Raw genomic sequence first — 115,343 nt, 5'->3', positions numbered from 1 at the left:
CGCGACGTTTTCGCCAAAGAACACCACATCCGGTTTCAGCCGTTCGCCATTGCAGTGCGGGCAGCGGGGTACCTGGAAGTGCTGTTCAAACGCCGGATCAAGCAAGGTGTCGCCATCCGGCGCTTGCACCGCATGAACCTGTGCCATGTGCGGGTTATCGACCTCCATCTGCCGCTGGATCACGTCGCGCTCGCTGCGCAGTTGGCAATCCAGGCACAGCACCCGATGCAAGCTGCCATGCAGCTCGATCACATCCTGGCTGCCGGCCTGGTCATGCAGGGTGTCGACGTTCTGCGTGATCAGCCCGCTGATATGGCCACGGTGCTGCAGCGTCGCGAGCGCCAGGTGGGCCTTGTTCGGCTGGGCAATGCGCACCCGTGGCCACCCCAGCATCGCCCGCGCCCAGTAGCGGCGCCGCGCCTCGGGAGTGGCGAGGAACTCCTGGTACATCATCGGTGGCTTGCCCCGGCGTACACCTTCCCCGTCCCGGTAATCCGGGATACCCGAAGATGTACTTATCCCTGCGCCGGTCAGCACCAGGAAACGCCGGCCGGACATGGCCCGGTGCAGAGTATCGAGGTGGTCTTCCTGATGGTCCAGCGTGTCGAGCATGGGTTCCCCCTATTCGCCGCGGATGTACTGTTCCAGTTGCTGGATCAAGGCCGCTTGTTCGGCAATTGCTTCCTTGACCAGGTCACCGATAGACAGCAGGCCCAGCAGTTTGCCGTCTTCGACCACCGGCAGGTGGCGCAGATGACTGTCGGTCATGATGTTCATGCATTCCTCGACACTCTTGTGAGTATCCACAGTGATCACCGGCGAGCTCATCACCTCATGGACCTTGGTGGTAACTGACGAGAGGCCCTTGAGCATGATTTTACGTGCGTAATCCCGTTCACTGATGATGCCGACCACCACGTCATCCCTGACCACTGGCAAGGCACCGACGTTTTTCTCCGACATCCGCACCAGCGCTTCAAATACGGTGTGGTCCCATTTGATCGTGTGGACATCCTGGTTTTTCTGGTCCTTGGCTTTCAGCAGTTGTGCGACGGTCTTCATGGCGGCCACTCCGGTGTTGTTGTTGGTAGTCCAGATCCCCTACAGAATCCTAGACCGAACCCGCCGGAGCAAGGGCCAATGCGGCGTTAAACCTGTCGAAAAACGTCATGTGCCAGTCTTTTTTGGTATTTATCCCGCATTTGCCGGCTTTTTTCCGTGCTTGGGGTTGGTGCCAGCTTTACGTGGGGCGGCCTTGCGCTTCTTTTTCCACGGCGTCGCACCTCGGCCAGCCGGGCTGGCGGGGCCAGTGATAGTCATGCGCATGCCGTTACAGCGTGCCACCTGCTTGCTCATCCAAGCCGCTTGCTTGGCGACGAATTCCTCCAGGCTCATTTCGCCGCTTTGCACCATGTCCAGTGCCTGTTCCCAGATGGCGGTGGTGCCGGGGTCGGCGATGGCGCGGGGCACCGCGTCGATCAGGCTGAACGCGGCCGGGGTTGCCGACAGGGCCTTGCCGTTTTTCACCAGATAACCGCGATCCAGCAAGCCCTGGATGATCCCGGCGCGGGTGGCCTCGGTGCCGATGCCAGTGGTGTCCTTGAGTTTTTGCTTGAGCAACGGGTCCTCCACCAACTTGGCGACGTTTTTCATGGCCTTGATCAGGTCGCCTTCGGTAAAGGGCTTGGGCGGCTGGGTCCACAGGTCTTTGAGGTTGACCTTGGCCACGGCGTAGTCGTGGCCCTGCACCAGCGTCGGCAAAGCTTGGGGCGCAGGCGCTTCGCGACCTTTGGCGGGTGCCAGCGCTTCGGGCAAGGCGCGTTTCCAGCCCGGTTCAATAATGACTTTGCCCACCGCGCGCAACGCCTGGCCGGCACAGTCGAAATCGGCCTGGGTGCGGTCGTATTCATGGTTGGGCAGGAACTGCGCCAGGTAGCGCGCACGAATCAGCGTATAGACCGCACGGTGCTTGCCGGTCAGTTGGCTGACCTCCTTGCCGGCTCCGGTGGGGATGATGCCGTGGTGGGCGCTGACTTTCGCGTCGTTCCAGGCCCGCGAACGGCGCCGAGGGTCGATGTGCGACATCAGCTCGTTGACCGCCGTGTCCGCACGGCCCAGCGCCGCAAGGATCTTCGGCGCTTCACTGTGCTGGCTCAATGGCAGGTAGCCGCAATCGCTGCGCGGGTAGGTGATGGCCTTGTGGGTTTCGTACAGGGATTGGGCGATATCCAGGGTTTCCTGGGCACCCAGGCCGAGCTTCTTCGAACAGATCTCCTGCAAGGTGCCGAGGTCGAAGGGCAGGGGCGCCACTTCGCGCATGCGCTCGGTACGCAGCTTCACCAGCCGCGCCGTGGCGGCGTTGAGCATGGCGTCGGCGGTGTCCCGCGCCAGTTGCGGGTTGAGGCAACGGCCCTGGTCGTCACAGGCATCTTCAGGGGCGCGCCATTGGGCGGTGAAGGTGATGTGATCGTGGCGCAGGTCGACATCGATGGCCCAATAGGCCACCGGCACGAAATCGGCGATGCTGCGATCACGGTCCACCACCAGGCGCAGGGTCGGGGTTTGCACCCGGCCTACCGGGAGTACGCCCTGGTAACCGGATTGGCGCCCCAGCAGGGTAAACAGGCGGCTCATGTTCATACCTATCAGCCAGTCGGCGCGCGAGCGCCCCAGGGCCGAGTGATACAGGCTGAAGGTTTCTGCACCGGGTTTGAGCGCCGCCAGGGCCTTGCGAATGGAGGCGTCGTCGAGTGCCGACAGCCACAGCCGCTGGATCGGCCCGCGGTAGCGGCAGTGTTCCACCAGTTCACGGGCGATCATCTCGCCTTCACGGTCGGCGTCGGTGGCGATCACCAGTTCCTGGGCTTCCCCCAGCAAGCGCTTGACGGCCTTGTATTGGCTGGCGGTCTTGGGCTTGACCAGCATTTTCCATTTATCCGGGACGATCGGCAGGTCAGCCAGCACCCAGCGTTTGTATTTGGCGTCGTAGGCGTCGGGCGGGGCGGTTTCCAGCAGGTGGCCGATACACCAGGTGACCGTGACTCCATTACCCAGCCAGCACCCATCGCCGCGGCGGCTGGCGCCGAGCACGGCCGCGATATCCTTGGCCTGGGAGGGTTTTTCACAGAGGTACAGCCGCATGGTCATCACATCAGATCGGGTTGATGCCTTGCAGGATGCTTATTTGAAGGGGTTTGAGCAACCATTATCTGTATGGATGTACAGCAATTTGTGTGGGTGCCATACGCCGCTGTAGGAGCGAGCTTGCTCGCGAAGGTCGTTAACGATGACGCGGGGCGCCTGGTGCCCCGCGTTGCTCTCAGGTTCTTCGCGAGCAAGCTCGCTCCTACAGGGCAGAGGTATCAGTTGTTTTCGATATCCACATGCCGGGTTTCCTTGAGGCAGAACAACCCGACGATCAGGCTCACGCCCGTCACCACCACCGGGTACCACAACCCATAGAAGATATCGCCGGTGTACACCACCAAGGCAAACGACACCGTCGGCAGGAACCCGCCAAACCAGCCGTTACCGATGTGGTAGGGCAGGGACATCGAGGTGTAGCGGATGCGCGTCGGAAACAGCTCAACCATCAGCGCTGCCAACGGCCCGTAGCACATAGCAGCGATGAAGATCAGCACCACGATCAGCACCACCACCATCAGCTTGTTGACCTGGGCCACATCCGCCGATGACGGGTAACCGGCCAGGGCCACGGCGCCACGCAGGGCCGCTTCATCAAAGCCGTCGATACGCACATCGCCGACGCTCACTTGCACCGGGCTGCTCGCAGGGGCGGCGGCGCTGCTGTAGGGCAGACCCTGTTTGACCAAGAAGGTCTTGACCTTGTCGCAGGGGCTGTCAAAACGAGCTTTGCCCACCGGGTCGAACTGGAAGGTGCAGGTGGCCGGGTCGGCCAGTACGGTGATCGGCGCCTGTCGGCTGGCCTGGTCCATTGCCGGGTTGGTGTAGTGCGCCAGGCCCTTGAAGATCGGGAAGTACAGGGCGGTCGCCAGCAGCAGGCCGAGCATCAGCACTGGCTTGCGCCCGACCTTGTCCGACAGCCAACCAAACAGGATAAAGAACGGCGCGCCAATTACCACGCTGATGATCAACAGCATATTGGCCAGGGCCGGGTCCATGCGCAGGAATTGGGTGAGGAAGAACAGCACATAAAACTGCGCCGCGTAGAAGGTCACCGCCTGCCCGCCGTTGATACTGAACAGCGCGATCAGCACCACCTTGAGGTTTTCCCATTTGCCGAAGGACTCGCGAATCGGCGCCTTGCAGGCCTTGCCTTCCTCTTTCATCTTCAAGAAGGCGGGCGACTCGTGCAGGCTCATGCGGATCCAGGTCGAGATGCCCAGCAGCACGATGGAAAACAGGAACGGAATGCGCCAGCCCCACACTTCGAACTGATCGCCGGTGAAGTAACGGCAGGCCAGCACCACCAGCAGCGACAGCAGCAGGCCGAGGGTGGCGGTGGATTGAATCCAGCTGGTGTGCAGGCCGCGCTTGCCCGGTGGCGCATGCTCGGCCACGTAGGTAGCAGCGCCACCGTACTCACCGCCCAGCGCCAGGCCCTGCAGCATGCGCAGCACAATGAGGATGATCGGCGCAGCAATGCCGATGCTGGCGTAGGTCGGCAGCAACCCGACGCAGAAGGTTGCCACGCCCATCAGGATGATGGTCACGAGGAAGGTGTACTTGCGCCCGATCATATCGCCCAGCCGGCCGAACACCAGCGCACCGAATGGCCGCACTACAAAGCCTGCGGCAAAGGCCATCAAGGCAAAGATAAACGCCGTGGTGTCGTTGACCCCGGCAAAGAACTGCTTGCTGATCACCGCCGCCAGGGCGCCGTAGAGGAAAAAGTCATACCACTCGAACACCGTCCCCAAGGAGGAGGCGAAGATGACCTTTCTTGATTCGTTGGCGGTACTTGCACTGGCCGCCGAGCCCAGGGGTTGAGCATGTTCTGACATCGGGTGTCCCTCACAGTGATTATTTATTGTTGTTCCACTGTCGGCGCTGACCTCGGCGCCGGTGTTTTTCAACTTCATATAGCGTTAATGGTTACGCGGGGTGCCCTGTGGTGCGCGGGGCTGGTGGGTTTTTCGCGAGCAAGCTCGCTCCTGCAGTGTTGGGTGACAGGATCAGCTGCGCGGCCTTCTCCGCGATCATCAGCGTGGGTGAGCAGGTATTGCCGGAGGTGATGCGCGGCATGATCGACGCATCGGCAATGCGCAGGCCGGGAATGCCGTGTACGCGCAGCTGGCTGTCGACCACGGCGTCTTTGTCATCGCCCATGCGGCAGGTGCCCACCGGATGGAAAATCGTGGTACCGATCCGTGCAGCGGCCTCGTGCAGTTGTTCTTCAGTTTGCAGGGCTTCGCCGGGCAGGTATTCCACCGGTTTGAACTGGCTCAGGGCCGGAGCGGCGACGATGCGCCGGGTCAGGCGAATAGCGTCGGCGGCCACGCGCAAGTCTTCGGGGTGGCTGAGGTAATTAGGCTGTATCAGCGGCGCATCCGCCGGGTTGGTCGAACGGATATCCACCCGGCCGCGACTTTGCGGGCGCAGGTCGCAGACCGATGCGGTAAACGCCGGGAAGCCGTGCAACGGTTCGCCAAAGCGTTCCAGGGACAGTGGCTGCACATGGTATTGCAGGTTGGCCGAGGTCTGCTCCGGGCCGGAGCGGGCAAACGCGCCAAGCTGGCTGGGCGCCATCGACAGCGGGCCGCTGCGGTCGTACAGGTAGCGCAGGCCCATGCCCATCTTGCCCCACAATGTGCCGGCGATCTGGTTCAGGGTGCGGGCATTTTCCAGCTTGTAGATCAGGCGCAGTTGCAGGTGATCTTGCAGGTTGCCGCCAACGCCTGGCAGCTCGTGCACCACGTTGATACCCAGCGGCTTGAGCACATGGGAAGGGCCGATCCCTGAGCGTTGCAGAATGCCCGGCGAACCCACCGAGCCGGCGCACAGTACGATCTCTTTGCGCGCCTTCCAGCTCAGTGCCTGGCCGTGTTGGCGTCCCAGTACCTGCGAGGCACGACCGTTTTCCAGTAGCACACGCTCAACCTCTACCTCAGTCAGCACGGTGAGGTTGGGGCGCTGGCGGATCGGCTTGAGGAACGCCTTGGCCGCATTCCAGCGCACACCGGCTTTCTGGTTGACCTGGAAGTAACCGCAGCCCTCGTTGTCGCCCTGGTTGAAGTCATTGATATTGGCGATGCCGCTTTGGGCAGCCGCCTCACGAAACGCATCGAGGATCGGCCACGACAGGCGCTGTTGCTCTACGCGCCACTCACCGCCCTCGTTGTGGAATTCAGAGCCGCCGGCAAAATGGTTTTCGCTCTGTTTGAACAGCGGCAGTACGTCTTTCCAAGCCCAGCCCGCGTTGCCCGCCGCCGCCCAGCCATCGTAGTCCTGGGCCTGGCCGCGCATGTAGATCATGCCGTTGATGGACGAGCAGCCGCCCAGCACTTTGCCCCGTGGGTAACTCAAGGCGCGCCCCTGCAGGCCGGCTTGAGGTTGGGTCTTGAAGCACCAGTCGGTGCGTGGGTTGCCGATGCAGAACAGATAGCCGACGGGGATATGGATCCAGGGGTAGTTGTCGCGGCCACCGGCTTCCAGCAGCAGGACACGGTGAGCCGGGTTGACGGACAGACGATTGGCCAGCAGGCATCCGGCAGGGCCGGCGCCGACGACGATGTAATCGTATTCAGCAGTTGCATTGGGCATCTGGGGTCTCGCTTGTTTTTCTTATTGGGCCCATCCTAGTTGTTAGTTTTCGTCTTAAAAATGTTAGTTTTTACCCACCCGCTGTGCGTTTTTAAACAACGCCGGCGGGCCCAGGCTCTGGAGGCGATATGTTCGACTGGAATGACCTGCGGTTTTTTCTCGAGTTGCAGCGCAGTGGCCGCCTGCTCACCGCCGCCCAACGCCTGAAAACCACGCATGCCACCGTGGCGCGGCACATCGACGCCATCGAGAAAAGCCTCGGCACGGCGCTGTTCGTGCAGCACGCCCAGGGCTATGAACTGACGCCTGCCGGCGAAGCATTGCTCAAACATGCCGAAGCTATGGAAAACGTGGCACTGCTGGCCGAAGACGAGCTCACCCACTCTGCGGCGCCCCTGGGCAAGATTCGCCTTGGTGTAGCCGAAGGGCTGGGCGTGATGTTTCTGGCCGCACGCATGGGCGGGTTGTTTGAACGCTATCCAGGTTTGGAGGTGGAGCTGGTCGCGGTGCCGCGTTTCGTCAGCATCCTCAATCGCGAAGCGGAGATCAGCATTCACTTGGAACGCCCCAGCGCCGATCAACTGGTGACGCGCAAACTCACCGATTATCGTCTGGCGCTGTACGCCAGCCGTGCCTACCTGGCGCGTAACCCGCCCATCGAAAAACGTGAAGACCTCTCTGCCCATGCCTGGATCGATTATGTCGATGACCTGCTGTTCAGCCAGGAATTGAAGTTCCTCAACAGCTTCTGCCGTAGCCCCCGGGTGGTGTTCCACAGCACCAGCGTGATCGCCCAGCACCAGGCGGCGCGTTCGGGGTTGGGCATTGCGGTGTTGCCATGTTTCATGGCGGCTGGGGATGGAGAGTTGGTGCCGTTGCTACCGGCGGAGGGTATCCAGCGCAGCTATTGGATCAGTTCGCGCCGGGAGCTGCACAAGTCGGTGCGGTTGCGGGTGTTGTGGGATTATGTGGTGGAGCTGTGCGCAAGGGAGCAGGGCTTGTTGCTCGGCGAATCCCGCTGACACACACGGATTAAAATGTGGGAGCTGGCTTGCCTGCGATGGCGGTGTGTCAGTCACCGATGGGCAAGCTGACTGGCCGTCATCGCAGGCAAGCCAGCTCCCACATTTGGATCGTGGTGTGTCAGGGACAGTCTAGAGCTTTACTACCTGATGCACCTGCTCGGCACAGGCCCGGGCCTCTTCAATCATCTTTCCGAACGCATCGCTGGTGACTTCGGCATGGGTCAGCCAGCGCTTTTTCTGGCTCAGGCGATAGTGATAGCGCAGCGAGCCGTCCTCCAGTTTTCCGTCCAGGTAGAGGTCGTACCAGGGCGAGCGTACCTTGCAGCCGGGGATGGCTTTTTCCATCTTCCCGCCTGCCAGGGTGTAGGTGTAGTCATAGGTTTCAGGATTGCCCAGGTAAAGGTCGGCCTGTTGCCCCTGGCGGCGATAGTTGATGTAGCCCTCCCAGCGGTCTTTCAAGGACGGGTCGGTGTAGACATAGTCATTGGCCAGTTTTTCCACGGCGCGCTGATCGTTCATGCGGGCGGTGACGCTGTAGCCGTCATGTACCACAAAGCGGGTGGGTTCGCGGGTGATCTGGCAGTCGCTGATATCGTTGCCGAAGTTGGCGCAGATGTTCTGGTCGGTGGCGGTGGTGCCTTGCTGGCGGTCTGCGACGCTCAGTTGCATCAGCGGCAGGCGGCTGAAGGTAATAGTCGCCTTGACCGCGCCATCTCCCTCTTTGCCGTACTGCACCTGTTTGTCCAGGCGTATCGAGACTTCGGGGCGCTCCAGTGGGATGTGTTCTTCACGCACCTGGCCCTGGGCATCGTTGACCAATACCCAGCGGTCCTGAATATCGGGCATGGTCTGGCCTGGGGCAAAGACCGGGTTGGTCGGGTCAAGCCACCACACCTGGCCATTCACTTCGGCACGCACGATGGCGTGGTTCGGCGCCTGGGTGCCAGGAATCAGCAGGGCATCGACCACGTCGCCACGGCTGACCCACGCGGTCTCAGCCTTGATGCCACTGGCCTTGAGCATGGCCGTCAGCAGCGTCGCCAGGTCCTTGCAGTCGCCATAGCCGTGCTGCTCGATTTCCGCCAGGCTGAACGGCACATAGCCGCGCTCGGTCGCCCGCCAGTCACCCAGGTAGCGGTAATGATCATTGATGTGCTGCATCATTGCCGCGACTTGCTCAGCTGGCGCCAGGCTGCGTGCGGCGGCCACGGCGGCGGCGGCTTGCGCCGGCAGGGTGGCGCCAAGGATCTGGTTGTAACGCTGGGCGAAATCACCGAAGTACGCCTGGCGGTCCACGGCGCTGCCCACTTCCAGGCGTGGGACGCGCAGCAGTGCGGCGGCGGAGGATTCATTGATGTAGTTGAGGTAGGTCGGGGCTTTTTGCACCACATCCAAGGTCTTGCCGTTGCTCGAAGGCGTTACCTTGAAACCGTCGAACAATTCGCTGCGCCACTGCATCGGTCGTTCGGCGGTAAAGCGCGCCTTGAAGCGATCGCGACGGGCTGAGCTGGGCCCGAACTTGAGCACATAGTGGAACTGAGTCATCAGCGGTTTGGCCGGGTAATGCTGGCGTACCGTGTAGCGGATCTGCGTGCCCACGCGCATGTTGGGGAAGGCCAGGGAGGTTTGCTTGTCGCGGCTGAAGCCTTGGTCCGGGTTGGGTGCGCTGCGGGTATCGATTTGCGTGGCGGCCAGGGCGACCGGCTTGGCGCCAGGCTGGGTGGATTGAGCGCTGACCACTTCAAAGGTGTCGGCTTCGGAGTAGTCGAAGTCGATGCGCGAGAGCATTTCGCGGCCGTTGGCCTTGAGGATCGTGTAGCGGTAAGTGGTGGTGCAGTCGGTGCTGGCGTCGCGGTTGAAGTGGCAGTGCAGCTCGGTGTCACTGGCCAGCGGGGCTTCGGCTATGGGTTGCAGGGCTGCGCTGACGGAATGGGAAACCAGCCCCAGGCTGATGGCAATCAAAGGGCGGTGAAACGAAAAACGGTACATGGGCGCCTCGGGTGACACATTGAAACAGCTACCCGGCGGGTAGCGAGAAGGCGCCGGATGATAATAGATCTCAACGGCAAAGGCCAGGATTGTTCGACAATTTATCGGGCTGAAAAGCCCGTGCTAGAGCCTTTTGTTTGATTTGTGTCAAGGTTTCAGCAGTTCGAACTCTGCACTGGCCAGGCGTTCACCGTTGATCAAAACATGTATCCGATGCGTGCCGGGGTAGTGCTTGCGCGTGGTCAATTCGCGGATGTGCTGCTCGCGGTTGATGGTCTGCCGTTCGCCGGCGCCCAAGGTAAAAGCCTTGAGCTTGAACACTTTGGATGCGCTGTGGCCAGCGCTTTTTACGTAGTCGATGGCGTAGTCCACCACCAGTTTTTGCGCGTGGTTGGCGGTGGATTCCAGCTGGAATGACAGATTGATCCGCTCGCCCAATCGGATCACGGCGGGGGTGACGCTCAGTCCACGGATCGTCACCTCAGCCTTGGCTCCGGCCCCCATGATCGTCAGCGCGCGGGTGTCGCCTTGCTTGATCAAGCTGCGCAACGCATGGCGAGCGATCCAGGCGGTGTGGGCGTTGGCCAGGTTCCAGCCTTCGATCACATTGAGCACCCAGTCGGGGTGGTCCTTGGTGATGTCATTGAGGTGGTTGGCCACCGACTTGCGCACATAGAGGCTGCTGTCGGCCCTGAGGTTATCCAGGATCGACGCACATAACTTGGGGTTGGCCTGCACGTTGGCGAGGCGAAACGACCAAGGCAGGCGAGGGCGTGAGCCTTCACTGGCCAGGCGGCGTACGTGTTCGTTGCCATCCAGCGACCATTGCTGCATCACTGCCAAGGTGCGCTCGAAGTCGTGCAGTAAGAAGTGGCGAATGGCGAACTCGGCCGAACCAAAGGTGGTGAAAAACTTCAGCGCGGCCATTGAACGTTTGAAATCACCCAGGCCATAACTCGCCACGTAATGCGCCAGGAACAGGCTGACAAAGCCGCTGTTGATGCGCGGTGCCAGAGCGTAAAGCAGCTTGAGGGTTTGCGCATAATCCAGCGGGATCACCGCGTGCAGGCTCTCGCTGACCCGGGCCATGCGTTGCATCACCGATAACTCGGCCAGCCCGACGCAAGCGTGCTGGAGAAAACCCTTGGCGTCGAACGCCGGGTACACCACAGTCATTTCGGTGGCGATGTGTTGCAGGCGTTCGATGTTGAAGATTTCCTTGAGGGCCGGGGCGGCTTGGTCGCTCATCTGCATTTCCATGGTGGGGTCAGAGAAACCAGCGATATTCTCGCGCATGGATCTCTTGTTGAAAGGCCAGGTGATCCTGGCGTTTGTTCTCGCAATACACGTCGACAAATTCCGCGCCCAGCTTGTCGCGCAGTATTGGTTGCTGCTGCATGGCACGCACGGCGTCGAGCATTTCCACCGGGAAATCGGTGCCGCTGTTGCGGTCTTCGTTCAATGGCGCGATGGGTTCGCGCTTGGCCTCAAGCCCGTGCTCCAGGCCCACCAGGATTGCCGCCAGCACCAGGTAAGGGTTGGCATCGGCGCTGGCCAGGCGGTGCTCGATCCGCAGGTTGCGCGGGTCGGACTCGGGGATGCGCACACAGGCATCGCGGTCTTCAAAGCCCCAGCTCGCCCGCGTCGCAGCGTTGACCGTGCCGCCCAGGCGACGGAAGGCGTTGTGGTTGGGCGAGAAGATCGGCATGCAGTGGGGCAGCAATTCCAGGCAACCGGCTACGGCGTGGCGCAATGGCTGCTGCTGATGGGCCGCTAGCAAGTTATTGCCCGCTGCGTCGTAAAGGCTGACATGCACGTGCATGCCGCTGCCGGGAAATTGCAGATAGGGTTTGGCCATGAAGCTGGCGCGGTAACCATGCTTGAGCGCAACGCCACGGGTGCTGCGGCAGAACAGGGCGGCCCAGTCGGCGGCGCGCAGGCCGTCATCGCAGTGGCCGAAGTTGATCTCGAACTGGCCGGGGCCGATCTCGGCGGTGATCACCGTGATGTCGATGCCTTGGTCCTTGGCGGTTTGCGCCATGTCGTCGAGCACGTCGCTGAAACGCGACAGCCGTTCGATATGCAGGTTGGGCTGGTCGTCGGCATCCCCACTGAGCGGGTCGCGGGCGAATTGCGGCAGGCCGTTTTCCAGCTGTTTATCGAACAGGTAGAACTCCAGCTCAAACGCCACCACGGGATGAATGCCCTGATGCTGCAAGCGTTCCAGGACCTTGCCCAGGACTTCGCGGGGTTCGAACTCGATGGGCGCTTCGGTGCCGTCCGAGGTGATGAGCATTTGCCCCAATGGCTGCGACTCCCAGTTCACCGGTTTGAGCGTGCCGGGCACCAATCGGCGATTGGCATCCGGGTCGCCATCGTTGAAGCAGTAGTCGCCAATCTTGAACAACCCCCCCTGGACCCCCAGCAATACCGCATTCTGCGGCAGCTTCAGCGGGCTGCCGGCGGCGACTTTTTCAAGCATCTCCACGGGGTAGCGCTTGCCGTAGAAATGCCCGGGAATGTCCAGGGCGATCAGGTCGACATAGCGCACGTCGGGGTGGTTCTGGCGAAAGCTGCGTACTTCGGCCAGCAACTTGGAGGAATGGCTTTTCACGGGTGCAGCTCCTAGTTGTAAACCCACAAGACGCGGGCGGGCAGGTCGGTCAGGTTGGCGTAGCGGCAGTGGGCGAAACTGGCGAGGTGGAAACTGTCGCCGGGGCTGAGGGTGACTGGCGCGGCTTCGTCATCCACCCACAGGGTCAACTCGCCTTCGAGCACAAATCCGGCCTGTTCGGCACGGTCGCTCATGCTCTGTTCGCCGCTGTTGGCACCGGGGGCCAACAGGCTGTCAAGCATCGAGAACGCACCGTTCATGCTCGGCGACACCAGGATGTCGGTGATGCCATTGGCGTAATACACCGTGCGCCGCTCGTTGGGGCGTGTGACCCAATCCACCGCCTTGGGTTTGGGCAGGCTGTAGAAATAGGTGGTGGGCACATCGAGGGCGTGACTGATGGCGGTTAAATCGGCCACGGTCGGGCGCGACAGGCCACGTTCGACCTGGGACAGAAACCCCACCGACCGTTCGATTTTTTGCGCAAGTTGGGCCAGGGTGAGCTTCTTGTGCTTGCGCAGGTCGTGGATCAGCGCCGCGAGGGTGGCGAGTTCTTCTTGAGGGGTCATGAAATTTAATTCGAATAATTTCATGAAAAATTACACGATTATTTTCACGCTCGCAAACCCTATGCACAAACCCTTGTGGCGAGGGAGCTTGCTCCCGCTGGGCAGCGAAGCGGCCCCAACCCATTCACCGCATGCGTTCAGTGGATGCGCGGTGTGGCTTTTTGGGGCTGCTGCGCAGCCCAGCGGGAGCAAGCTCCCTCGCCACAAAGGATTGGGAAATATGGGGAAACTGTATTGGGCAGGGACATCTCAGGTGCCTGCTAGGTTGAATGGACCATTCAACCATTCAGGGGAGCAAAGGATTGCTTCACAAGCCCAACTCTCATTTGTTGCGACGTGGCCGTTATTCAGAACCTGGTCGAGCTTATTTGGTGACTGCCGTGGTTTATCAACGTCGCCCGGTATTTGCCGATCTTTACCTGGGGCGGCTATTGGTTGCCGAGCTCAAACGAGCCCATGACCTTGGACTGGTCAACTCGCTGGCTTGGGGCATTATGCCGGACCACCTTCACTGGTTATTTGAATTGCGAGGCGCGACGCTGCCTGAAGTGATGAAACGGGTGAAGTCGCGCAGCACACTGACCATCAACCGAGCCCGTCGCACGCACGGTGCTTTTTGGCAGTACGGCTATCATGATCGTGCGGTGCGGGCCGATGAAGACCTTATCAAGGCTGCTCGCTACATCATCGCCAACCCACTGCGAGCCGGACTGGTCGAGCATGTTGGCGACTACTCGCTCTGGGACGCCGCCTGGCTATAACGGTGTACCCCCCTGTGGCGAGGGAGCTTGCTCCCGCTGGGCCGCGAAGCTGCCCCAAAAAGCCCGACCGCGTACCCACTGAAAACATGCGGTGAATGGATTGGGGCCGCTGCGCATCCCGGCGGGAGCAATCTCTGGCCACAGGGAAATACGGCTGAATGATTACGCGCCGCCGCGGTCGGAATCTGGGTACGCACCATTAATTGAAGGAGCACCCATGAAGTCGAAAACCTTAGCCGCTTGCCTGCTGGTCGCTGCCAGCTTTTCCTCCGCCAGCGCTGTAGTGCAGGCCGGCGATACCCCTCAGGAAACCGTGCAACCTTCAAACATCAACGCTCGTGATTTGAAAGAAGGCGACCGCGCTCCGGATATCCTGATGCGCAAGGAGTCGGCCATCAGCGATTGGAAAAAGCGCGGCCTGAAGCAGCCCGAAGAAGAAAGCCAGTGGGCGCGCGTAGGCGACAAGTACGTCCTGCTCAAGACCACCAACGGCACCATCCTCGAGATTACGCCAGTCAAGAAATAATCCCGCCGGGGCATCTGCTCGTTTCATGTTTCTTGCGTTAAGGTAACCGACCGCAATGGTCGCGTTACCTTTGAAGAACGAGAGCAGGATGCTTGCCACCATCAGAAACTACCCCCGCACCGTGAACCTGTTGCTGTGCGCCACGTTGCTGCTTACGCTGGCCAAGGCCATCACTTTTCCTTATCTCGTGATCTACCTCACCAGCCATTTCGCCTTGGACATTACCCAGGTCGGCCTGGTAATCGGCAGTTCGCTGATCGTCGGTTCGCTACTCAGTGTCTACGGTGGTTTCCTGGTCGACCGCATCAATAGCTATCGCCTGTTGCTCGGCTTGAGCCTGGTGTTTGTGCTGGGGTTTATCGGCACGGTGCTGGCGCAAAATATCTGGTCGTTCTATGGCTGCCTGATCCTGATCAACCTGGCCTACGCCGTCATCGATATTGCGGTGAAAGCCGGCTTCGCCAGCCTGCTGCCCGAAGACGCGCGCAGCGAAGTGTTTTCCATCAAGTACACGCTTACCAATATCGGCTATGCCGTAGGGCCGTTCTTTGGCGCGATGGTGGCCAAGCTGGATATCAGCCTGCCGTTTATTCTGTCGGCGCTGTTAGGGCTGAGTTTTTTTCTGCTGTATGGGCGCTGGGGTGACCGTAACTTGGCCACGGTGGATGCCACGCAAAAGCCGCTGCCGTTCCTTGCCGTCGCCCGCGTTTTGCTGCAGGACCGTCGCCTAGTGTGCTTCACCCTCGGCGGTTTACTCAGCGCGGTGGTGTTCGGCCAGTTCACGGCCTATCTGTCGCAATACCTGGTGACCACCACGACCGCCGAATACACCTACACGGTGATCAGCGCGGTGCTGACCACCAACGCCGTGCTAGTGATTGCCTTGCAGTACTTGATTGGCCGGCGCATCTCGCACCGTTACCTGAGCCAGTGGCTGATCGCTGGCTTGAGCATGTTCATGCTGGGGTTGATTGGCTTCGGGCTGTCCACCAGCGTGGTGGGCTGGGTGCTGGCGATGGCGGTGTTCACCGTCGGGGAGATCATCGTGTTTCCGGCCGAATACATGTTTATCGACCGAATTGCCCCGGACCACCTGCGGGGCATGTATTACGGGGCGCAAAACCTGTCCAACCTCGGTGCGGCGCTGGGGCCGGTGCTGTGTGGGCTGGTGTTGGCCAGCCTGCCGGCCCATTACATGTTCTACATGCTGGGGGCGTTTATCGTTGCCGGCGGGGTGTTTTATTTCATGGGAGCGGCGATAAAGGCAAATCATCCAGCGTGAGCTTGCCGACGTTGTTGCTTTGCAGCTCGTAGCGCAATTCATCCACCATTTTCGCTACTTCCTGCGGGGTCTGCAGGCGGTTGGTGCTGATGCCAGTAACCACTAGGTCGACGCGGCCGGTCTCGGCATCGTAGACCTTGAGGGTCAAGGACGCGTCCCGGCACAGGGTGAATTCGCACGTCAGCGGTGACAGGCCTTCTTCGATGCAGTTGCGCAGCTGAGAGAGGGTAAACATGCGGGTTCCTTCTAGGCATAAATACGATCCCTTGAAGGTTATTGCTTGCACCGCCGCTCAATAAGGCGAATTCGCACTAGACGCACTAGTGCATTTGCAGGGTCAGGGCTTGTTTTTCAGGCGCAAATCACCGGCAAACAGCCCGCGTTCACGAGCCCAGACGATCGCAGCACTACGGCTGTGCACCCCCAGCTTGGAATACACCGTGGCCACATGGTTACGCACGGTGTTGGGCGCCAGTTTCAGGCGCGAGGCGATTTCTTTGTCCGCCAGGCCCTCGCAGATCAGGCCCAATACATCGCGCTCGCGGGCGGTGAGGTCGGTGAAGGAAACATTCGGCAGGTTGGGGCTGTTGACGCTCTTGGCGTTGGCCAGCTTCTCGATCAGGGTCTGGCTGAACCAGGACGCGTCCTGCATGACTTCCTCGATGGCCGCCACCAGTTCCAGCTCCGAGCGTTTGCGCTCGGTGATGTTCATCAGCACCATCAGGTAGCAGGGGACGTCCTGGATAATCACGGTGTCGGCGGATACCACGCAGTCGATCACCTCGTTGCCTTTCTTGCGCACCTTGAGGTCCTGGCCTTCAAGGTTGCCGGCTTTTTCCAGGGTGGCGAACAACTGCGCGCCGGCCTGGGGGCTGTCGATGAAGTTGATGTCTTCGATGGATTTGCCGATCAATTCCTCGCTGATGTAGCCGGTGATGCTCATGAAGGCTTCGTTGATGTCTACTACCTGGCGGTTGTCGGCACTGCATACCAGGGTCGGCACGGGCGTCAGGCGGAAGGATTTGGCGAAGCGTTCTTCGCTCTGGCGCAGGGCGATCTCGGCTTTGCGCCGAGGCTCCAGGTCGGTGAAGGAAAACAGCATGCAGTCTTCCTCGTTCATGTCCAACGGTTGGCCGGCGACGATCACCAGTTTGCTGCCACCTTCGGGCAGTCTCAGTTCGGCCTGCATCTGCGGGATGGTCGCGCCTTCGCCCAGGCGCTGGATCGCCAGGTCCTTGCGCTCGGCCTGTTCCAGCACATCCAGTTCATACACAGATTTGCCGATGACCTGGTCGCGGTTGTAGCCGGTCATCTCCAGAAAACCCTGGTTGACCTTGATGTAGCGCAGGTCGCTGAGGCGACAGATCACCGCGGGCGCCGGGTTGGCGTTGAAGGTTTTCTCAAAGCGTTGTTCGGCGCTGGCCCATTCGGTGGCGTCGCTGAGGATCAGTACCAGCAACTCAGGTTCACCCTGGGCATCGGTCAGCACCAGGCTGCGCAGGCGATGTACCCAACTGCGGTGTTCGTCGTCGGCGGGTGTGACTTCCACCACCACATCGCTGAACTCTTCGCCGGCAGCCACGCGGCTGAGGGGGTAGCTGTCCAGTGGCAAGGGATGGTTGTTGCGATAGCGCAGGGCAAAGCGTTTGGCGTACGCCTCGGTATTGGCGCCCAGTTCCTTGACCTCGCTGACCCCATGCATGGTCAACGCCGCTTCATTGGCCCAGAGAATGGTCTGGTCGACCTCGGCCAGAATCACACCGTCGGACAGTCCCGAGATGATGGTCTGCAGTTGGCGGCGGTTGGTTTCTTTGGCGAGAACATCCTGGGTCATAACGTCTCCGATTAGGGCAGGGCAAGGCACATTGGGTTACGACATCCTGGCTTCAGGATAGTGCAGAGTAATTGCCCATGGGGCAGTGCGAATGCACCAGATCACCTGGTGCATATGGGCCAGGACTGAACGTATGTCGTTTCGCCACACTCACACCCATCAAGGCGCATTGCCTTGCTCCTCAATTTGAAAAGGACCTTTGTATGACCACTGTCTATGAAACCAATCGATCGCTGTTTCGAGTGTCGTGGAGCTCGGTACTGGCCGGTAGTGCAATCGCACTGGTCACCTACCTGGTCTTGAGTGTGTTGGGCACCGCCATTGGCGCCAGTGCCGTTGACCCGATGGAAGCGGGCAACCCGTTGAGCGGTTTTGGCACGGGTGCGGGTATCTGGCTGTTTGTATCGACACTGGTCGCCATCGCGTTGGGCGCGTTCGTGGCCGGCCGCACCGCGCCGGATCGTGGCGGCCTGCATGGGGTGCTGACCTGGACCTTGACCACCTTGCTCACCACTTGGCTGTTGGCGGGCCTGGCTTCCAGCGTGGTCGGTACGGCCGGCAACGTGGTGGGTAAAGGTCTGTCTGCTGCGGGCAGTGGCATTGCTGCCGCCGCGCCAGGGATTGGCAATAGCATCAAGCAACAGTTGAACGAGCAGGGCATCGAGCTGGACTGGAACAGCCTGCAAGGCCAACTGGATACCTTGCTCAAGCAGAGCGGCAAGGCTGAACTGGACCCTGCCAATGTCGAGCAGAAAGCCGATCAGGCAGCTGCCGATGGCAAGCAGTCGGCTACCGATGCAGCGACCAATCCTGCGCAGGCCGGTGATGAGCTCAAGCAATGGTTCGAACGTGTGAAAGCGTCCGGCGAGCCAGCATTGAATGCAGCGGATAAAGAGGCGCTGGTCAACATCGTCGCGGCCCGCACTGGCAAGAGCAAAGAAGAAGCCACGCAGATCGTCGACAACTATGCCCAGGCTTATCAGCAAGCCATGCAAAAGGTCGATGAGCTGAAAAAGCAGGCTGAACAGAAAGCCCGTGAAGCCGGTGAAGTCGCTGCCAAGCAACTGTCCCGCGCGGCCTGGAGCACCTTGGCCATGCTGCTGTTGGGTGCGGCGTTGAGCTTCTTTATTGGTCGTATCGCGCTGACTACCCGTCGCGTGCCTTTGGCTTAAAGATGTCTGCGGCAAGGACGCCGCCTGTGTGAAGGGGTAAAATGCTGGCATTTTACCCTTATCCCACAAAGGTGACCCTTGAGCGCAGGCAAAGCCGTCGGACTGTTATTACTCACTTCCCTGTTGGCGGCGTGCGGCACCTCGCCGCCACGCACGCCCAACGACCTCTGCGGTATCTTCCGCGAAAAAGACGACTGGTACGACGCCGCCAAGGTCACGCAAAAGCGCTGGGGCGTACCGATCCAGGTGCCGTTTGCCATCATGTATCAGGAGTCGGGCTTTCGTCACGACGCCAAGACCCCGCGTAAATACCTGCTGTGGATCATCCCATGGGGCCGCGTCTCCACCGCTTCCGGCTATGCCCAGGCCAAGGATGAAGTATGGAACGACTACCGCAAAGCCACCGGCCGCAGCGGCGCTGATCGCGAAGACTTCGACGACGCGATTGACTTTATCGGCTGGTACATGGACAAGACCTACACCATCAACGGCGTCTACAAATACGATGCCTACGGCCAGTACCTGAACTACCACGAAGGCTGGGGCGGCTACCGCCAGCGCACCTATGCCAGCAAAGCCTGGCTGCCGCCGGTAGCGAGCAAGGTACAGGCGCGTTCGCAGATGTATGCGCGCCAATATGCCGGGTGCAAGGATGAGTTGGGGCGCGGGTTCTGGAGCCGGTTCTGGCATTGGTTGTAAAGGGTCGACACGGCGACCTCTGAATGCATGCAGATTCAATGTGGGAGCTGACGCGGCTGTATGCATTCCAGCGAACGGTCCACCATCACGTTGGCCATTTCCCTGCACTTGCCAAACCCCTCCGATTCTGGGAAAACCCCAGCCTTTGGCCCCTTCAATGAGAACCCCATGAGCAACGACGAACTACAGGTCACCGACATCCGCCTGGGCGACGGCAAAGCCGTGGTCAAGGGCGCGCTGATCACCACCCAATACACCGGCACCCTGGAAGATGGCACGGTGTTCGATTCCTCCTGGGAGCGGGGCAAACCGTTCCAGTGCGTGATCGGCACTGGCCGCGTGATCAAGGGGTGGGACCAGGGCTTGATGGGCATGCAGGTTGGCGGTGTACGCTCGTTGTATGTACCGGCGCACCTGGCCTATGGCGAGCGCTCGATGGGGGCGCATATCAAACCCAACAGTAATCTGCGCTTCGAAATTGAATTGCTGGAAGTGCTGACGCGGGATGATTGAGATGGCTGAACATCAATTGTGCTTGGCCTCATGCGCAGGCGCTGCCTAAGCGCTTCAGTTCTGGGGCATCCATCCTGATCCCAAACCTGCCCGACAGCTCCTTTCGCCCCTTGGGCGTCACTGTCAGCGCCCGACTATCAAGGTCCTGGCTAACCCATTTACGGCTTATGACGGCCTGTAGAACAGCGGCCCCCAGTGCGCCGGCGAGGTGAGGGCGACGCATGCTCCAGTCCAGGCATGAGCAAGCGAACCGACGCCGCTGTGCCCTTACGGTTGCTACGTCGACACCGAGCCCTGTCATCGCTTTTTCGCCCTCCACGCTGAGCTGATACGTACCGTCACTTGCGTCTGGTAGGGTCAACCAGCCAGAGTCGAAAAAATAGTCGTGCAGTTGTACCGCCAAGGACCCCGCCATGTGGTCATAGCAGGTTCGCGCTAGCTGCAACCGACTGGGGGTCGTTGAAACAAACCCCGCTTGGGCATTTCGGCTGATCACCATGAGGGCTTCGATGGCTTCGGCCACGTGAGCGTCTGCCAGGCTGAAGTAGCGGTGCCTACCCTGGGTGTGCAGTTTTACCAAGCCGTCCTCTTTAAGCCTTGCCAAGTGTGCGCTCGCCGTAGAAGCACTGACGTCGGCGATGACGGCCAGTTCCGTACTGGTGCGGGCGTGGCCGTCCATCAGCGAACATAGCATTTTCGTCCTTGCGGGCTCGGCAATGGCGCCGGCGACACGCGAAATGGCAGTGTCATTGCTTTGGGAATCCATATTTCGTTCCTGAACGAATTGTCGGGGTGACGATTGTTCGATAGTAGCTGTTCTTAGCGAAAAGGACTGCCACCATGACGCCGTTTGAAGCCGCCACCCATGCCGACCCCTACGATTATTACGCACGCCTCAGGCGACAAAGTGAACTGGTCTTCGATGCAGATCTTGGTTTATGGATTGCAAGTGGCGCCAGTGTTGTCGAGGCCATTCTGGAGCATCCCGACTGCCTTGTACGTCCACCGCACGAGCCGATTCCAGCGGCCATTGCACAAGGCGCGGCAGGCGATATCTTTGGTCGTTTGATGCGTATGAACGAGGGCGTGCAACACCGGTGTCCCCGGAGGGTTATCGAACCCGCCTTGGGCTCGTTGGGAACCGAAAATATCGCAGGCATTGTGGCGCGGGTTGTCGAGACACTGGATGACCCGATCGGTAACCCGAACGAGTGGATGTTCAGGTTACCGGTTTCGGTCATTGCAACTTTGATAGGTTTCGCACCCAGCCAGTGGCAGGAAGTCGCGCAACTGACACGAGATTTTGTCGCCTGTCTATCGCCACTGAGCGACGAAGCTCAACTCAGTGAAGCCCATTGCGGGGCGGCTCGGTTGAAGCAGATGTTCCAAGCGCTGCTGAATAACGGCGATAAGCGTAGCGGCTTGTTGGACCGTCTTTATGGCGAATACCAAGCCTCAGCCTGGAAAGACGATGATGCGTTGATAGCGAATCTGATTGGCCTGTTGTCACAGACCTGCGAAGCCACTGCAGGCCTGATCGGCAACGCCCTCATAGCGCTCCAACGAAACCCCGGCCTGTTTGAAGGCATGCCCGCCACACCCATGCGCGTCGCTGAGTGGGTGGCAGAGGTGGCGCGCCACGACTCACCGGTACAAAACACGCGGCGCTTCGTTGCACGGCGCTGCACGATTGGCGGCAGCGTTCTAGAGGCGGGCGATACCGTTTTACTCTTGCTTGCTGCTGCCAACCGAGATCCCGGCGCCAACCCAGACCCCGACAGTTTCCTGCCCAAACGAACTCAACGACGAACCTTCAGCTTCGGCGCAGGCAGGCATCAATGCCCAGGCCAGCCCTTGGCATTGGCTATTGCTTCAGAGGTGATTTCGGCATTCTTGCAGCGACGGCCAGGCTTATCCGCCCGTGCTTATCGCTGGGATTATTTGCCTTCCCTTAATGGCCGCATCCCGCGGTTCTACCGTGATGAGGAGACTCAACAATGATCGCTGTTATTTTTGAAGCCTGGCCACATGAGGAGCACTACCAGCGTTATCTCGACCTCGCTGCCGAACTCAAGCCCTTGCTCGCCCAAATCGATGGCTTCATTTCAGTTGAGCGTTTCCAGAGCCTGAGTGAACCTGGAAAGTTGCTCTCCTTATCATTCTGGCGTGACGAGGAAGCCATCCAGCAGTGGCGCAGCCTTGAGCTACATCGAGCCGCTCAATCAACAGGCCGTCGGCAGGTTTTTGCTGACTACCACCTGCGCATTGTCCAGGTAGTGCGCGATTACAGTCTCGAGGATCGTGTTCAAGCGCCGACCGATAGCAGGCAGGCTCATGAGTGAAAGCAGCACTCCGCCTCTGTAGGAGCGAGCTTGCTCGCGAAAAACTCGCAGGCGCCGCGTTCACACAGCAAGCACGCGTTATCGTTGGCGTTTTTCGCGAGCAAGCTCGCTCCTACGGTTGTTACCTGAACCCATCCTGAAGAATCTTCTTATTCACCAGGCTGGCACTTTCCTACGGTTTACTCCGCCAACATCGGGGCGTAAGCTTCGCGCGTTTTCATCAATAGCGGAGACCCTCAGTGGGTACTTGTTCGAGTGACAGTCGTCGGCCGGTTTCGGTAACCGGCCTCTACTTGGCAAGGTAACGCGCATTTTCCAGATGCCGTTGTCTCGCCTCATAAAGCGAGAAGCGGCATCCCGGCGGTGGCCAGTCCTGGCACCTGCCTGATTCCCTCTCATCGACGCTGACCAGCACCTGGGTAACGCCTGGATGCTACGGACGCGCCTGCCTGTTACGGCGGGCGGGCCAGGTTCGGCTGTGCCTGTGTGACGGGCGCGGTGTGGACGGGCAGTACCTGCACGACGGTTTTTCCTCGCGCAGGAGTTACACCATGAACCTCACTTTGCTCAAAGAGTTCTTCGCCGGTTTCCTGCGGACCCGGCATATCGCGCGGCATTTTCGCCGCCTGGCGATGCTGGAGACCGTGACCGATGCCAGCGTCAGCCGCGAAGTACCGCCCAGCCTGGCGCAGACACTGGTGGCCTCTGCCAACCGCAGCACTGTGCAATTGCTGGGCGTGCTGGGCAGCCACGCCGAGGGCTTGAGCACTCAGGAAGCCGACGCCTTGCGCGTGCAATACGGCCTTAACGAAGTCGAGCACGAACAGCCGCTGCCGTGGTGGGTGCACCTGTGGCATTGCTACAAGAATCCGTTCAACCTGCTGCTGACCCTGTTGGCGGTGATCTCTTGGCTGACCGAAGACATGAAGGCCGCCACGGTGATTTTCTCCATGGTGGTGCTCTCGACCCTGTTGCGCTTCTGGCAGGAGGCCAAGTCGAACAAGGCCGCCGACGCCTTGAAGGCCATGGTGAGCAATACCGCGACGGTGCTGCGCCGCGATGCTGCCAAGCGCATTGAACTGCCGATCAAACAACTAGTGCCAGGCGATCTGATTGTGTTGTCGGCCGGCGACATGATCCCCGCGGACTGCCGCGTGCTCAGCGCCAAGGACTTGTTCGTCAGCCAGGCGGCTATGACCGGTGAATCCATGCCGGTGGAAAAGTTCGCCCACCAGCAGGACGCCCACACGCGCAACCCGCTGGAGCTGGAGAACATTCTGTTCATGGGCACCAACGTGGTGTCCGGCGCCGCCACGGCGGTAATCCTCGCCACCGGCAACAGCACGTATTTTGGTGCCTTGGCGCAACGCGTCACGGCGACGGACCGTGCGACCACCTCGTTCCAGCAGGGGGTCAACAAGGTCAGTTGGTTGCTGATTCGCTTTATGTTCGTGATGGCGCCGCTGGTGCTGTTCATCAACGGCTTCACCAAGGGCGACTGGACCGAGGCGTTGCTGTTCGCGCTGTCGATTGCGGTAGGCTTGACCCCGGAAATGCTGCCCATGATCGTCACCTCGACCTTGGCCAAGGGCGCGGTGTTTCTGTCGCGCAAGAAGGTCATCGTCAAGCGCCTGGACGCGATCCAGAACTTCGGCGCCATGGACGTGCTGTGCACCGACAAGACCGGCACGCTCACCCAGGACAAGATTTTCCTGGCGCGCCATGTGGACGTGTGGGGCCAGGAGTCGGACGACGTGCTGGAAATGGCCTACCTCAACAGCTACTACCAGACCGGCCTGAAAAACCTGTTGGATGTGGCCGTGCTCGAGCATGTGGACATCCATCGTGAGCTGAAAGTCGGTACCGCGTTCCACAAGGTCGACGAGATCCCATTCGATTTCAACCGCCGCCGCATGTCGGTGGTGGTGGCCGAGGAGCACCAACCGCACCTGTTGATCTGCAAAGGGGCGGTGGAGGAAATTTTGTCGGTGTGCAATCGCGTGCGTCATGGTGACGTCGATGAGGCACTGACCGACGAACTGCTGGCGCGCATTCGCCAGGTGACCGCGGCCTTTAACGAAGAAGGGCTGCGGGTGGTGGCGGTAGCGGCGCAGCCGATGCCGGCAGGACGTGAAACCTACACCCTGGCCGATGAAAACAACCTGACGCTGATCGGCTACGTGGCGTTTCTCGACCCGCCCAAGGAAAGCACCGCGCCCGCCCTCAAGGCCCTGAAGGCCCACGGCGTGGCGGTGAAAGTGTTGACCGGCGACAACGAACTGGTCACGGCGAAGATCTGCCGCGAAGTGGGCCTGGAGCAACAAGGCTTGCTGATGGGCAACGACATCGAGGCGATGAGCGACGCCGAACTGGCCCTGGCCGTGGAAACCACCAATGTGTTTGCCAAGCTCACGCCCAGCCACAAGGAACGCATCGTGCGGCTGCTCAAGGCCAACGGACATGTGGTCGGCTTTATGGGCGATGGCATCAATGACGCTCCGGCGTTGCGCACGGCGGATATCGGGATTTCGGTGGACAGTGCGGTGGACATCGCCAAGGAAGCGGCTGACATCATCCTGCTGGAGAAGAGCCTGATGATCCTGGAGGAGGGCGTGCTGGAAGGCCGGCGCACCTTCGCCAACATGCTCAAATACATCAAGATGACCGCCAGTTCGAACTTCGGCAACGTGTTCTCGGTGTTGGTGGCCAGTGCCTTTATCCCGTTTTTGCCGATGCTGCCGATGCACCTGCTGGTGCAAAACCTGCTGTATGACATCTCGCAGATTGCGATTCCGTTCGACAACGTCGATGACGAGATGCTTGCCACGCCGCAACGCTGGCAGCCGGGGGAAGTGGGGCGCTTCATGTTGTTTTTCGGGCCGATCAGTTCGATCTTCGACATCACCACGTTCGCACTCATGTGGTATGTGTTTGATGCCAACACTCCAGACCACCAAACGCTATTTCAATCCGGCTGGTTTGTGGTGGGGCTGCTGACCCAGACCCTGATCGTGCACATGATCCGCACGCCAAAAATCCCATTCCTGCAAAGCCGCGCAGCGCTGCCGTTGATGTTGATGACCGGCGTGATCATGGCCGTGGGGATATTCCTGCCGATGGGGCCTTTGGCGCACTACTTCAAATTGCAGGCGCTGCCGTCGCTGTACTTCGTGTTCCTGCCGGTGATTTTGCTGGCTTACATGGCGCTGACTCAGGCAGTGAAGGGCTACTACATTCGCAGGTTTGGCTGGCAGTAACAGGTTCCATGCAACATCGCAAATCCTGTGGGAGCCGGGCTTGCCCGCGATGACGGTGTATCAGTCGCCAGATTCATTGGTGGTGTACCGCTATCGCAGGCAAGCCAGCTCCTAAAGGGACCTGCGAGTTACCAATGTGCCGCTGCATTCATGGAGATTTCTTATGCAGGCAATCAACAACATCAACCTCAACTCCCTGGTCGACACCGTGGTCAGCCTCAGCGCTGCGTTTATTCTCGGTGGCCTCATCGGGTTCGAGCGCCAGTACCGCCAGCGCACCGCCGGCTTACGTACCAATGTGCTGGTGGCGGTGGGCGCGGCGATCTTTGTGGACATGGCCAACCGACTGGGCGGTGCGGAAGGCGCGGTGCGCGTGGTCGCTTACGTGGTGTCGGGCATAGGCTTCCTGGGGGCGGGTGTGATCATGCGGGAGGAGGGCAATGTGCGCGGGCTCAATACGGCCGCCACCCTCTGGGCTTCGGCCGCGGTGGGTGCCTGCGCCGGCGCCGACCTGATCCTCGAGGCGTTGCTGGGCACGCTGTTTGTGCTGGCGGCCAACACCTTGCTGCGGCCGATCGTCAACAACATCAATCGTCAGCCCTTGGACGTGGTGTCGGCAGAGGTCACCAATATCCTCTATGTCATTGCGCGCCGCAGTCAGCAACAGGCCGTGATGGTGTTACTGGAAGCCGAGCTGGCACGCTGCAACTACCCTGCCAGCGACGTCGACGTGCGACCGTTCGGCAGTGACGAAGTGGAAATCGAGGCCATCCTGGCCGCCACGTCGGTGGATGGCGACGAACTGGACGCGCTGGTGGCGCGCCTCTCAACGTCAACCCTGGTGGTGCAGGCCTTCTGGAGTCCGAGCACCACCGACTGATCCTTATGGGCTGGCCAGGATTGGCTAAGCTTGCATGTGGAAAAATCCTACATGTTGTCCGGATTATCCCTTCGGTTGAAACATCATTGCATTGCTAAAGTTGGGTACTTGCGGCTGTTGCGCCGTTGAGGCCCGGCGTCCGTCGCTCTGTTGAGTTAATTGAAAGGGCCAGACACTGCTTGGTTACCGCTCCAAGGAAGCAGTGCCGCTTGTCGGAACTGTCATTTCTCACAGGTACCCAGGTCCGGCGTGATGTGTAAGGGTATTTTGTCCACATAAGGAAGTTTTATGAGCAAAGCATTAATTGTGGATGACCATCCGTTTATCCGGGCAACGGTCAAACACCTCCTGCAATTGGAGGGGTTTGATGAGATTTTTCAGGCGGGGGATGGCGCTGACGCCATGCAGTTGGCGAGGGAGCAACGTCCCGAGCTGATTATCCTCGACCTGGCGATGCCTAAATTAGGCGGGTTGGAGGTTATCAGCCGCATCAAGGCGTTGGGCTTGCCGTGCAAGATTCTGGTACTGACCTCCTACCTGGCGGTATTTTTTTCTACCCGTTGCATGCGTTCCGGCGCGATGGGGTTCGTCGCCAAGACCGGTGAGCTGGATGAGCTGCAAAAGGCTATCAAAGCGATCATGTCGGGCTACAGCTGCTTCCCCAGTTTGCCGACCAGTTCGGTGCGCCGCGATGATCTGCAAGAAACGGAACGGCAGATGATCGAGTGCTTATCGGACCGTGAGTTAACCGTATTGCAAATGTTGGCCCTGGGGCTGGGCAACAAGGAAATTGCCGAACAGATGCTGCTGAGCCACAAGACCATCAGCACTTACAAGACTCGACTCAAGGAGAAGTTACGCATGTCTTCGGTAGTGCACTTATCCAAGTTTGCCCAGCGCAACCATCTGATCTGAATTGAGATGATCACCACCGCGTTTATAAGGTTCGCCATGATCTTCTGGATGAGCCTGTTACCTCAGATCGCGGTGGCCCTGGATGAGCCCCATGCTTTGCGGCTGTTGGGGCACTCACGTATTGACACCCCGCAAGTAGCACTGGACGAGTCTGATTGGCGCTGGCTGCGCGAGCGGCGCACATTGTTGATGGGAGTTTCTGCTCCCGATTACGCGCCTTTTGACTTGACCAATAACAACGACGAGCTCGAAGGTATCACCGCCGATTTTGCCGCACTGGTGGGTCAGGCCCTGCATATCTCCATAGAGGTACGGCGTTACGATACCCGCGATGAAGTGATCGAAGCCTTGAAGAAGGGGGGCGTGGATTTTCTCGGTTCCGCCAATGGCTACGAAGCGGCCGACCCGCAACTGCTTTTGTCTCGCTCCTACGCCAACGATCAACCGACCCTGGTGACTCGCAGCGGCGATAGCCAGGTGTTGAACGACGACCTGGCGGGCAAGCGTGTAGCGATGCTGTATCACTATATGCAGCCCGACGCCGTTCGGGCGTTTTACCCCCAGGCCCAATTGGCGTTGTTTGCCTCGACTTTCGAAGCCATTGGTGCCGTAGCGTTTGGTCGCGCCGACGTCTATTTGGGGGATGCTATCAGCAGCAACTATCTGATCAATCGCAATCACCTCAACAATGTACGTATGGCGGATTTTTCCGGCTTGGAAGTCAACCCGTTTGCGTTTGCCGTCGCCCGCGAAAATACACGTTTACTGCCCATTCTCAATGCCGCGCTGGAGGCGATTCCCGCCAGCGAGCAGATGGAAATCCTGCGCCGCTGGAGCGGAGGTAACCTGGGGATAATCGGCGTTGACCGGTTGCATTTGAGTGCCAGCGAACAACGCTGGGTGCAAAAGAATCCAAGGGTCAGAGTCGCGGTACTCAATGACTTTCTACCGTTATCTTTTATTGGTGATCAAGGCCAGTTCGAAGGGTTGAGTGCCGAGGTACTATCGCGTATCAGCTTGCGTACCGGCTTGAAGTTCGATGTGGTCCCGGGCGGCTCATTGCCGCGCCAGATCAATATCGTCAGTGCGGGTACGGCGGACATGCTGGCGGTCGTCACGCCTAGTGCGGAGCGTGCTGAAAAAGTTCGTTTTACCCGGCCCTACCTGACCAATCCCTTTGTGCTGGTAACCCGTAACGGTCCCCACAGCCCGCTCACGCTGGAGGACATGGTCGGCAAACGCCTGGCCATGGTGGTCGGCAATGGCCTGCATGAGGACATAGCGAAAAATTTTCCAGGTGTGATGTTTGTCGACGTGGAGAACCCCCAGCAAGCCATGGCGCTGGTGGCCAATGGTGACGCCGACGGCGCGGTCAACTCGTTGATCAGCGCACGCTATCTGATCAGCCGTTATTACCGCGACCGCCTGCGTGTCAGCAGTACGGTTGGCATTGAGCCTGCACGCGTGACCTTTGGGGTAAATCGCAGTCAGTTGGAGCTGTATTCGATCCTGGACAAGGCGCTGCTGAGCATCACCCCTCAGGAAATGGACGAACTGATTGGCCAGTGGCGTAGTGAGGTCATCATCGAGGACAGCTATTGGTTGCGTTATCGGAATGTGATTCTTCAGGGCTTTGGGTTGGCGGCGCTGTTGTTGGCAATCACGCTGGGCTGGGCCATTTACCTGCGCAGCCTGATTCGCAAGCGCCTGCAGGCCGAGCGAGCGCTGAGCGATCAGATGCGGTTCATGAGCGTATTGATCGACGGCACGCCGCACCCGATTTACGTGCGTGATCGCCAAGGGCGGCTGATGGCCTGCAATAACGCCTACCTCGACGTGTTTGGCTACAAACTTGAAGATGTGATCGGCAGGACCGTGGTGGAAACCGACATCGAAAACCCGCCACAGGCCCGGTCGTTTCATGAGGATTACCTGCGCTTGATGGCCGGCGGCGAGCCGCAGATTCATGATCGAATCCTCAAGGTGCCCAATGGCGATGTGCTGACCATTTACCAGTGGATGCTGCCGTACCGCGACGGCGACGAGAAGGTGGTGGGCATGATTGCCGGTTGGGTAGACGTAAGTGAACGGCACCGGCTGCTCGGCCAGCTACAGGAAGCCAAGGACGATGCCGACGCCGCCAATCGCGCCAAGACGACCTTCCTGGCGACCATGAGCCACGAGATCCGCACGCCGATGAACGCCGTGATCGGCATGATCGAACTGGCCTTGAAAAATGCCGAGCAGGGACGGGTCGACCGCGATGCTCTGGAGGTGGCCTCGGTGGCTTCGCGGGGTATGTTGGAGCTGATCGGCGATATTCTCGATATAGCGCGGATCGAGTCCGGGCATTTGTCACTGACCCTGGAGCCCGCCAACCTGCATGAGTTGTTGGCGTCGGTCGCACGCGTATTCGAGGGGCTGGCCCGAGCCAAGGGGTTGGCACTGCAGGTTGAGCTGGACCCGTTGATTGACCAGGCGGTGCTGGTCGACCCGCTGCGATTCAAGCAGGTGGTCTCGAATCTGCTGAGCAATGCCATCAAGTTCACTCCCCATGGGCAGGTCAGTTTGGTCGCGCAGGCGGTGGTCGAGGGCGATCGCTTGGCCGTGCAGTTATGGGTGCAAGATACCGGCATCGGAATCAGCGTCACCGACCAGCAGCGGTTGTTCAGTGTGTTCATCCAGGGCAGCAATAACCAGCAATCGGCACGCAGCGGGTCTGGGCTGGGGTTGGTGATCAGCCGCAGCCTGTGCGAAATGATGGGCGGCCAATTGCACTTGAGTAGTGTGTTGGGGCACGGTACTCGGGTGGACGTGACGTTGACCCTGGTCATGACCGCCACGCTGCCAGCCCCGGTTGAGCCTGTGCAAAAGGCGGCGCCTGAGGGGCGCGCGCTGAGCATTCTGGTGGTGGACGACTACCCGGCCAACCGCTTGCTGCTGGCCCGACAGTTGAGCTTTCTGGGCCACCGTATCATCACGGCCGAAGACGGTGTCCAAGGGCTTGAACAGTGGCGAACGGGGCAGTTCGACGGCGTCATTACCGATTGCAATATGCCGTTCAAGAACGGCTATCAGTTGGCCCAGGAGATTCGCGTACAGGAGCGTGAGCGGGGTCTGGAGCCCTGCCTGTTACTTGGGTTCACCGCCAACGCCCAGCCGGAGGAGGCCGAGCGCTGTCGGCAGGCTGGCATGGATGGCTGCCTGTTCAAGCCAACCGGGCTTGACGACTTGCGGGCGGCATTGGCGTCGCGTTCAGTTGGCACGAGCCCGCGACCCTTGGTTGCCTTCAACTTGAGCACCCTGGTTGCGCTGACCGGGGATGATCATGCCGCGCTGGTCGAATTGCTGGCGCCGTTACTCGAAAGCCTGGAGGCGGATCGTGCCTTGCTGCCACGGCTGGCAAGCCAGGCAGACTTTGCCAGGTTGCACGACCTGGCTCATCGTGCCAAGGGAGGAGCGCGGATGGTCAAGGCCAACCCATTGATCAGTGTATGTGAGGCATTGGAGGCGGCGTGTGAACAGCGGGACCGTCAGGCATTGGGACCAGCGGTTGAAAGCGTGGGTGAGGCGATCGATGTTTTGCATCATGGCTTAAGCGCTTATTGCAATCAGCTCTGACTGTGGTTGATCGCCTTTTGGAGGATTTGGGAAAGTTCTTACATGAAGGGGGAATATGCCTGATTTTTTCGTCGGCATATGTCTGGAAAATGGGCGACGCTCACTGTCGAGCACTGCCTGCCCAGGGGTTTGCCATGCCGAACAAAGCATTGACCATCCTGATCGCCGATGAACAGCATTTGCAACGCCTGTACATCGAGAAAATGCTCAACCAGTTGGGCTATTACCGGATCGTGCCGGTGCAAACGTTCGAGGAGTTACGGATTCTCACCGCTATTCCTGCCGACCCATTCGATGTGCTGATTATCAATGCGGCGCTGATGGCCCAGGCTTACGAAGCTCAGCCTCAGGTGCGTCATGTTCTGGTCTACGATCACCTGGATCTGGGTGCGCCTTGCGGTGTAACGCCGGTAATACGGGTGCGCCTGCCGGGCATGCCGGACAACGTCAATCTTGAACATTTCATGGGCATCGTCGACCCCTCGGAGGTCTTCCACGGCCTGCGAGTGTTGCCGTGGCTGCGGGAGTTATCCCGCATGCCGGTGGCCAGGGCCTAGCCGCGTGCCTTAGGGAGCTTGCCCCCGCTGGGGCGCGAAGCGGACCCGCTTTTTGTCTAAAATGACGGGGCCTGCACCCCGTCCAGCGAGAGCAAGCTCCCTCCCGGATTTTGATTTTCACCGATCAGTCGGCTTTGCGGTGTTCCCGCAATTGCTCAGCGGCACTGCGTAACAACTGCTCGGTCCCGTCCCAACCCAGGCAACCATCGGTCACCGAAACGCCGTATTTCATCGACGCGCTCAGCGGCTGGCAGCCTTCGAACAGGTGACTCTCAAGCATCATGCCGACCAGCGAGGTATCACCTTGCAGGCGCTGCTCCAGCACGTCATTGAATACCGCCGGTTGGCGCAGCGGGTTCTTGCCGCTGTTGGCATGGCTGCAATCGACCATGATCCGTGCCGCCACCTTGGACTTGGCCAGGTCATGCTTTACGTCGGCCACGCTTTGCGCATCGTAGTTGGGCCCACGGTGGCCGCCGCGCAGCACCAAGTGGGTGTCGGGGTTGCCGGGAGTCTGGATGATCGCCGGGTGGCCCTGGCTGTCGACGCCGAAGTGGCGATGCGGGTGAGACGCTGAACGTATCGCATCGCAGGCAATGGCGACGCCACCGTCGGTGCCGTTCTTGAAGCCCACGGGCATGCCCAGGCCGCTGGCCATTTCGCGGTGAATCTGCGATTCGGTAGTGCGTGCACCAATGGCGACCCACGTGAGCAGGTCATCGAAGTAGCCGGCGGCCATGGGTTGCAGCAACTCGGTGGCCACCGGCAGGCCCAGGCGCAGCATTTCACGCATCAGTTCGCGGGACAGGGCCAGGCCGGCGGCCATGTCATCGCTGCCGTCCAGGTGCGGATCGTAGGCCAAGCCTTTCCAACCCACAGTGGTGCGCGGTTTCTCGACGTAGGCACGGATCACCAGCAGCATCTGGTCGCTGACTTCAACCGCGAGCTTCTTCAGGTTGCGCGCGTATTCCATGGCCGATTCCGGGTCGTGGATCGAGCACGGGCCGGCAATCACCAGCAAGCGTGAATCTTCGCCATTGAGGATGGCGCGCACGGCTTGGCGATGGGCGTGGACTTGTTCGTTGAGGAACGGGCTGAGCGGGAGTTGGTGCTTGAGTTCAAGAGCGCTGGGCAAACGCTGGGTCAGGGCTTCATTGGCGCTGTTGAGGGCAGAGACGGGCAAAGCGGCGACGGAGGAGTTCATATTCAAGGCTTCCTGGGCAAGCGGCGGGCGATTCCCGCATGCTTGGCCTACTGGGGTGTTCGACAATTGGCCGTATCGGCTACGTGTGTTGGCTTGCCACCACGGGGTGACCGGTCGGAGGCGGCAGGCTGTCCCGAACGGAGCTGGCTAAATCGCCATGCAGTGCAAGTGTCGTAGCGGTAATAGGTGGCGTAGTTCATGGTGTGATTCCTTTAAGTGAGCGTGATAAACAAATTGTCAGGCGCTGAAAAAACAAAACCCCCGGTCGGGGAGCCGACCGGGGGTTTAGATTTCTCTGGTAGGCGACCCCTTGAGTAGTGGGCGCCGATTTCAGGTATCAGGCGCGCCAGTGGCTAAACCAATACCCAAAATAAAAGCCGGCCAGTGCGCTCGAACCATTCACACGGGTAGCCGACACCGAGCGCAAGGCGCTGGCAGCAGGGCAAACCTGAGTGTGGGTGAGTGGCAACATGGGGCTCTCCAAATGATGGGGGGAGCTTACTAGAGGCGTGCGGGTGGATTCAATCAGTAATTTCTATTGCGTGGTAGTACTTACTGCTATGGGGTAAGTGTGGATATGCTGATAACTCTCAACCAGTGATTGCCAGGACGCGACCATGACTGCCTTGACCCTTGCTGCGGCGCAAACCGTTTCCATCCCGGGCGATGTCGCTGCCAATATCCAGCGGCACCTGGCGTTGATGCGGGCCGCGGCTGAACAGGGCGTGCAATGCCTGGTGTTTCCAGAACTGTCACTGACGGGCTACGAGCCGTTCCTGGCGGCCGACTTGGCCATCGACCCGCAAGACGCCGTGTTGACGCCTTTGCGTGAGTTGGCGCGGGAGCTGCGGTTGACGGCTGTGGTGGGCATGCCGGTGCGTCTGGCGCCACAAACAGGTGTGCTGATCGGCGCGCTGGTGCTTGGGGCGGACGGTTCAGTAGGCGTCTACACCAAGCAGCATCTGCACCCCGGCGAAGAGCTGGCATTTGCCGCGGGGCAGGGCGGTGAAGCCCTGGAATTGGCCGAGGAGCGTATCGCATTGGCGGTGTGTGCGGACTTTTCCCAGGCCAGCCATCCACGTCAAGCGGCGGCAGCGAGCGCCACGGTGTATGCCGCCGGCGTACTGATCAGCGAGGGAGGCTACGCGGCGGACAGTGCTTTGCTTGAAGGCTATGCGGCGGAGCATGGCCTGTTGGTACTGATGGCTAACCACGGTGGCCCATCTGGAGGCTGGGCTTGTGCCGGTCGCAGTGCGATCTGGACCGCCGATGGCAACTTGCTTGTTGCCGCCCCCGGTGTCGGCGACGCGTTGGTGATCGCCCGTCGCGATGGCGGGCAGTGGACCGGCCAAGTGGTTGCCCTCTGAATGAAGTTTCATTTGCGCCGGGCCACCGAGCAGGACCTGCCGTTTGCCCGCACCCTGACCCAGCAGGCCATGAGCTATTACTACCGTCAGAACGGCTTGTTGTGGTCCAACGACGGCTTCGACGTGGCCTGGGCGGGCCGCGAGAACTGGCTGATCTGCAACGATGATGGCGTCATGGGCTTTATCAGCCTGAGCCGCGACGGCAAGGCCCTGTATATCCGCGAGCTGCACCTGCTGGAATGCTGCCGCAAGCAGGGCGCGGGCACATGGGTGCTGGAGCAAATGGCGCTCAAGGCACGCGTCGAGGGCCTGGGCTTTCTACGTTTGACGGTGTTCAAGACCAACCCGGCAAGAAGGCTGTATCAGCGCCTGGGGTTGAGCATTGTCGGTGAAGAGGATGGCTTCTGGCGGATGGAGCGTGAGTGTCGCGCACTCACATCGGACTAAAACAGGCACGTCCTACAAATAAGCGCATACTGCTGTCAGCTAGTGCTTTGTTCATCGTGGGGTTGAGCTCTTGGCTCATCCACGATAACGCCCTCTTTCATGCCCAGAAGTACCGCCACTTTATGGGCTTCTCCACGCCTTCCCTTTTTTCGCCCGGCGAGCACTTGATAGGTGGTTGCCGGGTCTACGCCATGCTCCCGGGCGAATGCTTGAACTGACTTTCCTTGATGTTCCAGCCAGGCCTTGGCTTGTGCAGCAGTACGGATTCCGGGCATAGTTCAAAACCGTTCAAATTTGTTTAACGAAGTGATGGTGTGACACCTCTTGGGGTGTGCCAATTTAGGATCATACATCCAAATGAGTGGAATCGGTTCGCGCTTAAGGCAAGAAAGAGAGCGACTTGGCCTGTCGCAGAAAGTTTTTGGAGAGATTGGAGGCGTTGAAGCGAACGCCCAAGGCAAATATGAAAGCGGTGGTCGTGCACCCAAGGCCGACTATTTGTCTCGCGTCGCCGAAAAAGGAGTGGATATCCTGTACGTATTGACCGGCAGCCCAACGCCGATCCAGCTGGATAACCTGAGCAAGATCGAAGAAAAAGTGCTGGGCAATTACCGAGCGATGTTCAAGGAAGACCAGGACGCAATCCGTCGCTTGACCAGTACCTTGGCTGAGCATTCATCCGTGGTGAACGGAAAAGCCAAGTCGCCCCCCCAGGAATCCTGACCTTTAGCCCAGGAAACAGGGCTGTTCGCCAGCCGGCGAACAGCCGCAGCACGTTTAATCTCTATATATATGACACTTGCAACTAGGTCTGCGCCTTGGTTTTTTGCTAAGGTGTTCAGCAACCTATAAGACCATATCGCGAGGTGTCTGCTTGATTAGGGTGCTAGTAGTCGATGACCATGATCTCGTTCGTACAGGCATTACACGAATGCTGGCTGACATCGACGGCCTGCAAGTAGTCGGCCAGGCGGAGTCGGGGGAGGAATCCCTGATCAAGGCCCGGGAGTTGAAGCCCGATGTGGTACTGATGGACGTCAAGATGCCTGGGATTGGCGGTCTTGGTGCCACGACCAAGTTATTGCGCAGCCATCCGGACATCAAGGTCGTGGTGGTCACGGTGTGCGAGGAAGACCCGTTTCCCACCCGTTTGCTGCAAGCCGGTGCCGCCGGCTACCTCACCAAGGGCGCAGGCCTGGCCGAGATGGTGCAAGCCATTCGCCTGGTATTTGCCGGCCAGCGTTACATCAGCCCGCAGATTGCCCAGCAATTGGCGATCAAGTCGTTCCAGCCCACCAGCGATTCGCCATTTGATGCGCTGTCGGAGCGGGAAATCCAGATCGCCCTGATGATCGTCGGTTGCCAGAAGGTGCAGACCATCTCTGACAAGCTGTGCCTGTCGCCCAAGACCGTCAATACCTACCGTTATCGTATCTTCGAGAAGCTTGCCATCAGCAGTGATGTTGAATTGACCCTGCTCGCAGTGCGCCACGGCATGGTGGACGCCAGCGCCTGACATGACCACACCGTTTGATCCGAGTGCCTTTCTCTCCACCTGCAGTGGCCGCCCCGGCGTGTACCGCATGTTCGACAGCGAGGCGCGCCTGCTTTACGTGGGCAAAGCCAAGAACCTGAAGAACCGTCTGGCGAGCTACTTTCGCAAGACCGGCCTTGCGCCGAAAACCGCCGCCCTGGTGGCGCGTATCGCCCAGGTCGAAACCACCATCACCGCCAATGAAACCGAGGCGCTGCTGCTTGAGCAGACGCTGATCAAGGAATGGCGGCCGCCTTACAACATCCTGCTGCGTGATGATAAATCCTACCCTTACGTGTTTTTATCGGATGGCAACTTTCCGCGCCTGAGCATTCACCGCGGGGCAAAAAAGCAGAAGGGCAAGTACTTCGGGCCTTACCCCAGCGCCGGGGCGATTCGTGAAAGCCTGAGCCTGCTGCAAAAAACCTTTTTTGTGCGACAGTGCGAAGACAGCTTCTACAAGAACCGCACCCGGCCGTGCCTGCAATACCAGATCAAGCGCTGCAAGGCGCCCTGCGTGGGCCTGGTGGAACCTTCGGAGTACGCCGAGGATGTGCGCCATTCGGTGATGTTCCTCGAAGGGCGCAGCAACGCCCTCACCGACGAGCTGTCCGGGGCCATGGAGCAGGCCGCCAGCACCCTCGATTTCGAAAAGGCTGCCGAACTGCGCGACCAGATCTCCCTGCTGCGCCGTGTCCAGGACCAGCAAAGCATGGAAGGCGGCACCGGTGACGTCGACGTGATCGCCGCGTTCGTCAACCCGGGCGGCGCCTGTGTGCACCTGATCAGCGTGCGTGGCGGGCGGGTGCTGGGCAGCAAGAACTTTTTCCCGCAGACCGGTATCGACGAAGACGTGGCAGAGGTCATGGCCGCGTTCCTTGGCCAGTACTACGTCAGCAGCCCTGAGCGCGACCTGCCGTCTGAACTGATCGTCAACGTGGTGCACGAAGACTTCCCCACCTTGATCGAGGCCATCCACGAGCTGCGCGGCCGCGAGCTGGCCATCAGCCACCGCGTACGCGGCACCCGTGCCCGCTGGCAGCAACTGGCCGTCACCAACGCCGAACAGGCCCTGGGTGCACGCCTGGCCAATCGACAGCACGTCGCTGCACGCTTCGACGCCCTGGCCGAGGTCCTAAACCTGGACGAGCCGCCCCAGCGCCTGGAGTGCTACGACATCAGCCACTCCAGCGGTGAGGCCACGGTGGCCTCTTGCGTGGTATTCGGGCCGGAAGGGCCGATCAAGGCCGACTATCGGCGCTACAACATCGAAGGCGTTACCGCAGGCGATGACTACGCCGCCATGCACCAGGCGCTCACGCGGCGATTCAGCAAGTTGAAGGACGGGGAGGGCAAGTTGCCCGATATCCTGCTGGTAGACGGGGGCAAGGGCCAGTTATCCATGGCCCGTGACGTGCTCAACGAACTGGCGGTGCCCGACCTGATCCTGCTCGGTGTGGCCAAGGGCACCACGCGCAAGGCCGGTTTCGAGACGTTGTACTTGAATGATGCCGCCCATGAGTTCACGTTGAAGGGCGACTCACCCGCACTGCACCTGATTCAACAAATCCGCGACGAAGCGCACCGTTTCGCCATTACCGGCCACCGCGCCCGCCGTGGCAAAACCCGGCGAACCTCAACCCTGGAAGGGGTTGCGGGGGTTGGCCCGACGCGGCGTCGCGACTTGCTTAAACATTTTGGTGGCTTGCAGGAGCTGTCCCGTGCCAGCATTGACGAGATAGCCAAAGCACCCGGTATCAGTAAAAAGCTCGCTGAATTGATTTATGCAAACCTGCACAGCGAATAGAATGCCTTCTCACCTCGTAGCCAGTTGTGCCGATGAATATCCCTAATCTGATCACCGTATTACGCGTCCTGCTTATCCCGATTTTCATATTGTTGTTCTATTTGCCGTATGAATGGAGCTACGTCGCCTCCAGTTCGGTATTCGCCTTCGCAGCCGCCACCGACTGGCTCGACGGCTACTTGGCGCGTCGCCTGGAACAGAGCACGCCCTTCGGCGCGTTCCTCGACCCCGTGGCCGACAAACTCATGGTCGCCGTCGCCCTGGTCCTGCTGGTGCAGGAACACGGCAACCTGTGGCTGACCCTGCCGGCCGCCGTCATCATCGGCCGCGAGATCGTCGTCTCGGCCCTGCGCGAATGGATGGCCGAAATCGGCGCCCGCGCCCACGTCGCCGTCTCCAACATGGGCAAATGGAAAACCGCTGCGCAGATGCTCGCGCTGGTCATCCTGCTGGCCAACCCGTCGGACTTCTCGTTCTGGGTCCTCACGGGCTACGCCTTGCTGCTGGTCGCCGCAGGCCTGACCCTGTGGTCCATGCTGCAATACCTGCGCGCCGCCTGGCCTCATCTGCGAACCACCGTTGAAAAGAAATAAAACTTTTTTGAATCAAGGGGTTGACGGGGGCTGAGGATTCTATAGAATGCGCATCACCAAGCGGGAATAGCTCAGTTGGTAGAGCACGACCTTGCCAAGGTCGGGGTCGCGAGTTCGAGTCTCGTTTCCCGCTCCAAGCATTAATGAAAAAGCCACTCTAACGAGTGGCTTTTTTTTGCCTGTGATTTACGGAATAGACGCTTCGGCGTCTTTTTTTGTGTGCAAAACCGTGGGTGCTCAGGGTGATCCGGTAAGACTCAAATTCGTATTGCTACTGGATTCGCTCAGTTCACCTGTCACCAAGCCTGCTACTGTTTATTCATCTTCCCGGCGCGCATCGACCTTTGGTCACGCGTTACTTCTGGTACCGATAATCCTGAGTCACGGTGGTTTCCAGGCGGTGGACTTGCCCCATCATGCGACAGCAGCAGCTCGCCTTCATCAGCTCAACCCCGACAACCTTCCTATCCTGGCAACTGCTTGAAAAGGCCTCGCTGCGTGATGCGCTTCCCAATGCTCACCCGAAGAAGCTATGAGACATGAGAATTGGACCCCATGAACGCGGTGTTTATACTCAGTGAACCCCCAGTGTGAAAGGGGCAAAAAACACATGGAGCTACACAAGGAGCAAGGAATGGTCTACGGCCAACGGAAAGAAACGCACACGGGGCGACGATCAACGACTCTTCGCGCTGCCAGCGCGGAATGGTCCGGCGTGCGTCTGCGGGTAGTGCTGACGGAGTGCAAGATCGCGCCAATGGATTTCGCGCTATTTCTGAAGATCAGCCCCCAGCGGCTGACCAATTGGTTTTCTCGTGGTATCCCACACTCGCAGCTCGATAAGGTAGCCAGGCTGCTGAGCGTTAATGCACAGTGGCTGGAAACAGGGGATGGCGAGAAATTCCCGGCGAAAAGCGAGTAGCGAAGCCCTGCGCGAGCACATAGCAGAGAGCCCCCGGCAGGCGGGGGCTCAAGGTCTGATGGTTGATTGGGTTACGGCGTGACGGTCCGCAACATCAGATAGGTCGCCGTGGCGGCCAGTTCCAGATCCTCCTCACCGTTGAGGATGGGCGTGAACGCCTCCGAATGCGGGTCGAAATGTTCCGCGAAATCATCGCCGCCCAGCTCCTTGCGGGCCAACGCCCACCAGTCGTCGAATACGTCGACATCGGGGTTACAGCCCACCGCATAGGCAAGCAACCTCTGGCGGCCATTGGCTTGGCGTTCACCGCGCTCGGCGAGCCAGTAGACGCCCTGGTCCTTGACCAGAATGATGGAACATTGATTGGCGATAGCCTCTGCCAGCACCGGCTTCAGATCGCTGCCTTTGAAGAGCAATGACATGGTGGCCTCCTTGCTACCGCGGGACTCCCCAACCGCAAGCGTGGGCGTCCCTTGGGATGACGGAAGTGATGAAGGGATAACGCGGCCAATGTGCCATTGACGCACCGCGGTCTTGAAGGCGTTGACCGCCTGGGACGTTGCCGGCGACGCCAGCGAACATGGGGGCAGTGTGATCGAATGCTTGGCGGCGGGTGTCTGTCAAACCGAATCAGGCACATGCCGGTTTATGGCCGGTGGTCAGTACTCATCCAGCAGGAACACTACCGTAAGGTTCCGGTCAGCTTCGGTGAAGATACACAGGTCCAACCCGTCACTGATGGCGTAGGACGACAGTAGGTAACCGCCGAGTTCCAGAGTCGCGTTGTTGAAGCGCCGATGCTCTGCGCGCACATCGCCCCAATCGCCGCAGATGTGCCGGCGCACATAGGGCAGCGGGTCGAGTAGATCCTGTCGGATCAGGGCGTCCACACAGCGGGAGATGGTCAGGCCACCGAAGGGGAATTGAGGCTGGAGGGTGACGAGGGCGGGCATGGGGAGATGCAGATCCTCCACGGCGATGGGGCTTCGTACTCTAGCAAGGTAGAACGTTTCGGCGGCGAGGTCGCGGTCACAAACACGTGCGTAATGGCATGGCTTGTGGGGTCGGCAGGTATGCTTCGGCTGGGTAGGAAAATTCCATGAGGCAGGCTCTTGGCAACGTGTCCAACCCCGCAGGTACTTCATCGTTCGCTGACCCATGACGGTGTCACTTTTTATGGGTGAAGGTGTTCGCCTCGCTGGTTTCCTTGACCGCAAACATCAGGCAGCGCACCGCTTCACGATCCTGTTCCGACAAGCAACGGTAGTAGTGGACCAGGCGCTCTTCTTCTCGATTGAGCTGTCGGGGCCGCAGGGCTGTACCGATGGCGGTACGTAATGAGGGAAAAAATGAGGTATTTAGCATGATACTATTTCTTTATGAGATGAACGGGCGCGTGGGCTTCTTGCCCTAAACAACTGAATAAATAACGTTTATTTTAGAAAATGGCTCGTCATTTTTCGTGACTGTTGGGTATTTCAGATGGGGCCGTCGGAAGTGTTTGGCGAAGGTGTAGGAGCGATCTTTCGAGGCTGACTGGATTGAGGTGCGATTGAGCGGTGAGAAGGTGCAGGATGTCAAAAATGTGACCTCTTTGAAGGCACTGGTCAAATAGCGCATGGCTACGCGGTCGGCTTCTGTCTGGCGTGCGGAAGTGTTCAATCAAACGTGCTTCTCCAGCCGTGAGGGCGCGCAGTCGGCGCTTTGGTCAGAGCCCAGCATCAGCGGCACCCTCCGCAGTACGATTTGGCTCATCTCATCAATGAAGACCCCGCGACATGTACGCTGTCAGGATGGTCATGTTGTTCAGGCCAACCCGAGAAGAAGTGTCAGCCGGCCGCTCAGGTCCAATCTGCCCGCATCAACCAGCGATGTTCCCTCAAAGACGCGGGGATGACATTTTCAGCAGTGATTGAGCATGATGCTGGTGCAGGTCGATGATGAATGCCGCCTGCCAGCGTTGTGGCTGCCAACCAGTTTGCAGTACGGTCTTCGCATTCTCCAGAGTCATTGCTTTACCTGCTAACCAACAAGTGCTTTTGGGGATGGTCGTCTGTATGCGTTTGACCCATGCTGCCAATAGTTTTGGGTCTGGAATCAGCAAGCCGTCGTCTTCGCTGAAGTATGACGCTTCAGGATCGTTCTGCGCGTCAGGGTGCCAAAGCCCTTGTTCGTCGAGATCCAGTCCGGTGATATGGCAGATCGCATAGGCCGCCAGTCGCGAATAGGCCGGAATTTGAATGAGCTTGAGCAATCTATCCAATGCATAGTTGTCGCCTCGAAATGCCAAGGCCCAGATCATGTCTCGCTGCGAGTCTGGCTGGTTTTCTATGCTATGGAGCCATTGATTAAAATCATTCGTTGTAGCTGTAAGTGCGAGCACTAGCAGGCCTCGCCGTTTTTTGGTTCCTGTCATCAGGGGCAAGGTTTCAAGCAGAGTCGAGCCGCCTTGTTCCATTCGTAGCCAAGTCATGGCGTACGCGGACTCAAAACGGCATAGCGGATCGTTGTCAGTGGCTGCTGTATGCAGATATCTGGCTAGGCTGGATAAGTTCCATTCACCAATGCAGCGCAGTGCTCGGGCACGTGCGGCGTTGGAAGGATCTTCAAGCCGCTCAAGTACCCAGGCGGTACGCGATTCCAAGCTGCCGTTTGCATGGCGTATGGCAATTGCGGATGTTGCAGCCGCACGCAAAGAAGGTTCCGTGGAGTTGGTCCAACGTTTTAAGCAAGCATATGTTGATTCTGTCGTGTTCCATAGCAATGCAGCAGTAGCTCCATTGCTTGAGGATGGGCATTCCTTCAGGATGGTTTCCAAGGGCTCCCAGTCCACCTCTCCGTCTTGCTGCAGCATGATATAAGTGCTAGTGAACATCTCATCGGCCGTTTCCCATCGTTTTAAGTTGTTCAGAGCAATAGGGAGTGATGCTGAACTAGCAATACGTAGCCCTTCCAAGTGTGCGTCAAGCAATTGATCCAGGCGTTGTTGGTGGGGGCTACGGTAGCTGGGACGCCACAGGGCCTCTTGGCGACGAAGCCAGCAGAAGGAGGTATCTTCTACGTGTTGGTTCAAGATACTGCGATTGACTGGGCGCTTTAAGGGCGCAGAGGCTAGCGTAGGCATGATTCAATGCACCGGAAAGAGTTGCAGGCAAGTTGTGAGACCATTGTTTTCCTGGCATTCATGGTCAATGGAGTCTGAGTTCGACTTACTCATTTTCATCCTCATCTTCAGGTAGAGGATAAGGGGTCGAAAATGCCTTGGTGTGCACCAACTGCAACTCTTCCAGTTCTTTATCGCGCTCTTGGCGATAGGCCATGGTGATACCTGTAGCCAGGACGCGCCGCAACTCGCTTTCTACCTGCTCGGTTCTTTGCTGTAGCAGCAGGTATTTACCCAGCACAATGGTGGCAGATATGAGGCTGTCTTGAATGATACGGTGGTGGGCTTCGCTGAAGTCCTGTGGTTCTGGGTTGATCTGCTCCAGCATTTGTCGGGCAGTTTTTGCAGTACCAATGTTGTCGCCCTGTGATGCCATGACCTCCATCTTGAGGTCGTACCAGCCCGACCAGTCATAGTCGTCCTGGATGTCCAGTGATATGAGCTGGGTGCGTGCCGTTTCGAGGTGCTCCAGCGCACGCGCATGTTGACTGCCTTGCCAGGCTTCGGCAGCCTGGCCGATGAGGATGTCGAACTCGTGTTGCTGTGATGCATTAAACTTCATGATCGCTCGCTATTTAAAAGGCGCTTGTGTGTGAGTGTCGAAGGTCCTGGTGTTAGTCCTTGAACTCGTGCCAGCGGGCTTGCAGCACTCCGTCGTACAAGCCTTCTGCCTTGCAGCGGTCGACCATCTCGTTGTAACTGAAAATCTGGTGCCATTGGCCTTTTTCAAGGAAAGCTGAGCCATAGAAGCCAGCTAGCAACAGTACGCCATCACGGGCGGAGAGATGGCCTGCGCTGATCTGAGCAAAGGCAGGGATGGTGGCTTTCACCAATTGGTCGTCGACAATCCACCAAACGCCGTAGTCGTTAGAGCACCAGACACGGTCCTCGTACCAAGCCATGTCCTTAAACGAGAGACTGATAGGATCCTCAGTCTTGACCTTTTTCCATGTATCACCTCGACCCACAAAGGTATGCCCTTCGCAGCCGCTGATATAGACGCGACCGTCGCCGCCACAGCAGATGGTCTCAATCCGAAGATTGCTCGGAAAGTCAATGTGACGCCACTGCTTTCCATTGAAATGCCAAACATCACCCTTGCCGCCAGCTGCATAGATATCAGACTGTGAGAAGCCATCCAGTGACGCGAAACCCGCTGTGAACACGTCCTCCTTTTCATCATATGGCAGATCCTGGCTGATCCATTGCCATAGATTTTTACCCTTTCGTATGCCAACAGTACGCCCGCTTCCAGCAATGTAAAGTTTACCCTCAATTGTCGAGAAGCTATCCAATGTACCTCTGAGATAAGATTCAATTTCATCTTCCGCACCTATGTCTCCACTGCCTGCGACATAGATCTGACCGGTTAGTGATCCGACTATGAGTTGCTCTTTTGGAACCTGCGATATGCCTGCTGTAAGCCTAGAATATCCATGCAGCGTTGCATTCCCCCATTTTTGGGGTTGTCCGCGAGACATCTGTAATGAGATAACTCTCTTATAGAGAGCGCTTTCTTCAGGGTAACCGCCATCCTCTTCCCAGTCCGTCCATTGCGTACAGTCTTCACTTGCAATAAAGAAAATGGTTTCCTTGTTTCGTACAATGCAGTCCGTGAGTCTGTAGCCTACAATTCTCTTCGAGAAGTCAGTAGTTGAAATCATAATAAATTCCCTATATTCCGCCAAAATCACCATTGTCACTGCTGCTGCCGTTAGGTGATTTGCTTGGCAATCCAGAGTGTGCTTTTAGATTTTTTTCTTGGCCTTGGTTGCACTTTTTGTAGTAGTCGTCCAGTTGGGCTTGTAGGCATTTTTTATCGCAACTGTTTGCGCCTGCTCCTTGAATGGCTTCAATTGCGGAGTCTCGGAGGTCGGGGTATGAGACGGGAACTCCATTGCGAAATTTTCTTCTGGTTAATAGCATTTCAAGATTGGCGTGCGCTTTCCCGTGACTGCCATGGTGTTGATTGGTCCCCTCCAAGCATATAGTTGGTGCTTTGCCCTCTCCTGAGTAGCAAGAGTTCCCCTTCATTGCCGCGTGAGGTATCACGTGATGTCCTGTTTGTCCGGGGCAACATCCCTCGCCCTTAATTACCTGGGGTTTCTTGGAGTTGTTATACGGAACCAACATGCACTTACGTGCGTGGATGCAGGGGCTACGCCTAGCCTGGAGTTCCATGAGTTCTGCAAGAAACTTGTCCGGCTCCTTCTTGTAAGCTGCCACCTTGGCTTCGATATTTTTCTTAAATTTGTCCAGATCCATCAGGTCAGCCAGGAGCTCCTGGCCTTCCGGTCCGACCATTTCGGCGATTTCTGTAGCTGTGCTGATAGCATCGGTCACGCTCCAGGCGCCCATTCCGGCAGTGACTACCACTCCGACGCCGGTTGTTCCGGCAGCACCACCTATAATGTTCTTGATCGTGGAGCGGATGCCTAGACCGCCAAGCTTCTTGACGAGATACCAGGCTCCCATTTTTTCGTAGGCTAGATCGATCAATTCGCCGAATACCATCTTCCCCAGAGACGTTGTGTCAGTCGGCAGGTTGTCTAGAAAATCGTTGAATTGCTTCTCTGCTTCTTTGAAGTCGTCGAGTCCCTTCATAGGTTTTACCCAAAGACCATCGCAGTGTTCGTCTATCCAGGCGTTGTCCTTGGTGCGCCGATATCCAGATACTTTTCTGCCTACTTCATCTGGCAGTGATACTAGGTTATCCAGGCGTTGTTTCAGGCTGCGTTTTTTGCTTGTGGTCTGGTGTGCGCTTCTTTGCTTCTTCCTCGGTTGCTGTTTTGCAGCTTTTTTGGATACGCTCAATGTCCTTCTTGCAGTCATTACTTTTCATTCCTGCACTTATGTACTGCTGCTGGAGCGCGTTGGGTGGATTGCTGTGATTGTGTGTAACCCAGTCTAGGTGACGGGTCACGCACAGCCCTTCGACCTTGACATTGGGTGACCAACTGACGAAGTAACACTTGCCTTTGATCTTTCCCGAATTGATGCCTTTCTTGAGCCCAGGCGTGGCCGGTTCGTTACCGGTGCTGGTGCGGAAGTAGGATTTGTGCTGTAGGGCGATTTCCATACCGGCAATGAACACGGTGCGGCTGCCGTTGCTGATGTCCTGGGCAAAGCAGGTGTTCGGGTACGGAATGGGTAAACCGGTCGCCGGCGGCGTGGGGGGGGGAGAAGCAGGTGTCGGGGAAGGCCGCGCTGGATTGGCCGCGCGCAGATTTCGAGGCTATCTCGTTGTCGTTGGCATAAACGTGGTGGGCCATTGGACGCTCCGTGCTGTCGGCTCAGACCACACGCACAACTAGCGCGGCGCGCGCTTGCTGTGGGGTGGACAGTTGGATGAGGGTGTTGGCACCGGGAGCGCGGCCGATGCGCGACAGGTGCCAGGCATAGGCGAGCATAAGGGGGCCGAAGGCGGCACCGATGTTACCCAGGGAGTTGGCCGGCTGTATGAATTGATGGTTCGCCGGTAGGTCGGCGCGCAGCAACCTGCTCCATGCGTAGGATGACTCTTCGAAAAAGAACTCCTCTCCAGCCAGGTCGGCCAAGCGCAGGTCCACCTCGTGCGCCTGGATACCGGCCTGTGCCAAGGCAGCCTTGATGGCAGTGGCCAGACCTTTGCCATAGCAGGGCGCTTGCGATAGCAAGGTTGCGGGCTCCTGGGCTTGAGCACTGCCTACGATCTGTAGTCCGGAAGGTTGGTTATCGGGCGTCGCTGTGGATGGCCCCAGTAGTAGTGCCACGGCGGCTTCACCGGGTATGAAGCCGGAGGGCTGGTCTTCGGTGAGGAGCCGGTCTTCACGCAATGCTTGGGCGATGTCGGGCGTGTTCAGCCAGGAATCCACGCTGAGCAGCAGAACGTGGCTGGAGTGCTGCGTGTGGATGACTTGGGCGGCCAGCGACAAGGCGGTAGCACAGTCGGTGGCCTCCCCACCAATGTGGCCGTAGTAGGGTTTTGCGCTCGGGTGGTAATGGGCAAGGCTGCGCTGCAAGCAGGTGGCAGCCAGCCCACTGTAGTAGCTGCTGCGCTGTTCAGGACACAGGAGGATGCAGGTGGCGCGATCTGGCAGTTGGTTGTGTAAGCCAGCCACGTGCAGGCATTCTTCGATGGCCATATCTAACAAGCCTGCCAGGCGTTCATGGCCACCAGCCAGGGTATCGTCATCCTGGGCCGGATGTGGGATACGGGCGCCTCGCAAGCTATTGCCCTGGGCATCGAAGAAGTGGGTGTCCTGGAAGTTGTCCAACGACGCGCGGATAGCGGCGGCGGACGTCGACAGGCTCATGCCTACGCTGGTGACTGCTCCGGCTGCCAGCAACTGAAGCGGGATGGGCAGGTCTTTGCATTCGGCAGTCACAGGTCCAGGTCCTCAAGAATGGGTTTGCGGCTGGCCTCGTCTGTAGCGAAACCCGAGCAGGTGAAGCAGCCACCCTGGCCCATGATGTGGGCTTGCGCGCGCTGCTGACTGGCGTGGCCGATGCTGAGCAATTCTATTTCGCTGAGGCTGCGCTTGATGGAGTGGCGTGCACGCCAGACCACACTGAAGACGCCGGCATCGGCGTCTATCGCCACGCAGTCCACGACCGGCTGCAGCACGTGAACCTGACCGTTGCGCATGGCCAGGCTCATGCCCAGCGCCAGGCGAGGTATTTTGAAGCGGATGTCGGGGTGCTCGGGGTGCAGGTTGATGAGGCGCACTGGCTCACCGCCTTGGGGATAGGGCACTTGCTGGTCTTCGGGCGCGCACTGGCAAAAGCGCGGGTCGAAGTCGGCGGGCGGCAAGGGGAAAGTAGTGGCGTGCCAGTTATCATCGTAGGTACCCGCGTAGCCCTGTCGGGGTGTCCAACTGCGTCCCACCGGTCCGAAGGACCATGGACGATGTTGCTTGAAGTGATGCAGGACCGGATGGCCCGGCTGCTCCAGATTAGGAACGGGTATGTGATGGTCAATCAAGGCGTGTACGCCAGTGGCGGTGTGCTGCTGGTTGTAGCGCGGGTGGGTGAAGGTGTAGTCGCGCTGCACCTGGCGCGCAGTGCGCACTTGTTCGGTGTAGTGGAAGCGGGTCAGTGCCGGTTCCGTGGCGTCGCCGCCGCCCATGGCCTGGTAGATCACCGGGCAGTCGGTATGGGTGCCGATGGTGCCCAGGCCGCCGACGCGGTCGGTGAGGACGAGGGTATGGCCGTCGGCGCGGTGTTCGAAGGTGTAGAGCAGGCCTTCTTCGGCGGCGAGGCGGGCGATGAAGTCGAGGTCAGTTTCGCCCGCCTGTACGCAGTATTCGCGGGGTTGGTGTTCGAAGCAGATTTCGCTGCGGATGTCGGTCAGTTTCTGCTCGGTCAGCAGGCTGGTGATGATGTCGGGCACGGTCTGGGCCTGGAAGATGCGCCAGTTGGAGCGCAGATCGAAACGCTTCAGGGTCGGTTCGACCACGGCGGTGTAGCGGGTACGGCGAAAGCCGGTGTCGCCCTGTTGGAACAGGCTGACCAGACCGTGGACATAGAGCGCCGGGGTGCCCACTTCAAAGGGACGCCCCGCAATGCGACGCCGTCAGTTTGAAATTGGGTCGCGTCGCGAATTAGTCGTCAATCAAGTGTTGGGCCTTCAACTTTTGGAGGTAAACTTCACCACCCGGATCGGTTTTGAAAACAGCATCCCCATCTAACATGTAAGCTTTTAGCAGCGAAGTAATTGCCTCATCATCGAAGCCTAATAGCGTTTGACATTGTCCAATTCTGTAGTGAATGAATGAGTTGTCTAGCCCATCAGGGCCATTGAGTGCATCCTTCAGGTTTTCAAGGCTTTTAGGGTACTGTGCAAGCTGAAAAAAAGCGTCACCTATTGAGGCAGAAAGCCATGTGAAGGCTTCCCAGGATGCTTGCGGTGTGGGTAGTAAATTTAGTGCTTGTGACCACTTTGAAATAGCCCCTTCAAATGCCGAATCGTCATAAAGGGCATTTCCTTCCTCAGATAAGAGGGTGATGCTTTCGTAAATTCTGTCAGGTAGATTCATTTCATTTTTTTACATTTTTTTGTGTGAGGTAGAAGTTTAGATATTTTTTATCTTCGTCTGTAAAAGGTCTTTTTCCATATTTTTTATATTGCTTGTCAAAAATTTCGTATGCGGCAGAGGTTTTTCCTGCATCAAAATAGACCGTGGCCGCAATAAATTCAACGTAGTCGCTAGGCTTTGGAGTATATAAATCGTGCATCACGGCTAGCCAGCTTATAGCTTTTTCGTATTGTTTAGTTTCTTTAAAAAAAGCAACGAGACCTCTGGCGATACTTTGAGAATAGTCAAGTGTCAATGTTGGGGATTGCATAATCCCCCAAGCTCTTAAAAAACAAGATTCGGCTTCACTTAGCTGATTTTTTTTCCAGTATTCACGTCCTTCTTTTGAAAGGTTGCTAATTTTTTCAATCTGCTCTGGCGTCAGTGTGGGTTCCATCATGTACCTACTTTGTTGGAGGTTTGTAAGTTTGTCCAAGCTTTGCACCTGTCGACCTATTGATGCTGTAATGGTCTAGTTCATAATTTTTGCTATCTAGCATCCATTCTCTGACTTCTTTACTCTTCGCTCCTAGATGTCTGCCACTAGTGTTCCACCATGTGACAGCATCTGTTTTGTGGGCCATGTCGGCCTTGCTAAGATCATACCAATTTTTGTCGGAGGCCTGGAACTCTGTTTTACCTGTAATTGGGTTCTCCCGTAGTTTTCCTTCGGCCCGCATTCGGTCTTGGACCTCGCGCCCTGTTTTTGAACTCTTGCCTGGAGTTCGGCCTAAAAACATTTCCCTTGCAGACTTCTCTCTTGGGGTGGCTTTAAAACCATCATTAGAATTAGATGGAGTATCTAATTCGGGATTGGTCTTCTTAGGTAATAGTTCGGTAGCTTCTTCGGTTCTTTTCGCCGTTTTGTCAACAACCTCCTTACCCGCTTTGCCCGACGCCTCAGCCATCTTCGAACCGTATCGTGCGGCTTTACCAGCGGTGCCCAGGTAGCCAACAAACGGAATCGCCGAGAGCAGAGAGAGACCTGCGCCCACGTAGTCCCCGCGAAAAAGGCTAATGATACCGCTGGCAATATCGGCCACTTCCCCGACCACGGGGATCAGGCCAAACACATCCAAGCCCAGCTGGATGCCATCCAGGATCTGTTCGCCAGTGATGCCTTCTTCTTCCGTTTCAGCCTCAATCGGTGGATTGGCTTCGCTGGCCGACACCTGAGCCGGCACCGTCTCACCCACCACCCGCCCAATGGTATTACCACTCTTGAACGAACTGAACGGCGGCAGAGTCGCCAATTCACGGGTCATGAAATGCTTGCGCAGTTGCTCGTATTCCTGCTCGTTGAAGGTGCGAGATTCATGGTAGGGCTTGCCCTGAGGATCCGTTCCGAAGAGGTCCGCCTGTACGGTACCGTCGCTGTTGGCCTGCAACATCATTTCGTCGAGCTTGTGTAGCTGCTTCGGATCAGGGCGCATTGGTACGCTGATCGCGTGTACCCGTACCGGGGCTAGATTGATCGGTTCGGCCATGCGCTAAGCCCCATTCATCCAGAACTTGTCGTCATGGCGCACTACCAACTTGCCTTCGGCGCGTACGGTGCTGCTCTTCTCCAACGGGTAGCACTTGCCGTCCACGGTGTTGCTCTTGATGCCTTTCGCGGCGCCAGCCCCATCACCCTTGGTGGTCGGCACCAGGCTCTTGTCGAACACCACCACCGGTTTACCGTTGGCACGTACCGATTTGGCTACCCCAGTGGCGGTTTTAAGTTCGGCCGTGACGGGGTAGGGCACTGGTGGGATGGCGCTGCCCATCGGCGTCTTGCACACATCGGGGACGATGCTGACCACTTTCCATTTGCCCTGCTTACGGGCGATGACGTTATCGGCCATGTCAGAGCACCTCCTTGGCTGCGCGCTTTATCAGCGGGGCATTTGGATCCGTCTCGAAGCGCGCTTCCAGTACGCGAATGCCCAGATGATTGGGCAGGCTGATGCGATGGGTCAGCGCTAATGTCATGGCCTCGGTGTCGATACGCAGGGTGTCGGTGAGCATGGGCAGTGGCAGCATGGCGCCGCTGTGCAGGCGCATCAGCACAAAGGGGCGATGGCCGGGCAGTTCCACGCATAACGTGCCTTCGGGGGTGAGGTCGGGATTGGTCAGGTTGAACAGCTCAAGACGAAACGCAGGCGGCGGAAAATCGATCTGCTGATCCACGGGCGCGCCGTTCCAGTAGGCAAAATCGAAATCCCGTGGCAAGCTCGGCCAGCGTTCGCGCTGCCAGGTTTCGTCATAGCTCCCGGCCAATGGCAGGCGCGGTGCCCAGGCACGGCCCACCACGCCAAATCCGGCCGGTTGGTTTTTGTAGCTGGCCGCGACCTGCGCCATGCCGTTGGCGTCGAGTTCACCCTCGGGATGTTTGACCCGATCCAGGCGCCACACGGGTTTGTCGATGGGCTCGATCTGCGGTGCAGTGAGTTCGCGCAGAGGCTTGTCCAGTTGAAAACCGAGGTCTTCCTGGCGCCTTTCGATCCAGCCCCGGCCCAGCGGGTTGCTGTAACAGACTTCGTTGAGCAGATAGGGCGGAGTATTTGTATCAACCGCGTGTTCAGGATTGGGCACCACGCTGCTGCCCCCGAAGGCATATTCCCAGCGCAAAGGCACCGAGGTGGCCGGTTGCGGTTCGGTCAATTGCCAGCCACCGAACAAGCTGTGGCGGAACTGGCGAGGGCCAGTGAATTTCAGATGCTTGTCCAACAAGTAATGGCGCGTCGGCGTTTCGGCCCGACGCTTAAAAGCTTCTTGCCGGGCGGCTTGCCATGCCATTAGCTGATATTCGGTCAGCCGTTCGCCGGGACTCAACGGCGTCGGCAGCGGCACGTCGATTCTGGGCGGTGGGGCCACCGGCGCACTGATGCGCAGTCCGGCCGTCCACTGCATTGCAGGTTGACCTTGTGGCGCATAAGCATTGCCTACCACGACCACATCACAGCGCGGTTTGAACGGCGCCAGGTCGCTTTCCTCGCAGACGCTGCTGGCCCCTTCCTCGCCGTAGTAGCGATCAGCGGTGCAAAGCGCCAACGGTTCGTCGTCCAGCACTTCAGCGCGAAACTGACCCGGCTGCCCGTCAATGGGCAGCAGCCGATAGCCTACTTTCATTACCAGCACCGGGTACTCTTGATCGTCCATGCCCAGCGCGCTGAAACACAACGCATCGAAGGGCGTCAGATTGCGAAATTCCATGTCCGCCCCTCAGTTGATATCGACGTCTTTACCGTTGATCTGCACTGCGCCGCTAGCGCTGAAATCGAAGGTGCGGCCATTGATCAGGACGGTGCCGTCGGACTTCATCACCAAGGTGGATTTACCCACCGTGACCTTGAATTCGTCCCCGGCGTCGATGGTGAATTTCTTGCCCACCGCAACCGATTTGTGGACACCGACCTGCTCGCTCTGGCTCAGCCCCACGGTGGTGTTCATGGCCGCGCCAACACTGGTCTGGTACGCCGCGCCAATGGTCAGCGCCTTGGCCAAACCAATGGTTTCGGCTTTGGCCAATTTGATGGTCTCGGCCTTGTTACCACCGATGGTCACGCTGCGGTTAGCACCGATGCTGATGGTTTCGTTCTGGCCGACGTCTTCGGTGCGATGGTCGCCGATGGACACGGTTTCGTTGTGTTCGACTCGCTCCTTACGGTCGTTGCCGACGAAGATGCCGTTGTTGTTTTTGATATGAACGTTCTTGTCTTTTTCGGCATGAATGAACACTTCCTGGTGGCCCAACTCATCTTCAAAACGCAGCTCATTGAAACCAGAGCCCTTGTGGGTGCGGCTCTTGATGGTCATTCGTGTTTTGTGTTTGGGCAGCTCATACGGCGGCAGATTGGTTTGGCGGTAGGTCCGCCCCGTGGCGATCGGCTGGTCAGGATCGCCGTCCAAAAAGCTGATGATCAGCTCCTGATTTATCCGAGGCACGGCCATGGCGCCCCAGGTCGCCCCGGCCCAGCCTTGAGCCACGCGAATCCAGCACGAACTCTGATCATTGTTTTTGTCCGAGCGGTCCCACGGGAATTGCACTTTCACCCGGCCCCATTCATCGCAATAAATCTCTTCTCCTGGCGGGCCGACGACGGTGGCTATCTGCGGGCCATCAATGCAGGGTTTGGCGCGTAGCGGCGCCTTCCAATCCGAGGTCCAGCGGATGGCGCTAGCCTTCAACGTGTAGGAGGTGCCGAGGCCGCTACCAAACGATTCTTCCTGCAAGCTGGTGTGCTGCTTGCCTTCGTGCTTGATGGCGATGGTGCGCCAGCGATCATTGAAGTCTTCGCGCGGGTGGTCGTTGAGGTCGAAGGCCAATCCCGGTTGCAGGCGTTCGTCGTCGCCTTCCACATGGGCCAGCTTGGCGTCGTTGCGCAGCGCCGCCAGCCGTGTCTTGGTAAAGGGCTTACCGGCGATGTCGCGCTTGTAGCGGCCAGGGTAGTCGTAGCGTTCGTAGTCCTTGTGCTGGTTGTTCAGGTCCTGGTCGCCGGTGGCGGTGTGCTGCTGGTTGTAGCGCGGGTGGGTGAAGGTGTAGTCGCGCTGTACCTGGCGGGCGGTGCGCACCTGTTCGGTGTAGTGGAAGCGGGTCAGTGCCGGTTCCGTGGCGTCGCCGCCGCCCATGGCCTGGTAGATCACCGGGCAGTCGGTATGGGTGCCGATGGTGCCCAGGCCGCCGACGCGGTCGGTGAGGACGAGGGTATGGCCGTCGGCGCGGTGTTCGAAGGTGTAGAGCAGGCCTTCTTCGGCGGCGAGGCGGGCGATGAAGTCGAGGTCAGTTTCGCCCGCCTGTACGCAGTATTCGCGGGGTTGGTGTTCGAAGCAGATTTCGCTGCGGATGTCGGTCAGTTTCTGCTCGGTCAGCAGGCTGGTGATGATGTCGGGCACGGTCTGGGCCTGGAAGATGCGCCAGTTGGAGCGCAGATCGAAACGCTTCAGGGTCGGTTCGACCACGGCGGTGTAGCGGGTACGGCGAAAGCCGGTGTCGCCCTGTTGGAACAGGCTGACCAGACCGTGCACATAGCGCACCGGAGTGTCGTCGCGCCAGATGGTGAAGACGGCGGCCAGGTCGAGCATGCGGTAGAAGTCGATGGCCGGGTGGTGACTGACCAGTTCCAGTTCCAGTTTGAACGGCTGGGACAGGCCTTCTTCGAGGGTGAACGAGACCACTTCGAAGGGATCGCCCCGCAGCGGTTGAAAGGTATAACGCAGGTCGCTTTGACGGGGCATGAAACCTCCTTGTTGCGAATTCGAATTAGTTGATCAACCAACTGGCGTCACCGTTTTCCAGCACGCCTTCGTGGTCGGTGGTATCACCGACGCGGGCCACGGCTTTTTCGTTGACGGTCATCGAGGGCGAGCCGCTGGTGATCACGGCACCGCAACCCAGGGTGTCGCCGACAAGGGCGACGGCGCGTCCGTTGACGATGACGTTGCGCGTACCGCTGTTGATGGTGGTGGGGCCACACATCGGGCAATCATGGTCGTGACCGACCAGAACGACGGCAGGCATAGAGCCTCCTTAAATAGGTTGAGTCGGTGAAGGTTCTGCCGCTGCGTGAACCGCAGCGGCGGAATGGGCGCGCTTAACCCGCTGCAGCCGGTTTGCGCCAGTCGTCCGAAGCTTCAGTACCGGCTACCACATGACTCCAACTGACCTTGCGGTAAGACAGGCTGGTCTTGATCAGTTGGGTGTAGTTGGAGTTGTCGCTGTCCTGGGCGTGAGGCAACACGGTGTGGATGTCGACGACAGTGGCCTCTTCCAGTTTGGTGGTGAAGAAGTGTTCCTGTTTGCCATCGGTGGAGGTGCGGAACCACTTGACCTCAACGGTCGGCAGCATTTCGCCGGTGGCCAGGGCCTGGTAAAGCAGGGGCGAGGCTTTGTTCAGCGCACTGGTGAAGGTCAGCGGTTTATGCACGCGCTGTCCGGTGGGTTGACCGCTTTGCGGGTCGGTTGGGGCACCAATCTGATGGTCGATTTCCTGGGCGAGGATTTCATCCTCGTGGCCTTCCACAAAGACGTTGCCCACCGAGTCAGCGGTGAAGGCGCCCTTGGTGATATGGCCCTGGTTTTTGCCGTGGATGCTGATGTACGCGGGTGTTGGCATGACAAGCTCCTTGTCGCGATCAAGTGAACGACCCGGGGGGTCGCGGGTTATGGCCGATACGGCCATGGCTTTGCAGGCGCTCGGGGTGAGCGCGCTGAAAATCGGTTACAGGTGCAGCACCCGCTCCAGCGACACCAGCACCTGTTGGGTGATGGCGTTCAGGCGGATGGAGTAGATCGTGTAGGCGACCGTCAGCACGACGGCGGCCATGGCCCAGGGCGTCCATAACGGCCAGGCGCGTTTGATCCGGTAGTTGCGCGGCGCGACGTTTTTCAGTGGGTCGGTCAGGCGCTTGGGCGTCTCGCCGCGCAGGGGGCGCAACAGGCCGTGCAGTTGGTCGATGATCTTCTGTATTTCGTCGTCGCCCTTGATATGGGTGCCGTATTTGCCCTTGAGGCCGGAGATCAAGCACTGGTACATGAACTCCAGCACGTGCTGATACCGGGCGGCTTCGGGGATCATGTTGTTCATCACGGTGAAGAATTTTTCGCCGCCTTGGGTTTCTCCGTGGAATTGACTGAGCAGCGAGCGTGCGCTCCAGATGGAGAGCCTGCCCCAAGTGGTGCGCATGACTACCTCGTCAATCAACAGGCACAGGCTGTAGGAGTAGGCCTTGAGCATGCCGGCGTCGTAGTCGAGCTGGCTGACTTCTTCCATGATCGTGGTGATCTGGTTGCTGACGCTCAGGTACAGCGCAGGTACGTCATCGTGGTGGTCTAGACGGCGCAGACGGATCACCAAGCCGATCAGTGGCGTGGCGGCATCGCACAGCGGGTTCCAGGCCACGCCGCGCAAGTCGTATTCAGGGTCGGCGAGCAGCGGTTTAAGTTTTGGTTTGGGCGGTACTGTTTCGACAGATTCCGGCTTGCTTCTGGAGTGCTGCACCAGTTCATCAAACACTGGAGTATCGGTGTCCGACTCAGGGTTGGCGCTGTTTTTCACGTCACTCATCTCTCTCACTCCTGATCGCCCAGAACTGCAACTCCAGCTCCGGGAATTCACCGGCAATATGGAAGCCGAACCCGCTGCCGCTGCTCAGGCCTTGCCACGCAGGGTGATGGCGGTCGAGTTCGAAGTAGCTGAAGCCGGCATGGAACGGCAGGTGCCGTGGTGCCACCGGCAGCGGCAGCAGCGGGATACCTGGAAGCTGCAGGCTGACCAGTTGTTCCAGGCCTTCGGTGGAGCTGATCTTGATCTGCTTGGGCAGTTGCTGGCGCAGGGTCTCTGCTGGCAGTCCGGCGCGCACGGCGAGGATAAATTCGGCGTTGTCCAGCAGGCGCTTGTCGTTCATCTCGGCAGTACGCACGCCGTATTGCTGAACGACGATCGGCAGCGACACGGCGCGCGGTTGCAGTACCGTGCCCAGGGCGCGGCGCAGGGTGTGCTCCAGGATCTGGAAGGATTCGCGCAGGTTGTCGTGCTGATAGGCGGGGTATTCCTGGGGCAAGTGACCTTCATCGGTAAAAGTCACTAGCTCGCCGCAGGCTTGGGCCAGTGCGATGTATAGCCGCTCCGGGTGAACCTGGCGTTGCCGGGCCAGGTGCTGGAACAACGGAAACAAGCGGTTGAGGGTTTGCAGCAGGTTGAAGTCGGTGACGTCAGCCACCCCCGACTGCCCCGGTGAGCCGATACGCTGGGCCAGGTTCTTGGCGCGCTCGCGCATCAACCCGGCCACTTCACCCAGGTAGCGATGCAATGCCGGCACCGCTTGCAGGGACAGGCTGGTGGGGTAGAAATGCTCGTCCATCACCAGGCTGCCGTCCGGGCGTTTGTCTTTGATCTTGCCCAGGGCGATGCCGGTAAAGGCGCTGCGGTCGCTGCGTTCGAGCATCAGTTGCAGGTTGGGCACGGCCAGGTCCATGCCGACCTGATCGCCGTCATCGCTGTGGGTGTCACGGATTTCCTCGCGGCGGGCGATGTAGCGGCTGTTGCCGTACTGGTCGGGCCAGCGCACTTCGAGGGCTCCGTTGGAGCGCAGCGGCAGGGCCAGATAGACGATCTGGCCGACCACGCTGCTGTCAGCGATCTCCAGCGGGGAGGGCGGTGCCAGGTCGTGGGGAATGTCGAAGACGCTACCGTCGGGCATGATCCCGCGTGCCCGGGTAATGGCGATTTTGCCGAAGCTCAGGTATTCGTCGTTCAACGCCAGCTCGCTGAAGCCATAGAGTGCGTCGTTGAGGCTGTGCAGGCGCTGGTGCACGGCGGCTTCGGCGGCGCGGGCCTGTTGCTGGAAGTGCTGAGGTTTGACGAACAAACCTTCATGCCAGATGACGGGGTTGCGTGAACTCATCGGTGATTACTCGGGGCAAAAGCGGCTGAAAAAGGCGTCATCGGGTTTCTCCCTTGAGGCTGACCTGGGTGGCATCCAACTGCACCAGTACGGCGTATTGGCGGCCCTTGGGCTCGACGCGCAGGCGCTGTTTCCACTGGCCGACATCAGTGCTGTGGTAGTTGGCGATCACTGCGATAAAGCGGGTGTCTTCATCCAGGGCGCGCAGGTCGATGAACTTGAATTGGCCGGGGTTGAGCAGGTAGTCGTCGGCTCGGATATAGGTGCTGCCCAGGGTCTTTTTCAGGTCGTCGGCCATGGCTTGTGGGCTGGCGTTGACCAGCAGCGAGTCGTCGGTCAACTGCAAGACCTTGAAGGCGATGGGCGTGGCGACATGCGCCAGCGCCGGGTTGCCCCAGGGCGTGGTCAGGCGCACGCCTTGGGCGTCGTAGTCACCCAATAACGCGTCTTCGACAGGCGACATGGGCACCACGAGTTCTGGCTCCAGGCTCAGTGGCGACTGGGCTGGCACGCTTTCGTAAAGGTGACTGAGCAGGGTTTGCACTTTGTCCGTCAGGGCTTGCGGGCTGGTTGCCTGCACGTTGAGGGTGTAGGGCGAACGGCTCGCGTCTTCATCCAGTGCCGTGCCGGTGCTGATCAGACGTGGGTTGACGTCGTCGCTGGCGTACAGGCTCAGGGAGTAGCGGCTGGGCTGATCGTCGGGGCCGCCGACCGGGATGGAGGGCGTCCAGATCACCTGGCCGATCTTGCCGAGCATGGTGCAGCCGCCGAGGGTCAGGCAGGCCAGCAACAGGGTGCCCAGGCGCAGTTTGCTGAACAGGCTGATGCCGCGCTTGTGTGCAGGCGCGCCAATAACCGCGAGCGGCTCGGGCGACGGCGCTGTATGCATCGCTCGGAGAGGGTCGCCTTGCTCCGTCAAATCCACGGGTTGGCAAAGACGCTCGAATTCCGGGCAAGTGGCAGGTCGCTTATCCACCTTTGGCCGACTCGGCAGATCTTCCTGGTGCCACACGTGCATGCCTTCAGGGTGGTCGCCGAGAAGCTCATCGAGCGAATGCTGTCCTGGGGCGTGCTCGCCCAACTGCACCGCAACCTGATACGCACCAATCTGCAACTGATCACCGTCGTTGAGGCTTATCGCAACATGGCGCTCAAGCGGCAGGTCGTGACCGTTGATATAGGTTCTACCGCTGCGGTCGATCACGCAGAAGCGCCCTTCGATGACGCGGATATCGCAGTGGTTGGGGCGTACGCTGTTGAGGCGATCTTCCAGGCGCCAGTCCTCTGCGGCACTGCCGATGCTGCCGCCCTGTGGACCAAACCGGTGAAGGGGTAAATACCCGTGCAGCAACTGCGCAGGATTGTTGATAACCAGCGTCAGCGTCATGCGCGCCCCCGGATCCGCACCACGGCGGGATGACGTTGTTCCTGATGTTCGATAAAGCTGGTCCAACCCAGGTGAGTGCCGCTGGCGCGTTGCAGGTTGAACGGCGGTACATCTTCTTCGCGCAGCCCCAGTTCCAGGTCGTAAGCGGTGGCATCGCGCAGCAGAAAATCCATCAACTGGCGCAGCCGTCCGAACTGATCGCCGCTGGGCAAAAACTGCCGAAAGCGCGCCTGGGTCAGGTTGGGAATCACCAGGGTGAACTTGCTGGCGCGGGTCTTGCTGCGGTCGCCCACCACGAAATCGCTTCCGAGAACACCGTTGGCTTTGCCAAGTGACAGGCGCTGGCGTTGGTTCAAGCTCACCGAGCGCGCCTCGAATTCACGGATATGCACGCCGTGCAGGTCGAAACAATGTTCGACGATGCCGGACACCACCGACGGCGAGCGGCTGCGGTTGGCAATCAACCCGGCAAAGCTCAGCAGGCGGCCCCAGGGCAGCGGCGTCGCACCGCGCAGGTCGTTGTCGTTCAGCCCGACCATGGAGAATACGTAGCGCGAAAAGCGGTCGCTGGCCTCGGCCTGAAAGCGAATGTAGTAGCGGTACTTGCGCCAGCTGGTGTGCAGCAGGGTCAGCAAGCGATGGTTGAAAAAATCCATGAACGCCGGGCGAATCCCGCGCTCCTGGGCCTGCTCGTAGGCCAGGCGATCCAGGTAGTAACCGGGCAGTGGCGAGTCGGTACCGTGCAGGCCAAAGAAGCTGATCTGCATGCGATAGCGCACCTCTTCACGGTCCTCCTCAATACGTGCCGCCTCGACTACGTCGGAGGCCGGAAAGCCCAACCCTGCATGGCTTTGCAGGCGCACACGGCGTCTCGCCGCCGCACTCAAGGGCTGCGCCTCCAGGTCATCGCCATGCAAGGCGTGCAGATGCTCCAGCAGACGGTGAAACGAATAGTTCCGCGCGTCGGCCAGCAGCACATCGGCTAGATCACGGGTTGTCTGCCGGTCAACAGTGGCCATTCATAGCGCTCGTTGTTAGTGGTATTGATCACTTCCAGGCGATGGAAGGAATTGATGCTCGCGTACAGCGCGAAGAAGTGTGAAAGCACGCTGGCGAACAGGTACAACTCGCCTTCGCAGAGAAAGGCGGTCTGGTCCAGTTGCAAACGGGTCTGCACGCCACGTACCGGTTGGCCCTTCATCAGCCAGTCGATGGGGGTGGTCACGGCATCCTGGATACCGTTGAGACGCTTGCGCGTGGCGCGGGCCTGCTGCAGGTCGTGCAGGGCGGCGAAGTCATAGGCGCGGATGACCGCCTTGAGCGGCTCGGCCGACAGCAACGACAGGTAGTTCAGCGACAGGTTGGAAATCAGCGTCCAGTGCAGGCTGGCATCCAGCACCGGCCGGTAGCTGCGGGTCGGTGCGATCAGGTTGGTGTAGGTGGCGAACGACGGCGTGACTTCGGTGGACAGCGATATATCCCCGACGCCCAGCAACTGCGGCAAATCGCGGTTGCTGCAGGTCAACTCGATGGACGCTGCTTCATGCTCACCGATGTACAGGCTTTCGTCGCCGCGCACGAAAGCGATGCGATGACGCAAGCCCTCGCGCCCATGGGACTCTTCGATATGCGTGCGGAAGTACAGCGCGGTGCGGCCCCGCGCGTGTTCGATCTCATGCTGAAACGACTCGAACGGGGTAAAGCGCCGCAACGGATCGCCCTTGCGCTCCTTGTCGGCGGCATCCCAACCAGCCACCTTGTCGACGCTGAAAATCTCGTAGGCTTCGGGACGGTTGCCGCTGGGGCTGATACGCCGTTCCAGGCTGCGCCCGTCCAGCGCAATCGGATTGGCGTCGTGACGAAACAGGTTGACCGCCGGCGCGCAGTACAGGTGCAGATCACTGGTACGCAGGCGGATATCAGGTGGCATGGGCCGGCTGAACTGAAATTCAAAGCGCAGGCCGGTGGCGCTGATCTCCGGCCAGACGCGCGCCAGCTGGGTCAGGCTGAAAAAGTGAAAACGCTGCGGGAACACAAAATACTCCTGCAGGATCCGGTAGCCATCGAACACATTGCGCGGGTAGGGCAGCAGCGCTTCGTCGGGTGTGAAACCGGGAAAGCCGATAGCGTTGGCCGACAGGCGATAGCTTTGCTTGTCAATATGCAACGTGACGCTGTCCAAGTAGTGGGCGAGCCACAGGTACAACGTCATGGCGATGGCGTTGTCCCCACCCAAATGAAAATCCAGCTGGTCGCAGGCCATGCTGGTCAGCGGTTGCTCGGTCAACACCTTGAGGTCGATGCGCATCACCGAGGCCTCGCGACTGTGGGCATCGCTGACTTCCTGCAACGCCAATGGGTACAGGTTGACGTCAGTGCAGGTACGAAACTGGCAGGAGACACCATCCACCGGTTTGGCAAACAGCGGCGTGCCTTTGGGGATCACCTGGCGCTGGCTGATCGCATCCGGCAACGGTGTAAAACGGATGATGGTCGCGCTGGGCAACGGCCGCAGGTAATTGGGCCAGAGCATCTGCAGCAGCGGATGAGTCAGCTCCGGCAAATCGTCGTCGATCTTCATGCCCAGCTTGGCGGTGAGAAAGGCAAAGCCCTCCAGCAGCCGCTCCACGTCCGGGTCGCCGGCCTGATCACCGAGAAACTGCGCCAACTGCGGGTTGTCCTCGGCAAACTCGCGGCCGAGTTCGCGCAGGTAGCGCAACTCTTCGGCAAAGCGTTGTTTCAAGTCCATTGCATCCTCATCTCACGCGGGTGTAACCGTCGCGGCCGTGCATGGCCACCTCGATCTGCACCTGTTCTTCCTTGTGGTTGACCTGCACCTGGCAATCCAGACGAAAGTTCAGCTCCAGCGGTAGGTCCGGGTCGGGCTGAAAGCGCACGCCCGTGACCTTGATGCGCGGTTCAAAGGCTTCCACCGAACGCCGGATATCGGTGCTGATGGCCACCACCAGGTCACTGCTGGCCTGGGTGACGCCATTGAAGTCACGCAGGCCCAGCTCAGGGCTGCTTTGCGAGCAGCCCTGGCGTGAATTGAGCACCTGTTCCAAGTGGCGTTTGATCGCCTCGACACGCTGGCGCGCCTGTTCATCCGCGCTGCCGGGGCGGTAGCGCGGTGCGTCGGGTTCCAGGCGTTCGAACAGGCTGGCGCCCATTTACTGGGTGTCCAGCCGACCAACGAGTGAGATCTCGAAGTTGGCGCCCATGTACTTGAAGTGCGGGCGCACGGCCAACGACACCTGGTACCAGCCTGGATTGCCTTCCACGTCCTGCACCACGACTTTTGCGGCGCGCAAGGGGCGACGGCTGCGCACATCGGACGAAGGGTTTTCCTGGTCGGCGATGTACTGCTTGAGCCAGTCGTTCAGCTCGCGCTCCAGGTCCTGGCGTTCCTTCCAACTGCCGATCTGTTCGCGTTGCAGCACCTTGATGTAGTGGGCCAGGCGATTGACGATAAACAGGTACGGCAACTGGGTGCCGAGCTTGTAGTTGGTCTGGGCTTCCTGGCCTTCGCGGGTCTTGGGGAAGTTCTTTGGTTTTTGCACCGAGTTGGCCGAGAAGAACGCCGCGTTGTCACTGTCCTTGCGCATGGTCAGCGGGATAAAACCGGCTTCGGCCAGCTCGAACTCCTTGCGGTCGGAGATCAGCACTTCGGTCGGGATCTTGGCCTGCAATTGGCCCAGGGATTCATACAGGTGCACCGGCAGGTCATCCACCGCGCCGCCGGATTGCGGGCCGATGATGTTCGGGCACCAGCGATAGCGGGCGAAGCTGTCGGTGATGCGCGAAGCCATCAGGAATGCCGTGTTGCCCCACAGGTAATTGTCGTGGTTGCCGTCGACAGTTTCGTCGTAGCCGAAGCTGCGCGTTGAATTGTCGTCGGTGCTATAGGGCGGGCGCAGCAAGAAGCGCGGTAGGGTCAGGGCCAGGTGGCGGGCGTCTTCGGATTCGCGCAGGCTGCGCCATTTGGTGTGGCGTGGGCCTTCGAAAATGTCGCTGACTTCCTTGAGATCAGGCAGGCCTTGGAAGCCTTCCAGGTTGAACAGCTCAGGCCCGGCCGCCGACACAAACGGCGCATGGGACATGGCGCCGATGGAGGCAACGTAGCTGAGCAATTTGATGTCCGGCGAGCTGGGGCCAAAGGTGTAGTTGCCGACGATGGCGCCCACCGGTTCGCCGCCAAACTGGCCATAGCCGGCGGTGTAGACGTGCTTGTACAAGCCGCTACGGGTGATGTCGCCGGCGTTGTCGAAGTCGTCCAGCAGCTCCTCTTTGGTGACGTGCAGCATTTCCAGCTTGATGTTTTCGCGAAAGTCCGTGCGATCCACCAGCAGCTTCAGCCCACGCCACGACGACTCCAGTTGCTGGAACTGCGGCTGATGCAGGATCACGTCCATCTGCTTACCCAGGGCGCGGTCGATTTCAGCAATCATCTGGTCGACGCGGTGCTTGTTGACCGGCTGCTGGTGATCGCCGCTTTGCAGTATTTCGCTGATGAACGCGGCCACGCCTTGGCGGGCCACGGCATAACCTTCCTGGGACGGACGAATGGTGGTGTTGGCTAGCAGTTGGTCGAGCAACGACAGGGGTTCGTCAGCCACCAATACTTGGGCGGCGGCGCTTTCCATAGGCATGGGGAGTACTCCGTTTAGAAGGGCGTTCAAGTCAGTTGTTGGGCGCGTCGAGCACCAGGTTCAGTTCACTGGCCAGGCGTTGACGGGCGGTTTCATCAGTCAGCAGGGTTTGCAGGTGTTTACGAAAGGCCGGGACATTGCCCATCGGGCCCTTGAGCGCAACTAAGGCTTCGCGCAGTTCCAGCAACTTGTTTAACTCCGGTACTTGGCGGGCGACCGCATCGGGGCCGAAGTCATTGATGTTTTTGAATTGAAGTTGCACGTTCAAGTCGGTGTCTTGGTCGTTGTTCAGAACAGACGGCACCGCCATGTTCAGAGCAACTTCGGCTTTGGTGAGTACTTCATTGAAGGTGTCTTTATCTATTCGAACGGATTGCCGGTCTTCAAGGGCGGTTAGTTCACCGTGGCCTTTGAAATCGCCGGTAACCAACAGCTTCAGGGGAAGCTCTACTTCTGCTTGTTGATCGCCTGTGGCTGGGACGTACTTGATGTTGACGCGTTCTTTGGGGGCGACAGAACCATGAGTTTTCGACATGGGAAAAATCCTTTTCGTAAGGTCGGCGTATTAGAACCAGCTGTTGCAAGGTTTGTCTTGTAGGACGAAATGGACGCGATTCGTGGGCTTTGGATGTAGGAAAAAGCATCGCGATAAGAATTTATAAATTTCCTACGCTCGCTATGGAATTATCTGAAAGAGGCCTCTTTTTATTCTCGATTTGGCAGTGTGTTGTGCGTCTTTTACTTGCCTATCCATTGAGGGCGGGTGACGCTTTGCAAGTTAATGAATTTAACTTTTGGTCTACACCACGTTAGTTCTAGAGTTGAAAAGTATCCGGTTTGGATTCGACGGGGCATATTCAGGAGGCGTTGATGCGCAACGGATGGCGAGGATGGAAATGGGCGCTCTGCCTGACGGTTGTGGCGGTAATGGAGGCGCAGGCAGCGACCCAGGATTGCCCTGCCATCGTCTCGCCCTTGAAGCGCCTGGAATGCTTTGATCTGGCGGCCGGCACGCCCATTCATCAGCCACTTGCACCGCCACGTGCCCTGGGCCGGGTGCTGCCGATTGTCGATCTGGTCCAGCGCAATGAGGCCAAGCGTCCACCCGAGGATCAGCGCTTTCTGTTGTCGTCATTCCCGGAGCCGGACAACGACCAGCAACAGCGGCTGGTGATCTCAGCCCCAGCATTGGGCGCGCTACCGCCTCGGCCTTACCTGGCCATCAGTTGCGAATCGAAAATCTCGCGCCTGCAATTGGTGCTGGATGAACCGGCCAAGCCCAACAAGATTCGCATCCAACTGTTCAAGGATGAGCGCCCGGTCTCCGGGGTTTATCAGTGGCAGGTGCTGGACGACGCGGGTCTGGTGGTGGATGCCGGGCGCGGGCTGCAGGCGATTGCCTTGTTGCGCAATATGGGTGGCGGCCAGCGTCTACGACTGGAGAGCGACTATCCGCGGCTGCACGGCCTGGTCTTCGACGCCGAAGGGCTGGGTGAGCTGATCGAACAGGAGCGCCAAGTATGTCGCTGGTAATCGACGTGCCGGCGGACACCGTCAAGCTGCTGCTGACCCCCATCGACCCGGAGCAACCTGCCGGGCATTTCGATGTAGAGGACGAAACCTACCAGGCCATCGACCAGGAGATGGTCAAGCTTGGCGGCCTGCGTGAAGGCGACATCGACTGGCCGTATATCGACGAAGCGTCCCGCCAGTACCTTGCGACCCAGTGCAAGCACTGGCGCGTCGTCGCGCACCTGCAGGTGGTGTGGCTGCGCACCCGGCAATGGGCGCGCTGGGCCGATGCCCTGGGTTTGTTGGCCGGCATGGTCGAGTTGTATTGGGACAGCGCTCACCCCAAGCCCGGCCCCACCGGTTACCTGAACAAGCGCAAGCAAGTGCAGCGCCTGTTGGGCGACCTGGAGCAGGTGTTGCCGACCCTGCAGCGCAGCAGTTTTGAACCGGCCTACCAAGCCGCGGCGGAACTGGCCCTGGCCAACCTGCAACGCTGTGCCGAAAGCGCCAAGCTCGACCCGGCCCCGTTGGACGCGTTGCAACGCCAGTTGGACAAATACAGCGAGCCGGGCGTTGCCACTGAGCCCGCCCGTGCGGCCACCTCCGGCAGTGTGCTGGAGTCAGCCTTTTTCACCCGCCCCAAACCGCAAGCGCCGAGCAATGAGCGCGAACAACGCCGCGCCGTGTTGAACATGGCCGAGCAGATCAATCAACAAGACCCTTACGACCCCACCGGCTACCAACTGCGCCGCTTCGGCCTGTGGTCGCATTTGCGTACTGCGCCGCCCATCACCCGCGACCGTCGCACCGAATTGACCGCCGTGCCCAAGGATATCGTCGACGGCTATCAGGACGCGCTGAACCACAACGCCATCGAGCCGAACCTGCTGCTGCGTATCGAAAAAAGCGTCTGCGCCTCGCCGTACTGGCTACGCGGCAGTTACCTGGCCGCAGAGGTCGCCTCGCGCCTGGCGATGGAAGAGGTGGCGGCCGCCATTCGCCAGACTTGCGAGCGGTTTGTCTGCCGCCTACCGGCCCTGCTGGAACTGTGCTTTAGCGACGGCACACCGTTCGTGGATGCGCAGACCCAGGCCTGGATCACCGGTGCCGACCAGGCGCAAACCACCGGCAGCCCGGTGCAGGAGTACGCCGGCCTGCGCGACGAACTGGCCACCCAACTCAACACCGAAGGCGTGGAAGTAGTACTGCTGCGCCTGCAGGACCTGCACGCCACCCAAGATGCCCCGCGCCAGCGCAGCTACGCCACGGTGATTGCCGCCGACTTGCTGGCCTCGCGTGGCTTGTCGTGGCTGGCGGACGACCTGTACGCCAACGTTGCGCGACTGATGCGCGATACCACTGCGCAGGGGTGGGAGCCGGAGTTGTATCAAAGAGTTGCAGTTTTTAATAGTGAACGTAAGGATTAGCCACAATGCCCCGCCAAAGCGACCTGCGCTTCACTTTTGAGCCCTTGCAGGGCGATCCATTCGAAGTGGTCTCGTTCACCCTCGAAGAAGGCCTGTCCCAGCCGTTCAAACTGGAACTGGAACTGGCCAGCCACAACGCCGCTGTCGACTTCAGTCGGGTGCTCGACCTGGCGGGGCTATTCACCCTCTGGCGTGGCGAGACCCCGGTACGTTACGTCCACGGCCTGGTGAGTCTGTTCACCCAGGGAGACACCGGCTTTCGCCGCACCCGCTACACCGCCGTGGTCGAGCCGACCCTGAAGCGTTTCGATCTGCGCTCCAACTGGCGCATCTTCCAGGCCCAGACCGTGCCCGACATCATCACCAGCATGCTGGCCGAGCATAAGTTGACCGACATCCGCAGCGAAATCTGCTTCGAACACCAACCCCGTGAATACTGCGTACAGGCCGGCGAAACCGACCTCGACTTCATCGCCCGCCTCGCCGCCGAAGAAGGCCTGCTCTACACCTTCGAACACCGCGCCGACGGCCACACCCTGGTCCTCACCGACCGCGTTGGCGGGCTGGGCACTATTGGCACCCACACCGATTGCCCGGTGATCTACCAGTCCATGGGTGGCGGCGACGCCACAGAACCGGCACTGACCCGCTTCCACTACACCGAACAAGTGCGCACTGCGCGCCAGGTGCAGCGCGACTACACCTTCACTCACCCGCGCTACAACCAGCAGCACACCGCCACCGGCGACCAGGACCTGAACAACCAGCACAAGGACTACGAACGCTACGACTACCCCGGGCGCTACAAGCGCGACATTGCCGGTAAACCCTTCACCAAGACCCGCCTAGCAGCCCTGCGCAACGACGCCAAGTTGGCCCATGTGGAAGGTGATGACGCCCGCCTGCAACCGGGGCTGGCGTTCGATCTCAGCGACCACCCACGCGAGGACTTCAATGATCGCTGGCGCACCATCGCCATCAAGCACGAAGGCAAGCAGCACACTAGCTTGCAGGAAGAAGCGTTTGGCAGTGACAGCGGCACATCCTATGAACTGAAGGCCACAGCCATCCGCTGGACCTCTGACTGGAAAGCTCCATTACGTGACAAACCGTGCATCGACGGCCCCCAGATCGCCACCGTGGTCGGGCCTCCAGGGGAAGAGATCTATTGCGATAAATGGGGGCGGGTCAAGGTGCAATTCCCGTGGGACCGCACCGATAAAAACAACGATCAGAGCTCATGCTGGATTCGTGTAGCTCAGGGCTGGGCCGGTGCGACCTGGGGCGCCATGGCTGTGCCGCGGGTAGGTCAGGAGCTGGTGATCAGCTACCTAAGTGGTGATCCTGACCAGCCCATCGCCACGGGCCGCACCTACCGCGAGACCAATCTGCCGCCCTACGAGCTACCTAAGCTAAACGCCGTAGCGACGACCAAAAGTCGCGAATTCAAGGGCACACGAGCCAATGAGTTGCGCATTGACGACACCACTGCGCAAATCAGTGCGGCGCTGATGAGTGATCACGAACATAGCGCGCTGCATCTGGGTTACCTCACTCATCCACGCCACTATGGTGGCGGTAAACCTAGGGGGGAAGGTTTTGAGTTGCGTACGGATGGCCACGGCGCGTTACGCGCAGCAAAAGGATTATTGCTGACCGCTGAAGCTCAACTGAAGGCCGGCGCGGGTCAACTGGAACGCCAGCAGGTGATTGAGGTATTGCAAGCCGCCCTGACATTGGCCAAACAGCTGGGAGCCTCTGCTGAAAATGCCCAAGGAATTGCCCAGGACTCGCAGCCGCAACAGTCCCTGACTGATGCCGTGAACGCGTTCGGCCATGGTGCCAATGATCAGACCAATGGCTCCGACGATGGCACGCAACCCCTCATCGCGTTAAGTGGGCCTGCCGGCATCGCTGCTGCGACGTCCCGCAATATCGCCCTGGGCGCAGGCGAGCACATCGACAGCGTGGCGCAACAAAACCAGCAACTCACCGCCGGCAAAAAAGTGGTGATCAATGCGGGTGACGAAATTGGCCTGTTTGCCCAGGGTGGCGACATGCGCCATATCGCCCACAAGGGCCAACTGCTGTTGCAGGCCCAGCACAACAGTATCCAGGTGCAGGCGGACCAAAGCGTGGAAATCAGCGCCAGCCAGCAACACGTGCTGGTGGCGGCAGACAAGCACATCACCCTGTTGTGCGGCGGGGCCTATATCAAGATGCAGGGCAGCAATATCGAACTGGGAATGCCTGGCAATTTTACGGTGAAGGCTGCGAACAAGTACTTCATTGACCCAAGCAATGCTGCTACGGAACTCAATAGCTGGCCCAGCACATCGTTCAACGAACGCTTTCAGACCTTCTTCACCGACGGGAAACCTGTCCGAAACCGCGCCTATGCATTGCTTCGCAAGGATGGCGCACGTTTTGAAGGCCGCACCGATGCTGAAGGCTTCGTCACCCTGCAACAGGGCATGACGCTGGAAGGGCTTGTATTGGAATGGCTGAATACCGGAGAACCCGCATGACCGATAACCCATCGGCGCATCGTGTTGCGCCCATGACCTATAACGCTCGGGGTAATCCTGTGCATACCTGGGCATTGACGCCCAGCCATATCACCGACCCGGTTTTATGCATGCTGCCGCCGGACGGGATTCTGCCGGTGATATTTGTGCCGGGGATTATGGGGTCGAATTTGAAGAGTAAGCCTGAGGAGCAGGAAGGCGAGGAGCCGGGGGAAGAGGGCACACCTGTCTGGCGGCTGGATGCGGGCTTCATGGGTAAAAATATGTGGCTGGCCCTGAACTGGATCAACAAAAAAGCCGGTGTACGACAAAAACTCTTGCACCCGGCCAGGGTGGAAGTTGACAACAACGGCGCGGTGCCTAAACGCGCTGCCGGTACGGTTCTGGCACAGCCTGGGCTGGACCGGAAAAATACCCTTCAGGCCCTGAAAACACGCTATGAAGAACGTGGTTGGGGTGAGGTCAGTGAAACCAGCTACCACGCTTTTCTGCTTTGGCTGGAAGAAACGCTGAATAGTAATTTCCTGCCCCACCAATGGCCACAATTCGACATCCGGCCCGAGCACCTGCATACAGTTGCCGTCGAGCCGGGGCCAACTCACATCACTCGGTTAAAACCCGAAACTCCCATTGGTATGCCAGGGCTGGGCGCCAGCCTCGCCAGCCAGTTGCCGTCGATTCTTTCGGATGAGTTATTGGCGCGAGGCGGCTATCGAATGCCGGTGCATGCGTGTGGGTATAACTGGTTGGATTCAAACGAGCAGGCGGCATTAAGGCTGGCCGAACGCATTGACGAAATGATGCGCCAGTACGGTCGCAATTGTCAGCAGGTCATTCTGGTGACTCATTCGATGGGCGGGTTGGTGGCCCGTCGATGCGCACAGCTGCCGGGTATGGCCGACAAAATTGCCGGCGTCGTGCATGGCGTCATGCCCGCGACAGGCGCGCCTGTCGCTTATCGTCGTTGCAAGGTAGGCATGAGAGAAGAAGACCCCGTTGCCGGTGCAGTGATTGGTCCGACCGGCCAAGAAGTCACGGCGGTCTTCGCCCAGGCTCCTGGGGCCTTGCAATTGCTGCCGACCCAGGATTACACACCCGGCTGGCTGAGGTTGATCGACGACCAAGGTATCTCGGCAATGCCACGCCAACCTGTAAAAGATCCTTATGAGGAGATCTATCTACGTCGCGACTGTTGGTGGGGATTGCTGCGTGAGGAATGGTTGGCGCCGAAGGATGGGGATTCGATCACGTGGAAGATATTTGCGGGCAACATTAAGAGAGCAAAAACCTTTCATCAAGATATCAGTGGCTCCTACCACCCCCAAACCTACGTCTACTACGGCAGCGAAGACAAGCACCCCAGTTTCGAGTCCATCACCTGGAAAATGACCCGGGGGGCTAACGTCAATGGCCCCCACGGTTCGCGCCCCGATAGCTTCAAGGTTTCAAATTTGCAGATGCATCAGGTCAGGGATGATGGCCGCAACCCTGTGTATGTTGGCGGCCACGAGCAATCCATTCCGCCCATGCGTGGCGATCCCGATGCGCCCGTCAAAACCCTGCACACCAGCTACTGGGAGCTGCATTGCAAAATGCAGGACGGCTCCGGCGACGGCACCGTACCGGTCAGTTCGGGCAGCGCGCCGATAAAACAGGCGCGCAACGGTGGCGTTCGCCAGCAAATCAAGGCGCCCGGCTTTGATCATGAAGCGTCCTATGCCAACCCGTTAGCGCAGCAATTCACCCTCTATTCACTCATCAAAATTGCGGCGAAAGCCAAGAGGCCCCTATGCGTCAGCTGATGGTTATTTTTGCATGCCTGGTGCTGGGGGCTCTCACCGGATGCGCGGCCTTCAAACAACCCAGCCAACAGGAGAAAAACAACGTGAGCGAAATGACTACCCATATGCGCACCTGGGCGCTGGGCCGTGGGCTGATCGATTTGCCCGCTAATTGGAGTGGAGGCGGCGATGTGAAGCTCTACTACGGATTGGGCGCCGATCACTCGTTCGTTGAGGTACGTGTGTTGGGAGAAGGCGTCACGCAGGCGCGGTTTGATGCCGCATTGAACGAGCGGGCCCATCGAATCGCTGCGATCAAAAACTATAAGCAGTCTGATGTGCCCATGTTGGTTTCAGCAGTACGGATCGCACCGCAAAGAGTAACGCTACAGTATTTCGAGAGCAGCGAACTCCCGGATACGTTCGTTCATGAGTTCCATCTGCTGGTAGGTGATGCCTACGTCATGCTTCGCGCCGAATCCTATGATGGTGATACAGCCCCGGTTGAGGCTCGGTTGTTAAAGCTATCCAAGGAAATATTCAAGGTTGCCGTACCAAAGAACGCAGGTGCGGGCTTCGCCTTAGGCCCCATCGTGATCCGAAGTCATCACGATCAGGAAATCGCCAGCTTCAACTTTCGTCCCCCAGCATCGGATGTGGCGCTGAATGTCTACATCAATGCGTTATCACCGGATGATGAAGAACGTCTGCATGTTCGTACTCAAAAAGACACGCAAATATTTCTCGCTGGTGATTATGAAAATTTGCGGGCAGGAAAAATCACTCTGGCCGACATGCAAGCGGAAGAGTCCTTGATTGGCTTCAGTGACGACACTCACCGTCAAATACTCTTCGTGAGCGAAAACTATCGCGACAATCCCTCACTGAGTCGTCCGGCAATGAGTTTTCGGTTGTCGGCAGGCGGAAAAAAACGCTCCGCCATTGATCCGAATAAACCAAAAGACCTCGTTCGCTGGACACTTCCCAACTTCGCCAACAAAGGCTACGAACTACCGCTGTGGCAACGCCCGGACCGGCCTCCACGAGCAGAACCCGTAAACCCCTCACTCACCGACTACGAAGCCATGGCCGTCTGGGACGCGATCCTCAAGTCCGTGCGCATCCGCTACGGCGCGGTCGAGCCCAAGCCTGATCCTTGGTCCAACCCCCGCGGGCCTAGCCGCGAAGAGGCGGCCGAAAGTAAACGAATTCTTGATGAGTTCATCGCCAGTTTTGCGGAGCGCAAGCCATGACCATGGGAAGGGTGTTAGCGAGAGCAAAGGGGGTCATGTTCAGCCTGTCGGTGGGCAACGAACTCTACAAATACGCTAGGAGCGATTCATGAAAATGGTCTGGGGTTACCTCAAACGCTGGGGCCTGCCGGTGCTGCGTCAGCTCAACCAGGCTGTGCCGGTACTGGTGCTGCTGGGCGTGGTGTTTTTATTGATCGCCATCTGGTGGCTGGGCCCGCAGTGGACCTGGCGCGAGCATCAGCCGCTGGGTGACCTGGCGATGCGTGTCTCGGCCAGTGTCGTGGTGCTGGTGGTGCCGCTGCTGATCTGGGCGTGGCGGGTGCGTAATCGTTATCAGCGTTCGCAGGTTGAGCGCCAGCATGAGGCCGCGGTACAGGCCGATCCTTGCCTACCTTATATCGAGGCGCAGGAACGGGCCCTGGATCGGAGCCTGGGCAACCTGCTGAACAACATGGAGCGCCGCCGTTCGCTCTATCAGCTGCCGTGGTACCTGGTGCTCGGCGAGGAAAATGCCGGCAAGACCAGCCTGATCACACGTTCCAACCAGAGCTTCGCCTTGTCCCATGTGACCAAGGCCGGGGTCCGGGCCCATCAGGAAGAGCAACTGGCCTATCCGGTGGATTGGTGGATTGGCGACGAAGCAGTTTTGATCGACCCGCCGGGTGAGTTCCTCAGTCACTCGGATTCACCGGCTGAAGACATCGAGCAGCAGGGCAAGGTCAAACCGGTATTGCCCGCCGGCACCCACCCGCGCCTATGGCGACACTTGCTCGACTGGCTAACGCGCAACCGCAGCCGTCGAGCATTGAACGGCGTGGTGCTGGTGATCGATGTGCAGGCCTTGTTGGCGCAGCGTCCCGAGCAACGCAAGGCCCACGCCAACCTGCTGCGCACCCGGCTGTTTGAACTGACGCGGCAGTTGGGCACGCGCTTACCGGTGTACATAACGCTGAGCAAGTTCGACCTGCTGGAAGGCTTCGAAGAGTTCTTCGCCCGGTTGTCGCGCAGTGGGCGTGAAGACCTGCTGGGCTTCACCTTCAGTCTAGACGCAGTGGATGATTTCGATGCCTGGCTGGCAGAGCTGACGCACCAATACCAAACCTTTGTCGACTGCCTGACCGAGCAGGTTTTCAACAGCACCAGGGCGTCGCGCACATTGGATGAGTGTGATCGCTTGCAGGCGCTGATGCATCAGATGGCGGGCCTGCGCCCGGCCCTGTTCGGCTTCCTCAGTGAAATGCTCGGCAGCGATCGCTTCACCACGCCGGCGTTGGTGCGCGGGTTGTATTTTTCCTCGGTCTTGCAGCAAGGCACCCTGAGCAACGCCTTCGTCAAAGAAGCGGGGCAAGCCTATCAACTGCCGCCACCGCCACCCGAAGTCAAACCAGTCGGTGGCACGGCCATCTACTTTGCCCAGCAACTGTTCCAGCGCGTGATCTACCCCGAAGCAGGCTTGGCGGGCGACAACATCAAGGTGGCCCGCAGCAAGCGGCGGTTGTTGATCGCCGGGTTCAGCGTCGCCTCCTTGGGCTGTTTGGTCGTCATCGGCACCTGGCAGTTTTACTTCAATATCAACCGCGACAAGGCGGCCAACGTCTTGGCCAAGAGTCAGGAGTTCAGTGAGCGGGACATCGACGCCAAGGTCGACCCCACCGGGCGCAACCTGTTGTTGCCCCTGGACCAGATCCGTGATGCGGTGCTGATTTACGGCGACTACCGTGAGGCTTGGCCGTTGCTATCGGATATGGGGTTGTACCAGGGGAGGGCGATTGGCCCTACCGTGGATGAGGCTTATCTAAATCTATTGTCCAAACGCTTCCTGCCCGCAATTGCCAGCGGAGTGCTTGAGGCCATCAATACTGCGCCCGCCGGCAGCAATCAGCAACTGGCGGCCCTGCGCGTCTACCGCATGCTCGAAGAACGCCAAAACCGCCGCCCGGCCATCGTCGAAGAATGGGTCGCCAAGCAATGGCAGCGTGCCTATCCAGGCCAGGGCCAGTTGCAAGCCGATCTGATGGGGCACCTGGGCTACGCGCTGAAATACGCCGATGCCGACCTGCCGAACTACCGCGAGCGCATCACTCAAGTGCAGCAGCAACTGCGCCAGTTACCCATGGCCGAACGGGTCTATATGAGCCTGAAACAGGACGCTCTGGAGCGTTTGCATCGCCCGCTGGACTTGCGCAATGAGGTCGGCCCGGCGTTCGATATCGTCTATCGCCCGCTCAACACTGATCAAGAGGGCAGCGGGCTGCAGTTGCCGCCGCTGCTCACCGCTAAGGGCTTCAAGGACTACTTTGAACCCGGCACCGAGGGCATCATCGAACTGGCCATGATCGACCAGTGGGTGCTCGGCGAACGCCAACGCCTGGACTACTCCGACGAAGACCGCAAAGTGCTGACCCAGCGTATCCGCGCCCTGTACAGCGCCGACTACGTCGACAGCTGGCGGCGTGCGCTGAACCAGTTCGCGGTCACCGACTTTGACGACCTCAGCCACGGCGTGGCGGTGCTGGAACAAGTTACCGGCCCGGCTGCACCGCTACGACGGCTGTTGGAAACCCTGCGTGACAACAGCGTGATCTACCCGGCCGTGCCCCTGGCTGAAGGGCAAACGCCGCTCAAGCTGGACAAGGTGCCCGAGGGGCAACAACAAGCAGCAGGGATTCGGCGCGCATTCTCAAGTCTGTCAGAGCTGATCACCGCACGAGGCGAGCAGCCGTCCTATTACGAAGAAACCCTGCGTTCGGTCAGCGCCGTCTATGACTACGCCAAAGCCGTGCACGACAACCCGGACCCCGGTAAAGCCGCCCTTAAAACCGTGCTCAACCGCTTCTCCCTGGGCCGCGCCGACCCCATCGCCAACCTGCAACGCGTCGCCGTGGGGCTGCCCGAGCCGTTGAATCAGCATGTCAAAAAACTCGCCGACCAAACCTCGCAAGTGCTGGTGATCGCCGCCCTGCGCGAGCTGGAAAAACGCTGGGACATTGAAATCTACAGCTTCTACCGCGAGCGTCTGGCGGGCCGCTATCCGTTCAAGGCCAGTGGCGAGGACGCCTCGCTGGAAGACTTCGAAGCCTTCTTCGGTCCGCAGGGGCGTCTGCAGCAGTTCCACGACCAATACCTGAACGTGTTCCTCAAGGACAACCTCGATGCCCTGTACTCCGACAGCCTCGGCGGCTACCTGGTACGCAGCGACGTGCTGGAGCAACTGAAAAAGGCCGAGCGCATCCGCGACACCTTCTTCAACCATCGCGGCCACCTGGCCGTGCAACTCACCATCGAACCCCTGGCCCTGAGCGCCACTCGCCTGAGCAGCATGCTCAGCGTCGACGGCCAACTGATCCCCTACCAGCACGGCGCGCCGCAACGCACCGGTCTGGTGTGGCCCAACAGCCTGGGCAACAGCAATGGCAGTCAACTGACTCTGGTGCATAGCACCGGCAACACCGCCAGCCTGAGCTACCGCGGGCCGTGGTCGTTGTTTCGGCTGCTGAGTCGCGGGCACCTAAATGGCCGCACCGACACCAGTGTGGACCTGACCTTTTCAGTCGCCGATGGGTTGATGCGTTATCGGATTGGAGCGGAGAAGGCTAATAACCCGATTACACAGCGCAGTTTTGAAGGGTTTGTATTGCCCAGGACTCTGTTGGAAGAACGTCAAATAAAGAAAAAACCGAACAAGGTCGAGAGGCTCGCCGCAACAGCTCTCACCTATGAACGCCCATAAGTCAGCGATGACTGGGTGCGAAATAATCACACGCGGAACAGGACTGCTTACATGGCAATCAAGCTGCAAATGTTGACCGAAGACCCTAAAGAAATTGAGTTGATCGAGCGGTACTGGGCTGTCGATGAGTCAGGGCAGTACCTTGAAAAAGTGAGTGCTCTGACGGACGTTATTGAAATGGCCCCAGGCGTTACACTCGCCAGCTTCGTACGGCAACGTTGCAATGCATTCGATGATAATCAGGTCTGCCCCAAGTGTGCGGAATTGATCGAAATCAAAAATCGCTCAGTGGCCAAAAAGGTCCCTCAACGGTCCACGAAGCTTTGTACGCTTTGTCAGAACGACCATGACGCCATTGCGCTTGAGGCTAAAAAGACCAAAGCCGCAGAGCTTGAACGGCAGTTGGCCGAATACGTACGCAAGCAGTTAACCCGTACGGTGGACTACTCAGCGGTCCCGGATAATCAGGTGGTGCTTCTGCTGGCGTTGGACAGGGCTGTTACCCCGAGGTTGACCAATGGCGGCTTCAGACCGGGTGATTGTCGAGGGCTGGCGCCTCGATATGTCGATGACTTCATGCTGCAATTGCGTGAGGCTGGGCTCGTCCTTGATGACCCCAGTAAAGCAAGCCCGGGCACCTACTATTGGGAGGGCGATGAGATTTGGGTGTTGAGGGACCAGGTTGTCTATCGTTTGGCGCCAGATGTCGCATCAAGGCGTGCGGACGAGGTCATTCGTAACCTGTCGGATAGGGTGTATACCGATGCTGACGGGCTGTTCAACCTGTGGCTTGATTACGCAGTCGCCGATGTCATGCGCTATCTGGGCGCTCAGTGCGAACTCTATAACCATGATCTGTCGGAACAAGAGCTGGCAGAAATCAAAAGTACTATGCGCGCAGCTTTGCATACCTACAGTGTTTCACAGCTTTGGTCGGTGGCCTGGAAGGTTGTCAGGGATGCCGCAAGTTTAGCTAACCGCGAGTACTACAATCGCCCCAAAGCGGCGGCGACCATTCCTGGAAAGATTCGGCGGAACTTGGAAAAGGTGCAGCGAGAGTCAATTGAGCTCAAGACTTGGAGCCGCCCGGAACAACATCCTGCAGGCACACTGGGAATGGTGTTAGGCGAGATTTTGGGTGTTGATGAAGATACCCCTGGCCATAGGGTCTCGTCCCTTGTTGCCTGGCTCACAGGGCAGGCGTGTTCTCCCAGCGTCGAAGCAGCGCTTGATGAACCGATACGCGAACTGATGACCTTGGCGCTGTCCCACGATGTCGGCTCTTCAGTGATGCTGCGGTTCGCGGAGTTGATTCGTGCGGGGCATGACGTTGGTTTTGCTATTGAAGAAATCGGTGAGGCGCTGCGCTCGTAAAGGGGGCAGGGTGCTCCATCTGGGGCTGCTCAATGAGGCCGCGTTCTGCCTGCCCCCCCATGGTGGTGAACAAACCGATCGCCAGCGTTACGCTGATGGCGCGTGAACGTACCTTCATGAGGGAATGCTCAGGCAAGGCGTGGCCGCAGTTTTTTGGTCATGCGCGCGCACCTTGTAATCTGGTTGAACTGCACGTAATGGGCTTGCGCCGTCCATTCCTCGACCAGGATCAAATACTCGGCCGGCGGATTGATCTGGCGCAGATACCCGCACAGCAGGCGTGTGCGTCGCGCGTTCATCGGCTGCTTTAATGTCAAGATGACGTTGTCTGCGGCGCGGCATTCAGTGATCTCCATGACTGAGCCTCTCATCGAGTGCTGGCGGCAAACGTGCAGGCCCAGGATCAGAGGCTGGGATTCTTGCCGCGTGGCGTTCATTCTCAGGTGAGTCGTCGCAGGCGTCTACTGTCATACTTGACAGTCCTTTAGCCGGTGTTGCACTGCCGTGACCCATTACTCGACGTAACGGGCGTTAAATGATTCAGAGGCACAGATCGTCGACTACGTGCGCTCAGCGTCAAGTAACAATGGGCTGCCTCACCTTGCGACTTGATCCCGGTGTCTTGCCCGTAATGCGTTTGAATGCGCGGCTGAAAGCGGCCTGGGATGTATAGCCCAAGCGCTGTGCTACCTCTTCGATCGGCAGCCTTTCGAGGGTCAGCCACTGGCTTGCAAGCCGCATTCGTAGTTCGGTGACATAGCGCAGCGGCGTCATGCCAATCGTCACCTGGAAGCGATCCGCGAAGGCTGAGCGTGAGGTATTGCATTGCTCTGCCAACTGGGCAACGGTCCAGTCGCGGCCCGGTTGTTGATGGAGCGCTAGCAGCGCACCGGCCAAGCGTGGATCGCGCAAGGCGGCGACCAGGCCAGAGGCATTACCGCAAGCGCACTCCACCCAGCCGCGAACGACCATGGCGGCCACCACGTCGGCCAACCGCGCGAGGATGCCGGCGAAGCCCACACGTGCGGCGCTGACCTCGCGTTCCATGGTGGTCAGGATAGGCACCAGTCCAGGGTAGCGCTGGCCGCCGGCATCAATCAACATCAGGCCCGGCATCAGTTTGCCAAGGCCATGGATACTGCCCAGTTCAAACTCCATGCAACCACTGAACAAAATAGTGCTCGGCGTTGGGCTGGCATCGGTTGCGGTGTGCACCGCGCTCACGGTGTCACCGAGGGGGACGCTGTCTAGACCGTCGATGTCCTGAACAGGTGCGTCCGCATGGGAAGACAGTTGATGGGCCGCGCCATGGGAGATGAACACGGCGTTGCCGGCAGACAGCGCGTAGGTGGTGCCGTCCTCCATTCGCAGCACCGCATTGCCGACCGCCATGAAATGGAACCAGGCATGCCCAGGTTTTTCAGCGAAGCCCAAACCGAAACTCGGACTGGCTTGTATACGCCGGTATTCGACGCCACGCAGGCGCATACCGCGCAACAGCTCGTTGATGAGATCCGAGGAAAGAGCAAACTGTTTTGCAGACATTGTTCAGGTGTTTTAGTCAAAAATTAGAGGTTTTTGATCATAGATCATCCAGTTTCCGGCGCCTAGACTGCGGCTTGAAATGAAGACTGGAGATCCATGCAATGACTGACTGTATATGTAATGCCGTATCCAACCGCCATCCCGGCGCCTTCTCGGAGGCGGAGCCTGCGGCCCCCGCGTGGATGGCGGTCTTCTCGCTGGCAATGGGGGTGTTCGGATTACTGACCGCTGAGTACCTTCCGGCCAGTTTGTTAACACTGATGGCGACTGATCTGGGAGTGTCCGAAGCACTGGCTGGCCAGGCGGTAACGGTGACAGCAGTGGTAGCGCTGTTCGCCGGTTTGTTGGCGCCAGGCCTGACCCGCGGTATCGACCGACGTTGGGTGTTGCTGGGGTTTTCAACGCTGATGGTTGCCTCCAATCTTCTGGTCGCCGTTTCCTCCAGCTTCGCGGTGCTGTTGTTGATGCGCATCTTGCTGGGGATTGCCCTAGGCGGGTTCTGGAGCATGGCTGCGGCGGTGGCGATGCGCCTGGTGCCGAGTGCTTTGTTGCCTCGGGCGCTGTCGATCATTTTCAGCGGGATTGCTATCGGGACGGTTGTTGCCGTGCCGCTGGGCAGCTATCTGGGTGGGCTATACGGCTGGCGCAGTGCGTTCTTTGCAGCGGCGGCGGTAGGCATGGTGACCCTGGCTTTTCAGTCATTGACTTTGCCGCGCCTCGCGCCGCGCCGGCCGACACGTCTGCGCACCGTTTTCGAAGTGTTGCAGCGCCCGGGCATCGCCATGGGGATGTTCGGTTGTGTGCTGGTGCATAGCGGTCACTTTGCGATGTTCACCTATGTTCGGCCATTCCTGGAAGGCACTACCGGCATCGGCCCGCAAGGGCTGTCGCTGATGTTGCTGGGGTTCGGTGTGGCGAACTTCTTCGGCACGCTGTTGGCTGGCAGGCTGCTGGAGCACCACCCGCTGGCCACTCTGGTGTTAATGCCTGCGCTGGTCGGGGTTGCAGCACTGGCGTTGGTGCTGTTGCCACCCTCGTTGCCGGTGCAGGCAGTACTGCTGGCAATATGGGGCTTGGCCTTCGGCGGTGTGCCGGTAGCGTGGTCGAACTGGGTCGCCAGCGCGGTACCTGATCAGGCGGAAAGCGCCGGGGGCATGGTGGTGGCATCTGTGCAGTCCGCCATCGCCACGGGCGCCGCCGCTGGCGGAGCAGTGTTCAGCCTCGGTGGCAGCGCGGGCGTATTCATAGCGGCAGCGATGCTGATGCTGCTGGCTGCGTTGCTGATTGCGCTGCGTGTCCGGGTTCCTTCTGTCCATGGCGTTCGCGAGTCCACGCCCGCGTTGCACCTTTAATTCGGTTTTCCAAACTGCCTCGTTGCGCTTTGGGTGGATGTCACATTTGGCACCGATAATCCTGAGTCACGGTGGTTTCCAGGCAATGAAATTGCCCCATCGTTCGGCACACGGATTTCTCCGCACCTTCGCGTTCTGCGCGTGCGTAGTCCCAAAACTGGCAGCGCCCCGTGGCGATCGCCAAACCTTGGGATTCCCGGATTTGGCCGAGCTCGAATGGCGTATGTACGTAGGAGAGTTGGACCAGCCCATCGGACGAGTTGCCGCCGGTAGCTTCCCAATATTTCGGCGTGACACAGCCTGCAAAGAGCGGTAGGGCGATGGCGACGATGACGGGTTTCATTGTCGAGGACGATCCTTTGTTGGTGAAAATGACGTTGGTAGGCTTCGTTTTTTGTTCGCCAGCATCAACGTAGAGGGCGAAGGCGGCCCAAATTTGACTGACTGGTAACCACTGGGCAGCAGCGGTTTGCCTGCATCGGCCTCAAACCCGACAACCTTCCTGTCCTGATCCATGGTGATGGAAAGGATGCAGTGATTCGGGTTATTGACCGTCGAGCAGTTGACCTGACGGCCTCTGGGGGTCGCGGCTTTGAGTTCAGTTCAGCGCCGCCCAGGAAATTCTCCTTGCGAATGGCGGCGGCAAAAAAATCTGCGCCGTGCCGCCTGTGGGAATCATGATGGGAAAGGGACTTGCCCCACGGCGGCGGAGTCTAGAAGCGCGTAAAGAGCCCGACAATCACTTGGAGGAAATCGAGACGCAAGCTACGGTGGACCGTGCTGGGGCTGACGGAAATCGGCTACAACCCAAGCAGCTATCGGGCTCTGCGACGCTGCTACCGATTGCGGCGCAGGGCTTTGCGATCAATGTATTGGCGCATGAGCAACAACTGCTGAGCGACCGCTTTGCGACGCCGACCGCGGATAAGTTCAGCCAGGTGCCTTACGCAATCAACCAAAACCACAATGTGTGGGTCTGGTTCAGATAGCGCGTAGCCGAGTACCCATCGGGTTGGGGCAACTGATGATGGAAGTGGTAACTCTGCCCAGTCATCGGCCCCAGGCTGCTGACTTGCCAGATCAGCCACTGCATCACTTGCCAGCGTTGTACGGGCGATGTGCCGCCAAAACGTGCGTGTTTTTCCGCCAGGTATAGAAGCACCGCGGCAGACTCCACCACCACTTGCTGGTTGTCGTTGTCCAGCAGCACCGAGATTTTGGCGTTCGGGTTCACCTGCAGATACGCGGGAAGGTGTTGTTCATCGCCGGCGAGATGGATGTGGCAGATGTCATAACTGACCGCCAAGGCCTCCAGCATCAGCAGCATTTTATAGCCATTGGCGGTGGGTGAGAAAAAGACGGTGTACATAGAGGCCGTTCATGTGAGCGCAGGGCAAAGAGCCGGCAGGTGCCGGCTCGCGGTACGTTGCAGGGGGCTTATGCGATGGGGTATCGCTTGAAGGCCGGGTGTTCCTCGAGCCTCCCAGCATGGCGCTGCAGGTGCGGGAAGGCCTCGGCGTTAATCACTGAGGCCACTGTGAACTGGCTGAAAGACCAGGCCACTGCAGCGCTGATGGCACCTTGGGTCAAGCCTGCATCCGGCGCATGAGCCAGGCGTTTTTCCAGGGCCGAGTAGGCGGCCAGCAACTGGCCGGTTACTCGGTCGAGCCAGGGCTCGTGGAGTTTTTCTGCGGGGCGCAGGTTATGTTCGTACACGACCTGTACGGTTTTCTCACAGGCAGCAAGGGCGAGGCCAATCAACTGCAGGTCTTGGACGCGCGCGCTGGCTTGCTGTGGCAACAGCTTTCTATCAATCGGGGCCGACGCTTCGAAGTAATCGAGAATCAGGCTTGAGTCCATCAGTACGGTTGAATCGTCCAGCACCAGGCTGGGCGCTTTTACCACCGGGTTGATGCTGGCAAATTGTTCGTAGGTGCTGAATACCGAAAGTGGCTGATGCTCAAAGTCGACGCCGTAAAGATCCAGGGAAATTGCTACGCGGCGCACGTAAGGCGAGTCCAGCATGCCGACCAGTTTCATGAAACCTCCATTTACGTCAGGGTAATTTTCAACGTGCAGTGGGGATGCTTGAGGTACTTGTACAGGTTGAGCAGCAACCCCCAGGCGCGGGGGGTGGCCTCGTAGTCGGCCAGGTACAGCGCAATTTCCCCTTCGCCTTCCAGCAGGATCAGGCCCGGCGCAAGGCAGGTGAAAGTCCCTTGTTCCAGGCAGACATCAATGCCTTGGGACGTCATCCAGTGGCGGCCCTTCAGCGCGATCACATAGGTCTGCTGCTCCAGCCAGAAGGAGAGTAGTTGATCCTTGGTCACCAGCCATTTCAGGGCATGGCGCCCCTGGCCCATTTTCGTCAGTAATACCTGCGGGGCCTGGTTGAGGCGGGTGGTCCGGAGGCTTGGTTCCATGAGGGTGGTTTTCATCGAAGACGCTCCGCTGTTCTCGAGGTGACGGTGGAACGCAAAGACGCCCGTGGCTGGCAGGAGTTGTTAATTTGAGGTTACTTTAACGTTGGTATAGCCCTCAAAATATCGATAATTTTTACCAGAACAGGTTAGCTGAGCTTACATGAGTGCATTTCCTCCATTGACATGCCTGCGCAGTTTCGAAGCCACTTCCAGATTGGGGAGCGTCACCCTTGCTGCCAAGGAGTTGCACGTCACGCATTCTGCTATCAGCCAGCAGATCAAGGTGCTGGAGGAAATTGTGGGGTTGACGCTATTCGTGCGCGAAGGGCGCGGCTTGCGAGTCAGCGAGGATGGGCGCCTGTATGCGTTGCAGATCCGCAAAGCGCTGGGCGACATCGCCGAGGCCACCCGATTGATCCAGGCACAGCCCAAGATGGGGGAGTTGGTGGTAGCGGTTCTGCCGTCGTTCGGCCGGTCCTGGCTGTTACCGCGACTACCGGGGTTTCAGCAGCTTTACCCTGATATCGGCATTCGTCTGCAAGCCAGCTTGACCATCTCCAATCTGCATCAGGAGTCAGTGGATATCGGCATCCGCATGGGCAAGGGGGAGTGGGAGGGCGTCGAGCAAAAGCTGTTGTTTCATGATGAAGTCGTTGTGGTTGCCGCCCCTCATTTCAATGGCGGGCGCCTGCCGCAGACACCGCAGGAGGTGGTCGACAGCACCATCATCTACAACACTGAGTCCTGGTTGCCCTGGTGCGAGGCTGCAGGTGTCGAGATGGGCAGCGAGCGCAAGGGTTTATGCAGCAATGACTCCAACCTGGTGCTGGAAGCCGTTCGCCTGGGGCAAGGCATCGCGCTGGAGCGGCGCAGCCTGGTGCATGACGCTATCGAGCGGGGCGAACTGATCCAGCTGTGTGACGTCAGTGCACCGTACGCGTACCCCTATTGGCTGGTGTGGCCACCCAGGGAAAGTTCGGAAGATAAACAGCGCGAGTTCTCCCATTGGTTATCGGGGGAAGTGGAGCGTTACCTCGCGCAACTGAAAAAAAACACCTGACGGAGGATGCCGGCGGCTGCCCTGCGGCGCGCAGCAAACCGTTGATGAAGTGCTGCAACAGCGCCGAATGGCTCAGTGCATGCTCGCGAGGGCTGTAGCGCATCGCCAGATCAGCATCGCCATGGTCGAGGTTGCGCACTTTGGAACTAGGGTCGATCCTCCGCGCAACTGCGCCGCCGACACAAGAGGTGATGTCCGGCAGGCGTTTGCTCAGCCAATGGCTGGTGATGGAAATCGTGCAGGTCAATACGATGCTGGTGGCGGCTTGCGGACGCACGACCTGGGTGGCCTTGAGCAGCAGCGCAAAGGCCGTGGACACATCACCCGCCAGGCGCTGACCTGGCTTATTGTGGGTCACGCCGTTGGCGGGGTGGGCAATGACCTGATGGTGTCGGGTGGTGGCAGCACTACTTTCCTGTTCAACGGCCTCTTTGGTAATGACCGGGTCGAGGGGTACCAGGCCAGCGATAAGCTGGTGTTCATGGGTATTCCTGACTTGGGACAGCAATACGATTATCGCTCCCATGTCTCGATGTTCGAGGACAACGCGCTGCTGTCCTTCGGGGACAATTCTGTGACGTTGGTTAGCGTGAATATGACTCAGTTGAATGGGGCGGGGATTTATATTTCCTGAATCTCCAAGCAACGGTGATGTGACGCTGGACCTATGGCGAGGGAGCTTGCTCCCGTGACGGCTTGTCAGCCTAGGCGTATCTACCTGACTCCCCGCAGTACAAATGTGGGAGCTGGCTTGCCTGCGAAGACGGCCTGGCAGCCCACTGGCAGGTTGAATCAGACCGCGTGCCTATCCGTTATTCAGGTAAGGGTGTCGGCTGTCAGACCGCTATCGCAGGCAAGCCAGCTCCCACATTTGGATCTCGGCGTGTCAGTGAGATCAGCGTCTGCTGTCAGACCGCTACGGCAGCAAGCTCCCTCGCCACAGGCACAGCGCGCACCCCACCTCACTGGCTACATCCTTGTAGCCAGTGAGGTGGGGTAAGTTGCATCAGACGGGATATCTCGATGCTATCCACTACGGGTTTGTCATCGAATTCAAACCCGTTGTCTTACAGCCTCCGTTTACTTGAGCGTAACGTCGAGCATCGGCGGGATGTAGCCGTAGTCATACTCGGCGACTACGAACGTTTGCTGCCCTTTGATCTTGATACCCACCGTCGGTGCCTCGGTGCCGCCGATACGGATCTGCGTGCCGGTGTCGTCGGTCGGTACGCTGTCGATGAAGGAGGTCACCAGGCCGTTGGGCATGACGCAGTGCGAGTAGGTCTGGAACGGTTGGGAGGACGGGTTGCCCAGTACCAGGCCAGAGCCGTTCAACGGCACATACGGGCCGAACAGCGAATCGGCGACGAAGCCGTATACCCCGTCCGGGCCGGTTACACCGTCGGCGTAGGTGAAGGTGTGGCTGATGGTGAACAGGTAGTACTTGCCGTCCTGGAACACGAAGTGCGGGCGTTCGGTCTGGTCGTTGACGCCGACCGCGGTCAGCAGCGGTGGCAGCATTTCCCAGTCGTCACCGTCTTCGTCGCGGGCCACGGCGATCCCGACGCAGGCGGTCTGGAAGCGCGAGTTGCCGACCTCTTCATAGCCGGGTGGCACGTCGCCGATTTCGGCGTTACCGACCTTGTGCGAGCCGCGTTCGCCGGCCACGTTGCCTTCGAACAGCATGTACAGCTTGCCGTCTTTCGGGTCGCGGAATGGCCATGGATCGCGAAAGCCCCAGAAGGCGTTTTGCGCTTCGGTCTGGTACATCTTGCCGTCCGCCTCGAACAGTGGCTTGACCTTCTCGAAGCCCACCAGGCTGACGCCGTGCTCGGTGGTCACCACGCGGCCACGCACCTTGACGATGGTCGCGCCGGGCGTGACGGCGGTGTAGTACAGGTCCACTTCGCCTTGTTCGTTCAGCAGGATCGGCGTGCCAGCCCATTCGCGCACGGTGGGCGAAACCCCTTCAGCCATTACCCGGCCGCCGAGTTTCCAGTCTTTGCCGGTGCGGGAGAACCAGTAGTACATCTTTGCCCGGCCATGGCGATCGTTCCAGTCGCGGATGACGTCGTAGTTACCATTCTGATCGAGGTATTGAGGGTCGTTCGGGTGGCGATCCGCAGTGAGGGTGAAGATCACCGACCAGCCGTCAACGGAGGTGATGTTGCCGTCGATATCACGCAGCGGCATGGTGTCCCAGATAAAAACCTCGTCACTCAATACCGGGAAGTTCGCACTGACCAGCGGCTGGGTGGTGGTGGGGTCGTCCGCATGGACTTTGAGCGCATCGGCGCGGGTCCACAGGCTGGGTTGATGGGGTGTTTTGCCAAATTTCGAAGGGGTGCTTTTCATAGTAAGCCTCGTCCATGAAGGGATTCAAAATACTGTATTCATATACAGTTATTTGAATTTAGAGGACTCGTCGCTATGGGTCAAGGTTAAAAATGCACTTGTGCATAATTCGTGCTTTTTCCAAAGCTGATACGTTTCAGCTTGTCTTGTTTAAAGCGGTTCGTTCCTGAATGGATCGGCGAAGTTGTCCGCATGATGGCGGCAAACCAAGCGCCAGGCAGAAAGCCCAAAAATAATGAACCCTGCCTGCGCCTGCGCACCAAAAGTTACATAACCTGGAGGTGCATCATGCAAACCACTTACTTCTGGATAGGCCTGGCAGTGATCCTCGTACTGCTCGACGCGTGGATCATCAACAGCATCTGGCGCAGCGATAACGCATCGGCCAGCAAGGCAGGCTGGAGTGCTGTCGTCGTGGTACTGCCGTTCCTGGGCGCCGCGATATGGGCGATTGCCGGCCCAAGGGGTGTCACCAAGGGGCCGTCTTCTCCCGAGCACAGCAAGGGCTGAGTCCGGGCCGCGCTATGAACAACCCAGACCCCGACGACTTACAGAGCCGCAACTACCCGGTACCGGAAGATATGGCCTTGCAGCGCAAGGTCTGGCGCTTTGAAAGGGTGGGTTGGTACGCGCTGCTGGTGCTGATGGGGCTGAGCCTGGCGGGCCTGTTTTCCAGCGGGCCGCTGAGCACCCGCGAAGTGCGCAGTGCCGATGGGCAGTTGCGCGTGGAGTACCAACGCTTTTTACGCAATGGCGCCTCCGATGGGCTGGTGATTCATGTGCAAGGCAAGGCGCAACAACCCCTGGAGGTCGAGCTGAGCGGTGAGCTGCTGCGCGGTTTCAATATCGAGACGCTCCAGCCGCAGCCGCTCAAGGCCAGGGCGGCCGGGGAGGGTGTAAGCGTCTGGATGCTGAGTGACAGCGCCGGCCAGGCCGTGTTGTACCTGACCTTGCGCAGCGACACGGTGGGCAGCGTGGATACCCAGGTGTCGCGACCAACAGGGGCGTCCGTGCGCTTCTCTCAGTTCATCTACCCTTGACCGTCAGCCCAAACCCTAACGGCGTGAGCGGCACAGTTTTTCGATCAAGGAGATCAACGAGTCATGGCCCACGGGTTTGCTGACATGCGCATTAAAGCCCGATTCAGTCGCCTTTTTCTGGTCATTGCCAGCGCCATAGCCCGTTAAGGCGATGGCGGGAGCCCGTCGAAGGTAGCTTACTTTGCGCAGCTTCTGCATCAGCTCATGGCCATTCATTTTAGGCATGCCGATGTCCGAAATAATCACGTCGTACTGGGCATCCCGGGCTGTTTCAAGTGCGCTTAACGGGTCGCTGAAGGCGCTCACTTGGGCGCCTTCCATTTCCAGCAGCATGTTCAGCACCTCAAGGACTTCGGCTGAATCATCGACCAGTAAAACCTTGAGGCCATTGAGGCGCTGATCTTCGTTCTGGGTAGCGCCGCTATCCAGCAGATGATCCTGCTGTTCGCACAGCGGCAACCAGATCGAAAAGGTGCAACCGAAGCCCAACCCTCGCGAATGCACGCTCACCGAACCGCCGTGGGCCTCCACCAGCTGCCGCACCAACGACAAGCCAATCCCCAGGCCTTCGCGCTGGTGAGTCTGGTGCTGGTTTTCCGCTTGCCCGAACAGGTCGAAGATTTCTTCCAGGCTTTCTTGGGCCAGGCCCGCGCCGCTGTCGATGACGTCCAGTTGCGCGCGCCCGTCCGAGCGGCTGACCACCAACTGCACCTGGCCGTCTTCGGGGGTGAATTTCAGGGCGTTGTTGACCAGGTTCCAGATCACTTGCTCGATGCGCGTGGGGTCTACGTCAACGATCAACGGGCCCGGCACCGAAGGTGTCTGAAGGCTGACCTGGCGACGATGACCGTCGGCAAGGACCACGCTGTGAATGTCCTTGAGGGTGCGAATCAGGTCGATCGGTTGCTTTTTCAGCTTCAGTTTGCCCGTGCGAACCCGGGCGACATCCAGCAGGTCGTCAATGATCCGCGCCTGGCTGGACACCGCTTCGCAGATGGTATTGACCGCCTTGATGGCCGGGCCCGCGACCTTGGTGGCTGGCAAGCGCCGCAACAGTTCGGCGTTCAGCTGGATCAGGTTCAACGGATGCTTGAGTTCGTGGGACATCACCGCGAAGAACTCATCCTTGAGATGGCTTTTGGTCTGGGTTTCCTTCAAGCGCTGATTCTGTTCGTCCTGGGTGCGTTTGTGGCCGGTAAGGTCGCGGGCAATCTTGACGTAGCCGCGCAAGCTGTCGCTCTTGAGCTGCGTCACCTCGCCACTGCAATAGAAACGGCTGCCATCCTTGCGCACATGCCAGCGTTCATCTTCGCCACGCCCATGTTCGCGGGCGGTGCGCAGTTCGCTCTCCGGCACGCCAGCGGAGCGGTCTTCCGGGGAGAAAATCAGGTCGTAGTAAGCGCCCAGCACCTCGTCCTTGGTGTAGCCGAAGATCAGTTCGGCACCGGTGTTCCAGTCGGTGATGGCGCCGTGGTCATCGAGGATGATGATGGCAAAGTCGTGGGTGCTCTCGGCAACCAGACGCATGCGCTCCTCGCCCAGGCGCAGTTCCTCTTCGGCCTGACGCCGCTTGGTGATATCAATGAAGGTCAGCACGGTGCCATCAATGTGGTCTTCACTGGAGCGGTAAGGCAGCAACCGCGCAATGTACCAGCGGTCGTCGTTGCTGCTGATTTCCCGCTCGATCAAGCTCAGGGACTCAAACACGGTGGCGGCGTCTTCGGTCATTTGCGGGTAATTGAGGCGGTGGGTGATGTCCAGCAATGAGCGTCCGGTGTCCACCGGCAACATACTGAAAATATCCGTGGCCCGTGGCGTGAACCAACGGATGCGCATGTTGCGGTCGACAAAGACCGTGGCGATGTCGGTGGACGCGATCAGGTTGGTCAGGTAGTCGTTGACCTTGTCCGTCTCTTCCACCTTGGTCTTGAGCTCGAAATTGACGGTCAGCAATTCTTCGTTGATCGACTGCAACTCTTCCTTGCTGGTTTCCAACTCCTCGGTGGCCGAGCGCAGTTCTTCGTTGACGGCCTGCATTTCTTCGTTGGAGGCCTTGAGTTCCTCGCTGGAGACTTCCGCCTGTTCGATGGTGTCCTGCAGGTGCAACTTGGTGCGTTGCAGCTCGCGCTCCAGGTTGCTCATGATCGCGTTTTCGGCCTGGCTGACGGTGTCGATGTCGGGCAGCTGTGGGTCGACGGCGGTTTCCTGGAAGATCACCAGCACGTAGTCGTTTTCGGTCGCTTCATCGCGGTAGGGGCGGGCGCTGATGTCCACCAGGAAGGGGCCTTGCTCGCGTTGGATGCGGATCTTGCGCGAAGACACCGGGCTATTCGATTGCTGGACCTGAAACAAGGTGGTGCGGATATCGAGGCGTAAATCGGGATGCACCAACGTCAGCAGGTTGTGCGTCACCTCGCCGGCCACGTAGCGCAGGAATCGACCTGCGCCTTCGCTCATGTGCAGGATATCGGCCTGCATATTCACGATAACGCTGGGCGGCGCGGCTTTTTCCAGAGCGCGCAGATGGATGTCCGCGAACGAGACCTTGCTGGGCACCTTGGTTTCAATCGCCAGCGTCGTGGCGCTCGGGCGCAGGTAGCCGCCTCGCGGCATGGTCGGGGCGCGACGCACGGCGGACGAGCCGGCACGCACCCTGAAAATGCGGTTGCGCTTGTCCACCGGTACAAACAGGTCCAGGCAGCCGTCGGCCGACTCCGAGGAGCCGAGAAACAGGTAACCTCCGGGGCGCAACGCGAAGTGGAACATTTGCAGGATGTCGCGTTGCACTTCGCGGTCCAGGTAGATCAACAGGTTGCGGCACACGATCAGGTCGATCTGCGAAAACGGTGGGTCGGCCAACAGGCTGTGCTTGGCGAACAGTACCTTTTCGCGAATTTCCTTGCGCACCCGGTAGTGCTGGTTCTTCTCCTTGGCAAAGTACTGGCGCAACCGTTGAGGCGGTACGTCGGTGATGATCGCTTCGGGGTACACGCCGTTGCGGCCATGGGTAATGGCGCGCTCGTCAATATCGGTGGCAAACACCTGCATCTTTGCACCGCTGGCGTCCAGCGCCAGTTGCTCGGCCACCAGCATCGCCAGGCTGTAGGCCTCTTCGCCGGTGGAGCAACCCGCCGACCAGATGCGCACCTCCTCACGGTGCGGCACGCTGTCTTCCAGTGACTTCACCAGGTTGGGGATCACGTCCCGCTCAAGCGCTTCGAAGGCCTCGCGGTCGCGAAAGAAGTTGGTCACGCCAATCAGCATGTCGCCCAGCAAAGCCTTGGTTTCGTCCGGGTTGGCCTGGAGGAAGTTGTAATAGGTGGCGAGGTCGGGTTGGGCCGTGACCTGCAAGCGCCGCTCGATACGACGTAACACCGTGGCGCGTTTGTAATGCTTGAAGTCATGCCCGGTACTGGCGCGCAACTGGATCAGAATATCCAGCAACAGCTGCTCGGCCACGGCGGCATCGCGCTCGGTGCTGGGTGGGGTGGTCTTGATCTCAGGGTCGTTGGCGGTGGGCAGCACAATCGACTGGGCATTGCGCCACAGTTCCAGCAGCTTCTGCGGCATTTCCACCACAGGCAGCACCAGGTCGACCATCTGGGTTTCGATGGCCGCCAGCGGCATGCCATCGTACTCGGCGTCTTCCGGTGCTTGTACCAGGGTGATGCCGCCTTGTTCTTTGATGCGCGACAGCCCTACCGCGCCATCTGAGCCGGTACCAGACAGGATCAGACAAAACGCGCGTTCTTTATGGGTGTCTGCCAGGTCGCGAAAAAACAGGTCGATGGCAATGTGCGATCCACCTTCGCGCACGGCAGGCGAGACCGCCAGGTAACCATCGTTCATCTTCAAGAGCTGCGCCGGGGAGATGACGTACACGTGATTCTTTTCGATGGGCGTGGCGTCATTGACCTGCGACACCGGCATGCGGGTCGTTTCCTGGATGATCTTGTCTGCCACGCTTTGATGGTCGGGCGAAAGATGCAGGATCACCACAAAGGCCATGCCGCAGTCTCTGGGCATGTGCTCGAAGAACGCTTTCACGGCTTGCAGCCCGCCCGCTGAGGCACCGATACCCACCACCGGGAAATTCAAGTTACTGGGGGTCAGATCTTTGCGTTGCGGAACGTTGGGGGACCGCGGGGGGGCAGACTTCATAAATACCAACCTTGGATAACGGCGCACAGGAAGACGGGTGTAGGGGGAAGAACTTGAACAACGTGGGCGAGGGCTGAACCGACAGTGAAATATAGCTGAAAACCTGCTGCCAACAAAAAAAGCCTTGAAGCCACCCGGTCATTCGACGGACCACTTACTGCCGGTTGAGGCACGCAACCTGCGGAAGGTTTAATCAAACTGACGAGTGGCCATCGCGGTTGCACGGTTATCCGATTTTCTGAAAATCCGTCTGAACTTCGCTTCCTGGCGAACCCTCGCAAAGAGAAACCCACCCAGGAGACGTTCTGATGAACAGCTATCCAAAACCACCCTTCAACGCCCAGCAACAGCCCGTACCCGGTGAGCAGCGCAAGATGGACCCGATGCCCGATTGCGGTGAGCAGTCATACCAAGGCTCGGGCCGGCTCGCCAATAAAATCGCCTTGGTCACCGGGGCCGACAGCGGCATCGGACGGGCCGTGGCCATTGCCTTCGCACGTGAAGGCGCGGACGTGGCGGTGTCGTATCTGGATGAACATGAAGACGCCAAGGAGACCGCACGCTGGGTCGAGGCGGCGGGTCGTCAATGCCTGTTACTGCCCGGCGACCTGGGCGATGCGGCGCAGTGCACGGCCATCGTCAACGACACCGTGGAGAAGTTCGGCCGCATCGATGTGCTGGTCAACAACGCAGCGTTCCAGATGACCTATCAATCGCTGGAAGACATCCCCGACGAGGACTGGGTGAAAACCTTCAACGTCAACATCACCGCGATGTTTCGCATCTGCAAGGCCGCGCTGCCTCATATGGCCGAGGGCAGTTCGATCATCAACACCAGCTCGGTCAACTCCGATATGCCCAACCCCAGCCTGTTGCCCTATGCGGCCACCAAGGGCGCGATTGCCAACTTCACCGCCGGCCTGGCGCAGATGCTCGGCGAGCGGGGGATTCGCGTCAACAGCGTGGCACCCGGGCCTATTTGGACGCCGTTGATTGTCTCGACGATGACGCCGGACATGGTGAAAAACTTTGGCGGCAACACCCCATTGGGACGCCCAGGCCAGCCAGTGGAAGTGGCGCCGATCTATGTGCTGCTGGCGTCGGATGAAGGCAGCTACATCTCCGGCGAACGCTACGGCGTGACGGGTGGCAAGCCGATACTTTGATCAGTGATTGAGGAGGGCAGTATGAGCGAAGCCTCGAAGCACCACGAACCGAATCCTTCTGAGCGCAAGGTGCGCCCGCCGGCGGCTAAGCGAAACGATAAGTCGCAGGCACCGGCAGGCGGGCAACAGGCACAGAGGCAAGGCGGTGTCGCTCCTGGAGGGCCTTCAACAGACCCTGAGTCAGGGGCGTGAACGCGAGGGGATATACACTCGGCCTGACATCCTGATTGGTTGTCAGGCCGCTATCGCAGGCAAGCCAGCTCCCACAGGCTGACGTTATTTCCGCTTGGAACGATGAATTCGCATCCACTCTCGATAGGCCACCGTACGCTGCGCATCCGCACGTTTCTTCGCCTCGGTAAAGCGCGCCCACGTATGCGCATCGCCGCTGTAGGACTCAATGATCTCGTACGCCAACGCATCCAATCGATCCGCTTCGAAAAACATCTCGGCATTTCGCGCGACTTCGTCGTCCCGCCTGTTTGTAGTTGTGTAACCAAGAGTCTGACTGTTCATCCTCTGAGGCCCTCCGCCCATTGAATCTGTGCCGCGCCACTCCAGCGCACCTGGGTAATGCCGTATTTCTCCGCCATCGGTTTGGACACACGCTTGAACGTGTGTTGCCCGAATTTGGGGATGACCGCCACACCAGCGTCACAACTGGCCCAATGCCAAGCCTCGGCATTGTCCATGCGCGGCGCGCGCACGATGAAGGACTTGGGCTCGCCATGCAGCTGGTACTCGATAGTGAATAGGTCGTTGTGTTTCATGAGGCCTCCTTGATACTCATGAACTACAGATATTTGACGTCAAAAATAATTCAAATAAGTTGTCCGACAATTCGATGACTGGGCGCAAGGCATGGATGAAGCCTAATCATCTACCGTAAAGGTGACCCATCCAGGCCCATCGGCCGGGCGTTGCAGTTCGGCGATGACACCGCTGACGGAGGATCCGTCGGGCAAATTGACGGTGATAAAGTTGGGATTGCCAGGCCAATCCATTGGCGTGTCAAAGTCCAGGCGCGCGATGGTCGGTTTACCGCTACTGGTCATTTGAATGTTTTTTGATTCGTTAAGGCGTTCATCTGAGGGTGTTCCAAGATGGCGCGAGGCAGTGATGACACTGGCAATACCTTGGTAGTCGTAAGACATGCTGGGTTACCTCATGTAAAGGGAACAACGAAGATCAAATGTGGGAGCGGGCTTGCTCGCGAAGACGTCCGTCCATTAAACATTGACGTGACTGATCCACCGCCTTCGCGAGCAAGCCCGCTCCCACAGAGGAGTTGCGCTTGACTGGCTGCTATTCGGGATTTGCCCCGTTTTCATTTGTGACGAGCCGAATATTTGCGCGCAACGACAACGCTGCCCACTAGCAGCGCTGCGCCTATTGCAACCATCCCATAGGGCGTACGGCGGGTTTGCCGCCAGCCGCCTTCGACACGACGTTCGCCGCTTGCCGGGGTGTAGAGGTTGCCCGTAGAGGTCGCGGCGCGCTGGCTGCGCTCCAGGCCGAGGCGGGTAAGCCAGCCGGATAGCCGCGAAAAGCCAGGCAGCAAAAAATGCGCGACGCGGGCCACGGTGGCAGCGCTGCCTACCGTGGTGCTGTCCCTCGGTTGCAACGCACAGGCCACCATCGCTTGCGCGACTTTATGTGGGTCGTAGACCGGTGGCGGTGGCGTCAACTCGTGGCCGGTAAAATTGCCGCCATCGCGAAAGCCCGGTGTGTCCATCACGGCGGGATAGATGTCGCACACATGAATATCCGGGTAGTCAGTCAGCTCGCCGCGCAGTGCCTCAGTCAGGCCGCGCAGGCCGTATTTACTGGCGGAGTAGGCGACGGCATAGGGCTGGGCTACCCAACTGCCCAGCGACAAGGTGTTGATCAGAGTGCCGCGGTGCTGGGCTTTGAAATAGGGCCACACCACGTGGGCGCCGCGCAGGTACCCGAGCAGGTCGGTTTGCAGCACCTGTTCGTGGGCTTCCAGGGGCGTGTCCTCGAAACTGCCGACGGCGCCTACTCCGGCGTTGTTGATCCAGATATCGATGCGGCCATTGCCGAAGGCCGCCGCCTGTTCGGCAAGGGCGCGCATCTGGTCGCCCTGGGTTACATCGGTTTTAACGGCGATGGCCTCGGCGCCACGCGCAGCGCATTCCTCGACCACCTCTTCCAAGGCTTTTTCATCTCGGGCCGCCAATATCAAGCGGGTACTTTGCTCGGCAAAGGCGTGAGCAGCCGCGCGACCAATGCCACTGGAGGCGCCGGTGATCACCACGGTCTTGCCGTGCAGTTTCCCCTTGGCCTGCATGACGCCAGGCGAATCCTCGGGCACGTGGACGGGCACCGGGTGCAGTTGCAGGCGGGTACCGTCAGTCAGTATCAGGGTCAGGTTTTCGACGGTGCCAGCGACGCGGTCGGGAAACACCGGTTCGCCTGTGGCGTCGAGCTCATCATAGATAAAAGTCTGGCCTTCAAGCCATCCGACGGCCGTCATCAATTCAGGGCCCAGGTAGTACTTTCCGTCCAGGAAAAACCCGCTGAAGTTCGGTGTGCGCTCCAGGTTTTCCACGGCGTATCGCTCGCCAGGCCTCATTCCGGTTGCGGTATCAATCATTATGACATCCTCCTTTTGCTGGTCTTGGGTAGAGAAAGGCCCGCAAATGATCGTTCAATCCAAATGACTGAATGGCGGTGTCAATGTTGATGGGCCTTCAGGGTCGGGTCGGCGATCTGGATAACCGTGCCCTGGCGCCACGCGTCCGCCCCAGGGGCGATGGGCGGCGCGGGGATATCGGCGCGCGTCTTTTTCTTGTCGGCACTGTCGATGCCCAGGCGTTTATCGCGTTCGGCGACCATACGCGGGTCAGCCTGGCCGTCGGCGGTAAAGCCCATCATCAGCTGAGGCACGCCTAACGGGAGGCGTTTATCCAGATCGGTATGCCAGGTGTGCCAGGTCTTGCCGTAGGTGTGCACCAGCTTCTCCATCAGCGCATGTTCCGCCACCTCAGGAATTCCCGGCGCGACCAGTTGCCCTGACTTCACTTCATGCACATGGCTGTGCCACAGCGCCTTTTCAGGCGCGGGCAACGTGTTGAACTGCGCCTCGCTGATGATGTACTCCACGCCCATCAACTTCGCATCCTTGCGGTTGCCGTCGTAGATCACGCACTGGATAACCTCTTCATTGAGGATTGCGCAGTAGTGATGGGCTTCCATTTGTACATCGGGATGGCCGTTGTAGAAGTGAAAGCCGTCCAGGTAGGCGTTCAGTGCGTCAATCGGCGGGCGTGATTGCAGCAGGGCGGCGCCGGCTTCCAGTGTTCGGGTCGAGGGTGTTGTGGGTTTTCCGGGGGCCTCGACATTCGTGGGTGAGTTGTTGCCAGCGCAGGCGCTGAGCAGGGCCAGCGTCAGTGCTGCGGCCAGGGATTGGGTCACTTGATGGATGGGGTTGTCAGTCATGGTCGGCTGCCTCCTGTTGCCGGTGTGTTCATGCGCGATGATCAAAGCCAGGTTTGATCCTGTTCTCGTTGGAAAGACGCGCGTACGGGGCGTTCAAAATGCTTTGAGTTGAACACTCACTCATTCATCAGGTCGTTTTTTATAGAGGCGCTGACAGCGCAATTGCTTACCTGCCAGTGAGGTGTTCATCCCATGCACAAGACTGAAAATCCAGCGTCGACGCTGCTTACCCAATTGCTCCAGGCACGCGGGCCGGGCGGTCAGGAGGACGAGGTGCGCGCCATATGCCTGGAAAGCCTGACGCCGTTGTGCGATGAGGCCTGGGTCGATCAGGCGGGTAATGTGGTGGGTTTGATCAAGGGCAAGCACAGCGATGCCGAGCCTGCCGGTGCGGTTAAAGTCATGGCACATATGGATGAAATCGCCATGGTGGTTAAACGCGTCGAGGCGGATGGCACGTTGCGGGTGACGGCGCTGGGTGGGGCCAACCCGGTCAACTTTGGCGTGTGCCCGGTGGATATCCTGGGGGACACACGCATCCTTCCTGGCGTGCTGTCCTTTGGCTCGATGCACGCCACCAGTAATACGGCACAAGGGGCTGATGTGCTCTCGGGCGATGTGCACTGGAACGACGTTCATGTGATCACGCGATGCACTGCCCAGGCATTAGGCGAGCACGGCATTCGGCCAGGAAGCCGTGTGGTGCTGAGCCGTCATTGGCGTGAGCCCTTCCAAGTGGGCGATGCCATTGCCGCGCATTTTCTGGATGACCGCGCCCCGATTGCTGCCGTTCTGCATACAGCCCAGCTGCTGGCTTCGCGCCGGGAGGCGTTGGCCAGGGATGTCTATCTGGTATTCACCACGCTCGAAGAGGAGTGCAATGCCGGGGCAATGTATGCCGCGTCGACGCTACCCGGCGACACCACCATCGCGGTGGAGGTGGGGCCGGTCATGCAGGAATACGGCACGCGCCTGGCCGTCGACCCGATCATCAATACGGGGGACCAGAAAGGCTATTACACCCGGGCGGTGGTCAACGACCTGGCGGCTGCCGCAGAGCGCTGCGGCTACAGCCCCCAATATGCGCTGTTGGTGGATTTCGCTTCGGATGCCAGTGCGGTCATGAGTAACGGGACCTGTGCCCGCGCCGGCTGCCTGGCCATTCCAACGGAAAATACCCATGGTTATGAATTGATACTGGATGGGGCGGTGCAGGCCTGTGCCGCGACATTGGCCGAGTACCTTGCAACCTGATAGACGGGGCAAGGTACGCTGACCGGCGTGGGGCTCAGATTGGGCCGCTTGGAGAATCTGTCTCCTGCCTGATTTCATCGGCCGCATTGGGTTGCCCCAGCTTGCTGTATTGCTCGCGCAATTTTTGCAACTCTCGCGACCCAAGCTTATCCAGGCTTAACGCCGCATTGTGAGCTTCTTTGGTGGCACGAATCAGCTCGTCCAGTTTCAGATGAAGAATATTGTTGTCGCGGTTCTGGGTATTCTGGATCAGGAACACCATCAGGAAGGTGATGATGGTAGTGGAGGTGTTGATGATTAACTGCCAGGTGTCGTTGTAATGAAAGTAAGGCCCGGTGAGCGCCCAAACAGCAATCAAGCTGACGGCTGTCAGAAAGGTTTTTGAGCTGCCCGCCTGGTTGGAGAGTTTTTGGCAGAATTTCGCGAACTTCATGGTGCTGTCTCCTGGGGGATGTTCCTCTGTAGACCCCAGCAGAATTTCGAAATTCTTTTTTACAAATCGTTTTTTTTGACAAAAATCAATGAGCAAATCCCTCTTGCACAGGAGCACTCAGCATGTCGGTCGCTGCTTCTATCGTTGAATACCTCAAGCATCATCAGTTGGTCATCACGACGGCGGAGTCGTGTACCGCAGGCAAGATCATCACCTTGCTTTCGCAGGTCGACGGCAGCGGTTCGTGGATCGAAAGCGGGTACGTGGTGTATTCGCCAGAAGCGAAACAGCGGCTGTTGAACGTGCGTCGCTATACCATCGATACCTTCAATCTCACCAGCTGTGAGGTCGCCCAGGAAATGGCCCAAGGCGCGCTGCGCGACAGCCCCGCTGATGTGGCGGTCGCCACCACTGGCCTGCTGGGGCCGGATGGAATTGATGGCATTCCCCCAGGCACTGTCTGTTTTGCCTGGGCCTATCGAAACGGCGGGGCACTGAGTGTGTTCAGTCGCAAGGAACGCTTTATGGGTTCTCGTGAGCAGGTGCAGTTGGCCGCGTCTCTTCATGCATTGAAATGGCTGCCGCATTTTCACCAACGGGCGATGGTCGGTGAACGCGCCTAATGCTGCCAAGTGTGCGCGTTTACGGCTGCGGTTCGATGTCCATCAGCAAGTCGCCGTTGGTCAAGGATTCAGCCTCCTGCACCACGCCACGATAGGCCTGACCATTCCATTCAAAGCTAATCCAGTGGGCCTTCGGCAATAGCTTTGGCCATGGCGGTGCAAGCCGCAACTGCACGCCGGGCGCAGTGCGCACAAGTTGCCCCATGCATTCGCTGGCGAGCGTGTTCACACCGAACAGCGTGTCATGCAGGTATTGAATGTTGACCGGTTGCAGCGTTGCGTCAGTAGCGTCTGGCATATCTGTTACCCCACCGATGACAGCCAGAAAGACTGTCTGGCGATGACCATTTCTTCACGTATTTCCCGCACAAGCCGGTTGATCCCCGAAACACCGTGGTAGTGGGCGCGGTTGATGTTGGCGATGGTGAATTGGTCCATACCGTGCGCCGTTACAGTGACTGAAAGGCTGCCGTCCGGGTTGAGCACGCACTTGACCGCGCACTTTGGAAGGCGAGCGGAAAGGGCCGTTTCGATTTCGGCTTTCGTTAACGTATCCATGAGTTCACCGCATAAAGGACTCAGCGCGTTAAGGCTAGCTCAGAATCAGTTGGCGTAAATACTGGCAAGGTAATGGCTGCTGGGGCAGATGTTCTACCTTACATATTTCTGGCCCTTTCTAGGAGCGTTCCTAAATACGCCGGCTGAAGGTCTGCCGATAATTCGCACATCCCCACTTATGTGTGCTCTGCCATGTCCTTCCTACCTATTCGTGTTCTGGTCATCGAAGAACACCCGTTCAAGCGGCTTGTTGCCACCCAGGTGTTCCGGGAGGTCGGGTGTGAAGAGGTGGCCGCCGTTGCCGATGTCGTGGCGGCCGTTGAGTTGCTCGAGCGTACCGGGCCTGTCGATATCGCCTTGTGCAACTTGAAGGACGAGGGCGCACACGGCTTGAGGGCCATCGAAGTGCTCGGCCGTGGCCACTTGGCTAAAGCGCTCATTATGTTCAGCGCCCATGGCACGGACCTGCACGATGCAATTGATCGCATGGCAGGCCTGTTGGGCATCAGTGTATTGGGTTATGTGGACTTCCCGGTGCCAGCAAGCGCCATTGCGCCTATGCTCAGCCGCTACTTGGAGAGGATTGGCGCGCCGACAAAGCAGGCGCGCCGAAGCAGCCGGTCTGGGTTCTTGAGCAAGGCCTGCGTGGCTGGGGGTTTTTCAAGGCATGAGTTCAAGGCGTTCTTCCAGCCCAAGTTCAATTTGAGCACGGGGCACGTGCGCGGTTTTGAAGTGCTGGCGCGTTGGCAACATCCACAGTACGGCCTGTTGTATCCGGCAGATTTTTTGCCGCTGCTCGCTCAAGTTGGCGCATTGGATGAACTGTTCTTCGCGCTGTTGCAACAAGGCCTTGAGTTCTTGCAGCAGTCGGCAGAGCAGCAGCAGGTCTTATCGCTGGCATTCAACCTGGAGTCCGACCAGCTCGGTCGTGGCTCATTATTGCCGCGTCTTTGCGATTCACTCCAATCCCACGCCATTGCTGCGTGTCGTCTGACGTTTGAAATCACTGAATGCGGCCTGCTGGAAGTTTCTCCCGCCGTGCTCGACACCCTGATACGACTGCGCATGATGGGTGCCGGCCTGTCGATTGATGACTTCGGCACCGGCTATTCCTCGCTGGAGCGCCTGTGCCAGTTGCCGTTTACCGAAATCAAACTGGACGCCGCATTTACCCGCGATCTTCAAAGCAGTGCGCGCAACCGTGCCGTGGTCAGTAGCACATTGGCACTGGGCGAGGCACTGGGCATGCGAGTGGTGGTGGAGGGCGTCGAGAACGAAAACCAGCGCCAGGGATTACTGAAGCTGGGATGCAACGAGGCCCAGGGCTATCTCTGTGCTCGTCCCATGAACGCTGCGCGCGCGTTGGCCTGGCTGGCGACCCAGTTGAACTCGCGCAGCAATATTTGATGTCAATCAGGAGGGCTTTTATGTCCAATCCACGTTTGCGGATCGCGTTGGTAGATAGCGATGCCACCCGGCGAATGAGTATTGAAAAAGACCTTGGCCATTTGGGATACCACCGCGTTGTGCCTGTCGATTCCCTCAAGGTGTTGATTACGTTATTGGATAACGCAAGGGATGTATTTGATCTGTTGGTGATCAATGAAGAAACCGTGCACGCGGCGGGCGCACAGTTTAAGCAAATGCTTGAGGAGTACGCGTGTGTCAGACATTCATTGATTTATCAGGGCGTGACCCTGCAAGCGTTTCCCGATAATCCAGTCACGGCGCAACGCTGCGGCTTTATTGCCTCCGGTGTTCCGGACCGATCGATTCTGGCGCGCGTCATGGATCGGGTGGATGTGCAAATAAAACAGCGCTCGGGCAGACCGTTGCTGGAATCCAATTAATCCTGATGTGAGCTATTGCACGCTTTTCGCGGGACCCGCCACCGCCTCATTTTTATGCTTTTAGTCCCATTCCTATTTGCTTCTTTTTAGGCACTGATAAGCTTTTTCGCTGAAACAATCTCGGGAAATTCTTTGTCATGATCTTAAATGCCGCCGTGCCTAACGAGTTCAGCGCCCTGCGCGTGATCACGTTGGCAACCGACCCTGCGTGTGTCTTGCGCCTCGCCTCTGCGTTGGGTGGCATGGGGGTCACGCCGCTGGCCACGGTCGCCTCGCTGGAGGCGCTGCAGGCGTGGTTAAGCGCGCACCGCGTGGACATCATCGTGTGCGAAATCCGCTCCGAGTGTGGCGATGGCTTGATGTTGCCAAGTGTGCTCAAAGCACTGCATGACGCGGGTACGTTAATGCAGTTTCCGAGTATTTTCTGGACCGGCGAAACCACCCTGAATGTGCAGGAAAATTTGATCGAAGCAACAGTTACACCGGCGTGCGAAGCGCCCGCTAAGCAGTTGTGGGTCAAGCACATGGGCGGCGTAGCCATCAGCGCACTGGAATCCCATTCGCGCCTGGCGCAGTCGGCGGGAATCAGCGTGCAGATCTTGCGTGACGGTGGCCCGCTGGAGCTGGGCGATGCCTTGCGCACGGTGCTGCTGACCCTCGCTCAACCGGACCCCAAGCTGCAGGCCATGACGTTTGAGTCGCTGGCTGAGGATGAAGTCATCAACGCCCTGACCACCGGCGAGGGATTGCGCTTTGTCTTTCAGCCACAGTTCGAGTTGCTGAGCCGGCGCATCGTCGGCGCTGAGGCGTTGGTGCGCTGGAAGCACCCGCGCTTTGGTGAAATTCCGCCTGCGGTGTTGATGCCGCTGGTCAACCGTCTCGGCCTGGACCTGTTGCTGTTCAGCCTGGTGGAGATGTGGACTCTGCGCGTGATGCTAGCGTTAAAGCGCGAAAACATTACGATCCCTATCGCGGTGAATGCGTCGGCCAAGACCCTGTGCACCCCCAATTTTGCCGAGCGCCTGGCCTTGCGCATGCGCCAGGCAGATCTGCCGAGCCGCTTGCTGAAAGTCGAACTGACCGAAGATGTGCAGGAGCCGGATGAGCTGCATCTTTCGGCGTCATTGACGACTATTCGCGCCAAGGGTTTTCAGGTTTCGCTGGATGACTTCGGCAGCGGCGCAGCCACTTTCAAGCTGTTGGCGAACCTGTCGTTTGATGAAATGAAAATCGACGGCTCGTTTGTGCGCGGTGTCGAGCAGCACGCCTCGTCACGCAAGGTGATCGCAGGCATTGTGAACTGGGCAGGTCTGCTTAACCTGAGCCTGGTGGCGGAGGGGATCGAGGACGAGTCCACGATCCCCCTGCTGCACCGCCTGGGTTGCCGGGTAGGGCAGGGCTATGCGCTGGCGCGCCCGATGGAAATAGACGCCTTCTTGAACTTTGTGATTGAGCGGGAAAAGAACGGCTGAGGCTGTAAAGTTTGGCGGGCAGGTAAGTATTGGAACTTGATGTGTGTAGGTCAGCTCTTGGTTTTTAGGAGTTTTCTTATATTAAGTTTTTCGCAGATCTATTAAGTTTTATACCGTTGTTATTGTGAAGAATTGGCGCATTTTTTAACTGCGATGGTGAGCCTGTGCGCGTTAAGTTATAGGGAGTGAGCGTGTGGCGTGTGATGTTCAGTTGCACGGATGTAATTGATGAAATGGATGAGTCTGAGAGGACCTTAACTTATTCAGAGTGAGGCAGCGCTGTTGTCCATTTTTTTGCACGCTATACAGAGTGTTCCGTCATTTATGAAACGCCTACAAATTGCTTTGCTGGATGATCATGCAATCGTGCGGCATGGTTTGGTCAATCGGTTGGTACAGGAACCTGATTTTGAAGTGGTGGGGGTCTACGCTCGCAGTCGTGAGTTGATGGCCGGCCTGCTGACACACCCGGCCGAGGTGTTGTTGCTCGATTTTGTGCTCGGCCCTCATGAGCTGGATGGCATCCTGCTGATCCGTGCTCTGCGGGTAAAGTACCCGGGCTGCCGAATCCTGGTGTTTTCCACTCACCATGACGCGGCCACGGTGATTCTTGCCCTGCGCGTCGGTGCCCGTGGGTTTATCGGCAAGGGTGAAGACATGAGCCAATTGATCAGCGCAGTGCGGCTGGTGGCCTCGGGCGCTGTCTACCTGAGTGCTGACATGGCCTATCGGGTGGCCGAAGCCACGGCGGTCAACTATGACGGTGAGGAGCAATCACGCGATGACGCGATGCGTTTTGTCAGCTTGTCTGCGCGGGAGCAAGAGGTGATCCGCTGTTACCTGTCGGGCATGACCATCACCGAAATTGCTGAAAAATTCAGCCGCAGTATCAAGACCATCAGTTCGCAAAAGGCCTCGGCTTTTCGCAAGTTGGGCGTGATGTCCAACAACGAGCTGTTTCGGATCAAGCACATCATCGAGAGTGTTTAACGCTAAACGCAGGCCACGCCGACGCGCGCAAAAACAGCGGTAGGCGGGCGTGCCCTTTGGCGGTTGTTGCATATACTCCTTGAAGTGCCGTAATAGCTGTCCCTGTTGTTTGACCGCGCCACCTAAGCGGGGCCAAGTGGGTTCGAATACGATGAAACCTGTACGCATTGCTCTATTGGACGACCACGCTGTTGTTCGGCATGGGCTCGCCAACACCTTGGCGGCCGAGGCCAACTTTGACGTGGTTGGCATTTATGAAAAAAGCCGCGACTTGCTCGCCGGCCTGGTCAGCGCTCCGGCTGACCTGCTGCTGCTGGATTTCTCCCTGAGCCCCGACGAGATGGATGGCGTATCGCTGATCCGCGCCTTGCGGGTCAAGTTTCCCAGTTGCCAGATCCTGGTGTTGTCCGCCCATCATGACCCGGCTACCGTGGCCCTGGCCATGCGGGTCGGTGCCCGTGGCTTTGTTGGCAAGGGCGAGGACATGACGCAAGTGGTCAAGGCCATTCGCAAGGTGGTCTCCGGCGCGGTGTACCTGAGCACCGACATGACGTATCGCCTGGCGGAAACCGTCACCAGCGAGACGCGCAAAGACCCCAGCGAAGCCTCGGATGCCCTGGTCCAGGCCGAGCTGACCAGCCGTGAGCAGGAGGTGATCCGCTGCTATCTGGCGGGCATGACCGTGAGTGAAATCGCAGAAAAATTCAATCGCAGCATCAAGACCATCAGCACCCAGAAAACCTCAGCGTTTCGCAAATTGGGGGTCACCTCGAACAATGAACTGTTCAAGCTCAATAAAATCATCGGCTCACCATGAGGCGATGGCGACCGGGTGCCCTCTTATTCATGTTGCTGATGCTGGATGCCGCGCTTGCCTGTGCGGCGCCGGTTGAGCTGACGGAGCAGGAGCGGCTGTGGATAGCGCAGCATCCGGTCCTTCGAGTGGGGGTGATGGAAAACCTGGTCCCCTTCGAGTACATGAGTAATGGCGTGCTGCAAGGGCGGCCGGTGCAGTACCTGCAATATGTGCGCGATGCCACGGGGCTTGAATTCACCTATGTGCCGGTCAAGACCCGGGCTGCACGTGAGCGCATGCTGTTGGATGGCCAGGTAGACCTGCTGTCTTCGCACTTTCGCTTTCGTGACGAGCCGCCTATCGAGGATCTTACCGCGCTGGTCTACGACACTACCGTGCCGATCATCGTGACCCGTGTCGACGACGCCGATATTTTTGACCTTGACCAGCTACAAGATAAAACGGTCGTGATCCCCGATGTGGAGTATTACGAGCAGTTGCTCAGAAAAAGGGCACCCCGAGCCACTCTGATCAAAAGCCCCCAGGCCTTGGCCATGCTGAACACCCTCCGGGACGGTGGTGCCGATGCAGTCGTGGCCTCCGAAGCCTTCTTGATGCCCTATTTGTATCGACAGTTTCAGGGCGTGCTGGAAATTTCTGGCGTGGTGGGCAGCAGCATGTTGGATGTGAACATGGCGGTGCGCACCGATAACGCCATGCTGGCCTCGATCATTGGCAAAGCCCTAGGCTCGATCAGCCCCTCACAACAGAATGCGATGTACGAGCATTGGTACCGGGACCTGGAGGTAGATGCGCCGACCCTGTGGGACATCGCCAGCCATTACTTGCATCTTTTGATCCTGGGCATGTTGGCGTTGATTGGCTTGTGTGTGCTGGTCTATCGCGGTTACCGCCAGCAGCGGCAGGCCGAGCGGAACGAGCAGGAAAAAACCATGTTCCTGGCGGTGATGGGTCACGAAATACGCTCGCCAATGAACGCCGTGCTGGCGGCCATGGAGCTGCTGTGGCACACCCGACTCAATGACCAGCAGCGCCACTTCGCGCACTTGGCCAACAGCGGCGCCAATATGCTGGTGCGCTTGCTCGATGATGTGCTGCACCGGCCGGATTCAGGGGCCAAGGCGTTACGTCTGACACTTGAGGCGACGGATGTCATCGCGCTGGTGCATGGCGTAGTGGGCTTGCATCGCCTGCGTGCGGGGGAAAAACACTTGAGTCTGAATGTGAGCGTGCAGACACCCCTGCCGTCGTTGTGGCTTGACCGTTCGCGGCTGACGCAGGTGTTTCATAACCTGTTGTCTAACGCCATCAAGTTCACCGATACCGGCGCTGTTGACATCACCCTGCGCCTGGAAGACTTGCTGGACGGTAAGCATCAGTTGCAGGTTGAAGTCCGCGACACCGGCATCGGTATGGGCGAAGCGGTGCAGGCCTCTTTGTTCCGGCCTTATGCCCAGGCGAGTCAGTCCTACAAGCGTGCGGGAGGCAGCGGCCTGGGGCTGATGATATGTCGGCAATTGGTCGATTTGATGCAAGGCTCGCTGACCCTGCGCAGCGAGCCGGGAGTGGGGACGTGTATCAACCTGTACTTGCCCGCAACCCTTGCCCCTGAGGCCGCTGAACCGACGCGAGCCCCAGCCCCAATGCCTTTGCATGTCACCGATGGTTTGCAGCTGCTGGTGGTGGAAGACACCCTGGCCAACCAGGAAGTGCTGCGGGCGCAAATCAGCGGGTTTGGTTGTGTGCCAGTGATTGCCGCCGATGCGGCCCAGGCCCGCGTGCGGTTCGCTGAGCGCGCTTACGCGTTGGTATTGATGGACTGCGACCTGCCGGATCAGGACGGCTACAGCCTGGTCTGCGAACTGCGGGCGCTCGAACAGCAATGGGGGCGAGCGCGCTGCCCGATCATTGCCATTTCCGCCTTGACCGGCGAGCAGCACCTTCAACGCTGCCTGGCGGCGGGCATGGATGGGGCGTTGAGCAAGCCCATACGTCTGGGGCAGTTGAGTGACGTGATCGAGCAGTGGTGCGGCGTCACGTTGGCGGCACCGCGTGCCAGCTTGATGGCCCCGACACTTGATCAGGCCGCTATCAACCGTGAGATGGCGGCCGACCTGGGGAGCCTGCTCAGGGCGATGGCGCTCTGTGATCGCCCTTCGGCCATCCATGTTGCCCATCGGTTACACGGCGCGGCACTGATCATCGAATGGCCGGCCCTGGCCCAGGCGGCCGCGCACATGGAGAACCTGTTGCGGGCAGAGGAGGGCTGGGGCAACCCGGTTTACGTGCACACGCTTCAGGCGTTGGTTCAGCACTGGCGTGCCGTGAGCGAGGAGACCCCGCTGGACATGCTGGCCATGGTCGCGCCGCCGCCGATGACGCAACAATGAAGGTTGTACGGTTGCGCCTGCTGCTGGGGTGGTTGCTGCTGGCAAGCGCGGGCCTGGCCGATGCGCAGGCCGACCCGCCGTCGATGACCTTGACCCAGCAAGAGCGTGACTGGATCGCCGCCAACCCCGTGCTGCGTGTCGGTGTGTTCGACAACCTGCTGCCCTTCGAGTACATCAGCGACGGCCAGTTGCGTGGGCTATCGGCCAAGTACCTGGGTTTGATTGCGGCGCGTACGGGCCTGCATTTTCAGTCGGTGGTCACCGGCAATCGTAGCGCCCGCAAGGACATGCTGATCAGCGGCGAGGTGGATATCTTGCCAACCCGGCGCCGCGACGACGATCCGGTCAAGGACCTGGGCATGCGCTATACGACGCCCTACAACACCAGTTCCACCATCCTCGTCAGCCGCTTTGGCCAACAGCCATTCGTGGACCTGGAACAACTTGCCGGCAAACGCCTGGTGATGTTGGGGCGCGAGGGGTATCAGGCGTTTTTGCAGCAGAAAGTCCCCGGCATAACGGTGATCTCCGGCCAGAACGCTGTCGACATCATGGCGATGGTCAAGGACGGTCGGGCGGATGCCGCCATCGCCTCTGAATGGTTACTGATCCCCTATCTTTCCCGGCAGTATCAGGGGGTGTTGCAAGTATCCGGGGTGGTGCCGCAATTGCACACCGGCGTGAGCATGGCGGTGCGTGACAGCGACGCGATCCTGTTGTCGATCCTGGAAAAAGTGCTGGGGTCCATCAGCAACGATGAGCGCAAAGCGATCTATGACGCCTGGTTCGATGACATGAACCTGGACATTCCGACGATCAAGGACATCGCCGAGCATTTCCAGGGTGAGTTGTGGCTGTTGCTGTCGGTGGTGCTGCTGTTGATCGCGTTCGCCTGGCAAAGCCGTCGTCAGCGCCGCCAGGCCGTGCAGAGCGAGCGGGAAAAGGCGATGTTTTTGGCGGTGGTCAGCCATGAAGTGCGTTCGCCGATGAACGCGGTGCTGGCGGCTATCGAGTTGTTGGAGCACACACCGCTGGACGAACAGCAGCGCCACTTCACTCAATTGGCCAACAGCGGCGCCAATACCTTGCTGCGGCTGGTGGATGACGTGCTGGACATTTCCAGGATGGAGGCCGGGGAACTGACCCTGACCCTGGAGCCTGTGGACCTCTGGGCCTTAGTCCAGCAGGTGGTGGAGGAGTATCGCGCCGGCGCCGAAGAAAAAGGCCTGTTGCTGACATTGAGTGGTGAACGCCCCAGCGGCCCCTTGATGCTGGAGGGCATGCGCTTGAGTCAGGTGCTGCGCAACCTGATCTCCAATGCGGTCAAGTTCACTGAGGTAGGCGGGGTGGAGGTGCAGCTCAAGGTGGTTGAATGGCCAGAGGTTCCTGTGCCGCACGTGCTGATCCGCATCATCGACAGCGGCATTGGCTTGTCACAGCAGGCGCAGGCCAGCCTGTTTCGGCCCTATGCACGGGCCAAGCACTCTTACAAACGTACCGGTGGTAGCGGGCTTGGCCTGGTGATTTGCCGTCGCCTCGTGAGGCTGATGTCGGGTGAGCTGACCCTCAACAGCACCCAAGGCGTGGGTACTGAGGTTGAAGTCAAACTGTCTGTCGAGTGGGCCAAGACCCTGGATATACCCCAGGCTGAAGCGGCGCAGGCCCAAGTGGAGGGTAACGGTGTACACGTGTTGGTGGTGCAGGCGCCTGTGACCGGCCAACAGACACTGCCTGCACACCTGCAAGCGCTGGGTTGTAGGGTGTTGCTGGCGGTTGATGGCGCCCAAGGGTTGACGCTATTCAATGTGCGACGGGTCGATATGGTATTGATCGATTGCGACTTGCCAAACAGTGAAATCGAGCCGCTGGCGGGCGCCTTTCGTGAGTTGGAGCAGGTGTTGCAGCGTGCCCATTGTCCGCTTGTAGCTGTCGCGGGCTTCAGCGATAACGAGCACCTTGAGCGTTGTTTTGATGCGGGGCTCGACGGGGTGCTGGTCAAGCCGGTTACACCGGCCAAGTTGCAGCAGATGATCGAGCTTTGGTGTGACATGCCGCAAGGTCCGCTGCCGGCAATGCCCAAGGAAGAGCCAGAGGAGGAGTCGCATATCCTGCGCACGGCCTTCAACGACTTGATCGAGGCACTGGCCTTGCGCGAGCGAAGCCAAGCGTTGCAGGCAGTTCAGCGTCTGCACGAGGCGGCGCTGGGGCTGGAGCGGGACGACCTGGTGGGCACTGTCGAAAGCCTGGGACGGCTATTGCGCGATGAGCGTGACTGGCCAGCGCAGCAGATTGCCGAGCGTCTCAGCGTGCTGCTTGGTCAAAGGCCTGCGCCAGCATAGCCTCGTTGCTGTACCCGCTCGTTCTCACAGGTGGGGCTTGCCTTAATGCCGTTCAGTTAAGCGTATATCGCCCTCTGTAGGAGCGAGCTTGCTCGCGAAAAACGTCAACGATAATGTGTGCTTCCTGAATGAGCGCGGCGCCTGTGAGTTTTTCGCGAGCAAGCTCGCTCCTACAAAATGCCTTAACTGAACGGCATTAGAGCTTGCCTGCGATAGCCATGGGTATCTATACAACTCTGTAGCGCTCAATGGTAACCACGATGCGAAGCGAGCCGCTCAGGCGGCCCCCAAATCACTGGCGGATTACGGGCACACCGCGCCTGGGCGAGGTGCCGAGTGGTGGGGCAAGAGCGTTTTGCTTGCTTTTGCGCTGTTCAAAAGGGAGCCGCCGTCAGGGCGGAACCCTAGGTGGCCGTTACCGCAGGAACGGATATGTACCCAATCCAACTGTGTTGACTGTCAGGTCGCCTTCGCGAGCAAGCCCGCTCCCACAGTTGGATCGCGGGGCGCCAGGTAAATAAGCGTCGGCTGTCAGGCCGCCACGGGTCCAGCCTAACCTCGAAGTTGTGTAGATGCTTAGGCTGCGATAACGGTGGGTCAATCAACATCTCATGATCAGAATAACGATGACCCATTATATAAGCTGGATTTAAATATACCGTTCAGGCGCGCTTTTAGGACCACTCCTATAGACGCTTTGTCTGTTGGCTTATTAAAGCCAGCCCACTATGGTGGGGGGCTTTGTTTGTTGCTTTTAATCGCCTGTTTATAAGGTAATTTGCCCGGGTTATTTGTTTTTCAGAGCACTCCTATTTTGAAAATTAAGTGCGCTGCTTACACTTCACTTCGCAACAACGCAGAAGTATTTCCCGTCCAGGGAACTTCAAAACTTAATCAAGTCTATCGTGCTCTCGGAGTTACTCATGAATTACAAAGCTCGCGCCCTCGCTGTACTGGTCGCTGCCACCGTCTCTTCTGCTGCCATGGCTTCGGACGGCAAAATTGATTTCAACGGTGAGCTGAAAGCCGAAACCTGCCAAGTGGCCGTCAATGGTGCAGCAGCTTCCGGCGCGACCACCGTCACCTTGCCAACCATCTCCACCGCTTCCTTGGCTTCCGCCGGGCAAGTAGCTGGCCAGACCGGTTTCAACATCGAACTGAGCAAGTGCTCTGCTGCGATCAAAACCGCGGCGGCGTTCTTTGAGTCGGGCGGTGGTGTTGATCCGGCCAGCGGTAATGTGAAGAACATCAGCGGTTCAGCCACCAAGGTTCAACTGCAGTTGGTGGATGCCACCAATGGCAACGCGATCAAGGCCGGCAACACGTCTCAGGTTACCTCCACCAGCCGCGTAACTGTTGACCCAACTGCCCTGACCGCTGTGCTGCCGTACGCCGTTCAGTACTACGCCCAGTCGGCTACCACGCCGGGCACTGTTGTGGGCTCCGTGACTTACTCCATCAATTATCAGTAAGTCGCAGGCTTTGGACACACGCCCTGCTCGGTATTGAAGGGCGTGCATCCAGACGGTAAAGGGATTGCTCTATGTCGTGCACACGTGCATTCAAACCACTGCTGCTGATCGGCCTGGCCACACTGATGTGTTCCCATGCATTCGCTGCAGTGGTGATTACCGGTACGCGCCTGGTCTATCCGGCGGACCAGAAAGAAATCACCGTAAAACTGAACAATAACGGCACGTTGCCCGCACTGGTCCAATCATGGATCGACACCGGCAGCGTCGAATCGACACCCACCAGCTCCAAGGCGCCGTTCCTAGTGTCGCCCCCGGTGGCGCGCATTGACCCGACCAAGGGCCAAAGCTTGCGAGTGCTCTTTACCGGCGCGCCTTTGGCGCAGGACAAAGAGTCGGTGTTCTGGCTCAACGTTCTCGAAATCCCGCCCAAACCCGAGGCGGGTGCAGACCTTAATACGCTGCAAATGGCTTTCCGTTCGCGCATCAAGCTGTTCTATCGCCCGGTCGGCTTGCCTGGAAATCCCAATGAGGCGGTTGAGCAGGTGCAGTGGCAATTGGTTACGGCACGCGATGGCCAAGGCCTGGCGCTGAAGGCGTACAACCCGTCGGCGTTCCACGTCTCGCTGATCGAGTTGGACCTGGTGGCGGGTAACCAACGCTATCGCAGTGAGGACGGCATGGTCGGCCCTGGAGAAACCCGGCAGTTCGCGCTGCCCACGCTCAAGGCCAGGCCGTCGAGCCAGGCCCAGGTGGAATTCAGCGCCATCAACGATTACGGCGCGTTGGTCCCGACCCACAACACGCTGCAGCCCTGATCCATTCCTGACGTTTTTAACCGCGAGTCATCTATGTCGACCTTTTCTTGCTCCAGGCTTTTTCTGCGGGCGCGGCCTCGCTTCGCCTTGAATCCGCTCACTGCCCTGATCCTCAAGGCATTGGCCATTGCTCCAGGCGTGTGGGGCATGCAAGGCGCACTGGCGCAAGAAGTGCAGTTTAATGACGCCTTCCTGCCCGAAGACTCGCGCAATCTTGACCTGAGTGCCTACCAGGCCGGCAACCCGGTGATGCCAGGCCAATACCGAGCCGACATCATCCTCAACGGGCAACTGAACAACCGGCAGGATATTCGCATTGACGCCCAGGCCGACGGCAGCAAGCCGGTGGTGTGTATGAACCGTGGCTTGCTTGAGCGCCAGGGTGTGCAAATGGCCAGCCTTACGCCCGAGGCCAGCACGATGCTCGACAGTCAGGCGTGCCCGGCAGTGGGGCAGGTAATCCCTGGCGCTACCGCGAACTTCTCCCCAGAGAACCAGGCGCTGGACTTGAGCATTCCCCAGGTGGCGCTCAAGCGTAATGCGCGGGGTTACGTCAGCCCGCAGTTGTGGGACCGTGGCGTGACGGCCGCCATGCTCAGCTACAACTTCAACGCCAATCGTAACCGCACCCGCAGTGGCAACTCCGATTCGGCGTTCATGGGCCTCAACGCGGGCCTGAACCTGGGGGACTGGCGCCTGCGCCACAACGCGTCCATGAGCTGGCAGTCACGTTTGGGCAGCCGGTACCAGGCTCTGGACACATACGCCCAGCGTGATATCACCGCGTTGAAAAGCCAACTGACGGTGGGTGAGTCCAACACCACCGGCGAGATCTTCGACACCTTGTCCTACCGCGGTGTGCAACTGTCCACTGACGACCGCATGCTGCCCGATTCGATGCGCGGGTATGCGCCGGTCATCCGGGGTATTGCCCGCACCAATGCGCGGGTAACCATTCGCCAGGCCGGCAATATCTTGCTGGAAACCACCGTGGCGCCCGGCGCGTTCGTGATCGATGACCTGTACTCCACCGGCTATGGTGGCGACCTCAGCGTGAGCGTGGCCGAAGCCGACGGCACTGAGCAGAACTTTATCGTGCCCTACGCCTCGGTCAGCCAGTTGCTGCGCCCCGGCACCTCGCGGTTCAGCCTCACTGCGGGTGAAACCCGCAACAACTTCGTCGACGATCAGGCGCGCCTGCTGCAAGGGACTGTGCAGTACGGCTTGAACAATACCTTCACCGGTTTTGCCGGTCTGCAATCGAGCGATGACTACACGGCGGTGCTCACCGGCCTGGCGTTCGGCACACCCATCGGTGCGATGGCCGTGGACATCACGCACGCCCAGACCGACCTGGCCGGCGGCGCTGCCAAGGGCCAGAGCATGCGGGTGTCGTACAGCAAGAATGTGCTCAGTACCGGCAGTAACTTCTCGCTGGCAGCCTATCGGTTTTCCACTCAGGACTACCTGGATTTCAGCAACGCCATCCAACTGCTGGATGCCGAGAAAAATGGCTGGGATTCGAGCATGTTCGGTCGCCCGCGCAGCCGTTTTTCGGTGACCGCCGACCAGAACCTTGGGGCTTGGGGGCAAGTCTCCATCAGCGGTTACGCGCAAAACTACTGGAATCAGCCGGGCAGTGATGTGCAGTACCAGTTCAGCTACAGCAAGCAGTTCAACCGCGTCAGCTTCAGTGTGAATGCCAACCGCAGCCGCATGGGGCTGGGCGACATGGAGAACAGCTTTTTGCTGACCATGAGCATGCCCCTGGATTTCGGCGCGTCGGGTAACACTCCGCAAATAACCGCGCAGGTGGGCCGCGATACCCAAGGCAATTACAGTGAGCAGGCCGGTATCAGCGGCACCGCCGGCCAAGACCGTCAATATGGCTATAGCGCCAATTTCGGCCATGACGGCGCCAACCACAGCAAGAGCGCCGCGCTTAACGGTCAGTACACGGGTGGGCGAGCCATGCTCAGTGCGGCACTGGGGCGTGGCGATGGCTATACCAGCGCCTCGATGGGCGCCAGCGGTACCGTGGTGGCCCATGCAGAGGGCGTGACCATGACGCCGTACCGCGGCGAAACCATGGCGGTGGTCAGTGCGCCGGGTGCCGCGGGCGCCAAGGTTTCGGGGTACCCCGGCCTGACGCTCGACAGTCGCGGCAATGCCGTGGTGCCGTACCTGCGGCCTTATGAGCTGAACGAGGTGGCCATCGACCCGATTGGCAGTTCGCTGGATGTCGAACTCAACGAGACCAGCCAACAAGTCGCCCCACGCGCTGGCGCCGTGGTGCATCTTAAATACACCACTAATCAGGGCCGTGCGGTGCTGCTCAATGTGCGCCTGGACGATGGCAGCAGCTTGCCATTTGGCGCAGGCGTGACCGACGGCGAAGGCGCCTCGGTGGGGATGGTCGGGCAGGGCGGTCTGCTCTATGCCCGGATCAAGCCAGAAACCCGCCAGTTGTTGATCAACTGGGGCAGCAAGACCCATCAACAGTGTGCCCTGATGATTCCTCCCGGCCCCGGCGAGGGCCAGCAATTGCAGCAGGTGGACGCTATTTGCGCCGCCGGCAAACAGGTCGCGGGCAGCACGCCGCCCAACAACATGCAAAAGGTACCGTTATGAACATGGGCGCTTTGATCAAACCCAGCCTAGCGCTGGCGGCACTTTGGGCGATGGCCGATACGGCCATGGCAGTGACCTGTACATATAACAACGGTATCCAGGCCGCAGTGGGCAACATGCCATTGCAGGTCTCGGCGATTACCGTCGGACGTGATGTGCCGGTGGGCGCCGAAGTCTATCGACAGCGCTTCAGCATGGCCTTGGGCCAGGCACCCGAGCTGGATTGCCGGTTTGCTCCGTTTCAACAGTGGACCGAGTTGACGGTCGAGGCGACTTCTGGCTTAGCCAATTGGTCCAGCGGCCCCTATGCCAACAAGGTCTACAGAACCCGAATTCCAGGGCTGGGGGTGGTTATCAATAGTCTCGGCGGCGTGCTGCCCAGGCAAACCAACAAATCCTGGACTGCCTGCACATCGGGCTCTCGCTGCCTGATTCCGTTTGATGGACCTTCGAACTTCGAGTTGATACTGATCAAACTAGGGGAAGTAACGCCAGGTGTATTGGCGGGCAGCTCATTGCCGGTCGTGAGCCTGTTTGGCAACTTCGGCGATGCCAGGATGCAGGGTTTCAGGATGGGCATCTCCGGCAGTATCCAGATTGTCTCGCGCACCTGCAGTACGCCGGATGTTTCAGTGCCGATGGGGACGCACTTGACCAATAAGTTCACCGGGCTTAACAGCGCCACAGGGTGGACAGATTTTTCCATCAACTTGAATGATTGCCCGGCGTTCCATGGCACCTATTCCACCACCGGACCTGGCTGGCTTTCGCAAAGTGGTAATTCACCCACCGGCGTTGGCTCCGGCGGAATCCTAGCGGGTAACACCCTGCAATTTCGCATCGACTCCTCGCGCCCGGCGATCAATGCCAGTACGGGCGTGCTGAGCATTGATCCCACAGGCACAGGTAATTCGCCTGCCGCAAGCGGAGTCGGCATCCAAGTAGCGACACTAGACAGTACCCCGGTACCCCTGGGGATGAATCGGGCCAGCGGTATTAACCCACTGTCCTTCGAGTCCAGCTACAACATCCGCTTGCGTGCCCGTTATCTGCAAACCGCCAACCGAGTCACGCCAGGCCCGGCCAATGCGTCGGCGACGTTTACGATTATTTATCAGTGATGAATATGTCACTTATGTTCTGTGCGTTTGGTTTGAAGGGGCAGCCAGGCTGCCCCTCCTACCGTTACTCAAGAACCCGACTTCCGACCGCCGCCGTGGCTGTGCTGGCCACCCTTGCGACCTGCTTCAGAGGCCTTTTCACGGTCGTTGGCGAAGTTCCCGCCCGACGCTTGGCCGCCTTTTTTACCGGCTTCGGAGGCTTTTTCGCGATCATTGGCAAAGTTGCCCGGGTTTTTATTACCTGTAGTCATGATAGTTCTCCAGTCGCTAAGTTTGCGTTTCGTTAGTTGGCCGTTTCGCAACGGACACTTATTCCGATATTGGCTTTTTGAAAAATGTTTTACCGATTTTTCTAACCGGCGACGAACGGTAATTTCGCTGAAAAAGTTATACAGAAACTTGGTTGATGCGCCGCTTCGTATAACTTTTATTGCCGGCCAGCGCTTTGATATTAATCAGATCGAAACTGCTGGTTTAGTTAACGGTCCTGCCATTCGTCTTTTTCGTCGCACTCCAAAAAAGGGTGTGGTTCCAACGAGGTTCCTAACCTGTGAACGGGAGCTTTTCAGCCATGAAACACAACCCATCCAACCCACAGTACCGGCCGCTCGAGCATCCAGACGCACCCAATGAAGACGGTTGCGTCATCGGCACTGCCGGGCGCGACGAAGACCCCAACGCGACCACCGATTGGGACCATCCCGACAGCGCCGCAACGCCCGCTGACGCCAGCATCAAGCCCGCCAACGGTACGCCCGGCATCGACGCCGTGCCCGAGTCGGAAAACCACGGCGCCGATTGAGAGAACTGCGCTACAAGTGCCGTTTCGCTTGGCCTGCAGCGCATTACCGCTGGTCGTGAGGCGTCGGTTTATTTTGAAATTTTCCACGCGCAGGCCACTTCCCATGCAAGGTAGGCGCGCATTCCAGCAGGGCGCCTTTTTCCGTAAGCCTGAGGAGATTTGTTCATGTTTCTACATAACAAGCGACTTCAATACACCGTCCGCGTCGCCGAGCCCAATCCGGGCCTGGCCAACCTTTTGCTCGAGCAGTTTGGCGGCGCCCAAGGTGAGTTGGCCGCCGCGTCCCGTTACTTCACCCAAGCCTTGGCGGAAGACGATCCGGGGCGCAAAGATTTGCTGATGGACATCGCCACCGAAGAACTCAGCCATCTGGAGATCGTCGGCTCCATCATCGTCATGCTCAACAAGGGCGCCAAGGGGCGAATGGCCGAAGGCGTGGAAGAGGAGGGCGAGTTGTATCGTGCCCTCAATGGCGCCGGCAATGACTCGCATATCACCAGCCTGCTGTACGGGGCGGGTTCGCCTTTGACCAACTCTGCCGGCGTGCCGTGGACCGCCGCCTACATCGACACTATTGGTGAACCCACCGCAGACATGCGCTCGAATATCGCCGCCGAAGCCCGGGCCAAAATTGTCTATGAGCGGTTGATGAACGTCACCGATGACCCGGGTGTAAAAGATGCGCTGGGTTTTTTGATGACGCGGGAAATCGCTCACCAGATATCCTTCGAAAAAGCGCTGCATGCGATCCAGCCGAATTTTCCCCAGGGCAAGTTGCCGGGCAAAC

The 115,343-nt window shown here is 59.1% G+C and carries 106 protein-coding genes and 1 tRNA gene (2 of these 107 cut by a window edge); 50 read left to right on the top strand and 57 right to left on the bottom strand.

The features are described from left to right. The 5 genes from GIV26_RS07130 to GIV26_RS07110 form a co-directional block, all read right to left on the bottom strand. Positions 1–612: the 5' portion of an NAD-dependent protein deacetylase gene (locus GIV26_RS07130; RefSeq protein WP_236279881.1), read on the bottom strand. 237 nt of this gene lie to the left of the window's left edge; the window shows 612 of its 849 coding nt (coding positions 1–612); it begins with the start codon at positions 610–612; its stop codon lies off the left edge, out of view. A 9-nt stretch (positions 613–621) separates the two neighbouring features. Continuing rightward, entirely contained in the window at positions 622–1,062 is a 441-nt protein-coding gene (locus GIV26_RS07125) for a CBS domain-containing protein (RefSeq protein ID WP_034127063.1), read from the bottom strand. Positions 1,063–1,191: 129 nt separating this feature from the next. Further along, positions 1,192–3,141, bottom strand: a complete 1,950-nt coding sequence (locus GIV26_RS07120) for a DNA topoisomerase III (protein ID WP_236279879.1) — start codon at positions 3,139–3,141, stop codon at positions 1,192–1,194. Between the two features lie 221 nt (positions 3,142–3,362). After that, positions 3,363–4,985 carry an MFS transporter gene (locus GIV26_RS07115; RefSeq protein WP_236279877.1) on the bottom strand — a complete coding sequence of 541 codons (1,623 nt, stop codon included), beginning with the start codon at positions 4,983–4,985 and terminating at the stop codon, positions 3,363–3,365. A gap of 91 nt (positions 4,986–5,076) precedes the next feature. After that, entirely contained in the window at positions 5,077–6,744 is a 1,668-nt protein-coding gene (locus tag GIV26_RS07110) for a GMC family oxidoreductase (RefSeq protein WP_054895764.1), read from the bottom strand. Between the two features lie 128 nt (positions 6,745–6,872). On the opposite strand from GIV26_RS07110, the gene GIV26_RS07105 reads away from it, so the two are divergent. Then, complete coding sequence (locus tag GIV26_RS07105) at positions 6,873–7,766, top strand: LysR family transcriptional regulator (protein ID WP_034127066.1); 894 nt, start codon at positions 6,873–6,875, stop codon at positions 7,764–7,766. 132 nt (positions 7,767–7,898) lie between these two features. Here the strand turns inward: GIV26_RS07105 and GIV26_RS07100 are convergent, their stop codons facing one another. The 4 genes from GIV26_RS07100 to GIV26_RS07085 form a co-directional block, all read right to left on the bottom strand. Beyond that, a complete protein-coding gene (locus tag GIV26_RS07100; protein ID WP_236279876.1) occupies positions 7,899–9,758 on the bottom strand; it encodes a DUF3857 domain-containing transglutaminase family protein in 1,860 nt (619 codons plus the stop codon). Between the two features lie 147 nt (positions 9,759–9,905). Then, positions 9,906–11,006, bottom strand: coding sequence for a DNA alkylation repair protein (locus tag GIV26_RS07095; RefSeq protein ID WP_089042771.1), 1,101 nt, complete (start codon positions 11,004–11,006; stop codon positions 9,906–9,908). 19 nt (positions 11,007–11,025) lie between these two features. Continuing rightward, positions 11,026–12,372 (bottom strand): glutamine synthetase family protein, encoded by a 1,347-nt coding sequence (locus GIV26_RS07090; protein WP_236279874.1) that lies wholly within the window; start codon positions 12,370–12,372, stop codon positions 11,026–11,028. Positions 12,373–12,383: 11 nt separating this feature from the next. Continuing rightward, positions 12,384–12,941, bottom strand: a complete 558-nt coding sequence (locus tag GIV26_RS07085) for a helix-turn-helix domain-containing protein (protein WP_072448734.1) — start codon at positions 12,939–12,941, stop codon at positions 12,384–12,386. Between the two features lie 269 nt (positions 12,942–13,210). On the opposite strand from GIV26_RS07085, the gene GIV26_RS07080 reads away from it, so the two are divergent. From GIV26_RS07080 to GIV26_RS07070, 3 genes are all read left to right on the top strand, one after another. Next, complete coding sequence (locus tag GIV26_RS07080) at positions 13,211–13,702, top strand: REP-associated tyrosine transposase (RefSeq protein WP_054922054.1); 492 nt, start codon at positions 13,211–13,213, stop codon at positions 13,700–13,702. A 217-nt stretch (positions 13,703–13,919) separates the two neighbouring features. Continuing rightward, entirely contained in the window at positions 13,920–14,228 is a 309-nt protein-coding gene (locus tag GIV26_RS07075; protein WP_236279872.1) for an RcnB family protein, read from the top strand. 88 nt (positions 14,229–14,316) lie between these two features. Then, positions 14,317–15,510: an MFS transporter gene (locus GIV26_RS07070; protein ID WP_236279869.1), complete on the top strand. Its 1,194-nt coding sequence runs from the start codon at positions 14,317–14,319 to the stop codon at positions 15,508–15,510. On the opposite strand, the gene GIV26_RS07065 is transcribed toward GIV26_RS07070, so the two are convergent. Then, entirely contained in the window at positions 15,473–15,745 is a 273-nt protein-coding gene (locus GIV26_RS07065; RefSeq protein ID WP_003190355.1) for a DUF1652 domain-containing protein, read from the bottom strand. The genes GIV26_RS07070 and GIV26_RS07065 overlap by 38 nt on opposite strands. Before the next feature lie 102 nt (positions 15,746–15,847). Beyond that, positions 15,848–17,344: a PAS domain S-box protein gene (locus tag GIV26_RS07060; RefSeq protein ID WP_014717983.1), complete on the bottom strand. Its 1,497-nt coding sequence runs from the start codon at positions 17,342–17,344 to the stop codon at positions 15,848–15,850. Between the two features lie 203 nt (positions 17,345–17,547). Here GIV26_RS07060 and GIV26_RS07055 point away from each other — a divergent pair, with 203 nt between their 5' ends. The 3 genes from GIV26_RS07055 to GIV26_RS07045 all read left to right on the top strand — a co-directional run bounded on the left by GIV26_RS07055 (position 17,548) and on the right by GIV26_RS07045 (position 19,728). Next, a complete protein-coding gene (locus GIV26_RS07055; RefSeq protein WP_019821429.1) occupies positions 17,548–18,516 on the top strand; it encodes a hypothetical protein in 969 nt (322 codons plus the stop codon). 78 nt (positions 18,517–18,594) lie between these two features. After that, entirely contained in the window at positions 18,595–19,215 is a 621-nt protein-coding gene (locus GIV26_RS07050; protein WP_034127075.1) for a transglycosylase SLT domain-containing protein, read from the top strand. A gap of 168 nt (positions 19,216–19,383) precedes the next feature. Continuing rightward, complete coding sequence (locus tag GIV26_RS07045; protein ID WP_034127076.1) at positions 19,384–19,728, top strand: FKBP-type peptidyl-prolyl cis-trans isomerase; 345 nt, start codon at positions 19,384–19,386, stop codon at positions 19,726–19,728. A gap of 28 nt (positions 19,729–19,756) precedes the next feature. Here GIV26_RS07045 and GIV26_RS07040 read toward each other — a convergent pair whose 3' ends face one another. Then, positions 19,757–20,494, bottom strand: a complete 738-nt coding sequence (locus tag GIV26_RS07040) for an ArsR/SmtB family transcription factor (protein WP_236279867.1) — start codon at positions 20,492–20,494, stop codon at positions 19,757–19,759. A gap of 74 nt (positions 20,495–20,568) precedes the next feature. On the opposite strand from GIV26_RS07040, the gene GIV26_RS07035 reads away from it, so the two are divergent. The 7 genes from GIV26_RS07035 (at position 20,569) to GIV26_RS07005 (ending at position 31,300) form a co-directional block, all read left to right on the top strand. Next, the gene (locus tag GIV26_RS07035; RefSeq protein ID WP_236279865.1) at positions 20,569–21,729 is read left to right on the top strand and encodes a cytochrome P450; all 1,161 of its coding nucleotides are present in this window, start codon (positions 20,569–20,571) and stop codon (positions 21,727–21,729) included. Beyond that, complete coding sequence (locus tag GIV26_RS07030) at positions 21,726–22,070, top strand: antibiotic biosynthesis monooxygenase family protein (protein WP_236279854.1); 345 nt, start codon at positions 21,726–21,728, stop codon at positions 22,068–22,070. Before GIV26_RS07035 ends, GIV26_RS07030 begins: the two co-directional genes overlap by 4 nt. Positions 22,071–22,621: 551 nt before the next feature. Further along, positions 22,622–25,327, top strand: a complete 2,706-nt coding sequence (gene mgtA / locus GIV26_RS07025; RefSeq protein ID WP_236279852.1) for a magnesium-translocating P-type ATPase — start codon at positions 22,622–22,624, stop codon at positions 25,325–25,327. Between the two features lie 163 nt (positions 25,328–25,490). Then, the gene (locus GIV26_RS07020) at positions 25,491–26,207 is read left to right on the top strand and encodes an MgtC/SapB family protein (RefSeq protein ID WP_003190369.1); all 717 of its coding nucleotides are present in this window, start codon (positions 25,491–25,493) and stop codon (positions 26,205–26,207) included. Positions 26,208–26,495: 288 nt separating this feature from the next. Continuing rightward, complete coding sequence (locus tag GIV26_RS07015) at positions 26,496–27,122, top strand: response regulator transcription factor (protein ID WP_034127079.1); 627 nt, start codon at positions 26,496–26,498, stop codon at positions 27,120–27,122. Between the two features lie 6 nt (positions 27,123–27,128). Next, positions 27,129–30,743, top strand: a complete 3,615-nt coding sequence (locus GIV26_RS07010; RefSeq protein WP_236279842.1) for a transporter substrate-binding domain-containing protein — start codon at positions 27,129–27,131, stop codon at positions 30,741–30,743. A gap of 134 nt (positions 30,744–30,877) precedes the next feature. Next, on the top strand, positions 30,878–31,300 hold the full coding sequence (locus tag GIV26_RS07005) for a hypothetical protein (protein WP_034127080.1): 423 nt from the start codon (positions 30,878–30,880) through the stop codon (positions 31,298–31,300). Positions 31,301–31,424: 124 nt separating this feature from the next. Here the strand turns inward: GIV26_RS07005 and GIV26_RS07000 are convergent, their stop codons facing one another. Beyond that, on the bottom strand, positions 31,425–32,504 hold the full coding sequence (locus GIV26_RS07000) for a 3-deoxy-7-phosphoheptulonate synthase (RefSeq protein WP_236279840.1): 1,080 nt from the start codon (positions 32,502–32,504) through the stop codon (positions 31,425–31,427). Positions 32,505–33,121: 617 nt separating this feature from the next. Here GIV26_RS07000 and GIV26_RS06995 point away from each other — a divergent pair. Further along, a complete protein-coding gene (locus tag GIV26_RS06995) occupies positions 33,122–33,871 on the top strand; it encodes a carbon-nitrogen hydrolase family protein (protein WP_034127082.1) in 750 nt (249 codons plus the stop codon). Then, positions 33,872–34,318, top strand: a complete 447-nt coding sequence (locus GIV26_RS06990; protein ID WP_236279838.1) for a GNAT family N-acetyltransferase — start codon at positions 33,872–33,874, stop codon at positions 34,316–34,318. Positions 34,319–34,353: 35 nt separating this feature from the next. Here the strand turns inward: GIV26_RS06990 and GIV26_RS06985 are convergent, their stop codons facing one another. Continuing rightward, positions 34,354–34,593 (bottom strand): DNA-binding protein, encoded by a 240-nt coding sequence (locus GIV26_RS06985; protein WP_080757702.1) that lies wholly within the window; start codon positions 34,591–34,593, stop codon positions 34,354–34,356. Between the two features lie 82 nt (positions 34,594–34,675). On the opposite strand from GIV26_RS06985, the gene GIV26_RS06980 reads away from it, so the two are divergent. The 6 genes from GIV26_RS06980 to GIV26_RS06955 all read left to right on the top strand — a co-directional run bounded on the left by GIV26_RS06980 (position 34,676) and on the right by GIV26_RS06955 (position 39,174). Beyond that, a complete protein-coding gene (locus tag GIV26_RS06980) occupies positions 34,676–35,041 on the top strand; it encodes a helix-turn-helix domain-containing protein (protein WP_003190384.1) in 366 nt (121 codons plus the stop codon). Positions 35,042–35,192: 151 nt separating this feature from the next. Beyond that, a complete protein-coding gene (gene gacA / locus GIV26_RS06975) occupies positions 35,193–35,834 on the top strand; it encodes a response regulator transcription factor GacA (protein ID WP_003190387.1) in 642 nt (213 codons plus the stop codon). Between the two features lies 1 nt (position 35,835). Beyond that, on the top strand, positions 35,836–37,659 hold the full coding sequence (uvrC, locus tag GIV26_RS06970; protein WP_034127084.1) for an excinuclease ABC subunit UvrC: 1,824 nt from the start codon (positions 35,836–35,838) through the stop codon (positions 37,657–37,659). A 32-nt stretch (positions 37,660–37,691) separates the two neighbouring features. After that, positions 37,692–38,252 (top strand): CDP-diacylglycerol--glycerol-3-phosphate 3-phosphatidyltransferase, encoded by a 561-nt coding sequence (gene pgsA, locus GIV26_RS06965; protein ID WP_003190391.1) that lies wholly within the window; start codon positions 37,692–37,694, stop codon positions 38,250–38,252. A gap of 60 nt (positions 38,253–38,312) precedes the next feature. Next, positions 38,313–38,388, top strand: a tRNA-Gly gene (locus GIV26_RS06960). A 498-nt stretch (positions 38,389–38,886) separates the two neighbouring features. Next, positions 38,887–39,174 (top strand): hypothetical protein, encoded by a 288-nt coding sequence (locus tag GIV26_RS06955; RefSeq protein ID WP_236279835.1) that lies wholly within the window; start codon positions 38,887–38,889, stop codon positions 39,172–39,174. Between the two features lie 71 nt (positions 39,175–39,245). Here GIV26_RS06955 and GIV26_RS06950 read toward each other — a convergent pair whose 3' ends face one another. The 26 genes from GIV26_RS06950 to tssB all read right to left on the bottom strand — a co-directional run bounded on the left by GIV26_RS06950 (position 39,246) and on the right by tssB (position 63,352). Then, positions 39,246–39,596: a DUF3085 domain-containing protein gene (locus GIV26_RS06950; RefSeq protein WP_198715208.1), complete on the bottom strand. Its 351-nt coding sequence runs from the start codon at positions 39,594–39,596 to the stop codon at positions 39,246–39,248. A 237-nt stretch (positions 39,597–39,833) separates the two neighbouring features. Next, positions 39,834–40,127 (bottom strand): hypothetical protein, encoded by a 294-nt coding sequence (locus GIV26_RS06945; RefSeq protein WP_105226423.1) that lies wholly within the window; start codon positions 40,125–40,127, stop codon positions 39,834–39,836. A gap of 214 nt (positions 40,128–40,341) precedes the next feature. Beyond that, complete coding sequence (locus tag GIV26_RS06940; RefSeq protein ID WP_105226424.1) at positions 40,342–40,539, bottom strand: hypothetical protein; 198 nt, start codon at positions 40,537–40,539, stop codon at positions 40,342–40,344. Between the two features lie 514 nt (positions 40,540–41,053). Continuing rightward, positions 41,054–42,247, bottom strand: coding sequence for a HEAT repeat domain-containing protein (locus GIV26_RS06935; RefSeq protein WP_236279833.1), 1,194 nt, complete (start codon positions 42,245–42,247; stop codon positions 41,054–41,056). 136 nt (positions 42,248–42,383) lie between these two features. Next, on the bottom strand, positions 42,384–42,899 hold the full coding sequence (locus GIV26_RS06930; protein WP_236279831.1) for a hypothetical protein: 516 nt from the start codon (positions 42,897–42,899) through the stop codon (positions 42,384–42,386). Between the two features lie 52 nt (positions 42,900–42,951). Beyond that, entirely contained in the window at positions 42,952–44,001 is a 1,050-nt protein-coding gene (locus tag GIV26_RS06925; RefSeq protein WP_236279829.1) for a hypothetical protein, read from the bottom strand. A 10-nt stretch (positions 44,002–44,011) separates the two neighbouring features. After that, positions 44,012–45,151: an HNH/endonuclease VII fold toxin-2 domain-containing protein gene (locus GIV26_RS06920; RefSeq protein WP_236279826.1), complete on the bottom strand. Its 1,140-nt coding sequence runs from the start codon at positions 45,149–45,151 to the stop codon at positions 44,012–44,014. After that, complete coding sequence (locus GIV26_RS06915; RefSeq protein WP_268942117.1) at positions 45,048–45,563, bottom strand: DUF4150 domain-containing protein; 516 nt, start codon at positions 45,561–45,563, stop codon at positions 45,048–45,050. Before GIV26_RS06915 ends, GIV26_RS06920 begins: the two co-directional genes overlap by 104 nt. Before the next feature lie 67 nt (positions 45,564–45,630). Next, positions 45,631–46,704 carry a hypothetical protein gene (locus GIV26_RS06910; RefSeq protein WP_236279824.1) on the bottom strand — a complete coding sequence of 358 codons (1,074 nt, stop codon included), beginning with the start codon at positions 46,702–46,704 and terminating at the stop codon, positions 45,631–45,633. Then, positions 46,701–47,882, bottom strand: coding sequence for a type VI secretion system tip protein VgrG (vgrG, locus tag GIV26_RS27340; protein ID WP_442962900.1), 1,182 nt, complete (start codon positions 47,880–47,882; stop codon positions 46,701–46,703). Before vgrG ends, GIV26_RS06910 begins: the two co-directional genes overlap by 4 nt. Before the next feature lie 37 nt (positions 47,883–47,919). Beyond that, on the bottom strand, positions 47,920–48,354 hold the full coding sequence (locus GIV26_RS06895) for a tetratricopeptide repeat protein (protein ID WP_236265986.1): 435 nt from the start codon (positions 48,352–48,354) through the stop codon (positions 47,920–47,922). Between the two features lies 1 nt (position 48,355). Then, positions 48,356–48,790: a hypothetical protein gene (locus tag GIV26_RS06890; protein ID WP_236279822.1), complete on the bottom strand. Its 435-nt coding sequence runs from the start codon at positions 48,788–48,790 to the stop codon at positions 48,356–48,358. Positions 48,791–48,797: 7 nt separating this feature from the next. Continuing rightward, positions 48,798–49,880 (bottom strand): GH-E family nuclease, encoded by a 1,083-nt coding sequence (locus tag GIV26_RS06885; protein ID WP_236279820.1) that lies wholly within the window; start codon positions 49,878–49,880, stop codon positions 48,798–48,800. Between the two features lie 3 nt (positions 49,881–49,883). Further along, complete coding sequence (locus tag GIV26_RS06880; protein WP_236279818.1) at positions 49,884–50,240, bottom strand: DUF4150 domain-containing protein; 357 nt, start codon at positions 50,238–50,240, stop codon at positions 49,884–49,886. Between the two features lies 1 nt (position 50,241). Further along, positions 50,242–51,591, bottom strand: coding sequence for a DUF2169 family type VI secretion system accessory protein (locus GIV26_RS06875; RefSeq protein ID WP_236279816.1), 1,350 nt, complete (start codon positions 51,589–51,591; stop codon positions 50,242–50,244). 9 nt (positions 51,592–51,600) lie between these two features. Beyond that, positions 51,601–53,613, bottom strand: coding sequence for a type VI secretion system Vgr family protein (locus tag GIV26_RS06870; protein ID WP_236279815.1), 2,013 nt, complete (start codon positions 53,611–53,613; stop codon positions 51,601–51,603). 25 nt (positions 53,614–53,638) lie between these two features. After that, entirely contained in the window at positions 53,639–53,896 is a 258-nt protein-coding gene (locus tag GIV26_RS06865; RefSeq protein WP_236279804.1) for a PAAR domain-containing protein, read from the bottom strand. Between the two features lie 73 nt (positions 53,897–53,969). Continuing rightward, positions 53,970–54,491, bottom strand: a complete 522-nt coding sequence (locus GIV26_RS06860; protein WP_236279802.1) for an Hcp family type VI secretion system effector — start codon at positions 54,489–54,491, stop codon at positions 53,970–53,972. Positions 54,492–54,596: 105 nt separating this feature from the next. Further along, a complete protein-coding gene (icmH, locus tag GIV26_RS06855) occupies positions 54,597–55,442 on the bottom strand; it encodes a type IVB secretion system protein IcmH/DotU (RefSeq protein ID WP_236279800.1) in 846 nt (281 codons plus the stop codon). Next, positions 55,435–56,781 carry a type VI secretion system baseplate subunit TssK gene (gene tssK / locus GIV26_RS06850; protein ID WP_236279797.1) on the bottom strand — a complete coding sequence of 449 codons (1,347 nt, stop codon included), beginning with the start codon at positions 56,779–56,781 and terminating at the stop codon, positions 55,435–55,437. The genes icmH and tssK overlap by 8 nt, the downstream gene beginning before the upstream one ends. 37 nt (positions 56,782–56,818) lie before the next feature. Next, positions 56,819–58,168 carry a type VI secretion system lipoprotein TssJ gene (gene tssJ, locus GIV26_RS06845; RefSeq protein ID WP_236279786.1) on the bottom strand — a complete coding sequence of 450 codons (1,350 nt, stop codon included), beginning with the start codon at positions 58,166–58,168 and terminating at the stop codon, positions 56,819–56,821. Further along, complete coding sequence (tssG, locus tag GIV26_RS06840; RefSeq protein ID WP_236279777.1) at positions 58,165–59,187, bottom strand: type VI secretion system baseplate subunit TssG; 1,023 nt, start codon at positions 59,185–59,187, stop codon at positions 58,165–58,167. The genes tssJ and tssG overlap by 4 nt, the downstream gene beginning before the upstream one ends. Then, positions 59,151–60,917, bottom strand: a complete 1,767-nt coding sequence (gene tssF / locus GIV26_RS06835) for a type VI secretion system baseplate subunit TssF (RefSeq protein WP_236279768.1) — start codon at positions 60,915–60,917, stop codon at positions 59,151–59,153. Before tssF ends, tssG begins: the two co-directional genes overlap by 37 nt. A gap of 7 nt (positions 60,918–60,924) precedes the next feature. Beyond that, positions 60,925–61,338 (bottom strand): type VI secretion system baseplate subunit TssE, encoded by a 414-nt coding sequence (tssE, locus tag GIV26_RS06830; protein ID WP_213154304.1) that lies wholly within the window; start codon positions 61,336–61,338, stop codon positions 60,925–60,927. After that, positions 61,339–62,811: a type VI secretion system contractile sheath large subunit gene (gene tssC, locus GIV26_RS06825; protein WP_198715131.1), complete on the bottom strand. Its 1,473-nt coding sequence runs from the start codon at positions 62,809–62,811 to the stop codon at positions 61,339–61,341. A gap of 37 nt (positions 62,812–62,848) precedes the next feature. Beyond that, entirely contained in the window at positions 62,849–63,352 is a 504-nt protein-coding gene (gene tssB / locus GIV26_RS06820; RefSeq protein WP_223024134.1) for a type VI secretion system contractile sheath small subunit, read from the bottom strand. A gap of 335 nt (positions 63,353–63,687) precedes the next feature. On the opposite strand from tssB, the gene vasI reads away from it, so the two are divergent. The 7 genes from vasI (at position 63,688) to GIV26_RS06785 (ending at position 76,422) form a co-directional block, all read left to right on the top strand. Continuing rightward, positions 63,688–64,350: a type VI secretion system-associated protein VasI gene (gene vasI / locus GIV26_RS06815; RefSeq protein ID WP_236279756.1), complete on the top strand. Its 663-nt coding sequence runs from the start codon at positions 63,688–63,690 to the stop codon at positions 64,348–64,350. Next, complete coding sequence (gene tssA, locus GIV26_RS06810) at positions 64,338–65,756, top strand: type VI secretion system protein TssA (RefSeq protein WP_236279748.1); 1,419 nt, start codon at positions 64,338–64,340, stop codon at positions 65,754–65,756. Before vasI ends, tssA begins: the two co-directional genes overlap by 13 nt. A gap of 5 nt (positions 65,757–65,761) precedes the next feature. Beyond that, complete coding sequence (locus GIV26_RS06805; RefSeq protein WP_236279738.1) at positions 65,762–68,284, top strand: type VI secretion system Vgr family protein; 2,523 nt, start codon at positions 65,762–65,764, stop codon at positions 68,282–68,284. Continuing rightward, complete coding sequence (locus GIV26_RS06800; RefSeq protein WP_236279729.1) at positions 68,281–70,086, top strand: esterase/lipase family protein; 1,806 nt, start codon at positions 68,281–68,283, stop codon at positions 70,084–70,086. Before GIV26_RS06805 ends, GIV26_RS06800 begins: the two co-directional genes overlap by 4 nt. Then, positions 70,074–71,318 (top strand): T6SS immunity protein Tli4 family protein, encoded by a 1,245-nt coding sequence (locus GIV26_RS06795; RefSeq protein ID WP_198715064.1) that lies wholly within the window; start codon positions 70,074–70,076, stop codon positions 71,316–71,318. Before GIV26_RS06800 ends, GIV26_RS06795 begins: the two co-directional genes overlap by 13 nt. 88 nt (positions 71,319–71,406) lie before the next feature. Next, positions 71,407–75,048 carry a type VI secretion system membrane subunit TssM gene (gene tssM, locus GIV26_RS06790; RefSeq protein WP_236279727.1) on the top strand — a complete coding sequence of 1,214 codons (3,642 nt, stop codon included), beginning with the start codon at positions 71,407–71,409 and terminating at the stop codon, positions 75,046–75,048. Positions 75,049–75,099: 51 nt separating this feature from the next. Beyond that, positions 75,100–76,422, top strand: a complete 1,323-nt coding sequence (locus GIV26_RS06785) for a hypothetical protein (protein WP_236279723.1) — start codon at positions 75,100–75,102, stop codon at positions 76,420–76,422. A gap of 128 nt (positions 76,423–76,550) precedes the next feature. Here GIV26_RS06785 and GIV26_RS06780 read toward each other — a convergent pair whose 3' ends face one another. Both GIV26_RS06780 and GIV26_RS06775 read right to left on the bottom strand, forming a co-directional pair. Beyond that, positions 76,551–76,778 (bottom strand): hypothetical protein, encoded by a 228-nt coding sequence (locus tag GIV26_RS06780; protein ID WP_054895720.1) that lies wholly within the window; start codon positions 76,776–76,778, stop codon positions 76,551–76,553. Between the two features lie 220 nt (positions 76,779–76,998). Further along, complete coding sequence (locus GIV26_RS06775) at positions 76,999–77,967, bottom strand: AraC family transcriptional regulator (protein WP_200582942.1); 969 nt, start codon at positions 77,965–77,967, stop codon at positions 76,999–77,001. Between the two features lie 101 nt (positions 77,968–78,068). Here GIV26_RS06775 and GIV26_RS06770 point away from each other — a divergent pair, with 101 nt between their 5' ends. Continuing rightward, on the top strand, positions 78,069–79,319 hold the full coding sequence (locus GIV26_RS06770) for an MFS transporter (protein WP_236279722.1): 1,251 nt from the start codon (positions 78,069–78,071) through the stop codon (positions 79,317–79,319). Between the two features lie 40 nt (positions 79,320–79,359). On the opposite strand, the gene yecR is transcribed toward GIV26_RS06770, so the two are convergent. From yecR to GIV26_RS06750, 4 genes are all read right to left on the bottom strand, one after another. Then, on the bottom strand, positions 79,360–79,662 hold the full coding sequence (gene yecR / locus GIV26_RS06765) for a YecR family lipoprotein (RefSeq protein WP_236279721.1): 303 nt from the start codon (positions 79,660–79,662) through the stop codon (positions 79,360–79,362). Positions 79,663–80,262: 600 nt separating this feature from the next. Further along, positions 80,263–80,688, bottom strand: a complete 426-nt coding sequence (locus tag GIV26_RS06760) for a glutathione S-transferase family protein (protein ID WP_236279720.1) — start codon at positions 80,686–80,688, stop codon at positions 80,263–80,265. A gap of 68 nt (positions 80,689–80,756) precedes the next feature. After that, complete coding sequence (locus tag GIV26_RS06755; RefSeq protein ID WP_236279719.1) at positions 80,757–81,359, bottom strand: glutathione S-transferase; 603 nt, start codon at positions 81,357–81,359, stop codon at positions 80,757–80,759. 11 nt (positions 81,360–81,370) lie between these two features. Then, positions 81,371–81,757 (bottom strand): hypothetical protein, encoded by a 387-nt coding sequence (locus GIV26_RS06750; RefSeq protein WP_236279718.1) that lies wholly within the window; start codon positions 81,755–81,757, stop codon positions 81,371–81,373. Between the two features lie 145 nt (positions 81,758–81,902). On the opposite strand from GIV26_RS06750, the gene GIV26_RS06745 reads away from it, so the two are divergent. Beyond that, positions 81,903–82,802, top strand: a complete 900-nt coding sequence (locus GIV26_RS06745) for a LysR substrate-binding domain-containing protein (RefSeq protein ID WP_236279717.1) — start codon at positions 81,903–81,905, stop codon at positions 82,800–82,802. Between the two features lie 79 nt (positions 82,803–82,881). Further along, the gene (locus GIV26_RS06740) at positions 82,882–83,436 is read left to right on the top strand and encodes a hypothetical protein (protein WP_236279716.1); all 555 of its coding nucleotides are present in this window, start codon (positions 82,882–82,884) and stop codon (positions 83,434–83,436) included. Positions 83,437–83,882: 446 nt separating this feature from the next. Here the strand turns inward: GIV26_RS06740 and GIV26_RS06735 are convergent, their stop codons facing one another. Further along, a complete protein-coding gene (locus GIV26_RS06735) occupies positions 83,883–85,157 on the bottom strand; it encodes a glycoside hydrolase family 68 protein (protein ID WP_236279715.1) in 1,275 nt (424 codons plus the stop codon). Positions 85,158–85,445: 288 nt separating this feature from the next. Here GIV26_RS06735 and GIV26_RS06730 point away from each other — a divergent pair, with 288 nt between their 5' ends. Continuing rightward, positions 85,446–85,667 (top strand): PLDc N-terminal domain-containing protein, encoded by a 222-nt coding sequence (locus GIV26_RS06730; protein WP_003190416.1) that lies wholly within the window; start codon positions 85,446–85,448, stop codon positions 85,665–85,667. 14 nt (positions 85,668–85,681) lie between these two features. Beyond that, the gene (locus tag GIV26_RS06725) at positions 85,682–86,197 is read left to right on the top strand and encodes a hypothetical protein (RefSeq protein WP_060763616.1); all 516 of its coding nucleotides are present in this window, start codon (positions 85,682–85,684) and stop codon (positions 86,195–86,197) included. A gap of 15 nt (positions 86,198–86,212) precedes the next feature. On the opposite strand, the gene GIV26_RS06720 is transcribed toward GIV26_RS06725, so the two are convergent. Continuing rightward, a complete protein-coding gene (locus GIV26_RS06720; protein WP_236279714.1) occupies positions 86,213–90,358 on the bottom strand; it encodes a CheR family methyltransferase in 4,146 nt (1,381 codons plus the stop codon). Between the two features lie 308 nt (positions 90,359–90,666). Between GIV26_RS06720 and GIV26_RS06715 the strand changes: the two genes are divergently transcribed. Next, positions 90,667–91,524 (top strand): SDR family oxidoreductase, encoded by an 858-nt coding sequence (locus GIV26_RS06715; RefSeq protein ID WP_014718015.1) that lies wholly within the window; start codon positions 90,667–90,669, stop codon positions 91,522–91,524. Between the two features lie 276 nt (positions 91,525–91,800). On the opposite strand, the gene GIV26_RS06710 is transcribed toward GIV26_RS06715, so the two are convergent. The 5 genes from GIV26_RS06710 to GIV26_RS06690 form a co-directional block, all read right to left on the bottom strand. Then, positions 91,801–92,040: a hypothetical protein gene (locus GIV26_RS06710; RefSeq protein WP_034127094.1), complete on the bottom strand. Its 240-nt coding sequence runs from the start codon at positions 92,038–92,040 to the stop codon at positions 91,801–91,803. Beyond that, entirely contained in the window at positions 92,037–92,294 is a 258-nt protein-coding gene (locus GIV26_RS06705; protein ID WP_003190423.1) for a DUF6555 family protein, read from the bottom strand. The genes GIV26_RS06710 and GIV26_RS06705 overlap by 4 nt, the downstream gene beginning before the upstream one ends. A gap of 102 nt (positions 92,295–92,396) precedes the next feature. Beyond that, positions 92,397–92,678, bottom strand: coding sequence for a hypothetical protein (locus GIV26_RS06700; protein ID WP_020303208.1), 282 nt, complete (start codon positions 92,676–92,678; stop codon positions 92,397–92,399). Positions 92,679–92,851: 173 nt separating this feature from the next. After that, on the bottom strand, positions 92,852–94,141 hold the full coding sequence (locus GIV26_RS06695; RefSeq protein ID WP_236279713.1) for an SDR family oxidoreductase: 1,290 nt from the start codon (positions 94,139–94,141) through the stop codon (positions 92,852–92,854). Positions 94,142–94,221: 80 nt separating this feature from the next. Further along, positions 94,222–94,986, bottom strand: coding sequence for an OBAP family protein (locus tag GIV26_RS06690; protein WP_236279712.1), 765 nt, complete (start codon positions 94,984–94,986; stop codon positions 94,222–94,224). Positions 94,987–95,178: 192 nt separating this feature from the next. Between GIV26_RS06690 and GIV26_RS06685 the strand changes: the two genes are divergently transcribed. Next, positions 95,179–96,240 carry a M28 family peptidase gene (locus tag GIV26_RS06685; protein WP_236279711.1) on the top strand — a complete coding sequence of 354 codons (1,062 nt, stop codon included), beginning with the start codon at positions 95,179–95,181 and terminating at the stop codon, positions 96,238–96,240. A gap of 34 nt (positions 96,241–96,274) precedes the next feature. Here GIV26_RS06685 and GIV26_RS06680 read toward each other — a convergent pair whose 3' ends face one another. After that, positions 96,275–96,673 (bottom strand): low affinity iron permease family protein, encoded by a 399-nt coding sequence (locus GIV26_RS06680; protein WP_236279710.1) that lies wholly within the window; start codon positions 96,671–96,673, stop codon positions 96,275–96,277. Positions 96,674–96,795: 122 nt separating this feature from the next. Here GIV26_RS06680 and GIV26_RS06675 point away from each other — a divergent pair, with 122 nt between their 5' ends. After that, complete coding sequence (locus tag GIV26_RS06675) at positions 96,796–97,296, top strand: CinA family protein (protein WP_054895711.1); 501 nt, start codon at positions 96,796–96,798, stop codon at positions 97,294–97,296. Positions 97,297–97,315: 19 nt separating this feature from the next. Here the strand turns inward: GIV26_RS06675 and GIV26_RS06670 are convergent, their stop codons facing one another. Continuing rightward, complete coding sequence (locus tag GIV26_RS06670) at positions 97,316–97,594, bottom strand: hypothetical protein (protein ID WP_020303212.1); 279 nt, start codon at positions 97,592–97,594, stop codon at positions 97,316–97,318. A 5-nt stretch (positions 97,595–97,599) separates the two neighbouring features. Further along, positions 97,600–97,854, bottom strand: coding sequence for a hypothetical protein (locus GIV26_RS06665; RefSeq protein WP_127881745.1), 255 nt, complete (start codon positions 97,852–97,854; stop codon positions 97,600–97,602). Between the two features lie 192 nt (positions 97,855–98,046). On the opposite strand from GIV26_RS06665, the gene GIV26_RS06660 reads away from it, so the two are divergent. The 11 genes from GIV26_RS06660 (at position 98,047) to GIV26_RS06610 (ending at position 113,754) form a co-directional block, all read left to right on the top strand. Further along, entirely contained in the window at positions 98,047–99,261 is a 1,215-nt protein-coding gene (locus tag GIV26_RS06660) for an EAL domain-containing response regulator (protein ID WP_054895710.1), read from the top strand. Between the two features lie 20 nt (positions 99,262–99,281). After that, positions 99,282–99,704 carry a hypothetical protein gene (locus GIV26_RS06655; RefSeq protein ID WP_032892354.1) on the top strand — a complete coding sequence of 141 codons (423 nt, stop codon included), beginning with the start codon at positions 99,282–99,284 and terminating at the stop codon, positions 99,702–99,704. A gap of 137 nt (positions 99,705–99,841) precedes the next feature. Beyond that, positions 99,842–101,176, top strand: a complete 1,335-nt coding sequence (locus GIV26_RS06650) for an EAL domain-containing protein (protein ID WP_054895709.1) — start codon at positions 99,842–99,844, stop codon at positions 101,174–101,176. 324 nt (positions 101,177–101,500) lie between these two features. Next, positions 101,501–102,166, top strand: coding sequence for a response regulator transcription factor (locus tag GIV26_RS06645; RefSeq protein ID WP_032892352.1), 666 nt, complete (start codon positions 101,501–101,503; stop codon positions 102,164–102,166). A gap of 151 nt (positions 102,167–102,317) precedes the next feature. Further along, on the top strand, positions 102,318–102,983 hold the full coding sequence (locus GIV26_RS06640; protein WP_003190442.1) for a response regulator transcription factor: 666 nt from the start codon (positions 102,318–102,320) through the stop codon (positions 102,981–102,983). A gap of 29 nt (positions 102,984–103,012) precedes the next feature. Further along, the gene (locus tag GIV26_RS06635; RefSeq protein WP_054895708.1) at positions 103,013–105,373 is read left to right on the top strand and encodes an ATP-binding protein; all 2,361 of its coding nucleotides are present in this window, start codon (positions 103,013–103,015) and stop codon (positions 105,371–105,373) included. Beyond that, the gene (locus GIV26_RS06630; protein ID WP_054895707.1) at positions 105,370–107,712 is read left to right on the top strand and encodes an ATP-binding protein; all 2,343 of its coding nucleotides are present in this window, start codon (positions 105,370–105,372) and stop codon (positions 107,710–107,712) included. The genes GIV26_RS06635 and GIV26_RS06630 overlap by 4 nt, the downstream gene beginning before the upstream one ends. Before the next feature lie 923 nt (positions 107,713–108,635). Continuing rightward, positions 108,636–109,184 carry a fimbrial protein gene (locus GIV26_RS06625; RefSeq protein WP_003190448.1) on the top strand — a complete coding sequence of 183 codons (549 nt, stop codon included), beginning with the start codon at positions 108,636–108,638 and terminating at the stop codon, positions 109,182–109,184. A gap of 71 nt (positions 109,185–109,255) precedes the next feature. Next, positions 109,256–110,002, top strand: coding sequence for a fimbrial biogenesis chaperone (locus GIV26_RS06620; protein ID WP_236279709.1), 747 nt, complete (start codon positions 109,256–109,258; stop codon positions 110,000–110,002). A gap of 33 nt (positions 110,003–110,035) precedes the next feature. Next, complete coding sequence (locus tag GIV26_RS06615; protein WP_044273270.1) at positions 110,036–112,633, top strand: fimbria/pilus outer membrane usher protein; 2,598 nt, start codon at positions 110,036–110,038, stop codon at positions 112,631–112,633. A 2-nt stretch (positions 112,634–112,635) separates the two neighbouring features. Then, positions 112,636–113,754, top strand: coding sequence for a fimbrial protein (locus GIV26_RS06610; protein ID WP_236279708.1), 1,119 nt, complete (start codon positions 112,636–112,638; stop codon positions 113,752–113,754). A gap of 68 nt (positions 113,755–113,822) precedes the next feature. Here GIV26_RS06610 and GIV26_RS06605 read toward each other — a convergent pair whose 3' ends face one another. Next, positions 113,823–114,005: a general stress protein gene (locus tag GIV26_RS06605; protein ID WP_003190457.1), complete on the bottom strand. Its 183-nt coding sequence runs from the start codon at positions 114,003–114,005 to the stop codon at positions 113,823–113,825. 320 nt (positions 114,006–114,325) lie between these two features. On the opposite strand from GIV26_RS06605, the gene GIV26_RS06600 reads away from it, so the two are divergent. Together GIV26_RS06600 and GIV26_RS06595 are read left to right on the top strand one after the other, a co-directional pair. Beyond that, positions 114,326–114,556, top strand: a complete 231-nt coding sequence (locus GIV26_RS06600; RefSeq protein ID WP_054895704.1) for a hypothetical protein — start codon at positions 114,326–114,328, stop codon at positions 114,554–114,556. 165 nt (positions 114,557–114,721) lie between these two features. Then, on the top strand, positions 114,722–115,343 hold the 5' portion of the coding sequence (locus GIV26_RS06595) for a manganese catalase family protein (RefSeq protein WP_198715080.1). 263 nt of this gene lie beyond the right edge of the window; only the first 622 of its 885 coding nucleotides appear in the window; the start codon lies at positions 114,722–114,724; its stop codon lies beyond the right edge, outside the window.

It is taken from the genome of Pseudomonas sp. PA-1-3F (genome assembly GCF_021609665.1).
GTDB lineage: Bacteria > Pseudomonadota > Gammaproteobacteria > Pseudomonadales > Pseudomonadaceae > Aquipseudomonas > Aquipseudomonas paracarnis.
The sequence above is the reverse complement of the archived record's forward strand: the minus strand, read 5'-3'. Positions and strand labels throughout refer to the sequence as shown.

Coding starts and splice junctions, on each gene's coding strand:
- GIV26_RS07125 (WP_034127063.1), bottom strand. CDS start 1,062: ATGAAGACCGTCGCACAACTGCTGAAAGCCAAGGACCAGAAAAACCAG.
- GIV26_RS07120 (WP_236279879.1), bottom strand. CDS start 3,141: ATGCGGCTGTACCTCTGTGAAAAACCCTCCCAGGCCAAGGATATCGCG.
- GIV26_RS07115 (WP_236279877.1), bottom strand. CDS start 4,985: ATGTCAGAACATGCTCAACCCCTGGGCTCGGCGGCCAGTGCAAGTACC.
- GIV26_RS07110 (WP_054895764.1), bottom strand. CDS start 6,744: ATGCCCAATGCAACTGCTGAATACGATTACATCGTCGTCGGCGCCGGC.
- GIV26_RS07105 (WP_034127066.1), top strand. CDS start 6,873: ATGTTCGACTGGAATGACCTGCGGTTTTTTCTCGAGTTGCAGCGCAGT.
- GIV26_RS07100 (WP_236279876.1), bottom strand. CDS start 9,758: ATGTACCGTTTTTCGTTTCACCGCCCTTTGATTGCCATCAGCCTGGGG.
- GIV26_RS07095 (WP_089042771.1), bottom strand. CDS start 11,006: ATGAGCGACCAAGCCGCCCCGGCCCTCAAGGAAATCTTCAACATCGAA.
- GIV26_RS07085 (WP_072448734.1), bottom strand. CDS start 12,941: ATGACCCCTCAAGAAGAACTCGCCACCCTCGCGGCGCTGATCCACGAC.
- GIV26_RS07080 (WP_054922054.1), top strand. CDS start 13,211: ATGGACCATTCAACCATTCAGGGGAGCAAAGGATTGCTTCACAAGCCC.
- GIV26_RS07075 (WP_236279872.1), top strand. CDS start 13,920: ATGAAGTCGAAAACCTTAGCCGCTTGCCTGCTGGTCGCTGCCAGCTTT.
- GIV26_RS07070 (WP_236279869.1), top strand. CDS start 14,317: ATGCTTGCCACCATCAGAAACTACCCCCGCACCGTGAACCTGTTGCTG.
- GIV26_RS07065 (WP_003190355.1), bottom strand. CDS start 15,745: ATGTTTACCCTCTCTCAGCTGCGCAACTGCATCGAAGAAGGCCTGTCA.
- GIV26_RS07060 (WP_014717983.1), bottom strand. CDS start 17,344: ATGACCCAGGATGTTCTCGCCAAAGAAACCAACCGCCGCCAACTGCAG.
- GIV26_RS07055 (WP_019821429.1), top strand. CDS start 17,548: ATGACCACTGTCTATGAAACCAATCGATCGCTGTTTCGAGTGTCGTGG.
- GIV26_RS07045 (WP_034127076.1), top strand. CDS start 19,384: ATGAGCAACGACGAACTACAGGTCACCGACATCCGCCTGGGCGACGGC.
- GIV26_RS07040 (WP_236279867.1), bottom strand. CDS start 20,494: ATGGATTCCCAAAGCAATGACACTGCCATTTCGCGTGTCGCCGGCGCC.
- GIV26_RS07035 (WP_236279865.1), top strand. CDS start 20,569: ATGACGCCGTTTGAAGCCGCCACCCATGCCGACCCCTACGATTATTAC.
- GIV26_RS07030 (WP_236279854.1), top strand. CDS start 21,726: ATGATCGCTGTTATTTTTGAAGCCTGGCCACATGAGGAGCACTACCAG.
- mgtA (WP_236279852.1), top strand. CDS start 22,622: ATGAACCTCACTTTGCTCAAAGAGTTCTTCGCCGGTTTCCTGCGGACC.
- GIV26_RS07020 (WP_003190369.1), top strand. CDS start 25,491: ATGCAGGCAATCAACAACATCAACCTCAACTCCCTGGTCGACACCGTG.
- GIV26_RS07015 (WP_034127079.1), top strand. CDS start 26,496: ATGAGCAAAGCATTAATTGTGGATGACCATCCGTTTATCCGGGCAACG.
- GIV26_RS07010 (WP_236279842.1), top strand. CDS start 27,129: ATGATCACCACCGCGTTTATAAGGTTCGCCATGATCTTCTGGATGAGC.
- GIV26_RS07005 (WP_034127080.1), top strand. CDS start 30,878: ATGCCGAACAAAGCATTGACCATCCTGATCGCCGATGAACAGCATTTG.
- GIV26_RS07000 (WP_236279840.1), bottom strand. CDS start 32,504: ATGAACTCCTCCGTCGCCGCTTTGCCCGTCTCTGCCCTCAACAGCGCC.
- GIV26_RS06995 (WP_034127082.1), top strand. CDS start 33,122: ATGACTGCCTTGACCCTTGCTGCGGCGCAAACCGTTTCCATCCCGGGC.
- GIV26_RS06990 (WP_236279838.1), top strand. CDS start 33,872: ATGAAGTTTCATTTGCGCCGGGCCACCGAGCAGGACCTGCCGTTTGCC.
- GIV26_RS06985 (WP_080757702.1), bottom strand. CDS start 34,593: ATGCCCGGAATCCGTACTGCTGCACAAGCCAAGGCCTGGCTGGAACAT.
- GIV26_RS06980 (WP_003190384.1), top strand. CDS start 34,676: ATGAGTGGAATCGGTTCGCGCTTAAGGCAAGAAAGAGAGCGACTTGGC.
- uvrC (WP_034127084.1), top strand. CDS start 35,836: ATGACCACACCGTTTGATCCGAGTGCCTTTCTCTCCACCTGCAGTGGC.
- pgsA (WP_003190391.1), top strand. CDS start 37,692: ATGAATATCCCTAATCTGATCACCGTATTACGCGTCCTGCTTATCCCG.
- GIV26_RS06955 (WP_236279835.1), top strand. CDS start 38,887: ATGGTCTACGGCCAACGGAAAGAAACGCACACGGGGCGACGATCAACG.
- GIV26_RS06950 (WP_198715208.1), bottom strand. CDS start 39,596: ATGTCATTGCTCTTCAAAGGCAGCGATCTGAAGCCGGTGCTGGCAGAG.
- GIV26_RS06945 (WP_105226423.1), bottom strand. CDS start 40,127: ATGCCCGCCCTCGTCACCCTCCAGCCTCAATTCCCCTTCGGTGGCCTG.
- GIV26_RS06940 (WP_105226424.1), bottom strand. CDS start 40,539: ATGCTAAATACCTCATTTTTTCCCTCATTACGTACCGCCATCGGTACA.
- GIV26_RS06930 (WP_236279831.1), bottom strand. CDS start 42,899: ATGAAGTTTAATGCATCACAGCAACACGAGTTCGACATCCTCATCGGC.
- GIV26_RS06925 (WP_236279829.1), bottom strand. CDS start 44,001: ATGATTTCAACTACTGACTTCTCGAAGAGAATTGTAGGCTACAGACTC.
- GIV26_RS06895 (WP_236265986.1), bottom strand. CDS start 48,354: ATGAATCTACCTGACAGAATTTACGAAAGCATCACCCTCTTATCTGAG.
- GIV26_RS06890 (WP_236279822.1), bottom strand. CDS start 48,790: ATGGAACCCACACTGACGCCAGAGCAGATTGAAAAAATTAGCAACCTT.
- GIV26_RS06885 (WP_236279820.1), bottom strand. CDS start 49,880: ATGGCCGAACCGATCAATCTAGCCCCGGTACGGGTACACGCGATCAGC.
- GIV26_RS06880 (WP_236279818.1), bottom strand. CDS start 50,240: ATGGCCGATAACGTCATCGCCCGTAAGCAGGGCAAATGGAAAGTGGTC.
- GIV26_RS06875 (WP_236279816.1), bottom strand. CDS start 51,591: ATGGAATTTCGCAATCTGACGCCCTTCGATGCGTTGTGTTTCAGCGCG.
- GIV26_RS06870 (WP_236279815.1), bottom strand. CDS start 53,613: ATGCCCCGTCAAAGCGACCTGCGTTATACCTTTCAACCGCTGCGGGGC.
- GIV26_RS06865 (WP_236279804.1), bottom strand. CDS start 53,896: ATGCCTGCCGTCGTTCTGGTCGGTCACGACCATGATTGCCCGATGTGT.
- GIV26_RS06860 (WP_236279802.1), bottom strand. CDS start 54,491: ATGCCAACACCCGCGTACATCAGCATCCACGGCAAAAACCAGGGCCAT.
- icmH (WP_236279800.1), bottom strand. CDS start 55,442: ATGAGTGACGTGAAAAACAGCGCCAACCCTGAGTCGGACACCGATACT.
- tssK (WP_236279797.1), bottom strand. CDS start 56,781: ATGAGTTCACGCAACCCCGTCATCTGGCATGAAGGTTTGTTCGTCAAA.
- tssJ (WP_236279786.1), bottom strand. CDS start 58,168: ATGACGCTGACGCTGGTTATCAACAATCCTGCGCAGTTGCTGCACGGG.
- tssG (WP_236279777.1), bottom strand. CDS start 59,187: ATGGCCACTGTTGACCGGCAGACAACCCGTGATCTAGCCGATGTGCTG.
- tssF (WP_236279768.1), bottom strand. CDS start 60,917: ATGGACTTGAAACAACGCTTTGCCGAAGAGTTGCGCTACCTGCGCGAA.
- tssE (WP_213154304.1), bottom strand. CDS start 61,338: ATGGGCGCCAGCCTGTTCGAACGCCTGGAACCCGACGCACCGCGCTAC.
- tssC (WP_198715131.1), bottom strand. CDS start 62,811: ATGGAAAGCGCCGCCGCCCAAGTATTGGTGGCTGACGAACCCCTGTCG.
- tssB (WP_223024134.1), bottom strand. CDS start 63,352: ATGTCGAAAACTCATGGTTCTGTCGCCCCCAAAGAACGCGTCAACATC.
- vasI (WP_236279756.1), top strand. CDS start 63,688: ATGCGCAACGGATGGCGAGGATGGAAATGGGCGCTCTGCCTGACGGTT.
- tssA (WP_236279748.1), top strand. CDS start 64,338: ATGTCGCTGGTAATCGACGTGCCGGCGGACACCGTCAAGCTGCTGCTG.
- GIV26_RS06805 (WP_236279738.1), top strand. CDS start 65,762: ATGCCCCGCCAAAGCGACCTGCGCTTCACTTTTGAGCCCTTGCAGGGC.
- GIV26_RS06800 (WP_236279729.1), top strand. CDS start 68,281: ATGACCGATAACCCATCGGCGCATCGTGTTGCGCCCATGACCTATAAC.
- GIV26_RS06795 (WP_198715064.1), top strand. CDS start 70,074: ATGCGTCAGCTGATGGTTATTTTTGCATGCCTGGTGCTGGGGGCTCTC.
- tssM (WP_236279727.1), top strand. CDS start 71,407: ATGAAAATGGTCTGGGGTTACCTCAAACGCTGGGGCCTGCCGGTGCTG.
- GIV26_RS06785 (WP_236279723.1), top strand. CDS start 75,100: ATGGCAATCAAGCTGCAAATGTTGACCGAAGACCCTAAAGAAATTGAG.
- GIV26_RS06780 (WP_054895720.1), bottom strand. CDS start 76,778: ATGGAGATCACTGAATGCCGCGCCGCAGACAACGTCATCTTGACATTA.
- GIV26_RS06775 (WP_200582942.1), bottom strand. CDS start 77,967: ATGTCTGCAAAACAGTTTGCTCTTTCCTCGGATCTCATCAACGAGCTG.
- GIV26_RS06770 (WP_236279722.1), top strand. CDS start 78,069: ATGACTGACTGTATATGTAATGCCGTATCCAACCGCCATCCCGGCGCC.
- yecR (WP_236279721.1), bottom strand. CDS start 79,662: ATGAAACCCGTCATCGTCGCCATCGCCCTACCGCTCTTTGCAGGCTGT.
- GIV26_RS06760 (WP_236279720.1), bottom strand. CDS start 80,688: ATGTACACCGTCTTTTTCTCACCCACCGCCAATGGCTATAAAATGCTG.
- GIV26_RS06755 (WP_236279719.1), bottom strand. CDS start 81,359: ATGAAACTGGTCGGCATGCTGGACTCGCCTTACGTGCGCCGCGTAGCA.
- GIV26_RS06750 (WP_236279718.1), bottom strand. CDS start 81,757: ATGAAAACCACCCTCATGGAACCAAGCCTCCGGACCACCCGCCTCAAC.
- GIV26_RS06745 (WP_236279717.1), top strand. CDS start 81,903: ATGAGTGCATTTCCTCCATTGACATGCCTGCGCAGTTTCGAAGCCACT.
- GIV26_RS06740 (WP_236279716.1), top strand. CDS start 82,882: ATGCTCGCGAGGGCTGTAGCGCATCGCCAGATCAGCATCGCCATGGTC.
- GIV26_RS06735 (WP_236279715.1), bottom strand. CDS start 85,157: ATGAAAAGCACCCCTTCGAAATTTGGCAAAACACCCCATCAACCCAGC.
- GIV26_RS06730 (WP_003190416.1), top strand. CDS start 85,446: ATGCAAACCACTTACTTCTGGATAGGCCTGGCAGTGATCCTCGTACTG.
- GIV26_RS06725 (WP_060763616.1), top strand. CDS start 85,682: ATGAACAACCCAGACCCCGACGACTTACAGAGCCGCAACTACCCGGTA.
- GIV26_RS06720 (WP_236279714.1), bottom strand. CDS start 90,358: ATGAAGTCTGCCCCCCCGCGGTCCCCCAACGTTCCGCAACGCAAAGAT.
- GIV26_RS06715 (WP_014718015.1), top strand. CDS start 90,667: ATGAACAGCTATCCAAAACCACCCTTCAACGCCCAGCAACAGCCCGTA.
- GIV26_RS06710 (WP_034127094.1), bottom strand. CDS start 92,040: ATGAACAGTCAGACTCTTGGTTACACAACTACAAACAGGCGGGACGAC.
- GIV26_RS06705 (WP_003190423.1), bottom strand. CDS start 92,294: ATGAAACACAACGACCTATTCACTATCGAGTACCAGCTGCATGGCGAG.
- GIV26_RS06700 (WP_020303208.1), bottom strand. CDS start 92,678: ATGTCTTACGACTACCAAGGTATTGCCAGTGTCATCACTGCCTCGCGC.
- GIV26_RS06695 (WP_236279713.1), bottom strand. CDS start 94,141: ATGATTGATACCGCAACCGGAATGAGGCCTGGCGAGCGATACGCCGTG.
- GIV26_RS06690 (WP_236279712.1), bottom strand. CDS start 94,986: ATGACTGACAACCCCATCCATCAAGTGACCCAATCCCTGGCCGCAGCA.
- GIV26_RS06685 (WP_236279711.1), top strand. CDS start 95,179: ATGCACAAGACTGAAAATCCAGCGTCGACGCTGCTTACCCAATTGCTC.
- GIV26_RS06680 (WP_236279710.1), bottom strand. CDS start 96,673: ATGAAGTTCGCGAAATTCTGCCAAAAACTCTCCAACCAGGCGGGCAGC.
- GIV26_RS06675 (WP_054895711.1), top strand. CDS start 96,796: ATGTCGGTCGCTGCTTCTATCGTTGAATACCTCAAGCATCATCAGTTG.
- GIV26_RS06670 (WP_020303212.1), bottom strand. CDS start 97,594: ATGCCAGACGCTACTGACGCAACGCTGCAACCGGTCAACATTCAATAC.
- GIV26_RS06665 (WP_127881745.1), bottom strand. CDS start 97,854: ATGGATACGTTAACGAAAGCCGAAATCGAAACGGCCCTTTCCGCTCGC.
- GIV26_RS06660 (WP_054895710.1), top strand. CDS start 98,047: ATGTCCTTCCTACCTATTCGTGTTCTGGTCATCGAAGAACACCCGTTC.
- GIV26_RS06655 (WP_032892354.1), top strand. CDS start 99,282: ATGTCCAATCCACGTTTGCGGATCGCGTTGGTAGATAGCGATGCCACC.
- GIV26_RS06650 (WP_054895709.1), top strand. CDS start 99,842: ATGATCTTAAATGCCGCCGTGCCTAACGAGTTCAGCGCCCTGCGCGTG.
- GIV26_RS06645 (WP_032892352.1), top strand. CDS start 101,501: ATGAAACGCCTACAAATTGCTTTGCTGGATGATCATGCAATCGTGCGG.
- GIV26_RS06640 (WP_003190442.1), top strand. CDS start 102,318: ATGAAACCTGTACGCATTGCTCTATTGGACGACCACGCTGTTGTTCGG.
- GIV26_RS06635 (WP_054895708.1), top strand. CDS start 103,013: ATGTTGCTGATGCTGGATGCCGCGCTTGCCTGTGCGGCGCCGGTTGAG.
- GIV26_RS06630 (WP_054895707.1), top strand. CDS start 105,370: ATGAAGGTTGTACGGTTGCGCCTGCTGCTGGGGTGGTTGCTGCTGGCA.
- GIV26_RS06625 (WP_003190448.1), top strand. CDS start 108,636: ATGAATTACAAAGCTCGCGCCCTCGCTGTACTGGTCGCTGCCACCGTC.
- GIV26_RS06620 (WP_236279709.1), top strand. CDS start 109,256: ATGTCGTGCACACGTGCATTCAAACCACTGCTGCTGATCGGCCTGGCC.
- GIV26_RS06615 (WP_044273270.1), top strand. CDS start 110,036: ATGTCGACCTTTTCTTGCTCCAGGCTTTTTCTGCGGGCGCGGCCTCGC.
- GIV26_RS06610 (WP_236279708.1), top strand. CDS start 112,636: ATGGGCGCTTTGATCAAACCCAGCCTAGCGCTGGCGGCACTTTGGGCG.
- GIV26_RS06605 (WP_003190457.1), bottom strand. CDS start 114,005: ATGACTACAGGTAATAAAAACCCGGGCAACTTTGCCAATGATCGCGAA.
- GIV26_RS06600 (WP_054895704.1), top strand. CDS start 114,326: ATGAAACACAACCCATCCAACCCACAGTACCGGCCGCTCGAGCATCCA.